107 protein-coding genes, 2 tRNA genes and 1 pseudogene (1 of these 110 running past the window's edge) are annotated in these 114,788 nt (G+C 65.8%); 66 read left to right on the forward strand and 44 right to left on the reverse strand.

Going from position 1 to position 114,788, the window contains the following annotated elements; translation table 11 throughout:
* Positions 1–110 precede the first annotated feature (110 nt).
* On the reverse strand, positions 111–725 hold the full coding sequence (locus NYP18_RS03365; RefSeq protein WP_259426774.1) for a 50S ribosomal protein L25/general stress protein Ctc: 615 nt from the start codon (positions 723–725) through the stop codon (positions 111–113).
* A 200-nt stretch (positions 726–925) separates the two neighbouring features.
* Positions 926–1,555 (reverse strand): DNA alkylation repair protein, encoded by a 630-nt coding sequence (locus tag NYP18_RS03370; RefSeq protein WP_439648045.1) that lies wholly within the window; start codon positions 1,553–1,555, stop codon positions 926–928.
* A 20-nt stretch (positions 1,556–1,575) separates the two neighbouring features.
* On the opposite strand from NYP18_RS03370, the gene NYP18_RS03375 reads away from it, so the two are divergent.
* Both NYP18_RS03375 and NYP18_RS03380 read left to right on the forward strand, forming a co-directional pair.
* The gene (locus tag NYP18_RS03375) at positions 1,576–2,706 is read left to right on the forward strand and encodes an MFS transporter (RefSeq protein WP_259426775.1); all 1,131 of its coding nucleotides are present in this window, start codon (positions 1,576–1,578) and stop codon (positions 2,704–2,706) included.
* 79 nt (positions 2,707–2,785) lie between these two features.
* A complete protein-coding gene (locus NYP18_RS03380) occupies positions 2,786–3,193 on the forward strand; it encodes a VOC family protein (RefSeq protein ID WP_259426776.1) in 408 nt (135 codons plus the stop codon).
* Here the strand turns inward: NYP18_RS03380 and NYP18_RS03385 are convergent.
* From NYP18_RS03385 to glmU, 6 genes and pseudogenes are all read right to left on the reverse strand, one after another.
* Positions 3,190–3,327, reverse strand: a complete 138-nt coding sequence (locus tag NYP18_RS03385) for an SDR family oxidoreductase (protein ID WP_259427116.1) — start codon at positions 3,325–3,327, stop codon at positions 3,190–3,192. The genes NYP18_RS03380 and NYP18_RS03385 overlap by 4 nt on opposite strands.
* On the reverse strand, positions 3,267–3,530 hold the full coding sequence (locus tag NYP18_RS03390; protein ID WP_259426777.1) for an SDR family oxidoreductase: 264 nt from the start codon (positions 3,528–3,530) through the stop codon (positions 3,267–3,269). Before NYP18_RS03390 ends, NYP18_RS03385 begins: the two co-directional genes overlap by 61 nt.
* A gap of 144 nt (positions 3,531–3,674) precedes the next feature.
* The gene (locus NYP18_RS03395; RefSeq protein ID WP_259426778.1) at positions 3,675–4,820 is read right to left on the reverse strand and encodes an RNA-guided endonuclease InsQ/TnpB family protein; all 1,146 of its coding nucleotides are present in this window, start codon (positions 4,818–4,820) and stop codon (positions 3,675–3,677) included.
* A gap of 229 nt (positions 4,821–5,049) precedes the next feature.
* A pseudogene (locus NYP18_RS03400) lies at positions 5,050–5,391 on the reverse strand (SDR family NAD(P)-dependent oxidoreductase); the annotation flags it as partial.
* A gap of 216 nt (positions 5,392–5,607) precedes the next feature.
* Complete coding sequence (locus tag NYP18_RS03405; protein ID WP_259426779.1) at positions 5,608–6,585, reverse strand: ribose-phosphate diphosphokinase; 978 nt, start codon at positions 6,583–6,585, stop codon at positions 5,608–5,610.
* Between the two features lie 10 nt (positions 6,586–6,595).
* Positions 6,596–8,059 carry a bifunctional UDP-N-acetylglucosamine diphosphorylase/glucosamine-1-phosphate N-acetyltransferase GlmU gene (glmU, locus tag NYP18_RS03410; RefSeq protein ID WP_259426780.1) on the reverse strand — a complete coding sequence of 488 codons (1,464 nt, stop codon included), beginning with the start codon at positions 8,057–8,059 and terminating at the stop codon, positions 6,596–6,598.
* Positions 8,060–8,161: 102 nt separating this feature from the next.
* On the opposite strand from glmU, the gene NYP18_RS03415 reads away from it, so the two are divergent.
* Entirely contained in the window at positions 8,162–9,133 is a 972-nt protein-coding gene (locus tag NYP18_RS03415; RefSeq protein WP_259426781.1) for an NAD(P)-dependent alcohol dehydrogenase, read from the forward strand.
* 286 nt (positions 9,134–9,419) lie between these two features.
* Here the strand turns inward: NYP18_RS03415 and NYP18_RS03420 are convergent, their stop codons facing one another.
* The gene (locus tag NYP18_RS03420; protein WP_259426782.1) at positions 9,420–10,652 is read right to left on the reverse strand and encodes an MFS transporter; all 1,233 of its coding nucleotides are present in this window, start codon (positions 10,650–10,652) and stop codon (positions 9,420–9,422) included.
* A gap of 94 nt (positions 10,653–10,746) precedes the next feature.
* On the opposite strand from NYP18_RS03420, the gene NYP18_RS03425 reads away from it, so the two are divergent.
* Positions 10,747–11,763, forward strand: coding sequence for an isopenicillin N synthase family dioxygenase (locus NYP18_RS03425; RefSeq protein ID WP_259426783.1), 1,017 nt, complete (start codon positions 10,747–10,749; stop codon positions 11,761–11,763).
* A gap of 73 nt (positions 11,764–11,836) precedes the next feature.
* Here NYP18_RS03425 and NYP18_RS03430 read toward each other — a convergent pair whose 3' ends face one another.
* Both NYP18_RS03430 and tcuA read right to left on the reverse strand, forming a co-directional pair.
* Positions 11,837–12,502, reverse strand: coding sequence for a GntR family transcriptional regulator (locus NYP18_RS03430; protein WP_259426784.1), 666 nt, complete (start codon positions 12,500–12,502; stop codon positions 11,837–11,839).
* Between the two features lie 66 nt (positions 12,503–12,568).
* Positions 12,569–14,056 (reverse strand): FAD-dependent tricarballylate dehydrogenase TcuA, encoded by a 1,488-nt coding sequence (gene tcuA, locus NYP18_RS03435; RefSeq protein ID WP_259426785.1) that lies wholly within the window; start codon positions 14,054–14,056, stop codon positions 12,569–12,571.
* A 242-nt stretch (positions 14,057–14,298) separates the two neighbouring features.
* On the opposite strand from tcuA, the gene NYP18_RS03440 reads away from it, so the two are divergent.
* From NYP18_RS03440 to NYP18_RS03450, 3 genes are read left to right on the forward strand one after another with little or no spacing between them, the layout of a single operon-like run.
* A complete protein-coding gene (locus NYP18_RS03440; protein ID WP_259426786.1) occupies positions 14,299–15,279 on the forward strand; it encodes a Bug family tripartite tricarboxylate transporter substrate binding protein in 981 nt (326 codons plus the stop codon).
* Positions 15,276–15,941, forward strand: coding sequence for a tripartite tricarboxylate transporter TctB family protein (locus NYP18_RS03445; RefSeq protein WP_259426787.1), 666 nt, complete (start codon positions 15,276–15,278; stop codon positions 15,939–15,941). Before NYP18_RS03440 ends, NYP18_RS03445 begins: the two co-directional genes overlap by 4 nt.
* Positions 15,941–17,503 (forward strand): tripartite tricarboxylate transporter permease, encoded by a 1,563-nt coding sequence (locus tag NYP18_RS03450; RefSeq protein ID WP_259426788.1) that lies wholly within the window; start codon positions 15,941–15,943, stop codon positions 17,501–17,503. Before NYP18_RS03445 ends, NYP18_RS03450 begins: the two co-directional genes overlap by 1 nt.
* Positions 17,504–17,594: 91 nt before the next feature.
* Here the strand turns inward: NYP18_RS03450 and NYP18_RS03455 are convergent.
* Positions 17,595–17,666 (reverse strand) — tRNA-Gln (locus tag NYP18_RS03455).
* A gap of 79 nt (positions 17,667–17,745) precedes the next feature.
* Between NYP18_RS03455 and NYP18_RS03460 the strand changes: the two genes are divergently transcribed.
* The gene (locus tag NYP18_RS03460) at positions 17,746–18,384 is read left to right on the forward strand and encodes a TetR/AcrR family transcriptional regulator (protein WP_259426789.1); all 639 of its coding nucleotides are present in this window, start codon (positions 17,746–17,748) and stop codon (positions 18,382–18,384) included.
* 21 nt (positions 18,385–18,405) lie between these two features.
* Entirely contained in the window at positions 18,406–22,062 is a 3,657-nt protein-coding gene (gene mfd / locus NYP18_RS03465; RefSeq protein WP_259427117.1) for a transcription-repair coupling factor, read from the forward strand.
* Positions 22,063–22,105: 43 nt separating this feature from the next.
* Here the strand turns inward: mfd and NYP18_RS03470 are convergent, their stop codons facing one another.
* Together NYP18_RS03470 and NYP18_RS03475 are read right to left on the reverse strand one after the other, a co-directional pair.
* Positions 22,106–22,711: a response regulator gene (locus tag NYP18_RS03470; RefSeq protein ID WP_259426790.1), complete on the reverse strand. Its 606-nt coding sequence runs from the start codon at positions 22,709–22,711 to the stop codon at positions 22,106–22,108.
* A complete protein-coding gene (locus tag NYP18_RS03475; protein ID WP_439648046.1) occupies positions 22,711–23,994 on the reverse strand; it encodes a sensor histidine kinase in 1,284 nt (427 codons plus the stop codon). The genes NYP18_RS03470 and NYP18_RS03475 overlap by 1 nt, the downstream gene beginning before the upstream one ends.
* A 151-nt stretch (positions 23,995–24,145) precedes the next feature.
* Between NYP18_RS03475 and NYP18_RS03480 the strand changes: the two genes are divergently transcribed.
* Both NYP18_RS03480 and NYP18_RS03485 read left to right on the forward strand, forming a co-directional pair.
* Complete coding sequence (locus NYP18_RS03480; RefSeq protein WP_259426791.1) at positions 24,146–25,225, forward strand: ABC transporter permease; 1,080 nt, start codon at positions 24,146–24,148, stop codon at positions 25,223–25,225.
* A complete protein-coding gene (locus NYP18_RS03485) occupies positions 25,226–25,939 on the forward strand; it encodes an ABC transporter ATP-binding protein (protein ID WP_259426792.1) in 714 nt (237 codons plus the stop codon).
* Positions 25,940–26,050: 111 nt separating this feature from the next.
* On the opposite strand, the gene nadA is transcribed toward NYP18_RS03485, so the two are convergent.
* Positions 26,051–27,049 (reverse strand): quinolinate synthase NadA, encoded by a 999-nt coding sequence (gene nadA / locus NYP18_RS03490; protein WP_500784491.1) that lies wholly within the window; start codon positions 27,047–27,049, stop codon positions 26,051–26,053.
* 133 nt (positions 27,050–27,182) lie between these two features.
* Positions 27,183–28,655, reverse strand: a complete 1,473-nt coding sequence (locus NYP18_RS03495) for an amino acid permease (protein WP_259426793.1) — start codon at positions 28,653–28,655, stop codon at positions 27,183–27,185.
* 45 nt (positions 28,656–28,700) lie between these two features.
* Here NYP18_RS03495 and NYP18_RS03500 point away from each other — a divergent pair, with 45 nt between their 5' ends.
* Entirely contained in the window at positions 28,701–29,330 is a 630-nt protein-coding gene (locus NYP18_RS03500; RefSeq protein ID WP_259426794.1) for a MazG nucleotide pyrophosphohydrolase domain-containing protein, read from the forward strand.
* 20 nt (positions 29,331–29,350) lie between these two features.
* Here NYP18_RS03500 and NYP18_RS03505 read toward each other — a convergent pair whose 3' ends face one another.
* A complete protein-coding gene (locus NYP18_RS03505; protein ID WP_259426795.1) occupies positions 29,351–29,755 on the reverse strand; it encodes a hypothetical protein in 405 nt (134 codons plus the stop codon).
* Between the two features lie 148 nt (positions 29,756–29,903).
* Between NYP18_RS03505 and NYP18_RS03510 the strand changes: the two genes are divergently transcribed.
* The 16 genes from NYP18_RS03510 (at position 29,904) to NYP18_RS03585 (ending at position 44,427) form a co-directional block, all read left to right on the forward strand.
* Complete coding sequence (locus NYP18_RS03510; protein ID WP_259426796.1) at positions 29,904–30,692, forward strand: lytic transglycosylase domain-containing protein; 789 nt, start codon at positions 29,904–29,906, stop codon at positions 30,690–30,692.
* A 163-nt stretch (positions 30,693–30,855) separates the two neighbouring features.
* The gene (gene eno, locus NYP18_RS03515; RefSeq protein WP_259426797.1) at positions 30,856–32,130 is read left to right on the forward strand and encodes a phosphopyruvate hydratase; all 1,275 of its coding nucleotides are present in this window, start codon (positions 30,856–30,858) and stop codon (positions 32,128–32,130) included.
* 75 nt (positions 32,131–32,205) lie between these two features.
* Positions 32,206–32,700 carry a septum formation initiator family protein gene (locus NYP18_RS03520; RefSeq protein ID WP_259426798.1) on the forward strand — a complete coding sequence of 165 codons (495 nt, stop codon included), beginning with the start codon at positions 32,206–32,208 and terminating at the stop codon, positions 32,698–32,700.
* Between the two features lie 5 nt (positions 32,701–32,705).
* Complete coding sequence (locus NYP18_RS03525) at positions 32,706–33,263, forward strand: DUF501 domain-containing protein (protein WP_259426799.1); 558 nt, start codon at positions 32,706–32,708, stop codon at positions 33,261–33,263.
* On the forward strand, positions 33,260–34,219 hold the full coding sequence (locus NYP18_RS03530) for a Ppx/GppA phosphatase family protein (protein WP_259426800.1): 960 nt from the start codon (positions 33,260–33,262) through the stop codon (positions 34,217–34,219). The genes NYP18_RS03525 and NYP18_RS03530 overlap by 4 nt, the downstream gene beginning before the upstream one ends.
* A gap of 8 nt (positions 34,220–34,227) precedes the next feature.
* The gene (locus NYP18_RS03535; RefSeq protein ID WP_259426801.1) at positions 34,228–34,599 is read left to right on the forward strand and encodes a hypothetical protein; all 372 of its coding nucleotides are present in this window, start codon (positions 34,228–34,230) and stop codon (positions 34,597–34,599) included.
* 16 nt (positions 34,600–34,615) lie between these two features.
* Positions 34,616–34,689 (forward strand) — tRNA-Leu (locus tag NYP18_RS03540).
* A 145-nt stretch (positions 34,690–34,834) separates the two neighbouring features.
* On the forward strand, positions 34,835–36,055 hold the full coding sequence (locus NYP18_RS03545; RefSeq protein WP_259426802.1) for a tyrosine-type recombinase/integrase: 1,221 nt from the start codon (positions 34,835–34,837) through the stop codon (positions 36,053–36,055).
* 231 nt (positions 36,056–36,286) lie between these two features.
* Complete coding sequence (locus NYP18_RS03550) at positions 36,287–36,517, forward strand: helix-turn-helix domain-containing protein (RefSeq protein WP_259426803.1); 231 nt, start codon at positions 36,287–36,289, stop codon at positions 36,515–36,517.
* A gap of 95 nt (positions 36,518–36,612) precedes the next feature.
* On the forward strand, positions 36,613–37,095 hold the full coding sequence (locus NYP18_RS03555) for a hypothetical protein (RefSeq protein WP_259426804.1): 483 nt from the start codon (positions 36,613–36,615) through the stop codon (positions 37,093–37,095).
* A complete protein-coding gene (locus tag NYP18_RS03560; protein ID WP_259426805.1) occupies positions 37,092–38,234 on the forward strand; it encodes a DUF3631 domain-containing protein in 1,143 nt (380 codons plus the stop codon). Before NYP18_RS03555 ends, NYP18_RS03560 begins: the two co-directional genes overlap by 4 nt.
* Before the next feature lie 276 nt (positions 38,235–38,510).
* Positions 38,511–39,140, forward strand: coding sequence for an HNH endonuclease (locus NYP18_RS03565; RefSeq protein ID WP_259426806.1), 630 nt, complete (start codon positions 38,511–38,513; stop codon positions 39,138–39,140).
* Between the two features lie 367 nt (positions 39,141–39,507).
* On the forward strand, positions 39,508–40,014 hold the full coding sequence (locus NYP18_RS03570) for a helix-turn-helix domain-containing protein (protein WP_259426807.1): 507 nt from the start codon (positions 39,508–39,510) through the stop codon (positions 40,012–40,014).
* Between the two features lie 4 nt (positions 40,015–40,018).
* Positions 40,019–40,774 (forward strand): hypothetical protein, encoded by a 756-nt coding sequence (locus tag NYP18_RS03575; protein ID WP_259426808.1) that lies wholly within the window; start codon positions 40,019–40,021, stop codon positions 40,772–40,774.
* Between the two features lie 912 nt (positions 40,775–41,686).
* Positions 41,687–43,429: an HsdM family class I SAM-dependent methyltransferase gene (locus NYP18_RS03580; RefSeq protein WP_259426809.1), complete on the forward strand. Its 1,743-nt coding sequence runs from the start codon at positions 41,687–41,689 to the stop codon at positions 43,427–43,429.
* A complete protein-coding gene (locus NYP18_RS03585) occupies positions 43,429–44,427 on the forward strand; it encodes a restriction endonuclease subunit S (protein ID WP_259426810.1) in 999 nt (332 codons plus the stop codon). Before NYP18_RS03580 ends, NYP18_RS03585 begins: the two co-directional genes overlap by 1 nt.
* 367 nt (positions 44,428–44,794) lie before the next feature.
* On the opposite strand, the gene NYP18_RS03590 is transcribed toward NYP18_RS03585, so the two are convergent.
* Entirely contained in the window at positions 44,795–45,271 is a 477-nt protein-coding gene (locus NYP18_RS03590; protein WP_259426811.1) for a nucleoside deaminase, read from the reverse strand.
* 40 nt (positions 45,272–45,311) lie between these two features.
* Here NYP18_RS03590 and NYP18_RS03595 point away from each other — a divergent pair, with 40 nt between their 5' ends.
* Positions 45,312–46,196 (forward strand): quinone oxidoreductase family protein, encoded by an 885-nt coding sequence (locus tag NYP18_RS03595; RefSeq protein WP_259426812.1) that lies wholly within the window; start codon positions 45,312–45,314, stop codon positions 46,194–46,196.
* On the opposite strand, the gene NYP18_RS03600 is transcribed toward NYP18_RS03595, so the two are convergent.
* Both NYP18_RS03600 and NYP18_RS03605 read right to left on the reverse strand, forming a co-directional pair.
* Complete coding sequence (locus tag NYP18_RS03600) at positions 46,183–47,208, reverse strand: CNNM domain-containing protein (protein ID WP_259426813.1); 1,026 nt, start codon at positions 47,206–47,208, stop codon at positions 46,183–46,185. The genes NYP18_RS03595 and NYP18_RS03600 overlap by 14 nt on opposite strands.
* Positions 47,205–48,566, reverse strand: a complete 1,362-nt coding sequence (locus NYP18_RS03605; RefSeq protein WP_259426814.1) for a hemolysin family protein — start codon at positions 48,564–48,566, stop codon at positions 47,205–47,207. Before NYP18_RS03605 ends, NYP18_RS03600 begins: the two co-directional genes overlap by 4 nt.
* A gap of 222 nt (positions 48,567–48,788) precedes the next feature.
* Between NYP18_RS03605 and NYP18_RS03610 the strand changes: the two genes are divergently transcribed.
* Positions 48,789–49,619, forward strand: coding sequence for a Bax inhibitor-1/YccA family protein (locus NYP18_RS03610; RefSeq protein WP_259426815.1), 831 nt, complete (start codon positions 48,789–48,791; stop codon positions 49,617–49,619).
* A 44-nt stretch (positions 49,620–49,663) separates the two neighbouring features.
* On the opposite strand, the gene NYP18_RS03615 is transcribed toward NYP18_RS03610, so the two are convergent.
* From NYP18_RS03615 to NYP18_RS03630, 4 genes are all read right to left on the reverse strand, one after another.
* Positions 49,664–50,248 (reverse strand): SRPBCC domain-containing protein, encoded by a 585-nt coding sequence (locus NYP18_RS03615; protein ID WP_259426816.1) that lies wholly within the window; start codon positions 50,246–50,248, stop codon positions 49,664–49,666.
* Positions 50,249–50,494: 246 nt separating this feature from the next.
* Positions 50,495–50,776, reverse strand: a complete 282-nt coding sequence (locus NYP18_RS03620; RefSeq protein WP_259426817.1) for a hypothetical protein — start codon at positions 50,774–50,776, stop codon at positions 50,495–50,497.
* A gap of 41 nt (positions 50,777–50,817) precedes the next feature.
* Complete coding sequence (greA, locus tag NYP18_RS03625; protein ID WP_126119691.1) at positions 50,818–51,342, reverse strand: transcription elongation factor GreA; 525 nt, start codon at positions 51,340–51,342, stop codon at positions 50,818–50,820.
* Positions 51,343–51,481: 139 nt separating this feature from the next.
* On the reverse strand, positions 51,482–51,943 hold the full coding sequence (locus NYP18_RS03630) for a DUF4307 domain-containing protein (protein WP_259426818.1): 462 nt from the start codon (positions 51,941–51,943) through the stop codon (positions 51,482–51,484).
* Positions 51,944–52,108: 165 nt separating this feature from the next.
* Between NYP18_RS03630 and mca the strand changes: the two genes are divergently transcribed.
* From mca to NYP18_RS03655, 5 genes are all read left to right on the forward strand, one after another.
* Positions 52,109–52,984, forward strand: a complete 876-nt coding sequence (gene mca, locus NYP18_RS03635) for a mycothiol conjugate amidase Mca (protein ID WP_126119689.1) — start codon at positions 52,109–52,111, stop codon at positions 52,982–52,984.
* A 14-nt stretch (positions 52,985–52,998) separates the two neighbouring features.
* Entirely contained in the window at positions 52,999–53,280 is a 282-nt protein-coding gene (locus NYP18_RS03640) for a hypothetical protein (RefSeq protein ID WP_259426819.1), read from the forward strand.
* 248 nt (positions 53,281–53,528) lie between these two features.
* On the forward strand, positions 53,529–54,629 hold the full coding sequence (locus NYP18_RS03645; protein ID WP_259426820.1) for a 3-deoxy-7-phosphoheptulonate synthase: 1,101 nt from the start codon (positions 53,529–53,531) through the stop codon (positions 54,627–54,629).
* A 39-nt stretch (positions 54,630–54,668) separates the two neighbouring features.
* Positions 54,669–55,436 carry an isoprenyl transferase gene (locus NYP18_RS03650; RefSeq protein WP_439648047.1) on the forward strand — a complete coding sequence of 256 codons (768 nt, stop codon included), beginning with the start codon at positions 54,669–54,671 and terminating at the stop codon, positions 55,434–55,436.
* A gap of 11 nt (positions 55,437–55,447) precedes the next feature.
* Positions 55,448–55,969 (forward strand): flavodoxin domain-containing protein, encoded by a 522-nt coding sequence (locus NYP18_RS03655; protein WP_259426821.1) that lies wholly within the window; start codon positions 55,448–55,450, stop codon positions 55,967–55,969.
* Positions 55,970–55,978: 9 nt separating this feature from the next.
* On the opposite strand, the gene coaA is transcribed toward NYP18_RS03655, so the two are convergent.
* Positions 55,979–56,905, reverse strand: a complete 927-nt coding sequence (gene coaA, locus NYP18_RS03660; RefSeq protein WP_126119684.1) for a type I pantothenate kinase — start codon at positions 56,903–56,905, stop codon at positions 55,979–55,981.
* 119 nt (positions 56,906–57,024) lie between these two features.
* Here coaA and glyA point away from each other — a divergent pair, with 119 nt between their 5' ends.
* Genes glyA through NYP18_RS03675 form a run of 3 tightly spaced genes read left to right on the forward strand, consistent with a single transcriptional unit; the run spans position 57,025 to position 61,006 of the window.
* The gene (gene glyA, locus NYP18_RS03665) at positions 57,025–58,317 is read left to right on the forward strand and encodes a serine hydroxymethyltransferase (protein ID WP_259426822.1); all 1,293 of its coding nucleotides are present in this window, start codon (positions 57,025–57,027) and stop codon (positions 58,315–58,317) included.
* A 5-nt stretch (positions 58,318–58,322) separates the two neighbouring features.
* A complete protein-coding gene (pabB, locus tag NYP18_RS03670) occupies positions 58,323–60,281 on the forward strand; it encodes an aminodeoxychorismate synthase component I (protein WP_259426823.1) in 1,959 nt (652 codons plus the stop codon).
* Complete coding sequence (locus NYP18_RS03675; RefSeq protein ID WP_259426824.1) at positions 60,278–61,006, forward strand: aminotransferase class IV; 729 nt, start codon at positions 60,278–60,280, stop codon at positions 61,004–61,006. The genes pabB and NYP18_RS03675 overlap by 4 nt, the downstream gene beginning before the upstream one ends.
* 2 nt (positions 61,007–61,008) lie before the next feature.
* Here the strand turns inward: NYP18_RS03675 and NYP18_RS03680 are convergent, their stop codons facing one another.
* Complete coding sequence (locus NYP18_RS03680) at positions 61,009–61,590, reverse strand: TetR/AcrR family transcriptional regulator (protein WP_259426825.1); 582 nt, start codon at positions 61,588–61,590, stop codon at positions 61,009–61,011.
* A gap of 65 nt (positions 61,591–61,655) precedes the next feature.
* Here NYP18_RS03680 and NYP18_RS03685 point away from each other — a divergent pair, with 65 nt between their 5' ends.
* Positions 61,656–62,849 (forward strand): alpha-amylase family protein, encoded by a 1,194-nt coding sequence (locus tag NYP18_RS03685; protein WP_259426826.1) that lies wholly within the window; start codon positions 61,656–61,658, stop codon positions 62,847–62,849.
* A gap of 76 nt (positions 62,850–62,925) precedes the next feature.
* On the opposite strand, the gene NYP18_RS03690 is transcribed toward NYP18_RS03685, so the two are convergent.
* Positions 62,926–64,317: an MFS transporter gene (locus NYP18_RS03690; protein ID WP_259426827.1), complete on the reverse strand. Its 1,392-nt coding sequence runs from the start codon at positions 64,315–64,317 to the stop codon at positions 62,926–62,928.
* Positions 64,318–64,647: 330 nt separating this feature from the next.
* The gene (locus tag NYP18_RS03695; protein WP_259426828.1) at positions 64,648–64,986 is read right to left on the reverse strand and encodes a DUF5997 family protein; all 339 of its coding nucleotides are present in this window, start codon (positions 64,984–64,986) and stop codon (positions 64,648–64,650) included.
* A gap of 63 nt (positions 64,987–65,049) precedes the next feature.
* On the opposite strand from NYP18_RS03695, the gene NYP18_RS03700 reads away from it, so the two are divergent.
* From NYP18_RS03700 to NYP18_RS03715, 4 genes are all read left to right on the forward strand, one after another.
* Positions 65,050–65,706, forward strand: coding sequence for a LysR substrate-binding domain-containing protein (locus NYP18_RS03700; protein ID WP_259426829.1), 657 nt, complete (start codon positions 65,050–65,052; stop codon positions 65,704–65,706).
* 48 nt (positions 65,707–65,754) lie between these two features.
* Positions 65,755–66,366 (forward strand): LGFP repeat-containing protein, encoded by a 612-nt coding sequence (locus NYP18_RS03705; RefSeq protein WP_259426830.1) that lies wholly within the window; start codon positions 65,755–65,757, stop codon positions 66,364–66,366.
* Positions 66,367–66,600: 234 nt separating this feature from the next.
* The gene (gene phoH2, locus NYP18_RS03710; RefSeq protein ID WP_259426831.1) at positions 66,601–67,974 is read left to right on the forward strand and encodes an RNA 5'-3' helicase PhoH2; all 1,374 of its coding nucleotides are present in this window, start codon (positions 66,601–66,603) and stop codon (positions 67,972–67,974) included.
* A gap of 72 nt (positions 67,975–68,046) precedes the next feature.
* Complete coding sequence (locus NYP18_RS03715; RefSeq protein ID WP_259426832.1) at positions 68,047–68,574, forward strand: GNAT family N-acetyltransferase; 528 nt, start codon at positions 68,047–68,049, stop codon at positions 68,572–68,574.
* Here the strand turns inward: NYP18_RS03715 and NYP18_RS03720 are convergent, their stop codons facing one another.
* Positions 68,575–70,137 carry an MDR family MFS transporter gene (locus NYP18_RS03720; protein ID WP_259426833.1) on the reverse strand — a complete coding sequence of 521 codons (1,563 nt, stop codon included), beginning with the start codon at positions 70,135–70,137 and terminating at the stop codon, positions 68,575–68,577.
* Positions 70,131–70,805 (reverse strand): TetR/AcrR family transcriptional regulator, encoded by a 675-nt coding sequence (locus NYP18_RS03725; protein WP_259426834.1) that lies wholly within the window; start codon positions 70,803–70,805, stop codon positions 70,131–70,133. Before NYP18_RS03725 ends, NYP18_RS03720 begins: the two co-directional genes overlap by 7 nt.
* An 83-nt stretch (positions 70,806–70,888) precedes the next feature.
* Between NYP18_RS03725 and NYP18_RS03730 the strand changes: the two genes are divergently transcribed.
* Positions 70,889–71,857 carry a hypothetical protein gene (locus NYP18_RS03730; protein ID WP_259426835.1) on the forward strand — a complete coding sequence of 323 codons (969 nt, stop codon included), beginning with the start codon at positions 70,889–70,891 and terminating at the stop codon, positions 71,855–71,857.
* A 51-nt stretch (positions 71,858–71,908) separates the two neighbouring features.
* Here NYP18_RS03730 and NYP18_RS03735 read toward each other — a convergent pair whose 3' ends face one another.
* From NYP18_RS03735 to glpX, 3 genes are all read right to left on the reverse strand, one after another.
* Positions 71,909–73,309, reverse strand: coding sequence for a class II fumarate hydratase (locus tag NYP18_RS03735; RefSeq protein ID WP_259426836.1), 1,401 nt, complete (start codon positions 73,307–73,309; stop codon positions 71,909–71,911).
* Positions 73,310–73,489: 180 nt separating this feature from the next.
* Complete coding sequence (locus tag NYP18_RS03740) at positions 73,490–74,260, reverse strand: AbrB family transcriptional regulator (protein WP_259426837.1); 771 nt, start codon at positions 74,258–74,260, stop codon at positions 73,490–73,492.
* Between the two features lie 155 nt (positions 74,261–74,415).
* Positions 74,416–75,429, reverse strand: coding sequence for a class II fructose-bisphosphatase (glpX, locus tag NYP18_RS03745; RefSeq protein WP_259426838.1), 1,014 nt, complete (start codon positions 75,427–75,429; stop codon positions 74,416–74,418).
* A 190-nt stretch (positions 75,430–75,619) separates the two neighbouring features.
* Between glpX and NYP18_RS03750 the strand changes: the two genes are divergently transcribed.
* A complete protein-coding gene (locus tag NYP18_RS03750) occupies positions 75,620–76,192 on the forward strand; it encodes a DUF4245 domain-containing protein (protein ID WP_369415239.1) in 573 nt (190 codons plus the stop codon).
* Position 76,193: 1 nt separating this feature from the next.
* Here the strand turns inward: NYP18_RS03750 and NYP18_RS03755 are convergent, their stop codons facing one another.
* Positions 76,194–76,460: an exodeoxyribonuclease VII small subunit gene (locus NYP18_RS03755; RefSeq protein WP_259426840.1), complete on the reverse strand. Its 267-nt coding sequence runs from the start codon at positions 76,458–76,460 to the stop codon at positions 76,194–76,196.
* Between the two features lie 40 nt (positions 76,461–76,500).
* Positions 76,501–77,742: an exodeoxyribonuclease VII large subunit gene (xseA, locus tag NYP18_RS03760; protein WP_259426841.1), complete on the reverse strand. Its 1,242-nt coding sequence runs from the start codon at positions 77,740–77,742 to the stop codon at positions 76,501–76,503.
* 82 nt (positions 77,743–77,824) lie between these two features.
* On the opposite strand from xseA, the gene NYP18_RS03765 reads away from it, so the two are divergent.
* From NYP18_RS03765 to NYP18_RS03780, 4 genes are all read left to right on the forward strand, one after another.
* Positions 77,825–78,778 carry a 4-hydroxy-3-methylbut-2-enyl diphosphate reductase gene (locus NYP18_RS03765; protein WP_259426842.1) on the forward strand — a complete coding sequence of 318 codons (954 nt, stop codon included), beginning with the start codon at positions 77,825–77,827 and terminating at the stop codon, positions 78,776–78,778.
* Positions 78,779–79,862: 1,084 nt separating this feature from the next.
* Entirely contained in the window at positions 79,863–81,509 is a 1,647-nt protein-coding gene (locus tag NYP18_RS03770; protein WP_259426843.1) for a SpaH/EbpB family LPXTG-anchored major pilin, read from the forward strand.
* Between the two features lie 99 nt (positions 81,510–81,608).
* Positions 81,609–82,556, forward strand: coding sequence for a class C sortase (locus tag NYP18_RS03775; protein ID WP_259426844.1), 948 nt, complete (start codon positions 81,609–81,611; stop codon positions 82,554–82,556).
* An 894-nt stretch (positions 82,557–83,450) separates the two neighbouring features.
* Positions 83,451–89,066 carry a DUF5979 domain-containing protein gene (locus NYP18_RS03780; protein ID WP_259426845.1) on the forward strand — a complete coding sequence of 1,872 codons (5,616 nt, stop codon included), beginning with the start codon at positions 83,451–83,453 and terminating at the stop codon, positions 89,064–89,066.
* Positions 89,067–89,386: 320 nt separating this feature from the next.
* Here NYP18_RS03780 and NYP18_RS03785 read toward each other — a convergent pair whose 3' ends face one another.
* Positions 89,387–90,151: a DUF6542 domain-containing protein gene (locus tag NYP18_RS03785; RefSeq protein ID WP_259426846.1), complete on the reverse strand. Its 765-nt coding sequence runs from the start codon at positions 90,149–90,151 to the stop codon at positions 89,387–89,389.
* 63 nt (positions 90,152–90,214) lie between these two features.
* Positions 90,215–91,711, reverse strand: a complete 1,497-nt coding sequence (locus tag NYP18_RS03790) for an AI-2E family transporter (RefSeq protein WP_439648048.1) — start codon at positions 91,709–91,711, stop codon at positions 90,215–90,217.
* 62 nt (positions 91,712–91,773) lie between these two features.
* Between NYP18_RS03790 and ychF the strand changes: the two genes are divergently transcribed.
* Both ychF and NYP18_RS03800 read left to right on the forward strand, forming a co-directional pair.
* Positions 91,774–92,859, forward strand: coding sequence for a redox-regulated ATPase YchF (gene ychF, locus NYP18_RS03795; protein ID WP_259426847.1), 1,086 nt, complete (start codon positions 91,774–91,776; stop codon positions 92,857–92,859).
* A gap of 117 nt (positions 92,860–92,976) precedes the next feature.
* On the forward strand, positions 92,977–93,417 hold the full coding sequence (locus NYP18_RS03800) for a YtoQ family protein (RefSeq protein WP_259426848.1): 441 nt from the start codon (positions 92,977–92,979) through the stop codon (positions 93,415–93,417).
* A 26-nt stretch (positions 93,418–93,443) separates the two neighbouring features.
* Here the strand turns inward: NYP18_RS03800 and NYP18_RS03805 are convergent, their stop codons facing one another.
* Positions 93,444–93,806 (reverse strand): DUF1801 domain-containing protein, encoded by a 363-nt coding sequence (locus tag NYP18_RS03805; RefSeq protein WP_259426849.1) that lies wholly within the window; start codon positions 93,804–93,806, stop codon positions 93,444–93,446.
* A 248-nt stretch (positions 93,807–94,054) separates the two neighbouring features.
* On the opposite strand from NYP18_RS03805, the gene NYP18_RS03810 reads away from it, so the two are divergent.
* The 9 genes from NYP18_RS03810 (at position 94,055) to NYP18_RS03850 (ending at position 101,883) form a co-directional block, all read left to right on the forward strand.
* A complete protein-coding gene (locus NYP18_RS03810; protein WP_259426850.1) occupies positions 94,055–94,612 on the forward strand; it encodes a 2'-5' RNA ligase family protein in 558 nt (185 codons plus the stop codon).
* On the forward strand, positions 94,600–94,989 hold the full coding sequence (locus tag NYP18_RS03815; RefSeq protein ID WP_259426851.1) for an SRPBCC family protein: 390 nt from the start codon (positions 94,600–94,602) through the stop codon (positions 94,987–94,989). Before NYP18_RS03810 ends, NYP18_RS03815 begins: the two co-directional genes overlap by 13 nt.
* 423 nt (positions 94,990–95,412) lie before the next feature.
* The gene (locus tag NYP18_RS03820; protein WP_259426852.1) at positions 95,413–95,712 is read left to right on the forward strand and encodes a CBU_0592 family membrane protein; all 300 of its coding nucleotides are present in this window, start codon (positions 95,413–95,415) and stop codon (positions 95,710–95,712) included.
* A 24-nt stretch (positions 95,713–95,736) separates the two neighbouring features.
* Entirely contained in the window at positions 95,737–96,084 is a 348-nt protein-coding gene (locus NYP18_RS03825; protein WP_259426853.1) for a CBU_0592 family membrane protein, read from the forward strand.
* A 189-nt stretch (positions 96,085–96,273) separates the two neighbouring features.
* Positions 96,274–97,242: a patatin-like phospholipase family protein gene (locus NYP18_RS03830; protein WP_259426854.1), complete on the forward strand. Its 969-nt coding sequence runs from the start codon at positions 96,274–96,276 to the stop codon at positions 97,240–97,242.
* Positions 97,239–98,270, forward strand: a complete 1,032-nt coding sequence (locus tag NYP18_RS03835; protein WP_259426855.1) for a 1-acyl-sn-glycerol-3-phosphate acyltransferase — start codon at positions 97,239–97,241, stop codon at positions 98,268–98,270. Before NYP18_RS03830 ends, NYP18_RS03835 begins: the two co-directional genes overlap by 4 nt.
* A gap of 541 nt (positions 98,271–98,811) precedes the next feature.
* Complete coding sequence (locus tag NYP18_RS03840; RefSeq protein ID WP_259426856.1) at positions 98,812–100,560, forward strand: SulP family inorganic anion transporter; 1,749 nt, start codon at positions 98,812–98,814, stop codon at positions 100,558–100,560.
* Positions 100,561–100,691: 131 nt separating this feature from the next.
* Positions 100,692–100,985, forward strand: coding sequence for a hypothetical protein (locus NYP18_RS03845; protein ID WP_259426857.1), 294 nt, complete (start codon positions 100,692–100,694; stop codon positions 100,983–100,985).
* Between the two features lie 136 nt (positions 100,986–101,121).
* On the forward strand, positions 101,122–101,883 hold the full coding sequence (locus tag NYP18_RS03850; protein WP_259426858.1) for an SDR family NAD(P)-dependent oxidoreductase: 762 nt from the start codon (positions 101,122–101,124) through the stop codon (positions 101,881–101,883).
* Here NYP18_RS03850 and NYP18_RS03855 read toward each other — a convergent pair.
* Both NYP18_RS03855 and NYP18_RS03860 read right to left on the reverse strand, forming a co-directional pair.
* On the reverse strand, positions 101,880–102,326 hold the full coding sequence (locus NYP18_RS03855; RefSeq protein WP_259426859.1) for a VOC family protein: 447 nt from the start codon (positions 102,324–102,326) through the stop codon (positions 101,880–101,882). The two genes, NYP18_RS03850 and NYP18_RS03855, sit on opposite strands and share 4 nt — an antisense overlap.
* Positions 102,323–103,279, reverse strand: a complete 957-nt coding sequence (locus NYP18_RS03860; protein WP_259426860.1) for a helix-turn-helix domain-containing protein — start codon at positions 103,277–103,279, stop codon at positions 102,323–102,325. The genes NYP18_RS03855 and NYP18_RS03860 overlap by 4 nt, the downstream gene beginning before the upstream one ends.
* 140 nt (positions 103,280–103,419) lie before the next feature.
* On the opposite strand from NYP18_RS03860, the gene NYP18_RS03865 reads away from it, so the two are divergent.
* The 6 genes from NYP18_RS03865 (at position 103,420) to NYP18_RS03890 (ending at position 109,557) form a co-directional block, all read left to right on the forward strand.
* On the forward strand, positions 103,420–105,234 hold the full coding sequence (locus NYP18_RS03865; RefSeq protein ID WP_259426861.1) for a flavin-containing monooxygenase: 1,815 nt from the start codon (positions 103,420–103,422) through the stop codon (positions 105,232–105,234).
* 24 nt (positions 105,235–105,258) lie between these two features.
* Positions 105,259–106,407, forward strand: a complete 1,149-nt coding sequence (locus NYP18_RS03870) for a serine hydrolase domain-containing protein (RefSeq protein ID WP_259426862.1) — start codon at positions 105,259–105,261, stop codon at positions 106,405–106,407.
* A 121-nt stretch (positions 106,408–106,528) separates the two neighbouring features.
* Positions 106,529–106,810, forward strand: coding sequence for a type II toxin-antitoxin system RelE/ParE family toxin (locus tag NYP18_RS03875; RefSeq protein WP_259426863.1), 282 nt, complete (start codon positions 106,529–106,531; stop codon positions 106,808–106,810).
* A gap of 15 nt (positions 106,811–106,825) precedes the next feature.
* On the forward strand, positions 106,826–107,119 hold the full coding sequence (locus NYP18_RS03880) for a HigA family addiction module antitoxin (protein WP_259426864.1): 294 nt from the start codon (positions 106,826–106,828) through the stop codon (positions 107,117–107,119).
* Positions 107,120–107,193: 74 nt separating this feature from the next.
* A complete protein-coding gene (locus NYP18_RS03885) occupies positions 107,194–107,949 on the forward strand; it encodes a DUF429 domain-containing protein (RefSeq protein ID WP_259426865.1) in 756 nt (251 codons plus the stop codon).
* A 369-nt stretch (positions 107,950–108,318) separates the two neighbouring features.
* Positions 108,319–109,557 carry an MFS transporter gene (locus NYP18_RS03890; RefSeq protein ID WP_259426866.1) on the forward strand — a complete coding sequence of 413 codons (1,239 nt, stop codon included), beginning with the start codon at positions 108,319–108,321 and terminating at the stop codon, positions 109,555–109,557.
* A gap of 21 nt (positions 109,558–109,578) precedes the next feature.
* Here the strand turns inward: NYP18_RS03890 and NYP18_RS03895 are convergent, their stop codons facing one another.
* From NYP18_RS03895 to NYP18_RS03910, 4 genes are all read right to left on the reverse strand, one after another.
* Complete coding sequence (locus NYP18_RS03895; RefSeq protein ID WP_259426867.1) at positions 109,579–110,076, reverse strand: hypothetical protein; 498 nt, start codon at positions 110,074–110,076, stop codon at positions 109,579–109,581.
* Positions 110,077–110,214: 138 nt separating this feature from the next.
* Entirely contained in the window at positions 110,215–111,279 is a 1,065-nt protein-coding gene (locus NYP18_RS03900) for a tocopherol cyclase family protein (protein ID WP_259426868.1), read from the reverse strand.
* Between the two features lie 302 nt (positions 111,280–111,581).
* Complete coding sequence (locus NYP18_RS03905; RefSeq protein ID WP_259426869.1) at positions 111,582–113,573, reverse strand: VWA domain-containing protein; 1,992 nt, start codon at positions 113,571–113,573, stop codon at positions 111,582–111,584.
* A gap of 28 nt (positions 113,574–113,601) precedes the next feature.
* Positions 113,602–114,788, reverse strand: partial view of a sigma 54-interacting transcriptional regulator gene (locus NYP18_RS03910; RefSeq protein WP_259426870.1) — the 3' portion only. The gene runs 202 nt beyond the window's last position; only the last 1,187 of its 1,389 coding nucleotides appear in the window; its start codon lies beyond the right edge, outside the window; it ends in the stop codon at positions 113,602–113,604.

The raw sequence follows: 114,788 nt of genomic DNA on the forward strand, positions 1-114,788 counted from the left end.
GCCCCTACTGTCACCGCCCCAGAGACACCTAACGAAGTACTACTAAGTCTGGCACAGAAAAAGGGGAACGCCCCCGACCAGCACTGGTCGGGGGCGTCGCGGGGAGCAGACTACTCTGCGGCCGGAGCCTCGCCAGCAGCATCGCCCTCGGCAGCCTCGTCCTCCTCCGGGACGTCGGCGACCTCCTCGAAGGTGATGTTGAAGACGAGGGTCTCGGCGTCGTCGACCAGGGTGACATCGGTCGGCAGCGTGATGTCGCCGGCGGTGATGACGTTGCCGGCCTCAATGCCCTCGACGGAGACGATGATCTCCTCGGGGATCTCGAGGACGTCGGCCTCGACGAGCAGGGTGTCGACTTCCTGGATGAGCATGGCACCGGAGAAGACCTCGCCCTCGGAGAGGACCGGGACCTCAACCTCGACGCGCTCGCCGCGGGTGATGGCGAGGAGGTCGACGTGGTCGATGTCGAGGGTCAGGATGTTCTGGTCGATGTGCTTGACCATGGTCAGGTGCTTCTCACCGTCGATGTCGAGCTCGACGACGGCGTTGACACCCTGGTTGCGGATCACGGCGGTGAACTCGATGCGGTCCACGGAGAAGTGGACGTTGTCGGTGTCACCGGAGTAGACGACACCGGGGACGCGGCCGTCGCGACGCAGGCGGCGGGCGAAGCCCTTGCCGAAATCCTCGCGGGGGGTGGCGGTGAGAGTGGGGTACTGTGCCATGTGGCTGTAGCTCCTGTTGTTGTATCCGGCCGCTGCCCCGCAGAAATGAACGAAGGCCCGCGACCGACTCTGGTCTGAGGGAAAATGTCCTCGTCGAGTCATCGCAGGCCTGAAAAACCTTGAAGATCGCGTCGATAACGGCCCAGATGCGGGCCCTCGCCGAGACGTGGGGAATTTTAGCACGCGGGACGTGAGTGCGCCTAAAGGTACTTTGAGGCCTCGCGGCGTGTGAGTGCCGAGACCTCATGCGCCGCGAGGAAATCCCGCACCCACCCGGGTGCGGTTTTCGCGTATTCGCGTAAGGCCCAGCCGATGGCCTTGTCGATGAAGAACTCACTCGAGCCGAGGTTCGCGCGGATGATCTCCGCGAGCAGCACCACATCGGTGTCCGCTTTCCGTCCCAGCTGGTGCAGGATCGCCACCCGCCGCACCCACAGATCCCCGTCGCGCGCCCAGATCTGCATCTGCTCCGCCGTGGCGGCACGGCCGATGGGTTTGGCCAGCGCGTCGACGGTGTCCCACCACGATTTCCGCACCACCAGCGAACGCAGCCACGCCACATCCCCCGGCCCGAGGGACACGTCGCGCAGGTGGTCGCAGGCGACGTACTGGAATTCGCGTTCCGCCGCCGCCCAGCACTCCTCGACGAGTTCCCGGTCGACGACTTTGCGACGCCCCCGCAGCACCTCCTTCGCCGCCGCGCGCCGGGCGGGCGTCGGGATGCCGAGGAAGGGGAACTGCCCGCGCATGTAGGCCGACATGCCCACCGCGCGGGCAGGGTCCGCGAGGGGGCGCAGGGCGGTGTCGATGAGCGGGAAGTCGGTGGCCACAGGAGTAAGGTAGCAACATTATGAAGCGAAAACTGCAGCTGGGCGCGATCCTTCTCGGGGGGTTCGTCGGCCCTTACACCGGCCAGGCGTTGGCTGTGGTCATCCCGGAGTTCGCCGGCACCTTCGACATCAGTGTGGCGCGGGCGGCGGCGACGATGTCCGTCTACCTCTTCCCGTTCGCGGCGATGATGCTCATCTCCGGCCGGCTGGTGCGCAGATTCCAACCGCACCGAGTGGTGGCCGCCGCCTACGCCGTGACGCTGCCGATGGCCCTGCTGCTGTTGGTCACCCCCTCCTGGGAACTCTTCGCCGCTGCCTATGCGGTGATCGGCATCGCCAACGCCTTCACCACACCCGTGCTGCAGAACCTCCTCCGTGCCCTGACCCCGCCCGAGAAACTCGGGCAGATACTGGGCACCTATGCGGCGATGCAGTCGCTTGGGATGCTCTCCGCGCCGCTGATCACCGGTCTGTCCAGCCTGGTGACGTGGCGACTGACCTTCCTGGTCACAGCCGCGGTAGCCATCTACATCCTTGTCGTGCGCCTGCCGGTGGTCCCTCCTCCGGTGCAGTCCGACAGCAGGGACGGCGGCCGGGTGCGCATCGTACCCACCCTGACACACATGGCCACCAGCTTCGTCGTCGGCTGCGGCATCATCGGTCTGGGCTTTCTCACCTCACTGCATGTGGAGAACGTCTTCGACCTCGGACCGATCGGCCGTGGCCTGGTCATCATGGCCGGCGGTACCGCGGCCTTCCTGCTCTCCCGCCGGGTCGGGGCGATGGCCGACCGCTACGGCGCGACTGCCGTGCTCGTGGTCAGCGGTGTGTTCGCCGCGGTGGCCCTGTTCATCCTGCCGATCGCCCCGTGGGTCGTGCTGGTGGCGCTGATGTGGGCGGTGGCGGTCGTCGCCGCCCAGGGTATGCAGGCCACGATCAACCTCACGGTGCTGCAGGGGCCCGCGGGCTCCTCGCTCATCTCCACTGTCCAGGCCTTCCGTTTCTTCGGTTCCGCGGCGGCCCCGGTGCTCTTCCTCCCGATCTACACGGGTATCGGCGGGGCAGCTTTCTGGGTCGCCTCCGTGTCCCTGTTCCTGGTGGCCGGTGTCCAGTGGGGGCTGGGCCGGGCAGAGGCGCAGCGGGTCGGTTGAGCGACGGGGAGATCTCGGAGCGGACACGGATCTGCTGCGGCCATCGACGGTTGCCGTAGTGCAGTCATACGCTTGACCCATGACGCAGCGACTGAACCACCCGCAGATCTTCGTGAACCTGCCCGTCGCCGATCTGGCGGCCGCGCAGGCCTTCTACAGTGCCCTCGGCTGGGAGGTCAACGAGGAGTTCACCGACGAGAAGGCAAGCTCCGTTCAGGCCAGTGACACGATCTTCGTGATGCTGCTGACACGGGAGTTCTTCTCCACCTTCCACCCCAAGGAGACGGCGATGGCTGATTCCCCACGCGAGGTGATCACGGCTCTGTCCGTGGACTCCAATGAGGATGTTGACGAGATGCTCCGCCGCGCCCGGGAGGCCGGCGCCCACGTCCACACCGAGCCACATCAGGACGAAGGCATGTACATCGGGGCCTTCTCGGACCCTGACGGACATGCCTGGGAGATCTTCGCCAGCGACTGGAACTAGAGGGCGGTGTAACCGCCGTCCACCAGGTGGTAGGAACCGGTGATGAAGGAGGCCTCCTCCGAGAGGAGGAAGTTCACCAGGGCGACGACCTCGGGGGTCTCACCGAGACGGCCCGCCGGGTGCTTGGCCGCCAGGGCGTCGTACTGCTCCTGCGGCAGGCTCTGCAGCAGGGGGTGCAGCAGGGGGTGTTGATGTAGCCCGGGCCCACCGCGTTGACGCGGATGCCCTGCGCGCCGTATTCGGCGGCGGCGTTCTTGGTCAGGCCGATCACGCCGTGCTTGGCGGCGGTGTAGGCGGAGTTACCCAGTGCCGCGACCGCACCGTGGATGGAGGCCATGTTGACGATGGCGTAATTGCCGTCGCCCTGTTTGAGAAACTGCTCAATCTGTTGACGTCCTCCTGGTCATAAATGACCGGGATCCCTCCTGCGGCACGGTGTACCGCTCCGGTGGGTTCCTGTTTCCACGGGACCTGCCCTCCGCTAAACGGAAGGACTTACGGTCCCTCCGCAGGCAGTTAGACTCCCGGCCCGCCCGGCCGTGAGTATATTGATCGCCGCATTCACATCACGATCATGAACAGCCCCACACCCGCACGTCCACTCCCGGACATGCAGAGGCATCTTCTCCCCGACCACACCACACTGCGAGCACATACGGGTGGACGGAAACCAACGGTTGACCTTGCCGAAGGCCCGCCCATACCGGTGGGCCTTCTCCTCCAGCATGGTCACGAACTGGCCCCACCCCGCATCATGGACCGACTTCGCCAGGCGGGTCCGGCCGAGACCTTGCACGCACAAGTCCTCCACGAATATCGCTTGATTCTCACGAATGATCCGTGTCGTGTGCTTGTGCGCCCAGTCCCGGCGTGTGTCCGCCACCTGCGCGTGCAAACGAGCGACTTTCCGTCGGGCCTTGGCCCGATTCTTCGACCCCTTCTCCTTACGGGACAGGGCTTGCTGCGCCTTGCGTAACCGGCGCTCGGCCTGGCGTAGAAAACGTGGGGACTCAATCGTCGTCCCGTCCGACATGACCGCGAACGTGGTCAACCCCAGATCGATACCCACCTCGGATGCCACAGGCGGCAACGGCTGAGCGTCGACCTGTACGACGAACGACGCGAAGTATCTGCCGGCCGAATCCTTGATCACCGTCACCGACGACGGGTCCGAGGGCAGCTCCCGCGACCATGCGACCTTCACCTCGCCGATCTTCGGCAGGCGCAGTTTGCGGCCTGCCGTGATCGCGAACCGGGCGTTGTTCGTGAACCGGATCGCCTGCCGTGTGTCCCGCCGGGACCGGAAACGAGGCAGGCCGATCCGCGGACCCTTGCGTTTGCCGGTGACCGAGGCGAAGAAGTTGCGGTAGGCAGTGTTCAGGTCGGCGAGTGCCTGCTGCAACACGACCGAGGACACCTCGCGCAGCCACGCCCGTTGCGGGGTTGATTTGGAGGTAGTGAGTCGCTTGGACAGTTCGGCGTCGCTGAGGCGTTCGCCCCTGTGGAAGGCTTCTATCCGGGCGGCGAGTGCATCGTTGTACACCACACGCGCGCAACCGAAGGCCTGAGCCAGCGTGGTCTGCTGGCCGGGTGTCGGATAGAGCCGGAAGTTGTACCGGAGCTGCACACCCACAGCCTACCGTTGGTTGGTCGGTGGTGCTCCGGCTGTCGATTCTGCGCCAGTACATCGACCGGCAGGATCGTCGCGTCCAGGGCACGCCCGGGCCGTGGCGGTCCTCCCGCGTGGGCGTCCACCCCTGCCCTGCAGGGCGGAGCGCTAACCCACATTTTGGGTAGCGGTTGCCGTAGGCGACGCCGTTGAGGTTGATGTCGATGACGCGGTCCCACTTGTCCAGATCCATCTCGCCTACCGGGGCGCCGGGGCCGTTGATGCCTGCGTTGTTGACGGCGAGGTGCAGGGCACCGAACTTCTCGACGGCCAGCTCCACCGCCTTGCGGTTGTCCTCGCGGGAGGCGGAGTCCATCTGCAGGGCCGCGACCTTACTGCCGGCCTGCTCGATCTCGGCGGCGGCCTTCTTCACGCCCTCGAGGTTGATATCGGTGAGGACGACGCTGGCACCGCAGGCGGTGAGATCCCTGGTGATTCCCTCCCCGAGGCCGGAGGCCGTGCCGGTGACGAGGGCTACCTTGTTGTCGAAGTTATTCTTGATGGTCATGGTTGTTCCTTCCTGGAGCATCGGACAGGTTCAACCCTGGCCCTGCGGGAGAACGGAAGGCGAAGAGCCAGTTATCGATCTTGACACACTCTTCTACTGAGTGGGACTGCTCCACGGTGGATCCAACCTGGCGAGGGGCAATGCTGTTAGAGACTCCTTTGCATAGTTGATCGGGTAGTGACGACGACGCCCCCGTCCACCTTGCGGTGACCGGGGGCGTCGATAAGCGGTGGAGCCTTAGGCCTGGCCCTCGAAGAGGGTGGTCACGGAACCGTTCTCGAAGATCTCGTTGATCGTCCGTGCCAGCAGCGGGGCGATGGACAGGACCGTGAGGTTCTTCCAGCCGTCGGTGTTCTGCGGCAGGGTGTCGGTGGTGATGATCTCCTCGGCCCCGCAGTCGCTGAGGCGCTCGCGGGCCGGGTCGGAGAAGACACCGTGGGTGCAGGCGATGACGACGTCCTGGGCACCGGCCTCCTTGAGCACGCGCACGGCGCCGGCGATGGTGCCACCGGTGTCGATCATGTCGTCGAGCAGGATGCAGTTCTTGCCCTCGACCTCACCGACCACACGGTTGGCCACGACTTCGTTGGCCACCTCGGTGGAACGGGTCTTGTGGATGAAGGCCAGCGGGGCATCGCCCAGGGTGTTGGCCCACTTCTCCGCGACCTTGACGCGGCCGGCGTCGGGGGAGACGACGACCAGGTTGTCCAGGGAGTACTTGTCCTTGATGTAGTCCGTGAGGATCGGCATCGCGTGCATGTGGTCGACCGGGCCGTCGAAGAAACCCTGGATCTGGTCTGTGTGCAGGTCCACGGACACGATGCGGTCCGCACCTGCGGCGGCGAGCAGGTCAGCGACCAGGCGCGCGGAGATCGGCTCACGGCCGCGGTGCTTCTTGTCCTGGCGTGCGTAAGGGTAGAACGGCAGGATCGCGGTGATGCGCTTCGCGGAGCCACGCTTGAGGGCATCAATCATGATCAGCTGCTCCATCAGCCACTTGTTCAGCGGCTGGGTGTGCGACTGGATGACGAAGCAGTCCGCACCTCGCACGGACTCCTCGAAACGGATGAAGATCTCGCCGTTGGCGAAGTCCTGGGCGGTGGTGGGGGTGAGCTCGTAGTCAAGCTCTCGAGCCACAGCCTCGCCGAGCTCCGGGTGCGCACGCCCGGAGAACAGCATCATGTTCTTGTGGCTTTCGGTCCAGTGGGCAGTCATGACAGGCCGCTTAACCTTCCTGGTCGGTTACGTCGACGCTCTCCCGGGCGTGCCGTGCCGCCTCCGCGGCCGGGGAACCCGGGCGCTTCCGCTCAACCCAGCCGTCGATGTTTCGCTGCTGGCCGCCGGACACGGCGAGTGCCCCCGGGGGAACATCCTCGCGGATCACTGTACCCGCCCCCGAATATGCGCCGTCACCGACGGTCACCGGAGCGATGAACATCGTGTCGGAACCGGTGCGGACGTGGGAGCCGATGGTGGTGTGGTGCTTGGTCACCCCGTCGTAGTTGACGAAGACACTGGAGGCGCCGATGTTCGATTCCTCGCCCACGGTGGCGTCGCCGATGTAGGTCAGGTGGGGGACCTTGGAGCCGCGGCCGATGGTCGCGTTCTTCGCCTCGACGAAGCCGCCGAGCTTGCCCTCATCACCCAGGTGGGTGCCGGGGCGGAGATAGGTGAAGGGGCCGACGGTGGCGTCCGCACCGACGGTGGAGTTCTCGCCGTGGGTGCGCACGACGGAGGAACCGCGGCCGACGCTCACGTCGGTGAGGGTGGTGTCCGGGCCGATGACCGCGCCGTCACTGATGGCGGTTGCCCCCCACAGCTGGGTGCCGGGGTGGATGGTCACATCCTGGCCGACGGTGACATCCACGCCGATGAAGGTGGAGACCGGGTCGATGACGGTGGCACCGCCACGCATGGCGGCCTCCACAGTGCGGCGGTTGAGCTCGCGGCCGGCCTCGGCCAGCTGCACCCGGTCGTTGACGCCGGCCAGTTCGCGGGGGTCGGCGGCGATGTGGGCGCGCACCGGGTGACCGGCGGAACGCGCGATGCCGAGCACGTCGGTGAGGTAGAGCTCACCCTGGGCGTTGTCGGTGTCCAGGCCGGTCAGGGCCTCACGCAGGATGGCGGCGTCGAAGGCGAAGACACCGGAGTTGACCTCGGTGATGGCGAGCTCCTGCGCGGAGGCGTCCTTCTGCTCGACGATGGCGGTGACCTCCCCGCCGGTGTCACGCACGATGCGGCCGTATCCGGTGGGGTCGTCCAGACGCGTGGTCAGGACTGTGACGGCGGTGGGGGAGGCGGTGTGGGCGTCCAGGAGCGAGCGCAGTGTCTCCGCGGTGAGCAGCGGGACGTCACCGTTGGTGACGATCACCGTGCCCTCGAAATCCGGGATCGGCGCCAGACCGCACTGCACGGCGTGGCCGGTGCCGTTCTGCTCCTCCTGCACGGCCTGCAGCACCTCACGTCCCAGTTTCCCGGCGACCTGGTCGACGGCGGGTGAGACCTGCTCACGCTGGTGGCCGACGACGGCCACGATGTGCCGCGGTTCGATGCCCGCCGCCGCGTGCAGAGCGTGGGAGAGCAGCGTGCGGCCACCGATCTCATGGAGTGTCTTCTGCTTGGCGGACTTCATGCGGGTGCCGGCGCCGGCGGCCAGCACCACCACGGCGCAGTCAGTGAAATTGGGCACGTTCTTCGGTCTCCTTGATGTGATCGCGGTGCTCGTACCGGTTCAGCATATAACCCGGCCGAGGCGGCGGCAGGATGTCCGCGCGGAGGATACGCTTTATATATGCAGGCGATCGTCCATTCCACCTACGGCATCTCCTCCCTGGCCCTCACCGACCAACCCGCCCCGCTGCCGCGTCCCGGTGAGGTACTCGTCCGCGTCGCCGGCGCGGGCGTCGACCGTGGTGTCTGGCACCTGGTCACGGGCCGCCCACTGCTCGTGCGCCTGGGCACCGGCCTGTTCCAGCCACGCAACACCGGGGTGGGGGCCGAGGTCTCCGGCACCGTCGAGGCCGTCGGTGAGGGGGTGACCCGTTTCCGGCTGGGCGACCGGGTATTCGGGGTGGGGCGCAGCACCTTCGCGGAACTCGCCGTGGCACAGGAGGACAACCTCGCGCCCGCCCCCGAGTCCATTCCGCTTGCCGACGCCGCCGCCCTCCCCGTCTCCGCCCTCACCGCACTGCAGGCAGTCCGCGCCGCCGAGATCGGCGAAGGGGCACAGGTACTGGTGCTCGGGGCCTCCGGCGGGGTGGGTACGCACGCCGTTCAGATCGCCGTGGCCTGCGGCGCAGAGGTGACGGCAGTGTGCAGCGCACCCAAGGCCCCGCGCGTGCTGGAACTCGGCGCCACCCGGGTCCTGGACTACCTGGGTGAGGAGAGTGCCGTTGTGGCGGCGGGCCCCTATGACGCGATCATCGACACGGGCGGCAACCGGCCCGCCAGCCAGCTCGCCGGGCTGCTGGCCCGGGGTGGTTCCGCGGTCATCGTGGGTGGCGAGCAGGCCGGGACCGCCCTGCTGGGCGGTTTCTCCCGCCAGCTGATCGCACCCCTGGTGGGACTGGTGGGCCGGCGCCGGCTGGTGCCGCTGGTCTCCATGACCACCTCCGCTGACCTCATCGAACTGGTGGGGCTTGTGGAATCCGGTCAGCTGCGCCCGGTGGTGGACCAGCGCTTCCCGCTGGCCCGGGCCGCGGAGGCCCTGAACCTGCTGGCCAGTGGCGCGGTGACGGGCAAGCTGGTGCTGCAGGTCGATTAAGACGCGGTCCGGTTTTCCCGGAGGACCGGGTATCCGAGCACGGCCAAAGTCAAGGACCCTACTGCCACCGATATCCAGCTCCCCGAGAGGGCGGAGACGAGGAGTCCCGTTCCCGCCAGGACGGACGCAACGGTCACGATCTTCTTCTGCGTGTCACCCACGGAGTCCCTTTCCTCTGCCGACGTGAACAGCGTTCCCTGTAGATTGTCAGGGCCTGAAAACATCACATCACACCTTCAGCTGAACTGGGCGGATATGTAGGTCGTCAGTGATTCAGGTCAGGTTTTCAGGCCTGCGGCAGTCGGCGTGCCGCAGCCACACCCACCAACCCGATGGCCGCCAGGAAGAGCAGCGCCGCGGAGGAACCCAGCATGGCGATCACCCCGGAGACCGCGCCGACCAACAGCAGGATGACGCCCATGAGGGTGTTGGCCGCCCCGACGTAGCGGGTGCGCTGGTCGCCCTCGGCCATGTCGACGATGTAGGTCTTGCGCGCAACCCGCACCGCGGTGTGGGTGAGATTGAGCAGGAAGAAACCCACGGGGAAGACCCAGGCGTTGACCACGTCCGGGGCCCACTGCGCGGAGGCGACCAGGGCGATGATGACCAGGGATCCGACGAGCGCGCCCCGGCTCATGGTGGTGCGCGCTGAGTTGTCCGACCAGACGCCGGAGATGCGTCCACCCAGCATGGCAGCCAGCCCGGAGGCGATGAGGAAGACACCCAGCCCGGTCAGGCCGTGGCCGATCTCCTGGCTGAGGGTGACCACGAAGGCGGTGGACAGGGCGGTGACGAGCAGCAGGGAGCGGACGATGACGAACTGCCGGAAGAGCCGGTCGCCGGCGAACAGCCCCACGGTATCCGCCCACCAGCCCCGCTGGCGGCCCTGGGGTTCCTGCCCGGAGACAGGTTCGCGGATGGTGGCGAAGACCACGGCCGCCACCGCCCACGCCCCGGCAGAGGCGAAGATCAACGCCGCCAGCAGCCAGGTCGGCGCACCGGTGCCGAGGAATTCCAACAGCAGACCCACCCCGAGAGCGAAGACACCGCCGACGGCGGCCGCCCGTCCGGTGACCACCCCGCGCCGGCCTTTCGCGATGGTGCGCCCCTGCACATCCTTTGACGCGATGGAACACAGGGAACGGAAGACGGCCAGGACTGCGAGCAGGATGATGACGGCGAGGCCGAGGGTGGTACCGCTGAGAAGCAGCACCGCGACGCCGATCAAGGCCGCGGCCACCGCCTGCCCCAGGGAACCGATGATCCAGATCCGCTTGCGCGAACGCTGCGTGGTCACCCACGGGGTGAAGGCGGCCTGGGGGAGCATGGAACCGGATTCGCGGATCGGCACGAGCAGGGCGATGAAGAAGCCGGGGGTGCCGGCGGCCTGCAGCAGCCATGGCAGGACGGTTTTGGCGGCGACGATCTGGTCGCCCACGCCCTGGAGGCCGTTCGACCAGATGAAACGGCGTGCCGCATGTTCCTGGTCGACGGGGCCGGGTGTCGGGGGAGTACTCACACCGTTACTGTAATGAATGAAAAACCCGCGGCGCAGCGCCGTATGCCCTATGGTTTCCAGACAAAGCTGTCTGTTATTTTCCAGGTGAGGAAACATGAGCACCACCCCGTCACTGCCGATCATCTCCCTACACAAACTCGTCCACGGACCCGGCCGCGAGGCGGAGATCGCACGCCTGCGCCAGGTCACCCACGAGATCGGTTTCTTCTATCTCGCCGACCACGGCATCCCGTTGTCCTTCCAGCACGACATGCTCGACATGGCCAAGGAGTTCTTCGCCCTGCCCAAGGAGCAGAAGTACGAGATCTCCAACCTCGACAACCCGCACTACCGCGGTTACGCCGAACTCGGTGACGAGCGCACCCAGGGCAAGGTCGACTGGCGGGAGCAGATCGACTTCGGTTTCGACGGACCCGCCGAAACCGAGGGACTGGACACCCACCCGTGGCGCATCCTTTGGGGTCCCAACCCCTGGCCCAGCGCTGTTCCGCGCATGAAGGACCTGGTCACCCGCTGGCAGGAGGACCTCGGCGAGGTGGGCATGACCCTGCTGCACGCCTGGGCGGAATCCCTCGGCCAGGAACCGGAGTTCTTCGACGCGGCCTTCGAGAAGCCGTACCCGACCATGAAGCTGGCCCACTACCCCGGCCACGACGGCTCCGAGTCCGGCCAGGGTGTCGGCGCGCACCACGACTCGGGCGTGCTCACCCTGCTGCTGCTCGAGGACGGTTCCTCCGGCCTGCAGGTCGAGACCGCAGGGGGTTGGATCGATGCCGAACCGATCACCGATCACTTCGTGGTCAACATCGGTGAACTGCTTGAAGCCGCCACCGACGGTTACCTCAAGGCCACCCCGCACCGCGTGCTGCCACCGGAACCGGGCACCTCCCGCTACTCGGTGCCCTTCTTCCTGGCCCCGGACCTGGACGCCCGTTTCCCGCGCGTCGAGCTGCCCGCGGAGCTGGCCGCCGACGCCCCCGGCACCGGCGCAGATCTCTCCGACCAGGAGATCTTCGACCTGTGCGGGCGCAACACCATCAAGTCCCGCTTCCGGGCACATCCGGAGACCACCGCCCGCTACCACGCGGAGCTCGCGGCCTCCCTGAGCTGATCCGGTGGGGCGCACCGCCGTCTAGGCTGAGTACCATGAGCACCCGTTTCAGCCGCCGGACCTGAGGCCGATATCAGAATGAGTGGATCGCGGTCTCCTTGAGCAGCCGCAGACGGATCTTCTTGGCTGTCTCCATGTGCTCGCGGGCGAGCCGGCGGGCCAGTTCCTCGTCGCGGTCCTCGATGGCCCGGATGATGGCGGCGTGCTCATCCAGTGACTCCGGCCAGCGGTCGCCCACGGCCAGTGTTGGGCGGGGGGAGTGAATGAGGTGGGTGCCCAGCCGCTCCAGCAGGTCAATGAGCACCGGATTGTGGGTTGCCGCCCAGACCGCCTCATGGAACTCGAGGTTGGTGCTCAACATCTCCTGCTCAGTGGGGTTCTCCAGGGCCCGGTCGCGGGCCAGCAGCGCCTCAAGGCGCAGCAGCTCCGACAGCTGGTGGGACCGTGCCGCTTCCCCGGCAGCGGTCTCCTCTAGCCTGATCCGCAGGTCATAGACCTGGATGACCCGCTCCGGATCGGTGCGGGGGATCTCCAGGCCCCGGTCACGACGTACGAGCAGTTGCTCCTGCTGCAAGCGGGTCAACGCGGAGCGGATCGGCGTGCGGGAGACCCCGAAACGCTCCGCCAGCGGAATCTCCTTGAACTGGGTGCCGGCCGGGTGCTGGCCGGTGAGGATTTCGTCGCGGAGGGTGGCGAAGATCTGGTCGGTATCCACTTTCCGTTCTCTGGGGGCAACCATTCTCACTCCTCGCTTTCTCCGCGGTGACCGGCACCGGCGGAACCTCGTCTCCTCGGATTCTACCTGTCAGGCCAGGCAGCCGGCCCGACGCCCGAACACGCAACCGGCAGCCAGACCGGTGCCTCCGGGATAGTTCTCGCTGAAGAGACCCCCCAGCATCTCACCGGCCGCGAACAGCCCCTCGATCCACTTGCCCTGCTCGTTGAGCACCCGGCCGTGGGTGTCCGTTTTCACGCCACCGAAGGTGAATGTGATGCCGCAGGTGACCGGGAAGGCGTAGAAGGGGCCTTCCTCGAGCGGAACCGCCCAGTTACTCTTCGGGGGAGTCACATCGGCGGACCGGCCGTCCTTGATGGTGGGGTCGAAGTCCCGGCTGCGGTCAATGGAGGAGTTGAAGGCCTCGACGGTCGTGGTGAAACCCTCGCGGTTGATACCCAGCTTGTCAGCCAGCTCGCCGATGGTGTCGGCCGTCTCCACGGAGATCCCGGGCATGTCGTACTCCTCGGTCCGCAGCATGGGCCGGATCTGCGAGTCGAAGACCTGGTAAGCGATGGAACCTGGCTGACGGAGGATCTCCTTGCCGTATTTGGCGTAGGTGTAGTTGCGGAAGTCGGCGCCCTCGTCGAGGAAGCGCTCGCCGTCGCGGTTGACCAGAACACCGAGGAAGTAGCTCTGGCGGGTGAGGCGGTTGGTCAGCTCGCGGTTGGATTCGTTGTTCTCGCAGAGGGCATCCCACTGGACGCTGTGGCATGTCGAGAAGTCCCCGCCCTTCGCTGCGCCGATCTTCAGTGCGGCCGCGATCATGTCCCCCTGGTTGTAGGGTGTGCCGCGGACCTTCGCGTTCTCCCAGCCCTCCCCGAGGTACTCCTTCCGCCACTCGGGGTTGGCCTCGAAACCGCCGGCCGCCATGACCACCGACTCCGCGTGCAGTTCGAGCTCACCCTCCGGGGTCTCGACGCGGACGCCGGTGACCTTCCCGGACTTATCCGTGAGCAGTTCCTGCGCGCGGTGGCTGTAGCGGACGTCCACCCCGTTCTCTCGGGCCACCCGGGTGTGGTCCTCGATCATCCCCTCACCGCCGCCGACGTTGCCGACATGAAGTCCACCCCAGAAGAGGTGACTGCCGTCCGAGCGCTCGTAGGCCTGGCGTTCGTACATGAGCCGGTACTTCAGTCCCAGCGACTTCAGCCACAGCAGGGTGGGGGTGATCTCCTCGATGAGGACCTCGGTCAGCTCCGGATCATTCTTGCCCTCGGTGACCTTCTCCAGGTCTGACCGGTACTCATCGGCGGAGTAGGGGGGAACGACGGTGGTGGCGTGGCGGGGGTCCTCCTCGACAAGGCTCTTCAGGTCATTGAGTCCGTCGTGGACGATGCGCGTGGCGCCTGCGGTGTAGAAGCTGTTGCCGCCGGCCATGTCCTCGCTGCCACGCTCGAGCAGGATCACGCTGCGACCCCTGGTCGCTGCGGCGTGGGCGGCGGTGAATGCCGCGTTGCCTCCGCCGACGACGATGACGTCGGCGTCCCGGTTGGTCTGGTTCTGGTCAGTGTTCACGAGTGCTCCTCTGCTGGGCCGGACGATGTGCTGTATCCCAATGTATACAATGAATTGTGTCGGTGTCCAGTGGGATGTGAAAGTCTTGACTGGGAGGGTGTTTTGCGGCTGATTTCCGATGTTTTGTTCAGTTCGGCGCCGAAAGATGGCAGTTGCTATGACCTGTGTCATAGTGTACGAATGTATACAACATGTCCCGGAGGGGGCTATCCACTAGAAGATGAGTCATCAGGAGGATCGGCATGGCAAGACCATTGAGAATGGGGATCTTCGCCGTAGTGGTTGTGGTGGTGGCGGCGATCGCGTTCGTCAACGCGGCATCCAGCGGCGGAGTGAGCACAGCCCGCAGTAAACTCACCCTCATCGCGCCCGCGGCCCCCGGCGGTGGCTGGGACGGTTTCGCACGTGAGGCCCAGCACGCATTGCGCGGCAACGGCATCGTGAACAACCCGCAGGTGGTGAACATCCCCGGCGCCGGTGGGACCATCGGCCTCAGCCAGTTCGTTCAGGAGGAGGGCCGCGAGGACCTGATGATGGTCACGGGCGGGGTGATGGTCGGGGCGATCGAACTCGCCGGCAACACCGTCACCTTCGACGACGTCACCCCGCTGGCGCGTATGGCCGACGACTACGCCGTCCTCATTGTCCCCGCCAACTCCCAGTACGAAACCCTCGACGACTTCCTCACGGCCTGGTCCGCGGATCCGGGCGGAAACTCCATCGGTGGCGGTTCCCTCGGTTCCATCGACCACCTCCTTGGCGGCCTCCTGGCTCTCGAGCTGGGGATGGATCCCAAGGACGTCAACTATGTCGCCTACTCCGGTGGCGGCGAGGCCCTGAACTCCCTGCTCTCCCACACCACGGCTGCCGGCATCTCCGGCTACAACGAGGTGCGCGACCAGATTGAGGCGGGCAACCTCCGGGCCCTGGCCATCTCCTCCGAGGAGCGGTTGGAGGGGTCCGACGTCCCCACCTTCATGGAGCAGGGCGTGGACGTGTCGATGTCCAACTGGCGTGGCCTCGTCGCCCCGCCGGGCATCACCGATGAAGCCCGTGATGAGCTGCTGGCCATCATTGAGGAATTGCGCAACACACAGGAATGGCAGGACGCAGTCAAGAGGAACAGCTGGATCGACACCTACCAGACAGGTGAAGAGTTCCAGGCCTTCCTCGACGAAGAAGTAGAGACCGCACACCAGGTTGTGAAGGAGCTGGGACTATGACACAGATAGATCAGGAGACCGGCCGCCGTGAGCCGGTCAACCCCGAGAGGATCGAGGAGACCTCGACCCTCGGCAGAGCGTATTCCCGGTGGGGCTGGTTCTCCGGGCGCAGTGAACTCGGTTTCGTCGCCCTCATCCTCGTGGTGGCCACCGGCCTGCTGCTGGGCACCCTGGGTATGGAAGTGCTGGGACAGTCCCGGCCGGGGCCCCAGTTCTTCCCGGTGGTCGTGGCCATCATCCTCTATGCTGCGGCAATCGCGATCACCGTTTCCGTGGTCACCCGCCCCACCCTCCCCGATGGTGAGCCTCACCCGGGGCGCGGCAACTTTTCCGCTGATCTGCTCATCGACATCTCCGACGTCGGTGAGGAACGGGTCCGCCGCCGCTACAGCAAGTACACCGACGACTACGCGACTTACTCGGACTGGCGCACAGTAGGAATGGTGGTCGGTGGCATCGTCCTGTTCATTCTGATCCTCCACCCGGTCGGCTGGATCCTCAGCGCCACCGCCCTGTTCTGGATCGTCGCCCGGGCTCTGGGCTCCCGGCGACCCCTCATCGACCTCGGCGTCGCGCTGCTGTTCGCCTCCGTCATCCAACTCGCGTTCAACGCCGGACTCGGCCTCCCACTGCCTCCCGGCTTCCTGGAAGGACTGCTCTGATGGAACAACTCTCTCTCCTGATGGAGGGCTTCGCCAACGCGATCACACCCATGAACCTGCTCTGGGTGCTCATCGGAGCTCTCCTCGGCACCGCGGTCGGTGTGCTTCCCGGACTCGGCTCCGCCATGGCGGTCGCCCTTCTGTTGCCCATCACCTTCTCCTTGGACGCCACCGGAGCGTTCATCATGTTCGCCGGTGTCTATTTCGGTGGGTTGTTCGGTGACTCCACGGCCGGCATCCTCCTGAACACGCCAGGCAACTCCTCCGCCATCGCCTCCACCTTCGAGGGGCACCGGATGGCGCGGAACGGACAGGCGGCCAAGGCACTGGCCACCGCAGCGCTCGGCGCCTTCACAGGTGGCCTCATTGCCACGGTCCTGGTCGTATTTTTCGCCCCGACGCTCGTCCGCCTCGCCACGCTGTTCGGACCTGCCGAATACTTCGCCCTGGCCGTCGGTGCCTTCCTCGCGATCTCCGCAGTTGTCGCCGAATCCGTGTTCCGCGGCCTCGCGGCCCTCGCCATCGGACTGGCACTGGTCCTGGTCGGTGTCGACGGGCCGAGTGGCACCTCCCGCTTCACCTTCGGCAACCCCGAACTCTTCGACGGCATCTCCATCATCGTCATCACCGTCGGACTACTTGCCCTGGGCGAGGTCCTGCGGGTGGCTTCCCGCATCCACCGTGAGGAGAGCCCCATCCAAATCCAACCGAAGGGCTTCGCCCGCCTGAGTCTGAAGGACTTCCGCGCGGCATTGCCGGCCTGGCTGCGCGGCACCGCCTTCGGTGCCCCCTTCGGTCTCATCCCTGCCGGCGGTTCCGAGGTCCCGACCTTCCTCGCCTACGGAACAGAGAAGCGCCTGGCCAAACGATCCGGGGACACGGAATTCGGCACCACCGGTTCGATCAAGGGCCTGGCCGCACCGGAAGCCGCCGGCAACGCCACTGCCGGCACCGCTATGGGTGCCCTCCTGGCACTCGGCCTGCCGACCTCCGCCACCGCCGCCATCATGCTCGCTGCTTTCCAGCAGTACGGCATGCAGCCCGGCCCTCTGCTCTTCGAACGCAGCGGTGACATGGTGTGGGCTCTGCTGGCCTCGCTGTTCATCGGCCTGGTGGTGCTACTCATCCTCAACTGGTCATTCGCCCCGATGTGGGCCAAGCTGCTACATATCCCGCGGCCCTATCTCTATGCGGGTATCACCATCCTGTCCATGCTCGGCGTCTACGCCATCAGCTCCTCGGTCTTCGACCTCTGGCTGGTGTTGGGCCTGGGGCTGCTCGGTTTCATGATGCGCCGCTACAATATTCCCGTGGCCCCGGTGCTCATCGCCGTTGTCCTGGGGCCCCTGGCGGAGACGGAGCTGCGCCGGGCCCTCGCGGTTTCCGAGGGGGACCCCTCGATCCTCGTGTCGAGTCCCTTCACCCTCGCGGTCTACGGCATCCTCACCATCACCCTGGTGGTCAGCGGAGTGCAGCACGTGCGTCACCGTTGGCTGAAGGCACAGAAACAGGAGGATGAGGCTGAGCCGGGGGTCCCGGTCGAAGCAACCCCCGCCCAGTAGCAGAGGGGACAGCAGTTCACGCAGGGGATCCGTCACGGGTCCCCTGCTCCGTTGTTTCTCCCGGCATCCCACCGACCCCGGAAACAGAAAGCTTCCCCGCCAGGACTCGAACCTGGAAAGCTGGTACCAAAAACCAGAGTGTTGCCGATTACACCACGGGGAACCGCACACTTGATGCGCACGATCAGCGTACCCGACAGTCGGCTGGGGGCTAAACAGCGGCTCAGGATAGGCTGTGAGACATGGTTCGACAGCGGATGACGGGCAAGGAACGCCGGGAGCAGCTCATTTCGATCGGCCGCGAGGTGTTCGCCGAGCGGGGTTTCGAGGGCTCGAGTGTGGAGGAGATCGCAGCCCGCGCCGGGGTATCCAAACCGGTCGTCTACGAACACTTCGGCGGCAAGGAAGGCCTCTACGCCGTGGTGGTGGACCGGGAGATGATCAGCCTGGAGAAGATCATCACCGAGGCACTGTCGTACGGCCGCTCCCGGGTGCGCATCGAGCAGGCCGTCATCGCCCTGCTGACGTACGTGGAGGAGGAAACGGACGGTTTCCTCATCCTGGTGCGGGATCTGGTGCCGGGCCAGGACCAGTCCTATGCCACGCTGCTGAACACCGCGGTGGGGCAGGTCTCGCACATCCTGGGGGATTCCTTCACCAGGCAGGGGCTGGACCCGGAGGTGGCGGTCCTCTACGGCCAGGCGCTGGTGGGCATGGTCTCCATGACCGCCCAGTGGTGGCTGGATGAACGCGAACCCGCCAAGGAGGTCGTGGCGGCGCACATCGTCAACCTGTGCTGGAACGGGCTGGCGGGAATGAAATCCGCACCGACGTTGTCGGATGGGGTCCAGGAACAGCTGCGGCAGGCAGGGGAGAAGTAGATGGTGCAGAAGACTCCGGCGATGCTGGCTGGCCTGCTCAAGGTCGCGGCGACGGATCCTAAACTCAAGGGCATGGTCGCCAATGTCGGCCAGCGCCGGCTGCACCTGACCGGTATCGACCAGGTCCGGCCCTGGGTCGTGGGGACCCTGGCGCACCACGCGCCGGTGCTGCTGGTCACCGCCACCGGCCGCGAGGCGGAGGACCTCACCGCCGAGCTGCGCGCCATGCTGGGGGAGAAGGTCGTCTGGTTCCCGTCCTGGGAAACCCTGCCGCATGAACGGTTGAGCCCCGGCGTGGACACCATCGGACAGCGCGCACGCGTGCTCGACCTCATCGGCAGGGGAGAGGTCTCCGTCGTGGTCACCGCCGCCCGCGGTTTCTGCCAGCCCCTGCTGTCGACCGTCGAAGGCCGCGAACCGGTCGTGCTCAGGGAGGGCGTGGAGCACGACTTCACGCAGCTGACGGAGGAGCTGGTATTCCGCGCCTACAGCCACGTGGACATGGTGGCCCGGCGCGGGGAGTTCGCCACCCGCGGCGGCATCCTCGATATCTTCCCCACCACCGCCGACCATCCGGTGCGCGTGGAGTTCTGGGGGGATGAGGTCTCCGACATCCGCCAGTTCGCCGTCGCCGACCAGCGTACGGACCCGGACGTCGAAGTCGGGTCGGTGGAGATCTACCCGGCCCGCGAGCTGCCCATCACCGAAAAGATCGCGGAGCGGGCCGCGGAACTGGCGCTGAAGCATCCCGGTAACGCCGCTCTGGTGGAGCTGCTGACGAAGATCTCCGACCGCATTCCGGCGGACGGGATGGAGGCGCTGATCCCGGCGCTCGTCGATACGCGCATGGTCACCCTGCCGGAGCTGATGCCGGAGCAGACCCACATCGTGCTGGTGGGCCCGGAGAAGATCCGCACCCGCATCGCCGACCTGGAGGCCACCGACGCGGAGTTCCTCGCCGCCGGCTGGGAGGCCGCCGCCATGGGCGCCTCGGGCCCCATTGCCGCCGAAGGCCTGGATCTCGAGTCATCCTCCTACCGGTCCTATGAATCCCTGCAGGTCACCGCGGAGCAGAACGCCCTGCCCTGGTGGACTTTCTCGCCGACTGGCATGTTCGAGGCGGATGACGCGGAGACCCTGCCCCTGGACTTCGAACCCGGCCCCACCCCGCGTGGCGACGCCACCCAGATCGCCGCGATGATGTCGCTGCTGCTCGCACACACCACCGACGGCGGCCGCGCCGCCTTCATCGCCCCCGCCCACGGCGCGATCAAACGCATGGTGGACCGTTTCGCGGAGGCCGGCATCCCGGCGAAGGTGGCCACCCCGGGTTGGGAACCCTCACCCGGTGAGGTCACCCTCTACCAGGCACTCAGCCACGCCGGCGTGGTCTTCCCGAAGGTGCGCAAACACCGTGACGGGGCCGCGCTGCCCCTGGTCGTGATCACCGAGACCGACCTGACCGGCAACCGCGTCGGCGACATCGCCGGCGCCAAGCGGCGCCCCGCACGCAAGCGCAACCGCGTGGATCCGCTGGCGCTGAAGACCGGTGACTTCGTCGTGCACGAGACCCACGGCATCGGCCGCTTCCTCAAGATGGCGGAGCGGACGATCCACGCGGGCGATGAGACGTCGAGACGCGAGTACATCGTCCTCGAGTACGCGGCGGCGAAACGCGGGCAGCCCGCAGACCAGCTGTGGGTGCCGATGGACTCGCTCGACCTGCTGAGCAAGTACTCCGGCGGGGAATCACCCACCCTGTCGAAGATGGGCGGCTCCGACTGGAAGAACACCAAGAAGAAGGCGCGTGCCGCAGTCCGGGAGATCGCGGGCGAACTCGTCGAACTCTACGCCAAGCGGCAGGCCGCGCCGGGCCATGCCTTTGCGCCGGACAACCCCTGGCAGAAGGAGATGGAGGACAACTTCCCCTTCATCGAGACCGAGGACCAGATGCTGGCCATCGACGCGGTGAAGGAAGACATGGAGTCGCATGTCCCCATGGACCGGGTCATCGTCGGTGATGTCGGCTACGGCAAGACCGAGGTGGCGGTGCGTGCCGCCTTCAAGGCCGTGCAGGACGGCAAACAGGTCGCGGTGCTCGTGCCCACCACACTGCTCGCCCAGCAGCACCACTCCACCTTCGAGGAGCGCATGACCGGCTTCCCGGTGACCATCCGTGGCCTGTCCCGTTTCACCTCCACGGCGGAGTCGAAGGAGATCATCGCGGGGCTGTCCGACGGCAGCGTGGACATCGTCATCGGCACCCACCGGATCCTGCAGACCGGTGTGCACTGGAAGAACCTCGGGCTGATCATCGTGGACGAGGAGCAGCGCTTCGGCGTCGAGCACAAGGAACACATCAAGGCCCTGCGCACCAACGTCGATGTGCTCACCATGTCGGCCACCCCGATCCCGCGCACCCTGGAGATGTCGATGGCCGGCATCCGTGAGATGACCACCATCCTCACCCCGCCAGAGGACCGCCACCCCGTGCTCACATATGTGGGCGCACAGGAGGACAAGCAGATCGCCGCGGCCATCCGCCGCGAGCTGCTCCGCGACGGCCAGGTCTTCTTCATCCACAACAAGGTCGCTGACATCGAGAAGAAGGCCCGCGAGCTGCGCGACCTTGTACCGGAGGCGCGCATCGTCATCGCCCACGGCCAGATGGGCGAGGAACTGCTGGAGAAGACCGTCCAGGGATTCTGGGACCGGGAATTTGATGTGCTGGTGTGCACCACCATCGTGGAGACCGGCCTGGACATCGCCAACGCCAACACCCTCATCGTGGAGAACGCCCACCACATGGGCCTGTCCCAGCTGCACCAGCTGCGCGGGCGCGTGGGCCGGTCCCGGGAACGCGGTTACGCCTACTTCCTCTACCCGAAGGGCGCCACCCTCACCGAGACCTCCTATGACCGGCTGGCCACCATCGCCCAGCACAACGACCTCGGTGCCGGCATGGCCGTGGCCATGAAGGACCTGGAGATGCGTGGCGCCGGCAACGTCCTCGGTGCACAGCAGTCCGGACACATCGCCGGCGTCGGCTTCGACCTCTACGTCCGCCTCGTCGGCGAGGCCGTGGAGGCCTATAAGGCGCTGGCCCGGGGTGAGGTCATCGACGCCACCGACCAGGGACCGAAGGAGATCCGCATCGACCTGCCCGTCGACGCCCACATCCCCGAGGCCTACATCAACTCCGAGCGCCTGCGCCTGGAGGTCTACCGCAAGCTCGCGGCCTCCGCGACGGAGGTGGACCTGCGCCTGGCGGTCGAGGAGATGGAGGACCGTTTCGGCCCCGTCCCGGAGCCGGTGTCCATGCTGCTGGCCGTGGCACGCCTGCGCCACCAGGCCCGTAACGCCGGAATCTCCGACATCATCGTCCAGGGCACCCGCATCAAGGTCGGCCCCGTCGACCTGCCGGACTCGAAGCAGGTACGCCTCAAGCGGCTCTTCCCGGGTTCGAACTACCGGGCCGCCGCCAAGGCCATCCAGCTGCCCTTCCCCAAGGCCAGCCGCGGTGCAGGCCAGCCCAACCTGCGCGATGTGGAGCTGCTGCAGTGGATGGCGGACTTCCTCACCGCCATGTTCGAGGCTGAGGAGACCGATGTGACCGGCGGTGCGAAGCCGGATCCGGGGAAGGCGAAGAAAAAGCGGGTGTTCAGCATCAGCGAATAGGGGTGGGTTTTCTCTCCCAGTACGGTCACCACCGGTGGTAGCTTCAGATCAGGCGCCGTTCTCGGGCGACGGTGATTGCTGCTGTCCGGTTTTCCACGCCGAGCTTCTGATAGATGTGTACCAGGTGGGTCTTTACCGTTGCCTCGGAAATGAACAGCGATCTGGCTAATTCCCTGTTCGATGCCCCGGTGGAGAGTGCCTGGACAATCTCGATCTCCCGCGCCGAGAGCGCCTGCTGCGGTTTGTCCACCCGCTCCATGAGTGCTGCGGCCACCTCCGGGGAAAGCGTGCGACGACCCTCGGCGGTGGCGATCACTGCGTCATGGAGCATCTGCTCGGGTGCATCCTTGAGCAGATAGCCCAGAGCGCCTGCCTCGATGGCCGCCACGATATCAGCCTCCGTGTCATAGGTGGTCAGGATCAGCACCGGTGGGCCACCGGCCTCCCTGAGTTTTCGTGCGGCGGTGATCCCGTCCATGGCGGGCATCTGGATGTCCATCACCACCACGTCAACCTCCTCGGCCGGTGTCAACGCAGCCTGTCCGGTAGCCCCCTCGGCCACCACGGTGATGTCAGTGAAGCTGTCCAGGATCGTGCGCAGTCCGGCGCGGACCACCGGGTGGTCATCGATGAGCATCACGCGGATCATCAGATCTCCTTCTGGGATGAGCGGGCAGATGTCAACGGAATCTGTATCGCCAGCACGGTGCCTTCCCCCGGTTCGGATTCGATCGTGAGATGACCGCTGAGCGCAGCCAGGCGCCGGGACAGGCCCTGCAGACCATAGCTGTTGGTTCCCACGGTAGCCGGATCGAATCCGGCGCCGTCGTCGAAGACATCCAGGGTCAGTTCCAGGTCCCATACCGCCAGGGTGACCACCACGGTGTCCGCGGCAGCGTGTTTGACCACGTTCGTGAGCGCTTCCTGGCACGCCCGTACTACTGCGGTGGCGACTGTTTCCGGCAGTTCCCGGTGCACGTCGCCGGCCAACTGCAGCGAGATCAGCGGGGCCTTGCCCAGAGCCTGCTGCCGATCCTCGACCCTGCGGATGACCTCCCGCAGAGCGGTCGGCAGATCAGCAGCCAGGGAAGGGGCGGCGAGATCGCGGACGAAGCGACGTGCCTCCGCGAGATTATCGCCCGCCGCCCCTTCGATCGTCTCCAGCTGCTGGAAGGTGACTGCCGCATCACCCTGACGCAGGCTGTTGGCGGCGGCCCGGGAAACCAGCAGAATCGAGGATAACCCCTGGGCCACGGTGTCATGGATCTCCCGGGACAACCGCTCGCGCTCCTCCAGCCGACCCGCCTGGTGTTCACTCAAGGCCAGTTCCTCGCGGGTGGTGCGCAGCTGCTCGGCCACCTGCTGATGGTGGCGGGCCTCCGAGTGCAGGGCGCGGTAGGTGTAGTAGGCGGCCACGGCGAAAACCGCTCCGATCAACGGGCCGATAACCGCGGAGATCCCCCACCCCTCCGGATGCAGGAGGGCGGGGCCGAAGGCCGCGACCGCCCACAGCACCACCACCGCCATCAGTCCCATGCCCCGCGACAGCAGGTGAAGAAAGAGGAATACCAGCGGAAAGAGCAGCCAGACGAAATCCGGGCTGTAGAAGACCAGTCCGATCCACAACACCGTCACCGCCACCAACCACCATGGTGCACTCGACAACGGGTTGAGCGGGGTGTGCCCCCGGGCAAACCGGCCCTCCCAGAGGGTGCCCAGCAGATAGACCACCGCCAGGGTGCAGGCCAGCGGCAGCACCGGGGTGGTGTTCACGCGGACCCAGTCGTCGGCGAGGTAGCGCAGCAGTCCGAAGGCCAGCAGAAACGCGAACATCATATGCAGGGCCACCCGCAGCAGCAACAGCAGCTGCACCAGGGGGCGGGTGGAATCGGCGCCTGAAGCTGCGGTGGTGGCCGGGTCTGCGGTGCTCACAGCACCTCAGGCTAGTCCAGCACCGGGGTGAACCCAATCAACCGGATGGATGACCCGGGGTTCAACGAGATGCCCGATGTATGTGCTGACCTGGGTGAAGACAATGGGAACCAGCAGGCAACCGATCTTTCAACCAGGGAAGGCACCGTACATGTTTCTCGGTCTCCGTGACCTCGTCCACGCCAGAGGGCGGTTCACTCTCATTGGCATGGTGGTGGGACTCATCACTCTCCTGCTGGTCATGCTCACCGGCCTGACCGGTGGACTAGGCCAGCAGAACACCTCCGCCCTGGAAGAACTGGACCCCGGCCGCTACGTATTCGCCGCCACCAACCCGGGCGCAGGGGAAGTGGAAATCTCCTTCACCGACAGCCAGGTCAACAGCGAACTGGTTGAGCAGTGGCAGACCATGAGCGGAATTGACACGGTCGTGCCCCTCGGTGCCACCCAGACCCGCCTGGAGGCCACCGGGACATCATCAGTCGCGGTGCTCGGTCTACCCACCGGCACGCAGGTGCCCGGCGGTGAGCAGATCGGCGAGGGCGTCGTCCTGTCCGGGTCGATTGCGGAGGCGCAGGGCATCACCGTCGGTGAGACCGTCACCCTGGGCGGCCGGGATGTGGCAGTCACCGGGATCACCACCGATGAGTTCTACTCCCACAGCCCCGTGGTGTGGGCGGACACTGGCACCTGGACGGAGGTGGCGCATGTCGGCAACGGTGTCATCGGCACGGTGCTGATGGTCGACGGCTCGCTGGACAAGGATGCCTGGGACGCTGCGGCAGCCACCACCGGTACCGCGGCCGTGAGCACCAGGGGAGCGTTTGCCGGTCTGCCCGCCTACAGCTCGGAACAGGGCTCACTGGTGGCCATGCAGGGCTTCCTCTACGTAATCTCCGCGCTGGTCACCGTCTCCTTCCTCACCGTCTGGACCATCCAGCGCACCCGCGACCTGTCCATCCTGCGCGCCCTCGGCGCCTCCGGGCGCTATCTGCTGCGCGACGCCCTCGGCCAGTCCGCCGTCATCCTGGTGATCGGCACCCTCTCCGGGGCCCTCCTCGGCTGGGGCCTGGGCACCGCGGCCGGACAGGCCGTCCCATTCGAATTGAACGTGGCCAACGTGGCCGGCCCCGCCGTCGGCATCTGGCTGCTGGGAATCCTCGGCGCCTTCTTCGCCACCCGCAGGGTTTCCCGGGTTGACCCCCTGATCGCACTCGGAGGTAACGCATAAATGTCCCTCGCCACCGCCCTCAAGACCCAACTGGAGATCGTCGACGCCCGGGTGGTCTACCCGGACGGCACCGGAACCGTAACCGCCCTGGGCGGGGTGTCCATGACCGCCCGCACCGGTGAGATGACCGCCATCATCGGCGAGTCCGGTTCCGGCAAGTCCACCCTGCTCTCCGTCGCGGCAGCGCTGGTCTCCCCCGACTCCGGCACGGTGACCGTTGCCGGTGAGCGCGTGGACGGCCGCGATGAGACCGAACGGGCCCGTATCCGCCGCGAGCACATCGGTTTCATCTTCCAGCAACCCAACCTCGTCGCCTCACTCAGTGCCCGCGATCAGCTCCTGTTGACTGACCACATCCGGGGCGTGCGCGGTAAGCAGCTGCGCCGTCGTAGTCAGCATGCTGATGATCTTCTCGACCGCGTGGGACTGGGTGGATTCGGCAATCGCCGGATGCACCAGCTCTCCGGGGGCCAACGCCAGCGTGTCAACATCGCCCGGGCGCTGATGGGGGAGCCTGAACTCCTGCTCGCCGATGAACCAACCTCTGCGTTGGACCATCAGCTCTCCCACGAGATCGTGGACCTGCTGCGCTCCCTGACACTGGACCTCGGTTCCGCCACAGTTATGGTGACCCACAGTCGCAGTCTGCTGCCGGCGATGGATCATGTCGTCGAGATCTCCGACGGCCGTATACTGCCCGGAGCCGGGTGTTAAGCGACCTCCACCTGCCGGGGACCTCCCTCCCGAGCACGTGCCCGTGCCGGGCGAACAACGGAAAAAACCGGTTCCCTCACGGGGAACCGGTTTCATCATTTGGGGGCAGGCTTATTCGCCGAGTCCGGACTGTCCGACGGCGATCATGCGCTCCAGCGACTGACGGGCGGCGTCGGCGGTCTCCGCCGGGACATCCACCTCATCGGTGCCCAGCGCGAGGGCACGCAGCAGGGCCGCCGGGGTGATCATCTTCATGTAGCTGCAGGAAGCGCGTTCATTGACCGGCTGGAAGTCGATCTCGGGGGCGGTCTGGCGCAGCTGGTGGAGCATACCCACCTCGGTGGCCACGAGCACGGTGCCGGTGCCCTGGTTCTTGGCCTCGTCGATCATCTGGCCGGTGGAGAGCAGGTGGACGCGGTCGGCGTCGACGAGCCCCTCGCCGGCGAGGTAGATGGCGGAGTTCGCGCAGCCGCACTCCGGGTGGATGTAGAGGTCCGCATCCGGGTTCGCCTCGGTGATCTCGACGAGGTCGCGGCCGGAGATGCCGGCGTGGACGTGGCACTCGCCGGCCCAGATGCGGATGTTCTCCCGACCGGACTCGCGCTTGACGTGCGCACCGAGGAACTGGTCCGGGTTGAAGAGGATCTCCTTGTCCGCCGGCAGGGAGTTGACGATGTCCACCGCGTTGGAGGAGGTGCAGCACACGTCGGTCAGCGCCTTCACCTCGGCGGTGGTGTTGACGTAGGAGACGACCAGCGCCTCAGGGTGCTCGTCCTTCCACTCCTGCAGCTGCTCGGCGGTGATGGAATCAGCCAGGGAGCAGCCGGCGCGCTCATCGGGGATGAGGACGGTCTTCTCAGGAGAGAGGATCTTCGCGGACTCGGCCATGAAGTGGACGCCACAGAAGACGATGACGTCGGCGTCGGTGGTCGCGGCGATACGCGACAGACCGAGGGAATCACCCGTGAAGTGGGCGATGTCCTGGATCTCCGGGATCTCGTAGTTGTGGGCGAGGATGACGGCGTTGCGTTCGGCGGCGAGACGCCGGACCTCGGCAGCCCATTCCTCATCCGCCTCGAGACCGGTCCAGCCTTCGGGACCGTCGACAATCTTGTCGAGTAGCGGTGATGCGAGCGGTGACAGTTTGTTGACCACGGTTGGTTTCTCCTGTTAGCCGGGTGAGACGGGACAATTATCACAGACAACCACTCGCCGGAGGAAATATATCTCCACCCGGGGAATCTCAGAGGGTCAGTGCACCCTGCGCCAACCCCCACACGGCGGCGACCGCGGCCGCGACAATGACGGTGACCACAACCCACTCGAAACGGTTGAACACCCGTTCGTTGGCCTGCATCCGGGTCAGCACATAGGGGATCAGCCCCGGGAGGACCGCCAGGGCACCGAAGAGCAGGTAGGTCAGGTCAGCAGCGTAGAAGAGCCAGCCGGCGTAGACGAGGGCCACAATGCCGATGAGCAGGTGCCGGCGGTTGTCCCGGGCGGGTACGTCGGGACCGCTGTCGTCGAAACGCTCCCCGGCGTGCGGGTGGACGATGCCGCGCCCGCGGGCGGCGAGGAGCACCAGATACAGGGCGGAGAATATATAGGGCACGAGATAGAGGACGGTGGCCAGCTGCACCATGGAGACGTAGGCCGTCTCATTGAGGAAGAAGACGATTACCGTGAGCTGGATGACCACCGTGGAGGTGAGCTGGGCGGCCCACGGGGCCCCGGCGGTGTTGACCGCGCCGAGACGCCGCGGCAGAAGACCGTCGAAGGCCATCAGCGCAATGGGCTCCGCGCACAGCATCTGCCAGGAGACGTAGGCCCCGAGTACGGACAGACACAGACCCAGGGAGATCAGCGCCGCACCCCAGGGGCCGACGACCACCTCAAGGACGGAGGCCATCGAGTTGTCGGGCAGCGCGGCCAGCTCCTCCTGGGTGAGCACGCCGTAGGACAGGGTGGACACGCTGACCAGGAGGGCGAGGACGGTGAGGAAGCCGATGATGGTGGCCCGTCCGACGTCCCGCCGGGTCCGGGCCTGCTTGGAGTACACCGATGCACCCTCCACCCCGATGAAGACCCACACGGTGAACAGCATGATGCCCTGCACCTGGTCGAAGACGGAGGCGGTGGAACCACCGGTGGACCAGAAGTCCAGGGTGAAACGTTCCCAGCTGAAGCCGAGGAAGGCGACCAGCACGATGAACGCGCCGATGGGCAGGAGTTTCGCCACCGTGGTCACCGCATTCATGAACGCCGCCTGCTTCACACCCCGGGAGAGCACGGCGAAGACGAGCCAGGTCATGGCGGAGACCGCCAGCATCGTCGGCACCGGATGCTCCGGGCCCAGCCCCGGCACGTAGTGGCCGAGGGTGTTGAAGAAGAGGGTGGCGTAACCCACCTGGGCGATCACCGAACCCAACCAGTATCCCCAGCCTGAGGTAAAACCGATGTAATCACCCAGCCCCGCCCGGACATAGGAGTACACACCGGAATCGAGGTGGGGTCTGCGCACCGCGAGGGTCTGGAAGACGAAGGCGATGGCGAGCATGCCCACTCCCGAGACCACCCAGCCGATCAGCGTCGCACCCGGGCCAGCGGCCGAGGCGACGTTCTGGGGGAGCGAGAAGATGCCGGAACCGACGGTGGAGCCGACGATCAGGGCCACCAGGCTCCACATGGTCACGGTATGCGTGCGCTTCGTCGTCACAGGTTCACTCTAGCGCCGGGGTGCGGAGGATTTAGGATGGGTCGCATGACTGTCCTGCTTCTCGACGACCGCTGGCCCACCCTCATCCCCCTCGAGGCGCACGGCCGGCTCGGCGGCCCCGTGGAGTTCACCGAGGAGGTGCCAGTCCGCGTCCGCTGGAGCCTCGGGGATTTCATCCCCGCGCAGGGCCCCGGGGTGCTGGTGAGCACCAATGACGCCAACCCGCGGGTGCGCGCCCGCGTCCGGGCCGGCGAGCCCGTCATCGTCGCGGAATCGCGCCGGGACCCCGTGCACACGGCGGTGCGGGTGATGGAGCGGGCCTGCTCGGTGGGGGAATGGGAGTCAGCCCAGACCCACCGTTCCCTCCTGCCATACCTCGCCGAGGAGGCGCAGGAGTTCGCCGCCGAGGTGGTGGCCTGGGAGCAGGACGGGGATGAGCAGGCCCTCAAGCGGGAACTCGGTGACGTGCTGCTGCAGGTGCTCTTCCACGCCGAGATCGCCGCCCGCCGGGGTGCCTTCGACTTCGGCGATGTGGCGCAGAGTTTCGTGGACAAGCTGCGCTCGCGTTCGCCCTACCTCTTCGACGGGACCCGCCGGGTGGTGCGGATGGAGGAGCAGGAACGGTTGTGGGCACAGGGAAAGGCCCGGGAGAAGGAGCTTCCCCCGGGCCTGTGAGCTGGGTCAGGCGACAGCCGTTAGTTCAGTGTGGCGGACAGGCCCTGCAGGAGGTCCTGGATGTTGTCGATGTCCGGGATGGAGCTGCCCGGGAAGAGCTCCGGGTCCTTCTTGACCGTGCCGCACGCGACGGCCTTGTCACCGATCTGCTCCGCGAACTGGGCGCTGACCAGGTAGGTGGCCGGATCGGTCACGGTGAAGGGCTTCGCTTCGTCGCGGACCTGCTTCACCAGGTCGGAACGGGTGGTGTTGCCGTCAATGGTGAAGACAGTCTTGAGGAGGGGGTCAGCCTGGCCGCAGGGGGTGTTGGCGATGCCCTGGCTGACGATGGCGTTGAGGTCACCGAGCTGGGCGGAGGCGGCCGGGGCGAGACCCACGACGGCGATGGCGGTTGCGGCGACGGTGGCGAGGGTACGGCGGAGCATGCGGGCACCTTTCAGGTGTGGACAGTTGTCCCCGGCATTATAGGTTTCCTGTGGGGCGGTTGTGACGAAAGTGGCAATTTAGGGTGAAGTGCGGGGGTGACGGTCCCGCCGCGGGTCCTGCTTCCCGGATGCCGTAGGATCGTCCTCCATGAGTGGTGGTGTCAGACGGGTGATGGGCTGTGGCCTGGGAGTGGTTCTGGCGATCATCATGGTCATATCCCTCATCGCCTGGCTGCTGTCCTTCCTGGACATCTCCGGCCCGGCCCGGCAGCTCCAGCCGGTTCCGCCCGACGTTCCGCCCGCGGCCGGTGCCGAGGTTCCGGTCATCGACATCCACGCCCCCGGCCGCACCAGCGACAAACTGGATTTCTGGGCGCAGCCGCTGGCCGGGACCACAGACATCCCCGCCCCCGCCCTGCGCGCCTACGGCAACGCCGAGCTCATCGCGGGTGAGGCCTGGCCGGGCTGCCAGCTGAAATGGAACACCCTGGCCGGCATCGGCTGGGTGGAGACCCGCCACGGCACCTACTCCGGCAGCTACTTCGACCGCAGCGCCATCAATGAACTCGGTTTCGCGGAACCGCCCATCATCGGCATCCCCCTCGACGGCGGCCCCGGGGTGGCCGAGATCCGCGACACCGACGGCGGCATGCTCGACGGTGACACTGAATTCGACCGCGCCGTGGGCCCCATGCAGTTCATCCCCGAATCCTGGAGGCGCTACGGCCGCGACGCCAACGGTGACGGTGTGGCCGACCCGCACCAGATCGACGACGCCGCCCTCGGCGCCGCCAATCTGCTGTGCGCCGGCGGCCGGGACCTGTCCACGCCGGAGGGCTGGAGCGAGGCCATCTACTCCTACAACCGTTCGCAGGAGTACCTCATCAACGTCCGGGACGCCGCCGCCTCCTACGCCCTGAACCAGCCGGCCCGCTAGAACTGGGGCAGGGGGTGGCCCGGGTAGGCGATTTCAGCCCCGGAACACACGGGTTGGTGGCCCCTCCCGGTGGGTTTTCTGGAACAATCAACGGGGGCGCGTGGGCATGCCGCGCGCAACTGCTGACGTATGCACACCCCAAGATGGCTTTAGGAGGCCCAAAGTGGCTGACATCATTCACGTTTTCGCCCGAGAGATCATGGATTCCCGTGGCAACCCGACCGTCGAGGCCGGCGTCGTCCTCGATGACGGTACCCTCGCCACCGCCGGCGTCCCCTCCGGCGCCTCCACCGGCGTCCACGAGGCACATGAGCTGCGTGACGGTGGCGACCGCTACCTGGGCAAGGGTGTGCTGAAGGCTGTCGAGAACGTCAACGAGGAGATCGCCGACGAGCTGGCCGGCCTCGAGGCCGACGACCAGCGCCTGATTGACATGGCCATGCTGGAGCTGGACGGCACCGACAACAAGTCCCGCCTGGGCGCCAACGCCATCCTGGGCGTGTCCATGGCCGTGGCCCGTGCCGCCGCCGAGTCCGCCGGCCTGCCGCTCTACCGCTACATCGGTGGCCCGAACGCGCATGTCCTGCCGGTGCCGATGATGAACATCATCAACGGTGGCGCCCACGCCGACTCTGGTGTCGACGTCCAGGAGTTCATGATCGCCCCCATCGGATTCGACTCCTTCTCCGAGGCACTGCGCGCCGGCGCTGAGGTCTACCACGCGCTGAAGTCCGTGATCAAGGACAAGGGCCTGTCCACCGGACTGGGCGACGAGGGCGGTTTCGCCCCCTCCGTCGACTCCACCCGCGAGGCACTGGATCTGATCCTGGAGGCCATCAAGAAGGCCGGCTTCGAGCCGGGCAAGGACATCGCGCTCGCGCTCGACGTGGCCTCCTCCGAGTTCTTCAGGGACGGCAAGTACCACTTCGAGGGTGGCGAGCTGAACGCTGAGGAGATGGCCAAGGTCTACGGTGACCTGGTCGACGAGTACCCGATCGTCTCCATCGAGGACCCGCTGCAGGAGGACGACTGGGAGGGCTACGTCTCCCTGACCGCCGCCATCGGCGAGAAGGTCCAGATCGTCGGCGATGACCTCTTCGTCACCAACCCGGTCCGTCTCCAGGAGGGCATCGACAAGAAGGCCGGCAACTCCATCCTGGTCAAGGTCAACCAGATCGGTACCCTCACCGAGACCTTCGACGCCGTCGAGCTGGCGCACCGCTCCGGCTACACCTCCATGATGTCGCACCGCTCCGGTGAGACCGAGGACACCACGATCGCCGATCTGGCCGTCGCCCTCAACTGCGGCCAGATCAAGACCGGTGCCCCGGCCCGATCCGACCGTGTGGCCAAGTACAACCAGCTGCTGCGCATCGAGCAGGAGCTGGGTGAGGCAGCCGTCTACGCCGGCCGCTCCGCCTTCCCGCGCTTCAAGTAGCGCCCGCCTGCCGACGCCCCGGCCGCACCGTGGAATACACGGTGCGGCCGGGGCGTCCCCTATCATTGAGGACCTATGGCGCCCGAATCCTCCTCCCGTTCCCGGCACACCGTGCCGGTGGTCACCCGTGCCGCCGATCTTCAGCCGCGCCGCCCGAAACGACCGAAGGTGCGCCTGAGCACCGCGGAGATCGGCGTCCTGGTGCTGGTGACCATCCTGGTGCTGGTGACCATCGCCGTACCACTGCGCAACTACTTCCAGAGCCGCTCCGAGATCGCCCGCCTCAACGAGGCCATCGTGGCGAAGGAGGCGGAGAAGGAACGCCTGCTGACCGAGATCGAGAAATATGAGGACGAGGCCTATGTCCGGGAGGAGGCCCGGCGCCGCCTCGGACTCATCGAACCAGGTGAGATCGCCTTCCGCGTCATCGACCCCGGCATGGAGACGGACTCCACGGTGACCACCTCCGCGGAGAAGCTCATCGAGGAGCTCAGCTGGTACCAGATCCTGTGGGATTCCGTCGCAACCCCGCCCGCAGACGACCCCGGTGGCGTGCTCATGGAAGAATGATCGCCATGACTGTCAACGATGCAGATCTGGCGGCCGTCGAGAAGCAGCTCGGACGTGCACCACGAGGAGTCCTGGACATCTCCTACCGCACCCCCGACGGCGCACCCGGCGTGGTGAAGACCTCACCCAGGCTCCCCGACGGCACCCCGTTCCCCACCCTGTACTACCTCACCGACCCGCGCTTGACCGCCGAGGCCTCCCGCCTCGAGGTCGCCCACGTGATGAAGTGGATGGAGGAACGGCTGGCCGCAGACGAGGCCCTGCAGGCCGACTACCGCGCCGCACACGACCACTACCTCGCCGAGCGCAACAAGCTCGACGACCTGGGCACCGATTTCACCGGCGGCGGCATGCCTGACCGGGTCAAGTGTCTGCATGTGCTCATCGCCTACGCACTCGCCGAGGGGCCGGGGCGCGTCCGCTTCGGCACCGAGGCTGTGGCCCTGGCCGCCGACCGCGGAGCACTGCGCGGCACCGCCGTACCGGCCGACTGGCCCACCTGCGGGGAACTGGGCTTCGATGCCCACCAGTTCGACGAGCTCTACCAGGAGGCCGCCAAATGACCCGTGTGGCGGCCGTCGACTGCGGCACCAACTCCATCCGCCTGCTCATCTGCGACATCGTCGGCGGCGTCACCCGTGAGGTCACCCGCACCATGGAGATCGTCCGGCTCGGCCAGGGTGTTGACGCCACCGGGGAACTCGACCCGGAGGCACTCGCCCGGACCCGCGCAGCGCTCGAGCGTTTCGTCGGGATCATGGAGTTTGAGCAGGTCAAGGCAGTCCGTATGGTCGCCACCTCCGCCACCCGGGACGCGAGCAACCGGGACGAGTTCTTCGCCATGACCGCCGAACTTCTCGGCCGCATCACCCCCGGGGCCCGGGCCGAGGTCATCTCCGGGGAAGAGGAGGCCGCCCTGTCCTTCCGCGGCGCGATCACCGACCTTGACGCCTCCACCGGCCCCTTCTGCGTCATCGACCTGGGTGGCGGTTCCACCGAGTTCATCGTGGGCACCGCCGAGGGCGAGGTACTGGGTGCGCACTCCACACAGATGGGCTGCGTGCGCATCACCGAGCGCATCATGCGCTCCGATCCGCCCACCGAGACCGAGACCGAGATTGCGGCGGAGTACATCGCCGAACGGCTGGCGGATGCAGTCAAGATCGTGCCCATCGCCAAGGCCCGCACGATCGTCGGGGTGGCCGGCACCTTCACCACCCTCTCCGCCCTCGCCCAGGGTCTGGAGACCTACGATCCGCAGGAGATCCACGGTTCCGTACTGCGCTTCTCCGCCCTACGGTTGCTCACCCGCGAGATCCGGCACCAGACCTCGGAGACGCGTGCCCTCAACCCGGTCGTGCACCCCGGGCGTGCGGACGTCCTCGGCGGTGGCAGCATGGTCGTCGAAGGCATCATGGACATGCTGGAGAAGGAGACGAAGACCGACAGCTTCGTCATCAGCGAGAAGGACATCCTCGACGGCATCGTCGCCGGACTGAAGGACAGGATCGGGGTCTGACACAGGTGTTGTCTCCGGCCAGGTCCGTCTACCGGTGGGCATCCTGGGCCAGCGCCGTGTGCGGCGCCCACGTCATCGCCTATCTGCTGGGCACCCTGCCGCGTACCCTCGCAGAACTCGGACTGCTGTACCTGTTGCCGGGTTACCTGGGCATCGTCTTCTGGGCGGTGGCCTTCGGCACCGGTCTGCTGGAGAAGGTCGGTCCCCGACTGATGCTGCGTGGCCACATCCTCAGCGGCGCAGGCATGGGCCTGGTTTTCGTCTGGTCGGTCGCCGCACGCAACATGGACCTGCTCGTTCTCGTTCCCGCGGCCTTCGGAATTGGACAACTGCCTGTCCTGTGGGCCCTGCTGACCGGACACCGACGGGGTATGACCTAAAATAGGGAACCTGCAGGCCCCCATAGCCCAATTGGCAGAGGCGGCGGACTTAAAATCCGTTCAGTGTCGGTTCGAACCCGACTGGGGGCACTAGCCCTGTTTCACCTCCCCGAGGTGAGACGGGGTTTTCTTGTGTTGAGCTGCATGTTAGCGTGATCCTAACGCACCGCAAATACCGCACCAACCGCGCCGGTATGCACCACAGAGACCACGAATAGGCCCACGGGAGACCACGATGGCCCGTCGCAGAACCACCCGCCGCTCTTTCGGTAAAGCCGAGCAACTGCCCTCAGGGAAATGGCGCGCCCGCTACACCTACCCGCCTGGAACCGAGCGCTACGCTCATAAGGCCCCGCACACGTTCTATCGCCGTACCGATGCAGAGGCCTGGCTCAACGCTGAGGAACGCCTCATCGAGTTGGGCATCTGGACCCCACCGGCAGACCGGAAAGCCGAACAGGTCCGCGCCAGCATCACCGTGCGGGAACTCATTGACCGGTGGCTCACCGAGAGCACATACAAGGCATCCACGATCAGTTCCCACCGCGGAAAGCTGAGCCCCCGTGTCCTCGGCCCCTCCCGGCCCGGTTTCGACTCCCTGGCCGCCGAACCCATTGCCAAAGTGGACCGTGAGCGTATCCGCCGCTGGTGGAAGGAAGTACAGGCCACATGGCCGACGACCGGTAACAGCAACTCCTTCGCGTACAAGCGCCTGCGTACCGCGTTCCAGTTCGCCGTAGAACATGATCTACTCACCGAAAACCCGGTACAGATCAAAGGGGCCGGAATAGCACCCCGCCCGAAGTCCCGGGACCATGATGTCCTCACCATCGAGCAGGTCCTCACCATCATCGACGCCATGCCCGCCCGCTACCGTATCGCCGTGTCCCTCATGTGCTGGGCGGGTTTACGTCTCGGGGAAGTCCTCGAACTCAGAAGTGCTGACCTCATCGGCCTTAACGGCACTGGAGCGGTGATCGTACGGGTACGGCGCAACGTCCAACGCGTCAAGGACGAGGCCACCGGGAAGCAGGTGCTGGTGGTCCTCAATTCCCCCAAAACCCCGGCGGGTAACCGGGACATTCAACTGCCGGAGAAGGTGGCGGCCGAGCTACGCGCTCACGTGGAGGAGTACGTCAAGCCTGACAAGGATGCCCTCATCATCACCACCAGCACCGGTAGGCAGATGATGGACACTCACTTCCGTCAGCCGTTCGCTACGGCGAAGGGGAGGGCTGGGAGGCCGGAGGTGACCCCTCATGACTGCCGTCGGTTTTACGGTACGTGGCTGGTGAACTCGGGCGTGGTGGCCCTAGAGGAGGCCCGCCGCCTGATGGGTCATGAGACGGTGGAGCAGTTGATGGAGTATCAGCGGTCCATGAAGGGTTTCGAGAAGCGGGCGGCTGATGCGATGAACGAGCTGATCCCCGAGCGTAGACCGATCTCTGAACAGTAGGGATGAGTAACGTATGCCCTGGTGTGCGCTCCTTCTGGACACGTGCAAGAGGTGCGGTATTATGGATCTACTACTTACCGGACTTGAAGCTCCACCCGCCGGAAGTAGGGCCCGGGCTCACGCCCCGGCTACCGCGCTGTAACACAGCGCCTCTGCTCCAGGCATCGGGCCCGTAGAGCAGGGTAATGAGAGGCCCTCCGTTTCAACAAAGGGCTCTCAGACATGCCTTCCTTGGGCGATACCTCATCTACCAACCACCCGAAGCTCCGTCCCGTTAATTGGGCCGCTGACGTCCTCGGAGTATCTGACGACACCATCCGCCGGATGATCTCCCGCGGTGAACTCGCAGGCTACCGAGTAGGCCGCTCCCTACGCGTCATGGAGCAGGACGTCCTCGACTACATCCGCCCTATTCCCACCGCGGGTATGGACCCCCATAACCGTCTGTTTGGGCTGCGGTGATCGACATGCCGCATGGAAATACCCCCGCCGGGGCAATGACGGGGGCACCAGAACACGGGGCAGTGTCTACGCCTGACGATACCACCCTCAATGGGGTGGACATTGAAACCCCGTTCCTCCGCGTCCTGCTGACTCTCCCTGCCCGGCGCGTCCTCGGCATCCTCGACGGCCTGGAACCCCACGACGTTCACCGCCCCCAACACCGGGTGATTCTCACTGCGGTTGCCCGGTGCGCGCGGAAACAGGTCGATGATGGAGACGATCACCACCCGGTCTCGTTCCCCGTTGCAGTCCAGCTCGACCTGAGCCGTACCGGCGACCTGGACCACCCCCACGTCCGTGAGCTTCTGCTAGACCTCGCCGCCGGGATCAACCCGGTACCGGAGTGCTGGGTAGTGGATATTGTGGCTGACCTCCGCCGCCTGCGCCTGCGTCGTGCCTGCGTAGCTGCGGGTGAGGCCCTGGTACAAGCAGGCCGTCACGGTGGGGACAGTGACCTCACCGGTGCGCTGAGGCACCTCCCGGCCCTGCTTGCGGTGGCTATCCGCGCCGGGCTCACCGTGGAGGAGGACCAATGACTGCCGTTGATTCGTGTGGTATCGAGCGGACCGCCGACGACATGGGGGCCGCCTTGCTGGATGACCTTGCCGCGTGGATGGACCGGTACATCAAGACCGCACAACCGGGTGACCTGCACACCCTTGTCCTATGGGCTGTTCATACCCACCTGGCCCTGGCGTTGTACACCTCGCCCCGCCTGCTGCTGGACTCCCCGGTACCTGGTTCGGGTAAGACGACCGTGCTCGACCACCTCAACCGGTTGTGCCACAAGCCCATGCAGGCCGCGTCTTTGTCCTCACCGTCGCTACTGGTCCGGTTCCTGGAACACGGGCCGCGTACCGTCCTGGTCGATGAAGCCGACCGGACCCTGAACCCCAAGGCTGAGGGGGTATCCGAACTGCTGGCCGTCCTGAACTCCGGTTACCGGCGCGGCGCGTCTCGACCTGTGCTGATCCCTGACCGTGAAGGCGGCTGGGCTACGCGGGAAATGCCCACGTTCGGGCCGGTCGCTATGGCCGGTAACGCCCCTGACTTGCCCGACGACACCCGTTCACGCTGTATCCGCGTGCTGCTGCTCCCGGATACCGAGGGCACCGTGGAAGATAGCGACTGGGAACTGATCGAACAGGGCGCGCTGGACCTCCACGCCCGGATCGAAACATGGGCCGACTACGTGCGGGAGGACGTGCGGACCACTCGACCGGAGTACCCCGAGGGGTTGAAGGGCCGTAACCGTGAACGGTGGGCCCCGCTGCTGCGGGTCGCTTACGCCGCGGGTGGTCACTGGCCTGGCCGGTGCCTGGAGTTGATCGACGCGGACCTGGAGCGGCAGGAGATGGACCGTGAGGCCGGTCTACAACGCACCGCGCGCCATATCGTGCTGCTCGACCATATCCGGCAGGTGTGGACCGAGGGTAGGCCGTTCATGCCCACGATGGAACTGCTCGCCCTGTTGAAGTCCACCCACCCGGACTACTGGAAACACCACGACTATGGGGAACTGACCCGGCAGGGCCTGGCCCGTATGCTCGCCAACCATTTCAACATCCGCGCCGTGCGTGAGACGGGCGGGGACCGCCACCGGGGATACTTCTACGTGGACCTGGAACCGGCCTGGAATGCGTTCGGGATGGGTGGGCCGACCCGTGAGGCGTAGGACCAATTGTGGGCCTACGGCCCGTAGGGCAGGTGGGGGTCCCACAAGTAGTAGGACGAGTAGGACGAGTAGGACGAGTAGGACGCCCGGCGCGTCTACCTGCGGAAACGTCCCCGTCCCATGTCGTCCTACGCCGGGTAGTCGTAGGACGAGTTGGCCGAAATCCGTCCTATTCGTCCTACTCGACCTACTCGTCCTACTCGACCTAAAGGGTCTACAGGTCATCGGACGGGACCGCGCCGGGACCCCTCTGTCGACTCATGGAAGGACCCGTCGATGACCGCTGACGCCTACTGCTGCTGTTTCCCCCGCCGCCGCCCCGCCGAGGTGTGCCTGGCCTACCACGGGACCACCCCGGAGACGTGGAAGTGGATACCCGGTTGGGAGGGCTACTACTTCGCCAGCGACAAGGGCCGTGTGCTGAGCGCCTACCGACAGGACGGGCGCGGGCTGAACATGGGGCGGGTACTGATCACCTCCACCGACGTGAAGGGCTACCCACTGGTGACCCTCTACCGGTACGGGGTACCCCACACCCGGCGCGTGCACGTCCTGGTGCTGGAGACGTTCACCGGGCCGCGCCCGGAGGGGATGGAGGCCCGTCACCTCAACGGCAACAAGACTGATAACCGGGTGGACAATCTCGCATGGGGTACCCGCTCTGAGAACACCCTGGACGCGGTACGCCACCGCACCCATCCCAGCGCCGCTAAGACCCACTGCAAGCGTGGTCACCTGCTCGACGGGGCGAACCTGAAACCATCGGGGTTACTCCGGGGCCACCGGGTATGTCTGGCCTGTGAGCGGGCGCGGAAGTACGTGGGCCGTCATCCGCAGCTGGACCTCCAGACGGTCGCTGATGACTACTACCGGCAGGTCATGGGGGAGGGTGACCCCATCGGGTAGGTCACAATCGAGTGACGCTCTGTGAGCGCGTATGAGCCTTTGAACCGGGGCGGGTGGGCTTGGGTCCCACCCGCCCCCATAACATCCTGGCGTCCCCGCTGGCCCTGATCTGGCCCCTGATTTGGGGCCCTGGGCGCGATATCCGGCGCGCCTGGTGCTGCCGTGGTCCTGCTGGGCCAACGAGGGGGTGGAACAAAGCCCTCGAACGTACGTGCCTGTGGGGGTGGGGTGTCCCCTAACCGCGCCGGGTAACGCCTGCTCACCGTATCTAACCGTGATAGGGATAGCGCCATGCGGGGGTAGCATGAGAACAGACGTTCACCACACCAGCTGAACCCTGGACCCTGAACAATGGAGGACCCCCGCCATGGGCAAAACCGACCCCGAAGCTATCGCCCGCGCCCACCGCCGAGCACGGGCTGTAGGACTCCGCACCGAGGGCCTGACCATCCGCGAGATAGCCGAAGCCCTCGACGTATCCGTGGGTACCGCCTGGGCCGACCTGGACACCGCCCTGCGCGACGTACCCGCCGAGGACGTAGACACCTTACGGCTGGTGGAACTGGAGCGCCTGGACGCCCTCCAGCGCGCCGTGTGGGAGGCCGCGCTGAGCGGGGACCTGCAAGCGGTAGACCGGGCCCTAAAAGTGATCGCCCTACGCTGCCGACTCATGGGCCTGAACGCCCCGGAGCGGATCGACGTGGGTAACACCGACCTCGACCTGGACAAGGCCGTGCGCGACCTGGTGGACGCTATCCAGACCCCACCAGCACCGCGCTACGGTGACGAGGACTTCCTGGACTACACCCCGGATGGTCGCCCCCTGCGCGACGATGACGGCAACCTGATCGACTACACCGACGGGGAGGTCTAGGGCCGTGGGTATCTTCGACCGCCGCCGTAGCACCCCGCCCGCCCTCGCCGTGCACGTGCTGCCCACCGCCGACGCTGATACCACCGTGGACCCACCGGTACCGGCACCCGGCGCGGGGGATCACCACCCTGATTACCCGGAGTGGGAGGAAGGCCGTAGCGCCCCGCGCCTGTTCCAACGCCTGGGCGGGTGGTCTGCGGGCTATCTGCCCCCTGGTGACCCCACGGAGCCGGGGACGGTCATGGTCGCCCGGTACCGGGCCCACCGGGTCCTCTGGGAGGCTGTGAGCACCTGGGAGCGGGAGATGGGCCGCCTGGACGCCGTGGCCGTGGCCCTGGAGCGTCAGGCGCGGGAGCGTGAGACCCTGGCCGCTGCTGCTGAGCGGGCCGACGCCGCCGAGCGTGAGCGGGTACAGGCTGAGCATCAGGCCCGTGCTGGGCGTCTGGAGGCCCTGGCCGTCACCGCTGAGTCCCACCTGCTGCGGGTGAACTTCGACGGGGACAAGGTGCTGTTGATTGCGGATGACCGGGACCATCCGGCCCTGATCGCCCGGTATCCGTGGGAGGAGAAACCCCCGGTGTGGCTGGTGGCCGGTGGTGTGGTGGTGCACCGCGCCGGGACCACCCTGGAGTCGGTGGGGGAGTTCCTAGACGGGTGGGAGACGCTGGTGGCTACCGCGGACGCTGAGCGCCGTCGGGCTGACCGTGAGCACCGACAGGCCGTGCTTGACGCGCTGCGGGCCCGTGTAGGGGAGGGGTGAGCGTGTCGGTCTGGTGTGGGGTCTGGTGGGTGTGGTGGTGCGCCGCTGAGCGTGGCCCCTGGTGATCGTGACCCCCGCCGCCTGGTCTGGTTGTGGCCTGGCCGCGGGGGGCGCCTCATGCCCTGGTCCCGGCGCGCGGGGTGGTGGTCTTGAAATCCAGATCTGTTCGACTTCCCGTAACGGGGGAGTAGTGTTACACCTATGAGGACACTTCTCTGTCCCGGTTGCTCCACTGAGCACACCCTGACCATCACCCGCCCGGCCTACCCCCTGGCTGTCTCACGGAAGGTGGGACGCCGCTGGTCCACCTCGCTGGAGCCGGTCTGTGAGTCCTGCGCGACCGCCCCCAACCCGCCGCACTCTGAGACGTACCCGCGCGGAATCCATCTGCGGTGGGTGGGCCCGGAAGCGTACGTGGACACTCCGGTGGGTGCCTGCGAAGCCTGCGACCTCCCGCTACGTCATCCCCGCGATCCCCGCCGCCACCGCTGCTACTGCTCCACCGCATGCCGCCAGAAGGTGTATCGGGTGACGGTGGGGGACCGGGAACACGTCTGTGACACATGCGGGGACACGTTCACCAGCAAGGCCGGGGCCGCGTACTGCTCGCCCGCATGTCGGCAGAAGGCGTACCGCCGTCGCTGTGCGGGGACCGCGTAATTCGCTAGATGTGTATGCGGATGTGTAACACGCTAGGGGCGTGTCTCTCAGGTGCGTAGGCGGACCGGGGACAGGAAGAAGGTAAGGGCCGACAGATGGTGATTGGCTAGTTGATTCTTAGGTCTCTACCTTGAATGTGAAAATGATGGAGAAACGCCGTGCACGCTGGGCGTTTCGATTTTTCGTTGCGAAGGGGTGCTGCTAGAGTCCCCAAGGTTACATACGCGTTATTCCACCTTAGAAAGTACCCCCATGGCGACGCTTACCGAAGACCAGGTGCGGTCTAGCGCAGACGAAATTCTAGGATTCTCTGCAAAGGAACCCGAGGTCCAGCAAGGCACTGGACAGATCACCACGTTCAATTCCCTCGGTTTCAGCGGTGTTGCTGATAAGCCAGATGGTTGGTATCTGCCGGACAACAAGGCGATGCCTGCGATCATCCTGGAGACGAAATCCACTCTTCACTCGCTCGACAGGCAGGAGTGGGTCGACGAGTTGAAGAAGAACGTCAACATCGTGCTCACGAAGTACGAGATCTGCATCGGTATCCTGTACAACCACGACGATATCCGTGTCTTCATGAACAACGTCGAAGTGGAGTCTGTGTCGTCCACGCTGGAGCACAAGAGCTACTACCTCAAGCTTGCCACCAACAAGCCGATTGACAAGACGCGCATCTACACGTTGACACAGCGCATTAACAATACGTTGCATTTTGATTTCGGCGTCAAGAACTTGTATCAACGGATGACCTTCACTGCATGTTCACTAGTTGCACTTCGTGAAGGGGCCTGGATTGCGCCCGGAATGGATTATGATAACTTCCACAATTCGATCCTGAATCAGCTAAACAAGTCACTGCAGAAGCACATCACTCGGAATTTCAAGTTGAAGTACCTGTCCGAGCAATTCAGCAAAGTTGAGATGGCTTATGGCGGAAGCCAGGATTCGATCGACAACTTCGTCGGCTGGATTAAAGAGATTTCCACGCTTCTAAACTCGGATAGCTGGGCCGGCGAAGACGTCATGGCGATCTTCTTCAATGAGTTCAACCGTTACAAGCCCAAATCCGAGCATGGCCAGGTATTTACGCCCGACCACATCACGGGCTTCATGACTCGACTGGTTGGGCTTCACGAGGACGACTACGTTCTCGACGCCGCGTGCGGTTCCGGTGCGTTCCTGGTTAGGGCCATGAACGTAATGATCGAGAAGGCGGGCGGTGTCAACAGCGCAAAGGCTACCAGGATTAAGCAGAACCAGCTCTACGGCATCGAGAAGGACAAGGAGATCTTTGCCCTCGCCGCGGCCAACATGCTGATCCATAAGGACGGCAAGACCAACTTGGAGCAGTTAGACTCCCGCGATGAGGAGGCAGCTGAGTGGATGGCGTCGAAGCCAATCACCAAGGTGCTGATGAATCCGCCCTACGAAAATAAGTACGGCGGCATGGACATCGTGGCAAATGTTCTGGATTCAGTGCAGCGTGGCACAATTTGCGCGTTCATTCTGCCGGATAAGAAGCTGGAGAAGGCGGGCGGAAGGAAGCTTCTCAAGAAGAACCGCCTGAACAAGATCATCAAGCTCCCCGAGAACACCTTCTGGGGCGTGGGAATCACCACCTCGATCTTCATCTTCACAGCGGGTGAACCACAGAATGGCCATGAGATCTTCGCCTGCAACATCGAGGATGACGGGCTGATCACCGTCAAGAACCAGGGGCGACAGGATGTGCGCAACCTGTGGCCCGCGATTGAAGATGAGTGGATTGAAATCATCCGCAAGCAATCGGGCCACGACTCAATTCAGTGGATTGACCCGAAGGAGCACCTGTCGTGGCAAGCGCCGATGGAGCCGTTTTCGATTACCGAGGAAGACTTCATCAAAGTAGTTATGGATTATGAGCTTTTCCATCGGGGCGTGGACGTAAAGAAGTTGGCTGCTGACCTCGGAGACCAGGCGCTTTACGGCGCCTTCGAAGACGGTAATGAATGATGGCCGAAATTGATGTATCTGGCTGGGGCGAGTTCCTGGTGGTCAGCCTGTTCGACTCGATAGTGCGGGGTAATCGGTTAAAGATCAGCGACCGCATTCCCGGTGAGACGCCTCTAGTGACCGCAGGCTTCGAAAATTACGGGATCGCGGATTACGTGGACGCATCTCGAGTAGTTAATCAAGAGCATTCCGGGGTGACAGTAACCGTTGATATGTTCGGAAATGTCTTCGTACGCACTGAGCCCTTTATCTGTGACGACAACATTCTGGTCTTCAAGAATGAGCAGTCTCTAAGGGCCAACGCGTTTATTGCCGCGACGTTGCGGGCAACTATTCGTACGCGATTCAATTATACGGACCAGTTCCGCATGAAGTCCTTGAATGGGTTGACGGTCAAGCTTCCTGTTACACCTGATGGTGAACCTGACTGGGGGTTCATGGAATCGCGAATCGAGCGCGTCCAGTACGGCGTTCAAAAGCGTGCTGACGATCTTGAGTCACAAATCGTTAGTTCGACTCCGATGGACGTGTCTGAGTGGGGTGAGTTTGTCGTGGGTGAGTTGTTCGAAATTCGACGAGGCGTTCGACAAAAGTCTCAGGACCGGAGCCCCGGTGGAGTTCCATACTACTCGGCTTCCGACACTAACAATGGCGTGGTTGACCACGTTAGTAATCCAGCGTTCTTGGCTGAGAACTGTATTGTTTACACCATTTTTGGTGACGTCTTCTATGCGCCAGGCGAGTTCACAGCCGGAGACGATGTGAGCCTGCTCCATCATGAGAAACTCAACGAGAAGAACGGGTTGTTTGTCGCGGCTGCACTGCGCCGCAACAAGTCTAAGTATTCCTTCAATGAGAAAGCCTTCTCCGGCAAGATCTCGAAGGACGTGATCAAGCTTCCCGTTGCTGATCACGGTGAACCCGACTGGGACTACATGGAGGCGTACATCTCGAATGTCGCTAAAAAGGTTAAGCAACGAGCTGACGTGTTCAATTAAAAAAACCTGCTGACCAGCACGCAATAGTAGGCAGCGGGGGATATTGGGCCAGCACTAGCCCGCGGTCCATCCCGCTGACCGTCCAGCGGTATCTGGTTAAGGTGTGGCCTGTTTCGCGGACATGAGTCAGCGGGGCTAAAGGGAGCAGATACCACGTTAGGGCCCACGGCCTAGTTAATCCGGTCGAAAATGTCCCTTCTGAGCTGGATCTATACTCATAAATGGTTGGTTTCCGACTGGGGGCACTTTTCTTTCCGGGCAGGCGCGCAATAAGTTACCTTGACGCATCAAGCTTGGGCGCGCGCACTGGGATAATGCGCACTCAGTCCGTCACCCCCGGTCAGATATTGCGCACCATCCCACGGCTTCACCGCGGAGACCTCTCGAACAGCCCCTTCACCCGTTCGGTCAGCTCCCCGTCCGGGCCGTCGACGACGACATCGGGGATGACATCCCGGGCGGGGATCGGGGCGACGGGTGCGGCCGGCCGCCCCAGTTCCGTACGCCAGCCCGCGATCTGCTCCGCCGATGCCGCGTAGACGATGCGCCCCAGACCGACCCAACCGTGCGCGGCGGCGCACATGGGGCAGTGCTCGCCGGAGGTGTACACCACGGCCTTTGAGCGTCCCCCGGGGGTGAGGTTCTCCACTGCCCAGCGGGCGATGGCGAATTCGGGGTGGCGGGTGTCGTCGCCGCCGGCGGTGCGGTTGTGGTCGGCGAAGAGTTCGGTGCCGTCGGCGGCGACGAGGACGGAGCCGTAGGGGTCGTTTCCGCTTTCCAGGGCTTGTTCTGCCAGGTCAACGGCTCGGGCAAGCCATTGTTGATCAAGATCAGAGATGCTCATGCCCGCCAGCATAGGTGGCTTGTTCTCTAGCATGGTCGGTATGCGTATTTTCGGTTTCAATTCCCATGGTGGCCCCGAAGTGCTGCAGCACCTGCAGGTGCCTGCCCCGACTCCCGGCCCCGGTGAAGTGCTCATCGACGTGCACGCCACCTCCGTCAACCCCGGTGATCTGAACACCCGCGAGGGCACCAATGATTTCGAGGTGATCTTCCCCATGGCCTTCGGTCGGGAGGCCGCCGGAACGGTGGCCGCCGTGGGGGAGGGGGTTGCGGGCATTGAACCGGGGCAGCTGGTCTTCGGTTCCTCCGCCTCCGGGCACGGTTCCTTCGGCGAGCAGGCGCTGCTCGCCGCCACCTCCGTCACCCCCGTCCCGGAGGGCCTGGATGTGCAGCACGCGGCGTGCATTCCGGTGGCCTACGGAACCGCCCTGGATCTGATTGACATGCTGGAGCTGCAGGCGGGGGAGCAGTTTGTGGTGCTCGGTGCCGGTGGTGGGGTGGGTACGGCGGTGACCTCCCTGGCCACCGCGCGGGGCATCGATGTCATCGGGGTGGCCTCCGCCCGCAAGAAGGAGCTGGTGGAGGCTCTGGGCGGTCGCCATGTGGAGTCCGGCCCCGGGTGGGTGGAGCGGGTCCGCGCGGTGGCGGGACACCCGGTGGCGCTCTTCGACCTGGTGGGCGGCGACGTCCTGCGGGAGGGGGCGGAACTCACCGACCGGCTGGTCTCGGTGGCGGACAAGCCGACGGTGAAGGAACTGGGTGGCACCGATGTCCCGCGCCGCCGCACGCGCGAGGTCTTCGGGGAGGTGGCGCGGCTCCTTGCTTCAGGCGAAGCCCAGGTCACCGTCAGTGACGTCCTGCCCCTGGCTGAGGCCGTCGTGGAGGACGGTCACGCCACGGGCAAGGTCGTGGTCACTGTCCCTTAGCGCGGTCCAGCTCTTCGCCGACGCGCGGCCACAGGCGCCGGAGGATGTCGTCCCAGGTGATCACGCTGACGCCCTCGCGCTCGTCGACGACCACCGCAACCTGCTCATTACTGGCGCGCATGCGGCCCAGCGCCTCGGAGAGCGTCATCGACTCGGGCAGCACGAGGCTGGGCCGGGAGTGCTCCCGCGCGGGGCAGTCGGGGGTGGCGAGCAGAGTGTCGCGCACGTGCACCAGGTGGGGGACATCAGAACTGTCATCGATGAGCGCCCGCATGAGGCCGGTGGACCGGGCCCATTCCTGGACATCGACGACGGTGGCCCCGGCGGGCAGGACCTCACGCGGGGCGACGGCGTCACCGAGGGTGAGGACATCGAGGTCGATGACCCCGGCGATCTGCGTGGCGTCGGTCACGTCGAGGGCGCCCTGTTCCCGGGAGTGCTCGACGAGGTGCTGCAGCGTCTCCGGGTCGTAACCCTTCGCTGCGGCACGTTCGACCGGCTCCTCACCGGCCCGGGCCACCAACCGGTTGGCGATGATGTTGATCCACATCAGCAGGGGCCGGAAGACAGTGATGAAGCCGCGGGCGGGCCGGGCAATGAGCGTCAGCGCCTTCTCCGGGTGGGCGATGGCCCACGACTTCGGCGCCATCTCGCCGACGACCAGATGCAGGAACGTCGCGATGAACAGGGCCAGCGCGAAGGCCACGATGTTGGAGGCGAAGGGTGGGAGCGGGGTGCCGTCGAGAAGCTCGACCAGCGCATGGTGGATCCACGGTTCTGTGACCGCACCCAGGGCGAACGTCGCCACGGTGATGCCCAGCTGGGCGCCGGCGAGCATGATGGTCAGCTCGTTGAGACTGCGCAGCGCGGCGCGTGAGGACGCCGAGGTCTCCGCCGTCTCCTCGAGACGGTTACGGCGGGCAGCCAGCAGGGAGAACTCGATGATGACGAAGAATGCCGAGGCGGCGATGATGAGCACCGTCAACGGCAGGGCGACATACCAGTTGCTCATGAACGCTCCTCCTCAACCAGTTCGATGCGGACCTGGGCGGGCACGTGGTGGTCGATCTTCTCCACCCGCACGTCCAGGCTGCGTAGCGGGGCGTCCCCGCCTTCGACGTGGTCGTCCGGTTCCGGGGCGAGTTCGATGCGGTGGACCTCACCCTCCTCGACCAGACCGCCGGTGTGGGCGATGAGCAGCCCGGAGATGGTCACGAAATCCCCCTCGGGCAGGTCGTGGCCGATGACCCGCTCGATCTCGTCGAGCGGGGTGTCACCGTCGACGAGCCAGGTGTCTTCACCGGTGGGGGTGATCTCCTCGGTCTCCTCGACATCGTGCTCGTCGGTGACGTCACCGAGGATCTCCTCGGCCAGATCCTCGACGGTGACGATGCCGACGAAACCGCCGTACTCGTCGATGACGCACGCCAACTTCTCGTGCGCCTCCTCGAGGGCGTCGACCGCCGCGGGAAGCGGCATCAGTTCGGGCACGACCAGAGGCTCCCGCATGAGAGCGGTGACCGGGGTGGCGTCGGGAAGCTCCGTGCCCAGCACGTCCCTGAGGTGGACGACGCCGACCGGGTCATGGTCAGCATCGATCACAGGATAACGGGTGTGGGCCGTGGCCATGAGCGCACGGATCTCCCCGATGGTGGCGGCGGGATCCACCACATCCGTCCGGGAACGCGGGACCATGGCGTGCTCGACGTCGTATTCATGGAAGTCGAGCAGGCGGCCCAGGACCAGCGAGGTCCCGGTGTCCAGGTCACCGCTGTCCCGGGAGGCGGAGACGATGTGCTCGAGATCCCGCCGGGTGGCGGTGGAGTCGACGTCCTCGAGCGGCTCGATCCGGAACAGTCGCAGCAGGGCATTGGCGGAGTAATCGAAGAAGCGGATCAGCCAGCCGAACACCTTCAGGTATCCCGACGTGGACCGGGCCAGCGCCAGGGAGGACTTCAGGGGGGCGGCGAGCGTGTAGTTCTTCGGGAAGAGTTCACCGAAGATCATCTGCACAATGGTGGACACCGCCAACGCGAGGACGGTGCCCACGCCCACGGACACGGCGGTGGGCACACCGACCCCGCCGAGCAGGACGCCGAGCTGGCGGCCCACCAGCGGTTCCGCGGCGAAACCGACGAGCAGGCCCGTCACGGTGATGCCCAGCTGCGCGCCGGAGAGCATGAAGGAGGTGCGTTCGGTGACCCGGAGGGCGGAACGGGCCTTGCTGTCGCCCTCCTCCGAGCGCCGGCGCAGGACTGTGCGGTCCACCGACATGAAGGCGAATTCCTGGGCGACGAAATAGGCGTTGAGTGCGATCATCACCCCGATGACGAGAATGCCGCAGAGCAGGATGGCGGCAGCGGTGATCATGCCGTCCCCCTCATGCGCCGGGTGTCAGAGGGACGGTATGAACATTCGGGAGGCTCCATTGAGGAGATTCCACCTACGCTTTCTCAGTTTTCCAGGATGTGTTGGGAGAAGTTTAATGGATAACCACTCGCCGGGGGAACTAACGGCAGTTTTGTTACGTTGTACAGGGTACAAAGCTTAAGTCCGTACAAGGACAGGAACAGAAAGGTACGGGGTCACATCTTGCGCAGCAGCAACCCTGTCATGAATTCACTCACCACAGTCAAGGGCGGCGCCCAGCGCGGCGCCTACCCCTCGGGTATGCCCCAGGGGTACAACGATCCGTACGCGGGTTATGGCCAGGCACCGGCCACCGTCACAGGCGACCGCCCGATGACCGTCGATGATGTCGTCTCCAAGACCGGCATGACCCTCGGCGTCATCGTCCTGTTCGCCGTGATCAACTTCGGCATCTCCCTGTTCAACCCCGGCGTGGCCATGCTCCTGACCATGGTCGGCGCCATCGGCGGCCTGATCACCGTGCTGGTGGCCACCTTCGGAAAGAAGTACGGCTCCGCGGCCGTGACCCTCATCTACGCGGTCTTCGAGGGCTTCTTCGTGGGCGGCATCTCGGTGCTGTTCTCCGGTATGCTCGTCGGTGATGCCAACGCTGGCATCCTCATCGGCCAGGCCGTCCTGGGCACCGTCGGTGTGTTCCTGGGCATGCTCTTCGTCTACAAGACCGGTGCAGTCAAGGTCACCCCGAAGTTCAACCGCATCATGACCGGCGCCCTGGTCGGCGTGCTGGTCCTGGCCCTGGGCAACCTCCTGCTGGCCCTGTTCACCGGCGCGAACCCGCTGCGTGACGGCGGCATGATCGCCATCATCTTCTCCCTGGTCTGCATCGGCCTGGCGGCGATGAGCTTCCTCTCCGACTTCGATGCGGCCGACAAGATGATCCGTGCCGGCGCCCCCTCCAAGATGGCCTGGGGTGTGGCTCTCGGCCTGGCCGTGACCCTGGTCTGGCTCTACACCGAGATCCTGCGCCTGCTGTCCTACTTCCGGGGTAATTAACAGCGCAGATAAAAATGGACCCGCATGCTGCGGGTCCATTTTTTTTATTCCCCCAGGTAAAAGGCGATGGTGCGGTCAGCCTGGGCGCGGGCGGCGGTGGAGTCCCCCTCGGCGTCGGCAAGCGCCCGGGCCCAGAGGTGGGCGACCTCGCGAATGAAGGCCTCCTCCTCGCCCTCCTGCGCGTCGGTGTCCATCGCCATGTGGAAGGCCAGCGCGACCAACGCGCTGTCCCAGCCGATGCCGCCGGCTGCCGGGCCGTAGGCCGCCCAGTGTTCATCGGCGGGGGCCAGGTGTGTCAAGGTCAGGCGCGTGCCGGGATCGGCGGGGGAGAGGGTGATCTCGACGGTGCTGAGATTGTCGTTGTCCTCCCACGTCAGGCGCAGGAGCCGCTCCGGCGTACAGGTGGTGATCGTGCCGCTGACCCCGCTGTCGGCCAACCGGAAGTGGCCGCCCTCACTGAGAGCGCCGCTGACCGTCTCGAACCAGTTCTCCAGGCGGGCAGGATCGGTGAGGGCATCCCACAGGTCGACCTCGGAGGCGGGGTAGGTGCGGGAGAGTTCGACGCCGACACCGGCGCCCTCCCGGACGACCCGCCGCGTGACGAGCGGGATCTGGTCGAGCAGGTTCACTTTTCTTCTCCCTGGTCAGAGGATGACGGGTTCCCCGTTGGCGGACAGCCGTGAGAATACCAGCCCCTGCGGGTCCTGAACCGGCTGGGAGACCTCCACGCTGAGGCGCGGGCGTGTCCACTTTCAGGGCGTAGGGCTGCTCATTGGGCGGGGAGCAGGCGGAAAGAACAGCACCCGGGCCGGTGGCGGTGGTGGGGACCCCGCCGGTGACCCGGGTGCGACGCGCGATGATCACGCCATGTATGTCTAGTTCTGGGTGGTGACGTCCCCGAAATCAGGCCTGTCCTCGTCGATGAGGCTGCCGTCAGCACCACCGGCACCGTTGGCCGGGGTGGTGGTCGTGGTGGCCTCGGAGGTCTCCTCCGCGTCGGTCTCGGTCTCGGTGGCCCGCGGAGCGCTGAACTCAGTGGCGGTCTCGACCTTCTGGTCGGAGGGCTGCTCATTCGGCGGGGAGCAGGCGGCCAGCGCGAGAGCGAGCGAAGCGGCGCCGGCGACTGCGGCAGCCTTGCGGGCGAAGATGCGGGTCATGGTGGGGATCCTCCCTGTAGTCACTGAATTCGGATACGAGATTACTTGGCCGCGCGCGGCGTTGCGGCAAGTTGGGAATCGTAGGGCCTCGCGGACATGAGGGTCACGCTGAGGGTCGTCCCGTTCGGGGCGGTGTACTCCCGGGTCTCGCCCTCCTGTGCGCCCAGCAGGGCGGCACCCAGCGGGGAGTGCTCGGAGTAGGTCTCCAGGTGTTCGTTATCCGTCGCAGCGGCACGGGTGCCGATGAGGAAGGTCTCCTTGTCGTCCTTGTCGCCGTTGTAGTAGACGTGGACGACCGAACCGACGAGGGCCACTCCCTCGACGACACCCTCACGCTCAGTGGTGGAGTTGGCCAGCAGCTCGGAGATCTGCTTGATGCGGGCCTCCTCCTGGTCCTGCATCTCGCGGGCGGCGTCGTAGCCGGCGTTCTCCTTGAGGTCACCCTCCTCGCGGCGCTCGTTGATCTCCGCGGCGACGGCCGGACGGTGATCGATCAGTGCCTGCAGCTCACGCTCGAGCTTCGCCTTCATTTCCGGGGTGATGTACTGCTTCTGGTTTTCAGCCATGGCTAAGTGACGTCCCTGCCTTCCCTATCCCTGGGTCCGGTGGGGCACATCCGACGGGGAGCCTCGTGCCCCCAGCAAGCGCGTCACCCACCGGTGTGAACAATTGCCCCGGATTTTAACACAGGTGCCCGGGGCGACATCACTCGACTGCGTCGCCGGGCCCGATGGTCAGATGGCCGGGGATGAGCGTGGAGCAGCCGTAGACGCTGCCTGAGACGGGCAGGTCACGGGAGGGGATGTCCACCTGGAAACGCTGGATCGGGTCCCCACCAGGTTCAATCAGCAGCTCCCGGCGGCCGACCTCGGCCATCTCGTAGTTGATGGCGGTGACGATGCAGTAGGAGGCCACGTCCGGATCGTCCCGGGTGACGTCGACCCACAGGCGCATGGTGGAGTCGTCGACACGCTCGTGCGAGACCATGGAGATGGTCACGTCCCGGGTATCCCGGTTGGCCAGGAACTGGGCGAGGGCGATGATGATCGCGCCGATGAGGAGCACACCGACCACCGCGACGATCTTGCCTCCGACACCTCCCGGCTTCTGCGGTGTGCGGTCCGACCCGTAACGGGCTTCGGGGCGGGGGGCAGCGGGAGAGCTCATCAACCATCCTCTGGGAGACCTGAACGTGGATCGGCATCATCCTAATGGATGGGCCGGTGAGGACCTGCTTTCCCACTGACCGGCCAGGCCCATTAGGATGGTGGGGGTTGATATCCCCTGGTATCACCACGAACAACCGAGAAAACCAAGACAAGGAAGCGACACGTGAGCGGATTCCGGCTCCTGGCTATTCATGCGCACCCCGATGACGAATCGTCGAAGGGTGCGGCGACGACGGCACGTTACGCCGCCGAGGGCAACCGGGCCATGGTGCTCACCTGTACCGGCGGGGAACGCGGTGACATCCTCAACCCTGCCATGGACCGGCCCGGCGTGCTGGAGAACATCATCGACATCCGCCGGGAGGAGATGGCCACCGCCGCCGAGGCTCTCGGCGTCGAACACGTGTGGCTGGGCCACGAAGATTCCGGCCTGCCGCAGGGTGACCCGCTGCCGCCTCTGCCGGAGGGCTGTTTCGCCCTCGTCCCGGGTATGGACGTGGCGGAGGAGTTCGTGAAGATCATCCGCGACTTCAAACCGCATGTGATCATCACCTACGACGAGAACGGCGGCTATCCCCACCCCGACCACCTCAAGGTGCATGAGGCGTCGATGATCGCCTGGGAGAAGGCCGGTGACCCGGACTTCGCCCCCGAGCTCGGCGAGCCGTGGACCCCGCTGAAGCTGTACTACACCCACGGCTTCGTCCACCAGCGCATGAAGATGTTCCACGACCTGCTTCTCGCGGAGGGGCGCACCAGCCCCTACGGACCGATGCTCGAGCGCTGGGAGCGCAACCCCGCCGACATCATGGCGCGGGTGACCACCCAGGTCGAGTGCTCGGAGTACTTCCCCCACCGGGAGGCCGCCCTGCGGGCGCACGCCACCCAGATCGACCCGGCCGGTGCGTTCCTGGCCACCCCGGCGGAGGTCCAGCAGCAGCTCTGGCCGACCGAGGAATTCGAACTCGCGAAGACCCGTGTGGCAACCTCCCTCCCGGAGGATGACCTGTTCGCGGGCATCCCCGCGGACAAGAAGTAGGAGAAGACAAGATCATGGATGTCATCACCGACCTGATGATCCTCGCCCAGCAGCAGCAGGGCGGCCCCCTGGGGCCGGAGTTCGGCAAGGCCTCGCCCATCGGCCTGCTCATCCTCGCCGTGCTGGGTGTCGCGGTGATCTCCATCGGCTGGGCCTTCCACCGCCGCTACAGCCGGTACAACCGCCGGCGCGCCTTCGCCGAGGCCCACGGCCTCGACGTCTTCGACCAGGAGGCCGTCGACAAGGCCATGGAGGAGGCCGGGCTGCTGGACCGCCGCAAGAAGAGCTGGTTCTAGCCAGAAACCGGGACCTGTGTTAAAGTGCAGGTCATGTTCGTCTGGCGATTTTATTTTGGAGAGGCTCCGGGGCTGAGTGACAGCCACCACCGCCTCGCCGTGTCGCCTGCGCGCTAACCGCCTGCGAACCGACGAACACCCCGGAGCCGAGCAGCACCTCCCCGAGAAATCGGGTCGAGGGGCTGCTTTTTTGTTTGTCCGGCACACAGACCCCGCACAATGAAAACCCAGTGAAAGGTTCACGAACCATGACCGTCGCCACCTACGCCTCCACCTCCAACCGCCGCGTCGTAGCCTTCCACGACCTGCCCAGCCCGGAGGATGTCCGCGACCGCCTGCCGATGACACCCGCCCAGGAACACCGCGTCGAGAGTGACAGACAGCAGATCGCCGACATCTTCAACGGCGAGGACGACCGCCTCGTTGTCGTGGTCGGCCCCTGCTCGATCCACGACCCCGAGGCCGCCATCGACTACGCCAACCGTCTGGCCCCGCTGGCCTCCCTGCTGGCCGAGGACCTCAAGGTGGTCATGCGCGTGTACTTCGAGAAGCCGCGCACCACCGTCGGCTGGAAGGGCCTGATCAATGACCCGCACCTCGACGGCTCCTACGACATCAACCACGGCCTGGAACTGGCCCGCAAGGTCCTGCGCGAGGTGGTCAACCTCGAACTGCCCACCGCCAGCGAGTTCCTCGAACCGAACTCCCCGCAGTACTACGCCGACCTGGTGTCCTGGGGCGCCATCGGTGCCCGCACCACCGAATCGCAGGTGCACCGCCAGCTGGCCTCCGGCATGAGCATGCCCATCGGCTTCAAGAACGGCACCGACGGCAACATCCAGGTCGCGATCGACGCGGTCGCGGCCGCCTCGAAGCCGCACTTCTTCTTCGGCACCTCTGACGGCGGTCGTCCCGCCGTCGTGGAGACCGCCGGCAACGAAAACTGCCACATCATCCTCCGCGGCGGCACCGCCGGCCCGAATGCGGATGCGGAGTCTGTGGCGGGCATCGTCGAGAAGCTGCAGGTTCGCACGGACACCCCGCGCCTGATGATCGACGTCTCCCACGCCAACTCCGGCAAGGACCACGTGCGCCAGGCGGAGGTAACCGCGGACGTCGCCAGGCAGATCGCCGCAGGCGACGAGGCCATCGCCGGCATCATGATGGAATCCTTCCTCGTCGAGGGCGCCCAGTCCCTCGACACCGCCAAGCTGCCTGCCAACGGCGGCGCAGGCCTCGTCTACGGCCAGTCCGTCACCGACTCATGCATGAACATCGACACCACCGTCGATCTGCTCGGTGAGCTCGCGGCCGCCGTCCGCGCCCGCCGGGCACGTCGGCAGCAGTAGGTGACGGAACGGCGGGGCAGACCCACTACACTGAGTGCTGTGAAACTGTCCCGCCTGCTCTACCCGCTGTATGAGGCCCGTCTGGCCCGCGAACTCAAAGGCGTCCGACAGCCGAAACACATCGCGATCATGGCCGACGGTAACCGCCGCTGGGCCCGCGCCGAGGGACACTCCGACATCAGCCACGGCCACCGCGCCGGGGCGGAGAAGATCGGCGAGGTCGTCCGCTGGTGCGAGGAGACGGAGGTGGAGATCATCACCGTCTACCTCCTGTCCACCGAGAACCTCGGCCGCGAGGCACAGGAACTTGAGCTGCTCTTCGGCATCATCGGCGATGTCGTCGACGAACTGTCCGGCGGCGAGTACACCTGCCGGGTCCGGCTCGTCGGCCACCTCGACCTCCTGCCCAAGGACGTCGCCGACCGTTGGCGTGCCGCCGCGGACCGGACCTGCGAGAACACCGGCCTGACGGTCAACATCGCCGTCGGTTACGGCGGCCGCCAGGAGATTGTCGACGCCGTGCGCAACCTCATCGCCGAGGAGGTCGCCGCCGGCACCCCGGCGGCGGAGCTCACGGCGAAGGTCACCGCCGACTCCCTCTCGCACCACCTCTACACCTCCGGCCAGCCCGACCCCGACCTGGTGATCCGCACCTCCGGCGAGCAGCGGCTGTCCGGTTTCCTGCTGTGGCAGGCCGCCTACTCGGAGATCTGGTTCACCGAGACCTACTGGCCCGCCTTCCGCCGCATCGACCTGCTGCGCGCCCTCCGTGACTACTCCCGGCGCAGCCGCCGGTTCGGAAAGTGAGTTCCCCACCCATGAGCACCGTCCTCTACGAATCCGCCTACGGATCCGCCCGCCAGTACGCCGAGGCCCTCGCCGAGCGGCTCGGCTGCACCGCGCAGCCACTCTCCGGGGCCGACCCGGCGCAGCTGCGCGCCTCCGCTGAACCGCTGGTCGTGCTCTCCTATGTCCACGGCCCCTCGATCCCGGCAGCCGGCTTCGTGGCCGACAACGACCTCGGGGACCGGCCCGTGGCCGTGTGCGCGGTGGGCATGACCCTGCTGGAGGTGGCCCGCGCCAAGGACCAGATGGCCGGTGCGCTGGGGAAGAAGGATCAGGTCACCCGCTTCTACCTTCCCGGGCGGCTGAGCTACTCCACGATGGGACGCAAGCACCGGATGATCATGTGGGGGATCATCAAGGCGCTCAAGGCGAAGCGGGAGGCCGACCGCAGCCCCAACGACCGGGCCATGATCGAGTCCTACGACCGGGACACCGACCATGTGGATCTGCGGGAGCTGGACCAGGTCGTGGAGTGGGCGGCGGCGCACTCCTGAGCGCAGCCCTCAGATCTTGCGCATCCGGACCCGTTCGACCTGGTGATCAGCGCGCTTGCGCAGCACCAGGGAGGCGCGCACCCGCGTGGGCAGGATGTTCTCCACCAGGTTGGGCAGGTTGATGGACTGCCAGATCTCCCGGGCGGCGGCCCGGGCGCTGGCGTCCCCGTAGTCGGCGAAGTGGCCGAAGTGCGCACCCGGTTCCCGGAAGGCGGTGGAGCGCAGCTGCAGGAAGCGGTCGATGTACCACTTCTCGATGTCCTCGGTACGCGCGTCGACGTAGACGGAGAAGTCGAAGAGATCGGAGACCATGAGCGTCGGACCGGTCTGCAGGACGTTGAGCCCCTCGACGATGAGGATGTCCGGCTGCGCGATGGTCTGGACCTGGTCCGGCACCCGGTCGTAGAGCTTGTGCGAGTACACCGGCGCGTCGACGGAGGCGCGCCCGGATTTCACGTCGGTGACGAAGCGCAGCAGGGCGCGCTGGTCATAGGACTCGGGGAAACCCTTCCGGGACATCAGACCACGGGCATTGAGCTCCGCGGCCGGCAGGAGGAAACCGTCGGTGGTGACCAGGTCGACACGCGGGTGGGACTCCCAGCGCTGCAGCAGGACCTGCAGGAGGCGGGCGGTTGTGGACTTGCCCACGGCGACGGAGCCGGCGACGCCGATGATGAAGGGCACGTGGCCGGAGGCGGTGCCCAGGAAGGTCTCGGTTGCGGCCATGAGTTTCTGCCGGGCGGCGACCTGGAGGTGGATGAGCCGGGACAGCGGGAGGTAGACCTCGGCGACCTCGGCGAGGTCGATGGATTCGCCGAGGCCACGCAGCTGCGCGACCTCCTCTTCTGTGAGGACCTGGGGCATGGATTTACGTAGGGCACGCCAGGAGGCGCGGTCGAAATCCACGTAGGGGGTGTGGTCCTTGGGCCGAGACATGGCCCTATTGTGTCACCTGCCTCACTTCTGTCCGGGGTTCGGGGGTATGAGGCAACCCCAGGACGCTAAGCTGATTCATCGACTGCCGTGAATTCCCAGAAAGGCTGGCTGAAACGCCCATGACCGCTGAGTCCTCCCTCAACCAGGAGCTGTCCCTTCTTGACCCTGAGGTCCACGCTGCCATCGGCGGCGAGATCACCCGCCAGCGCGATTTCCTGGAGATGATCGCCTCCGAGAACTTCGTGCCGCGTGCTGTCCTGCAGGCACAGGGTTCGGTATTCACCAACAAGTACGCCGAGGGTTACCCGGGCCGCCGTTACTACGGTGGCTGCGAGAACGCCGACATCGTCGAGGACCTGGCGCGCGACCGCGCCAAGGCCCTGTTCGGCGCCGAGTTCGCCAACGTCCAGCCGCACTCCGGTGCCCAGGCCAACGCTGCTGTCCTGCACGCCCTGGCCGACGCCGGGGACAAGATCATGGGTCTGTCCCTGGCCCACGGTGGTCACCTGACCCACGGCATGAAGCTGAACTTCTCCGGCAAGCTCTACGAGGTCGCCGCCTACGAGGTCGACCCGGAGACCCACCGCATCGACATGGACCGCGTCCGTGAGCAGGCCCTGGCCGAGCGCCCGAAGGTGCTCATCGCCGGCTGGTCCGCCTACCCACGCACCCTGGACTTCGAGGCCTTCCGCTCCATCGCGGACGAGGTCGGCGCCTACCTGTGGACCGACATGGCGCACTTCGCCGGCCTGGTCGCCGCTGATCTGCACCCCTCCCCGGTACCGCACGCCGATGTCGTGTCCACCACCGTGCACAAGACCCTGGGCGGTCCGCGTTCGGGTCTGATCGTCGCTAAGCAGGAGTGGGCCAAGAAGCTCAACTCCGCCGTCTTCCCGGGCCAGCAGGGTGGACCGCTGATGCACGTCATCGCCGCCAAGGCCGTGGCCCTCAAGCTCGCCGGCACTGACGAGTTCAAGGAGCGCCAGGCACGCACCATCGAGGGCGCGAAGATCCTCGCCGAGCGCCTGACCGCCGCAGACGCCAAGGCCGCCGGCATCGACGTGCTCACCGGTGGCACCGATGTCCACCTGGTGCTCGCTGACCTGCGCAACTCGGACATGGACGGGCAGCAGGCCGAGGACCTCCTCCATGAGGTCGGCATCACCGTCAACCGCAACGCCGTGCCGAACGACCCGCGCCCGCCGATGGTCACCTCCGGCCTGCGCATCGGCACCCCGGCGCTGGCCACCCGCGGCCTCGACGCTGCCGCTTTCACCGAGGTCGCCGACATCATCGGCACCGCACTGGTGGACGGCAGGAACGCGGATGTGGAGAAGCTGCGCGCCCGCGTGGCGAAGCTGACCGACCAGTACCCGCTGTACGAGGGTCTCGAGGACTGGAAGATCAACTAGTCGCCGTGCGTGTCCTCATCATCGACAACCGGGACTCCTTCACGTGGAATCTGGTCGCCTATGTCGAGGACATCACCGGTGTCACCCCCGAGGTGATCACCAACGACGAACCCGGTTGGGATGTCGACCGCGTCGCCACTTTCGACGCCGTCATCATCTCGCCGGGCCCCGGCCGCCCGGAGCGCGACGGGGACATCGGCATGTGCCTGGATGTCCTGCGCGACGGGCGTGTCCCGATTCTGGGGGTCTGCCTGGGCCATCAGGCCCTCGCCCACGCCCACGGCGGCATGGTGGATCTGGCCCCGGAGCCCGTCCACGGGCGGGTGTTTCCCGTCCGTCATGACGGCTCGGCTCTCTTCGCCTCACTGCCCCCGCTTATCGACGTCGTCCGCTACCACTCCCTCATCGTCCGCGATGTGCCCGGGGACCTGCAGGTCACCGCCCGGACCTCGGACGGGCTGGTCATGGCCCTGGCCCACCGGCGGCTGCCCCAGTGGGGCGTGCAGTTCCACCCCGAGTCGATCGGCGGTTTCGACGGCCACACCCTCATCGCGAACTTTCTGGACCTGGCCGCCGAACGCAACCGGCGTTCGCGTTCCCGCTGGCGGCTGCACACCGTCACCGTCGAGGGGGAGTGTGACGGCGAGGCCGTGTACGCGGAGTTCTTCGCGGACTCGGGGGATGCTTTCTGGTTGGATTCGACGACCCCCGACCACGGTACGGGGCGGTTCAGCTACCTCGGTGACGCCTCGGGACCACTGGCCCGCGTGTGGAGCGGGCGGGTTGATCCGGAGCGTTCGCTGTTTGAGGAGCTGGCCGCGGATCTCGCCGCCAACACCATCGACGCCGGGGAGACGGACCTCGGCTTCACCTGCGGTTGGGTCGGCTGGCTCGGTTACGAGCTGAAATCCGAGTGCGGCGGCTCCGCGGCCCATGTCTCCCGGCATCCGGATCTGGGGATGATCTTCGCGGACCGGGCTGTGGTCATCGACCATGCACTGCGCCGCACCCACCTCATCGCGCTCATCGGATCCGAACATGATGCCGCCCAGCGGGAGTGGTGCACGGAAACCGCCCGGCGGGTGGCGGGGCTGGGGGCGCCGGCGGACGTCGAGAAGCAGACCGCGGTGGGATCGCTGGAGGCGCGGCACTCCCGCGCGGCCTACCTGGAGCTGGTGGGGCAGTGCCTGGCGGAGATCCGCCAGGGCGAGTCCTATGAGATCTGCCTGACCAATGAACTCACCGCCCCCGGGGCCATGGACGTCGGTGCGGCGTATGCGGCGTTGCGCGCGGCCAACCCCACACCCTTCGGTTCCCTGTTGCGGATCGGCGGCGTGCACGTGCTCTCCTCCACACCTGAGCGCTTCCTGCAGGTCAGTGCCGGAGGCAGGGTGGAATCCCGGCCAATCAAAGGCACCCGGCCACGCAGCGCGGATCCGCGGGAGGACACCCGGTTGCGCTCGGATCTGGCTGTCAACGACAAGGACCGTGCCGAGAACCTCATGATCGTCGACCTCGTGCGCAATGACCTCAGCCGGGTTGCCGAGCCGGGCAGCGTGCGCGCGGAGCCGCTGTTCCAGGTGGAGTCCTATGCCACCGTCCACCAGCTCGTCAGCACGGTCACCTGCCGCCTGGCTCCCGGGCGGACGGCCGTGGACGCGGTGCGGGCGGCCTTCCCGGGTGGTTCCATGACGGGCGCGCCGAAGATCCGCACTATGGGGATCATCGACCGGCTTGAGGAGGGCCCGCGTGGCATCTACTCCGGCGGCATCGGTTATTTCTCGCTCGACGGGGCGATGGACCTGTCCATGGTGATCCGCACGATCGTCGCTGATGAACACGGCTTGAGCTACGGCGTCGGCGGGGCGGTGATCGCGCTCTCGGATCCGGTGGGGGAGTACGAGGAGACGGTGACCAAATCCGCCCCGCTGCTGCGGTTGCTGGACCGGGAGTTCCCGCAGTGACACTGCTGCGCTGGGGCGGTGCTGAGCTGGTGCCGGCGGCAGAGCCGGACAGCCACCCCGATGTCGTCGACTCCTGGCTGGAGCACGACGGTTATGTGGGCAGCCGGCACCTGCACGAAGGGCGTTTCGCGGGCAGCCTGCCCGGGATGGAGGTGGGTGATTTCCTGACGGCGGTACGGCGGGCGGTGCCGCACGAGGGCAACTGGTTCCCCCGTGTCGAGGCCCATGGTCAGACGCTTTACCTGCGGGTCCGGCCTGCGCCGCCGCTGCGGACCCGGACTGTGCTGTGGGTGCCACCGGAACCGGATCCGCGGGTTGCTCCGCGCGTGAAGGGCCCGGACCTGGCGGTGCTGGCTGAGTTGCGGGCGCAGGCCCAGGAACACGGGGCGGACGATGCGCTTCTCTGGTCCGCCGACGGGCTGGTCGTGGAGGGGGCGAACTGCGCGGTGGCGTGGTGGGAGGGGGACCGGCTCATGGTCCCGGAGCATCCCGGTCAGCTGTCCTCGGTGACGGTGACCGCGACCCGGGAGATGCTGGACGGGGTGGGGCAGCGGCCCGTGACGCCGACGGAGGTACGGCAGTACCCGGTGTGGGCGGGCAGTGCCCTGCACGGCTGGACCGAGGTGGTCGGCTGGGTGGGGCCGGACGGCATGCGGCTCCGGGCCGTGACGGAACCGACCCCGGTGAGTGCGGCCGAGGTGACCACGCTGCTGCGCTGGAACTGACTTCACACCGCCCAGTCGCCCAGCGCCCCCTCCAGTGCGCCGAGGGCGGCCTCGATGAGGGGCCAGCGCTGGTCCTGCGGACAGCCGAGCTCCACCCAGTGGCGGCCGGCGTGGTCGAGGAAACCCACCCAGCCCCACAGCGCCCACGTATGGCGGGGAAAATCGCCGATGCCGATGATCTCACGCAGCTGGCCGACCAGTTCCGTGTCGGCGGCATGCCGGTGGGTCAGGGCGGATTCCGGTTCGCCGACGCCGGGCAGGAGGGTGGGATCCTTCTGCAGGGCGTCGAGGTGCACCTGGAGCAGGTGGCTGATGCGTTCGCGGACCGGGTGTCCGGGGTTGAGGGCGGTGACGGCGGTGAGACGGGCATCGAGAAGTGAGCGCAGTGAGTCCTCGACCACGGAGGCGTAGAGGCCCGCCTTGGAGGAGAAATAGTGGAAGACCAGCGACTGTGAACTGCCGGAGGCCGCGGCGATGGTCGGCACGGAGGCCGCCGGGTAATCGGTGGTGGCGAAATGGGCGCGGGCGGCCTCGAGGATGGCGGCGCGGCGTTCAGCGGTGCTCAGGCGTCTGCGGGTGCTCACGGTTGACAACCCTACCTCTTGTTGAGTTAAGGTCAATAGCAGTTACTGACCTCGACTCAATAGGAGTGCCCGTGCTCGACCACGCCATCTTCTGGCACGTCTACCCCCTCGGCGCCACCGGCGCACCGATCCGCGACTGGTCGACCGGGGACGAGGCGCACCGCCTGCCGCGGCTGATCAACTGGCTCGACCACCTCATCGAGCTCGGTTGCAACGGGCTGCTGCTCGCTCCGGTATTCGCCTCCAGCACCCACGGTTATGACACCCTCGACCACTTCCGTATCGACCCCCGGCTGGGCGATGACGCCGACTTCGACCGGCTCATCGCCGCCTGCCGGGAGCGCGGCATTGAGGTGCTCCTCGACGGCGTGTTCAACCACGTCGGCATCCACCACCCGATGGTCGGGGACGGCGGCCCCGTCCGCCGCCTGCCGGACGGGCGTCCCGAACCCTGGGAGGGACACGGTGATCTGGCCCTGCTCGACCATGACGACCCCCGCACCGCCGAGCTCGTCGTCGACGTGATGAACCACTGGCTCGACCGCGGCATCGCCGGCTGGCGCCTCGACGTCGCCTACTCCGTGCCCACCTGGTTCTGGGCACAGGTCGTCGGCCGGGTCCGGCAGCGACATCCGGACGCGGTATTCCTCGGCGAAATCATCCACGGCGACTACGCTGCGCTGATCACCGAGGGGCACCTGGACACCGTCACCCAGTACGAGCTGTGGAAAGCCATCTGGAGCTCGATCAAGGACGTGAACTTCCACGAACTGGCCCATGCCCTGGGACGCCATCGGGAGTTCATGGCAGCCGGCCCCATGCAGACCTTCGTGGGCAACCACGACGTCGACCGCATCGCCAGCACCGTCGGCGATGAGGGGGCAGCGCTGGCGGCCGTGCTGCTGTTGACCCTGCCGGGCGTGCCCAGCATCTACTACGGCGATGAACAGGCCTTCCGCGGGGTCAAGGGCACCGGTTTCGCCACCGACGACCCCATCCGGCCCGCTCTGCCGGAAACCCCGGCGGTGCTCTCACTCCCGGCTGCCGCCATGTTCGAGCTCCACCGCGAGCTCATCGCCCTGCGCCGCCGCCACCCCTGGCTCACCCGCGGGCAGGTCGAGGTGCTGGACACCACCAACGAGACCATCCGTTACGCCGTCACCGGGGGCGGCCACCGCCTCGAGGCGACGCTGACATCCGCCCCGGCCTCCGTGGAACTCGTCTTCGACGACGGGGAGCGCTTCGCTGCCCAGTGGTGAACCGGCCGGGACAACGGAAAATCCCCGCTCACCGTGACCGGTGGGCGGGGACAGTATCCGTCAGGGGGAGGAGCGCCTAATTGGCGTTGAGTGCGGGCTCTCCTTTGGCCGGGGCAACCGGCTCGGAGGAGGAGACGATCTCAGCCTCGGCGGGGGAGCGCGGAATGAGGAAGGTGGCCACGGCACCGACCAGGGCAGCGCCGGCGAAGATCCAGAAGGAGACGGTCGGACCGAAACCGGCACCGATGATCAGGCCGCCGATGGCCGGGCCGACGATGCCGCCGAGTCGGCCGAAGCCGGCGACCCAGGAGACACCCGCGGCACGGGAGGCGGTGCCGTAGTAGTTGGAGGCCAGGCCGTAGGTGAGGACCTGGGTGCCGATGACACCGATGCCGGCCATGATGATGAACGGGTACATCGGGGCAACGGAGGTGAACAGCGGCAGGATCGCCAGGGACGCTGCAGCCAGGGCGAAGGTGGAGGTGATGACGGCCTTGGCGCCGATGCGGTCGGCGATCCAGGAGGCGGTCAGGCCGCCGATGACGGCACCACCGTTGAGGAAGAGCAGGGAGTACAGGGAATCATGGGCGTTGGCGCCGTTGGCCTGCATGATCTTCGGCAGCCAGGTGTTCAGGCCGTAGGTGGACAGCAGGCCGATGAAGGACATCACACCGATGAGGACGGTGCCGATGAGATAGGAGCGGGAGAAGATGCCGGCGAAACCGGTCTTCTCCAGATCGGAGCGGGCACCGGAGGTGGCGGCGGGCGCGGTGGCCGGCTCGGCCAGGAACTTCTCCTCCGGCAGACCGTGACGGACGCAGACTGCACGGGCGTCGGCCTTGCGGCCACGGGCGACGAGCCAGCGCGGGGACTCCGGCAGGGCGAAGAATGCCAGGGGCAGCAGGAAGAGGATGGGGGTCGCGCCGATCCAGAACAGACCACGCCAGCCGACCATGTCCTCGAGGCTGAGGGCGAAGAGGGAGGCCATGACGCCACCCATGGGAACGCCGGAGTAGACGATGGCGTTGAAGAGGTTGCGGCGGTTGGCGGGGGCGAACTCCGCGATGATGGCGCCACCGGTGGCGACGATCATGCCGACACCCAGGCCGGTGACGAAGCGCAGGAAGCCGAACATGGTGATGGAGGTGGCCATGGCGGTCAGGCCCATGCCGACGGAGAACCAGGCGATGGCGGTGAGCATGACCTTGCGGCGGCCGATGCGGTCGCCGATGGCGCCGGCGGACAGGGCGCCGATCAGGACACCGATCATGGCGTAGGAGCCGAGGGTGCCGGCGACGGCGGGGGAGAGCTGGCCGATGTGGCTGGGGTCCTCGAGCAGGGAGGACAGGACGGCGCCGTAGATGACGAGGTCATAGCCGTCGAAGAGGATGGAGATGCCGACGACTGCCAGGACGAGGTACACCGTGCGGCGGTGCGCCGGCGATGCCCAGGTTTCGGTGGTGTTCACTGTTCTTCCTTCTGTGGTCCGGATGACTTCCCTCTGTGACGGAGAGGATGACCGAACTGTAGAAGTGTTCCAGACCACATGAAACTAGGGGCGTCCCTAGTAACTGCCCAGGGGTTAGTGGGCGAGTTTCATGGTCTGACCTGTGGGGATGGCGGGGCCGAGGTGTCCCCCCGCAGGTGGGTGGGGGTATCGGCAAATTTTTGGGGCGCACCTTTCCGGAGGCAGGTGCAATGCATTGCGGTTTCGGAAACCCCTGTGCGGGGGTGAACAAAAGGGCGCTGAACGAACTTTGATGTTCGTTCAGCGCCCTTTCTGCTGGTAGAGGGACTGTCAGTCCTCGGTTTCCGCGGCCGGGTTCTCGCGGCCCTCGGCCAGGGCGGTGCGGGCGGCGCGCAGCCAGTCAGGCTGATCCTCCAGCAGCGCCTTGATCTCGGCGGTGGTCAACGGCTGGTCCAGGTCATTGCGCTTGAGCGCGGTGACGGTGATGCCCAGCTTCTGGGCGACGACCGGACGCGGGTGCGGGCCTGTCCGGCGCAGCTCAGCGAGCCACTCCGGCGGGGTCTCCTGCAGGGCCTTGAGCTCTGCGTGGGTGACGGCGTTGTTCTGGAACTCCTCCGGGGTTGCGGGCAGGTAGATGCCCAGCTTCTTGGCCGCGGTCTGCGGCTTCATTGCTCGACCGGAAGGCTGACGTACGGACTCTTCATTCACACCCCCAACGGTAGCATTACCCCCATGCTGCGCCTGAGTTTCGTCACCGGCACCGAACCCGGCAAGTGGTTCACCCGCTTCCGGGACCGCACCGCCCACGGGCGGTTGCTCGCCACTGATTCGGAGGATCCGGTCGCCGAGCTTCTCGACGCCCGCGCCGACCTCGCCCTCGCCCGCCTGCCCGACCCACGTGTCACCGACGAGCATCACGTGGTCGAGCTCTACCGGGAGGCCCCCGGCATCGCCCTGCCGAAGGACAGCGAGCTCACGCTCCTGGCGGAACTCACCCCGGGGGATATCGAGGGCGAGATCATCAACTGGTCCACCCCGCCGGACGGCCGGATCGACATCCCTGCGGTCCGTACCGGGCTGCAGGTGGTGGCCGCGAACGTCGGGGTGCTCATCGCCCCTCGCCCACTCCTCCGGGTGCTCGCGCGCAAACAGATCGAGCACCGGGACTTTGTCGGCGGTGTCCCGGCCACCACCATCGCGCTGGTCTGGCGGAGGGCTGACGACTCGGAGGCGATCCAGGATTTCGTCGGCATCGCCAAGGGGCGCACCCCCAACTCCTCCCGCCAGGCCGCACCGAAACGCACCGCCCGGGAGAAGACGCTGGCAAAGCAGCAGCGCCGGGCAGCGGGTGGCGCAGATGGGCGGGCGCGCCGGTCGCGTCGAGGATAGCTGCATTTCCGCCCCTGTGGTGAAGAACACATATAAACTATCGGTCACATGTCCGCCCAGAATAAGGAATCCATCATGAAGACCACTGCATTGACCCGACGCCTGCTCGCCGGAGCTGCGGCGCTGACCCTGAGCTTCGGCGTCGTCGCCTGCGCCGACGACGGTGACAGCGCGGGGGAGACCACCGCGACAGAGACCACCGCCACCACCACCGACGAGGAGGCCACCGAGGCCACCACGCCTTCCGTGGACGCGGACGCGGAAGCACTGGCCACCGGCGAGGATGTCATGGTCGAGACCGCTGAGGGCACTGTCGGCATCTCCGCCGCCGCGGCTGCCGCTCTCGAGGAGTTCACCGCCGGATGGGGCACGCCCGAGACCATCGAGAACAATGACGTCGGCCAGGTCCTCGCCATCTACCCGGAAGGCAACCTCGCGGTGTTCTCCGAGGAGACCGGCGCCGTGCCCGTGGGTGGCGAGATCGCCAACGAGTGGCTCGACGGTGGCGGCCTGGAGAACTCCATCGGCCTGCCGACCGCCCCGGAGGCTGACGCCCCGGAGGGCAACGGCCAGGTCCAGGAGTTCACCAACGGCACCATCTCCTGGTTGGCTGATGAGGACGGCGAGTTCTCCATCGACGTCCAGGAGGACGAGAACTAACCCGGGTCATCTCGCTGTCAGATGAGCTTCAGTTGCAGTTAGGTGAAGTTCATCTGACAGCCATGTAATTCTCCCTCTTCGTGTGCCTGCGGGGGTTAGCCTGAGGGCAACCGGATGAACCACCATCCGGCCCGCGTCCGTCCCCGAGTCGGTACCGGCTCGACGGCCGTGTTCCGAGATGATTCCCGTGGCGCTGACGGGTACCCGGGCCGCCACCCCAGGGGAGCCCGCGCCATGTTCGACTCGACCACCGACCACCTCACCGCCCGCCACCCGGACGACCATTCGGCCGTCGACCTCCGTACCTACGTCATCGACACCTCCGTGCTGCTCAGCGACCCGTGGGCGCTGCGCAAGTTCTCCGAGCACGAGGTCGTCCTGCCGGTGGTGGTGATCACGGAGCTGGAGGGCAAGCGTCACCACCCGGAGCTCGGCTGGTTCGCCCGGCAGGCTCTGCGGATGCTCGAGGATCTGCGCGCCACCTACGAACGTCTCGATCAGCCCGTGCCGGTCAACGTCGAGGGCGGCACCCTGCGCGTGGAACTCAACCACCAGGACCAGTCCCATCTGCCGGCAGCCTTCCGCGGTGCAGAGGGCGACCACCGCATCCTCGCGTGCGCCCTCAACCTGCAGCAGGAGGGCCGGGACACGACGCTGGTGACCAAGGACGTGCCCCTGCGGGTCAAGGCCGGGGCCGTGGGCCTGCGGGCGGACGAGTATCACGCGCAGGACGTCGTGCTCACCGGTTATACCGGCATCACCGACGTGCACACCGACGCCGGAACCATTGACACCCTCTACCGCGAGGGCGAGATCGAGCTGCCGGACGGGGCCCTCACCGACACCGGTGACTTCGTCGCCGAGCTGCCCGTCCACTGCGGCATCCGGCTGACCACCTCCACCCAGTCCGCCCTGGGGCGGGTCACCCGCGACGGTGTGGTGCGCCTGGTCCGCGGTGACCAGCAGGCATTCGGTCTGCATGGACGTTCCGCGGAACAGCGCATCGCACTCGATCTGCTGCTGGACAACACCGTGGGCATCGTCTCCATCGGTGGCCGGGCGGGCACCGGCAAGTCGGCACTGGCGTTGTGCGCCGGACTGGAGGCCGTGCTCGAGCGCAACGAGCACCGGCGCATCGTGGTCTTCCGTCCCCTCTATGCCGTCGGCGGCCAGAACCTCGGTTACCTGCCCGGCTCCGAGACGGAGAAGATGAATCCCTGGGCGCAGGCCGTCTTCGACACCCTCGACGGACTGGTCTCCGACAACGTCATGGAGGAGATCCAGGCCCGCGAGCTCATCGAGGTGCTGCCGCTGACGCACATCCGTGGCCGCTCCCTCCACGATTCCTTCGTCATCGTCGACGAGGCCCAGTCGCTGGAGCGCAACGTCCTGCTCACCGTCCTGTCCCGCCTCGGCCGGGGTTCGCGAGTGGTGCTCACCCATGACGTGGCGCAGCGGGACAACCTGCGGGTGGGACGACATGACGGGGTGCAGGCGGTGATCGAGAAGCTCAAGGGCCACGAGCTCTTCGGACACATCACACTGCAGCGTTCCGAGCGTTCCGCCATCGCGGAACTGGTCACTGACCTGCTGGAGGACGGGAAGTAGGTGGCACGGGCCCCGGGACCCGGCTGTCGCCAGCGTTTGCGGGGCCCGACGGACGTGGGCGACAATGTTCGCATGGCAGACGCGACGTTCACGCTCCGACCCATCCGGCCTGAGGACTATCCTCAGGTCCGCGCGATCTACGAGAGGGGTCTAGAATCAGGCCACGCCACGTATGAGACGCAGGCGCCGACCTGGGAACAGTTCTCCCGGGACAAGATACTGGAGACCGTGTTCGTCGCCGTGGACAATGCGGACCCGGGCAAACTGCTGGGCTGGGTTGCCGCCGCCCCCATCTCCACCCGCGCCGTCTTCCACGGTGTCGTGGAGAACTCCATCTACATCCACCCTGATGCCCGCGGCCGCGGCGTGGCCGGTGCCCTCCTGGACAAGCTCGTCGAGGTATGCCGGGACCTGCACAAGTGGGGCATCCATGCCTGGGTCTTCCCCGAGAACGAAGGTTCGGCCGCGCTGCACCGTTCGCGCGGCTTCGAGAAGGTCGGCACCTACCACCATCTGGCGAAGATGACGTACGGCGACATGGCCGGTCAGTGGCGCGACACCGACATCTACGAACTGCTGCTGCCCAAGCCGGGGGAGTAGCTAATCGATCGTCTCCTTGAGCTTGTCCTGTCTGACCGGCAGCAGGATGAACAGGGCAAAGGCGGTCAGGGGGACCATGAGCAGGAAGATCGGTGTCAGGCCGTCGTTGTAGCTGCTGAGCACCACCTCACGGATGGGCCCGGGCAGATTGACCACACCCGCCGGGGTCAGGGAGTTCGCCCCGCCCCCAGCCTCGGAGAACTGCTCGGCATAGGCGGCACCCTGCTCGCCCAGCTGCGCAAAGGCGCCGGGCAGACGGTCGCTGAGATTGGACTGCAGGTTGTGGATGAACATCGAACCGACCAGGGCGGCACCGAGGGTGGAGCCGATCTGGCGGAAGAAGTTGTTTGCCGCGGTGGCGGTGCCCACGGCCGTGATGGGGAAGGAGTTCTGCACGATGAGCACGAGCACCTGCATGACCAGCCCCAGGCCGAAACCGAAGACGAAGAACAGGAAACCCAGCTGCACCAGGGAGGTCTCCACGGTCAGCCGCGACATCAGCCACAGCGCGACCGTCACGACGGCCATGCCGACGATGGGGTAGGTCTTGTAGTTGCCGGACTTCGCGATGAGGAAGCCCACCACTGTCGAGGTACCGATCATGCCGACCATCATGGGGATCATCATCAGGCCTGCGTCGGTCGGGGTCAGGGAGTGGACCATCTGCAGGTAGGTGGGCAGGTAGGCCAGTGCGCCCATCATCGCCAGGCCGAGCACGGTGCCCGCGACCGTGGTCAGCACCATGTTGCGGTTGCGGAACAGGCCCATCGGGATCAGCGGGTTGATGGCCCGGAACTCCACGAGGACGAACAGGATCGCGCCGATGATGGTCGTGACCCCCAGCCCCAGGATCACCGGGTCACCCCACTCGTACTCGGTGCCGCCCCACGTGGACAGCAGGATGAGGGCGGCGGTGGTGACCGTCATCAGGGCAGTGCCCAGCCAGTCGAAGCGGCGGTTCTCCCCGCTGCCGGTGCGCAGGTGCAGGACCAGCACGGAGACGATCAGGGCCAGCAGGCCGAGGGGGAGGTTGATCCACAGACCCCAGCGCCAGCCGGGACCGTCGGTGAACCAGCCGCCGAGGACCGGGCCGAGCACCGAGCTCACCCCGAACATCGCGCCCATAACGCCCATGTACTTGCCGCGCTGACGTGCGGGGACGACCTCGGCGACGATCGCCTGGGAGCTGATCATCATGCCGCCGGCGCCGAAGCCCTGGATGGCGCGCGCCACGATGAGCAGCTCCATGGACTGTGCGAAACCGCCCATGGTGGAGCCGAGGACGAAGACGGCGATGCCGAAGATGTAGAGCCATTTGCGGCCCACCATGTCACCGAGCTTGCCGAAGATCGGCATGGCGATGGTCATGGTCACCATGAACGCCGAGATGACCCAGCTCATGTGGTTGACGCCGCCGAGCTCGCCGACGATGGTCGGGAGCGCAGTGGAGAAGATCATCTGCCCGAGCGAGCTCATGAGCATCGTGAGCAGGAGGGCCCCGAAGATGAGGCCGATGCGCGGGGCCTGCTTCTGCGCGCCCGGCGCGGGGGAGGTGGTTACCAAGGCAGTTCCTTTGCGAAGTCAGAGATGATCCGGCCGGTCTCGGGGAGCATGCGCGCCCGGGTGGCGGAATCGGGGTGGGACTCGGTGCAGCGGGTCAGGCGGGAGACGTGCAGCCATACGCTCTCGCGGATGAGTCCCGAGATGATGGCGGCCTCGATCTCGGGGGGCTGGTCGGGTATCCGCCGGTCCCCGGGGTGGGCCTCGAGGTGGGCCACGACGAGCTGGTGCATCAGTTTCGCCTGTTCGCGGAAGCGGTTGACGGACATGAGCGCCACGGAGGGTTCGGCGGCGAAGATGCGGTGGCGGCGTTCCCGCAGTTCTGTGAGGAAGTTCTGGTCAGCGCCGGCCTCGATGTCCTCGCTCTCCGCCTCGGTGGCGGTGGCGACGATGTGCTCGAGGGCGGAGCGGACCAGGTTGTCGGTGGGGGTGTCCACGAACAGTGCGCGGCGGTGCTCGGCGACGGTCATGGGCGGCAGACCGAGGACGGCCTCGTCCTTGGACTCCATGTAGTTGAAGAAGGTGCGGCGGGAGATCCCGGCGTCACGGCAGATCTCCTCGACGGTGACATTCTCGAAGCCGTGCTTCTCGACGAGTGCCGTCGCCGCGTCCTCAATCCGCCTGCGGGTCGCCTGGCGTTTGCGTTCACGGAGAGGGGTCTCATCACTCATGAGGTCACACCTTACACCGAGTGCATCTTTGCACTCAAGTGCAGATTGCGGTGGGCGGTGCCGGGGCGATGGGGGTAAGGTCGATGACGATGATCCTCCGCCGCCTCCGTGCGTTCCGCGACCGGAACCGCCCCGACCACATCTTTCCCGGACTCACCCGTGGCCGCGCAGGTGAGCTCCGCACTGAACTGCGCCGCAGCCTCGCCGAGAAGGGGGCGACGGTGCGTTTCGACGGACGCCACGCCATCATCGACCACCCGCGCCGGGGACGTGTCACCGTCAACATGGAGAACCTCATCGGCGACGTCGCCGGCTCCCAGCACCCCAAGGCGCCGCGCACCCTGGCGCGTGCTTTCGTCAGCGCCGTCCTCGACGGCGAACATGCCGAGGACCTCGGCACCGCCGGCCTCTACGCCGGCCTCCGTCTGCGTATCGTCCCCATCAGCGGACTTGCGGCGGACGAGGCCGACATCATCTCCTCCGCCGCCCTCCACAGCTTCACCGACGACACGGTGGTCACACTCGTCCTCGACACGGAACGGTCCATCCAGACCATGCCGCTGGAACGCCTCCGCGATGTCGACGACCTGGACACCCTCGTGCGTGCCGCCCGCAACAACCTGCGGGAGGAACTCCTGGGGACCATTCCGGACACCCACTCTCACCCCGGCTCGGAGATCCGCCCCGGCGCCCACTTCCGCTCCTTCGAATCCGGCAGCTACTATGTCGCCTCCGCCCCCGTCCTCCTGGAGGAGGTGCTGCGCGCCTGGGCGCCCGGCCTCGACCAGTCCCGCGGCATCCTCTTCGCCATCCCCACCCGGCACATCCTCCTGGCCCGTGAGATCACCACCGGCGAGGACCTGCTCGAGGGACTCGGCCGGCTCGCCCCCGTCGCCGCACAGATCGCCGGCGAGAGCTCCCACTCCGTCTCCCCGCTGCTGCACATGTGGCACGAGGGGGAGACCGCCACCCTGTCCTCCTTCGACGCCGAGGCCGGACAGCTGAAGATCACCCCCACGCCCTACCTCATGGAACTCATCGCCCGGGGCTGACAAGGCGGACGCCCCGCTCTCGGGGAGAACGGGGCGTCGAGAAGCGGGCGACTAGTCGCGGTCGGTGTTGGCCATGGCCAGCACGTCGAGGCGCTTGTCCAGCTCCTCCTCGGTGAGCTTCTCACCGTCGACGAAGCCCATGTCGATCACGGTCTGGCGGATGGTCTTGCCCTCGGCCAGCGCGGTCTTGGCCACCTTGGCGGCGTTCTCGTAACCGATCGCCGAGTTCAGCGGGGTGACGATGGACGGGGAGGACTCGGCCAGGGTGCGCATGCGCTCAATGTTCGGCTCGATGCCGTCGACCAGGTTCTCCGCGAAGACGCGGGCGGTGTTGGCCAGCAGGCGGGAGGACTCGAGGACGTTGCGTGCCATGACCGGGATGAACACGTTGAGCTCGAACTGGCCCTGGGTGCCGGAGAAGGCGACAGCGGCGTCGTTGCCGATGACCTGGGCGGAGACCTGGGTGGCGGTCTCACACAGGACCGGGTTGACCTTGCCCGGCATGATGGAGGAACCCGGCTGCAGATCCGGCAGGTGGATCTCGGCGAAGCCGGTCAGCGGGCCGGAACCCATCAGGCGGATGTCGTTGGCGATCTTGTAGAGGGAGACAGCCACGGTGCGCATGGCACCGGAGAACTCCACCAGTGCGTCGCGGTTGGCCTGCGCCTCAAAGTGGTTCTTCGCCTCAGAGAGCTCCTGGACGCCGGTGAGCTCCTTGAGCACCTCGGTGACCTTCGCGCCGAACTCGGCCGGGGTGTTCAGACCGGTGCCCACGGCGGTGCCGCCGATCGGCAGCTCGCCCAGACGCTCCACGGTGGACTCGATGCGCTCGATACCCAGCTCGATCTGGCGGGCGTAGCCGCCGAACTCCTGGCCCAGGGTGACCGGGACGGCGTCCATGAGGTGGGTGCGGCCGGACTTGACGATGTCCTTCCACTCCGCGGCCTTCTTCGCCAGGGACTCGTGGAGCACCTTCAGACCCGGGATCAGGTCATTGACGGCGGCCTCCGTGGCGGCCACATGGGTGGCGGTGGGGAAGGTGTCGTTGGAGGACTGGCCCATGTTGACGTCGTCGTTCGGGTGGACCTCGGTGCCCGAGGCCTTCGCCAGGGAGGCGATGACCTCGTTGGTGTTCATGTTGGAGGAGGTGCCGGAACCGGTCTGGAAGACATCGATCGGGAACTCGGCGTCGTGCTCGCCATCCGCGATCTTCTTCGCCGCGGCGATGATGGCGTCAGCCTTGGCGCCGTCCAGCAGGCCGAGGTCCTTGTTGGCCTGGGCGCAGGCTGCCTTGAGCAGACCCATCGCGCGGATCTGGGCAGCCTCGAGGCCACGGCCGGAGATCGGGAAGTTCTCCACGGCACGCTGGGTCTGGGCCCGCCACAGTGCGTTCACCGGGACCTTGACCTCACCCATGGTGTCGTGTTCGATGCGGAATTCCTGCTCGGTCATGAAATCACTCATTTCTGGCTGCGCTTCAAAAATTGGGTCGACCTGATCTTACCCATCCCCCCTCCGAATCTCATCGGTACTGCTGGTCAGGTGGAGTCAGGCCTCCCTGAGTATGGGGCAGGAACGGTCGCGGCGGTGGCGAAATGGCGTGGTTTTCGTCTCAATGGAGGGAAAATCTCCTCAGCCCCGTCGGAACGGGTGCAGCAGACGGGGCAGCGCGGAAGCCACGATGAGGACGAGGATGAAGGTGACCGTGGCGCGCAGCTGGCGGGCGAAGAGCTTCAGGGAGTCCAGCGAGAGCGTGCCGCCGCACAGCCAACCGATGGTCAGAAAGGCGAGGACGCGGAAAGGTTCCGGCGGAGTCATGTCCACCTCGAAGGACAGCAACGCGACCAACCCGATGGCCAGGAGCAGCGGCCCCAGTAGGGAGGGGACCGGCAGACGGAGCCTGGGGGCCAGGAATCCTCCGAACAACGTCATCAGGGCGATGAGCACCACGAGCCACCAGGGCTGGTCCCCGGAGGCTTCCGGCCCGCCGGGGCCGGTGGCGTCGTGAGGCAGCAGTCCGGTCACGATCGGCAGGGAGACCGCCACCGCCAGCAGGCGCAGATACTGAGTGAGCGCCACGAAACGCAGGTCTCCACCCACCTCCCTGGCGATGGCGGGCATGAACGCGGCACCCCCGGCCAACATGGGCAGGATGCCGGTCTCCCGGCTGATACTCGGCTGTATATGGGACAGCAGCAGACCACCGCCGATGCCCACGCTGATGGTGAAGGCGGCCACCACCACCCCGGGCAGCAGGAAGCGGGCCAGGGCGGCCGGCGATTCGTTCAGCAGGGGGACGGCGGCCATGATGCCGACGATGCCCGCCCCGAACGTGTAGAGGATCTTGTTCACCGGCAGTTCCCGGCCGTTGATGATCGCCGAGGAGCAGGGAGACAGGGGCAACGATCAGCCAGCGGCACAGGGGTTTCTCTCCAGGTCCCCCGATCCTTCTTCCTTCCGTTGGTGAGATGGTGTGCCGTCACGGAGACAGTAGGGAAGACAAACGCGACACCGGACCGATGGTCCCGTGTCGCGCCGGAGAGCGTTCCTGCACCTGTTTAGGCGGAAGGGTCCTTGGAGTAGTCGATGACGGAGTACTCCTGCAGCTTGGCCAGCTGGTGACGGGATTCCACGTAACGGACGGTGCCGGACTTCGAGCGCATGACCAGGGAACGGGTCGTCGCGCCGTTGGCGCGGTAGGACACCCCGCGGAGCATGTCACCGTTGGTCACGCCGGTTGCGGCGAAGTAACAGTTGTCGGAGGAGACCAGGTCGTTGATGCCGAGCACAGACTCGAGATCGAGGCCGGCCTCGCGGGCGCGGCCGGCCTCGGCGTCGTCGATCGGCCACAGCTTGCCCTGGATCTCCCCGCCCATGCACTTGAGTGCGCAGGCGGTGATGATGCCCTCCGGGGTGCCACCGATGCCCATTGCCATGTCGATGGAGTTGGAGTCCTGGGCGGCGGCGATGGCACCGGCGACGTCGCCGTCGGAGATCAGGCGTACCTTGGCGCCCGCGCGACGGATGTCGGTGATCAGGTCGAGGTGGCGGGGACGGTCCAGGACGACGATGGTGACGTCGGCGGGCTTGATGCCCTTGGCCTTGGCCACGGCGTTGATGTTGTGGGCGACCGGTGCCTCGATGTCGATGGTGCCGGCGGCCTCCGGGCCCACGGCGATCTTGTCCATGTAGAACACGGCGGACGGGTCATACATCGAGCCCCGCTCGGCGGCGGCGATGATGGAGATGGCGTTGGGGCGTCCCTCAGCCATCAGCGTGGTTCCGTCGACGGGGTCAACTGCGATGTCGACCTCGGCCCCCTGGCCATTGCCCACGCGCTCGCCGTTGTAGAGCATCGGGGCCTCATCCTTCTCACCCTCGCCGATGACGACGACGCCGTTCATGTTCACGGAGTTGATGAGGTGACGCATGGCGTCCACCGCTGCACCGTCACCCTCCTCCTTCATGCCACGGCCGACCCAGCGCCCAGATGCAAGTGCGGCCGCCTCGGTGACACGGACCAGCTCCATTGCAAGGTTACGGTCGGGCGCTTCCGGGTGGTGTGCATTCATGTTCAACGGCCTCCTGCGGGCGGGGTAAGTACTCGTGACTGGTGGCGGGGGAGGGTGATCCGTCCGCCTCCGGGATATTGTTCCACCTCTTCCGGGTGTCGGTGAGGGATTGACCACCCGAAAGAGGGGGGTGTGTCGCGTTGGGAGGGCGTAATTCCTGAATGGAAGCCGGTCTGACATACTTGGGGCCGTGTCTGCAGCGGAAAAGCCCAGGATCTTTCAGGACGGCCGGGATATGATCCTGTCCCTGGCCATCATCGTCGTGCTCATGTTGGTCAGCGTCGGTGCGACCGGCCTGTGCAGCTACGAACCGGGTACCCCCGAGAACGGCCCCGTCCGTGAGGTCGACGCCCACACATTCATGGGGATGGAGGCCCGCGCCTCCTCCTATCCGTTGCGTATGCCGGAGAACCCGGAGGGGTGGGTCACCAACTCCGCCCGACGCGGCATGGTCGCGGAGAACCAGGCTGCGATCGTCGGCTGGGTGACCGCGGAGGGTGGTTTCATCCAGCTGACCCAGACCCCGGTGCCCCTGGACGAGGCGGTCCGCGAGATTGACCCGAACCCCCGCGACCTGGACCGCACCGTGACGGTGGCCGGCCAGGATGTGCAGGTCTACCAGTCCGAGGAGCGGGATGTCCGTGACCTGTGGGCGGTGGACATGGGAGAGACGACCCTGCTGTTCGGCGGTGCCGCCTCTGATGAGGAGTTCCTCACCATCATTGAAGACACGGTGACCTCCGAACCGCTGCCGACCTCCTGACTTACTGGTCCCCGGCCGGGGTGGGGCGGACGTTGCCCAATGCCTCCTCGACCCGGCGGGCAGCCCCGTCGAGGTGCTCCTCGCACCGGCGGGCCAGTGCCTCGCCCCGTTCCCAGTAGCGGAGCGACTCATCAAGCCCCATCTGTCCGAGCTCGAGGATCTTGACGGTCTCGATGAGTTCGTCACGGGCCTGCTCATAACTGAGCGTTGACACATCCGGGAATGCGTTCTGCCCGGCCTGGCCGCTGCCCACCACGTTGTCGTTCACTGTCTGTATCTCCTCTGGGTTCTGGATGTCGGGGATTGTTCTAGTCTGCCGGGGTCGCGGACATACCCGCGGCCGTGATGGAACCGTCGGCCACGCGGATACGCAGCTGACTGCCGGGCGGGGTCTGCCGGATGCTCATGACAACCTCCGGTGGGGTGCCGTCCCGGGGGACGACCTGCACCACCGAGTAACCGCGGGCCAGGGTGGCTGCCGGGCCGAGCGCGGCAACCTGGGCGCGCAGGGCCCGCACCTGAGCGGTCTCCGTCTGCAGGAGGTACTGCACGTCCCGGCGGATGAGGGCCACCCCGCGGTCAATTTCTTCTCGACGCTGCCGGATCGGCGTCATCGGGTCCGCCAGCACCGGCCGCGAACGCATCCCTGCCAGGCCATGGTGCTCCCGCTGCACCCAACCGCGCAGGGCGGCGGCCATGCGGGAGCGGGCCTCGGCCAGGAACGCACGCTCCTCCGCCACATCCGGCACGACCCGCTTCGCGGCATCGGTCGGGGTGGCGGCGCGCAGATCGGCCACGTTGTCGAGCACCGGGTTGTCCGGCTCATGGCCGATGGCGGAGACCACCGGGGTATGCGCGGCGGCCACCGCCCGCTGGAGCGTCTCCTCCGAGAAAGGCAGCAGGTCCTCGACGCTGCCGCCGCCGCGGGCGATGATGATGACGTCGACCACGGGGTCGCTGTCGAGCACCTGCAGCGCGTTGATGATCTCCGGCACGGCGCTGGCGCCCTGCACGGCGGTGTTGATCACCCGGATGTCCACCTCGGGCCAGCGGTCGCGGGCCACGGAGAGGACATCGCGTTCCGCGGCGGAGCCCCGGCCCGTGATCAGGCCGATGCTCACCGGGAGGTAGGGGAGGAGTTTCTTGCGCGCCGGGTCGAACAGGCCCTCCTGGGCCAGCTGGGCGCGCAGGCGTTCGATGCGGGCGAGGAGCTCTCCGATGCCCACGTGCCGGATCTCGGTGACCCACAGGGAGAAGCTGCCGCGCCCCTCGTAGAAGGCAGGCCGGCCGTTGACCACGACCCGGTCGCCGTCGCGGAGCGGGGAGGACATGGACTGCACCAGGTTTGTCGGCGCGGTCAGCTGCACCGAGGTCTCCGACTCGGTGTCCCGGAGGGTCAGATAGGACAGCTTCCACGTCGGTTTCACATTCACCTGTGTGAGCTGTCCCTCCACCCATGCGGGACCCAGGCGCTGGATCCAGCCCTTGACCTCCGCGTTGAGGCGCCGGACCGGCCACGGTGCCTCGGGGGTGGACTGGGGACCGGCCATGTGATGCTCCTGACAAGTGGTGTGGAATCAGTGACGCGTCCCAAGTCTAGGCTTAACAGCCCAGGTTGGTTAGGGTGGGGTCATGAGCAATGCAGTGAAGAAGGTTCTCCTCGCGGCTCCCCGCGGTTACTGCGCCGGCGTCGACCGGGCAGTGGAAACCGTGGAGAAGGCCCTCGAGAGATACGGTGCCCCTGTCTACGTGCGTAAGGAAATTGTCCATAACCGTTATGTGGTGGATACCCTCGCCGAACGGGGTGCCGTCTTCGTGGAGGAAACCGATGAGGTGCCCGAGGGCGCACACCTCGTCTTCTCGGCTCACGGTGTCTCCCCGGCCGTCCACGCCGAGGCGGAGCGTCTCAGCCTGAACACCCTCGACGCCACCTGTCCACTGGTGACCAAGGTCCACAACGAGGTCAAGCGCTTCGTCCGGGACGGCTACCAGATTCTCTTCGTCGGCCACGAGGGCCACGAGGAGGTTGAGGGAACCATGGGTGAGGCCCCCGACCACACCCACCTCATCGACGGGCTCGAGGGTGTGGAGAATGCGCCGGACTTCCCGGCCGGCCAGCCGCTGGTCTGGCTCTCCCAGACCACGCTCTCGGTGGATGAGACCCTCCAGATCGTGGACGCCCTCAAGCAGCGTTACCCCGGCCTGCAGGATCCGCCGAGCGATGACATCTGCTACGCCACCCAGAACCGTCAGGTGGCCGTCAAGGCGATCGCGCCGAAGGCTGATCTGATGATCATCGTCGGTTCGCAGAACTCCTCCAACTCCAAGCGCATGGTTGAGGTCGCCCTCGACGCCGGGGCCAAGGCCGGATACCTCGTCGACTACGCCCACCAGATCGACGACGCCTGGCTGGAGGGAGTGGAGACGATCGGACTGTCCTCCGGTGCATCCGTGCCCGAAATCCTCGTCCAGGGGGTGCTCGAGTACCTGGCTGAGCGGGGCTTCGGGGATGTCGAGGAGATCACCACCGCCTCGGAGAAGATCGTCTTCTCCCTGCCGCGCGTCCTGCGCCCGGCGCGCACCTGAGTTCAGGGCGGGCCCGGTCGGTGAGAATACGCCGTTGCCCGCCTGGACCGTCTTCTGATCCCGGTCTCTCAGGCAGGAAGGCGGGGAGGGGGATCAGACGGATACAGCAGGAGATCAGGCAGGATCCAGCGGGTATGACGGGTCTGCTGGTCGGGGCAGCAGATCATCCCTGTCCTGATGTTCTGGGTCTGACTACGACCTGGTTGACATGGGCCTGGCCCCGTGCCCGCGCATTGGGCCTTGATAGGGGCAGGGGGCGCCCGACCGGCGCATCTGTATCGGAGTAAACGGGATAGTGCGGGGTCTGGACGCAGAAATCACCGAACTTTTCAGGAGATACGGTCATTCGCCCTCGGGGCACGTCTGCCTGGCGGACAGGGCTTCCAGCAACTGGGTCGGGAGGGCCCGCCGGGGTTCTTCCTCTCCGGTGATCCTGGATGCTCAGCGGGATGGGGATTTTCGACGTTGCCGTATTTCTGCAACGGCAGACGGGTCGGGGCGACGATGGTGGGGGCGAAGGCAGGCACGCAGGGGGATTATCTTTATGAAGCGGTTTTGCCGGGATGGTGCAGGACCGGTTTACCCCTTATCCGACCCCCCACTTCCTTAAGTGACATTAAGAATGTGAAATCGTTTGCAGTGGAAAGTGTTCCACACCTGCCCTCGCTTGGGTCCGGGATGGGGTGGCGTGCAAGCAGCGTGCCACCTAGTCCCCCATTGCGTGGTGGAAGGTGTGGCGTGCGCCACAGGCTCTCCGGCAGGCTGTGACAGTGGGATGGACGCTCAGTTTCCTATCAGCTTTTTGGGGTTTTGAAAAGGTTTGCGCTTCGAGTTTCAACTTTTTCTAACCTTGATATTCTTGAGGGGAAACTTGCCAAACTGGCAGCGATTTTACAGCGATCTTGCAGGTATTGCTCAAGAGAAGTCCTGCTGCCCGCTGTTAGGAGGGGCTGAGAGGCCTTCGGGGGTAGTTTGGCTGACTTTCGTCATGCTCAGTATGCCTCGCCGGGGCAAGTTTCCTGCCCAGCCGGCCATCCGCACATGGAGGCCGGACTACAGCTGGAATTCTGTCAGGAGAATCCCCATGGTTCGTATCCGTAAGGTGCTGGCGGCCACAGCCGCATCAGCACTCCTAGCCACAGGCGCCTTTGCCGGTGCCGCCGGCACCCATCTGGTGCCCACTGCCGCGGCCCAGACCACCGCTCTGGAAAGAGGTGGGCAGATCCCTGAGACGGCAGGCCTCCAGGTCCACAAGTACCTGGGGCTGCCGGGTGGGGTTCCCGGTAACGGCGCTGAGATCGAGGGTGGGCCGGTGGGGGACTACCAGCCTGTTTCGGGTATCACTTTCACGGCTTTTCCTGTGAACGGTTTCCCGCTGGATACGCTGGCAAACTGGCAGGACGCCGACGATCTGGACATCAACACCCTGTTCACCCCGCCGGGTAGCAATTCGCTGCGCACCGTTGACTCGACTCGCGTGGGCACCAGCAGTACCGCGATCACCAACGACGAGGGTCTGGCTGACTTCGGAACTTTGGGCACCGGCCTGTACCTCATCGTTGAGGAGGACAACCCCACCGCGGGTGATCAGGCAGTTGCCCCCGCGGCCCCCTTCCTGGTGACGCTGCCGATGACCGACCCGAATAACCCCGACCGGTGGCTGGATACGGTGCACGTCTACCCCAAGAACCAGGCAGCCGAGGCTCCGGTGAAAACCATCACTGACCCGGTCACCGAGGAAACGGGAGTGGATGTCACCGGCTCCTCCACCGGAGAATGGATTGAGTACACCATCAATGGCACGGTTCCGCAGCTCACCCCGGATACCGGTCTCAACGGTTTCGTGATCACTGACCGCCTGCCGGTCGGAGTGGGTGAACCGGAGGAGATTACCGTCACCCTCGGCGAGGAAACTCTGACCGAGGATACCGACTACGTCTCCTACGTCTACCAGCTCGGGGACGACGCCTGGGTCGTGCGTATCGAGTTGACGGGAGAAACACTCGCTGATCTCGGCGGTGCAGCCACTTCCATCTCCCTTAACTTCCAGGCTCAGGTGGGGGATGCCAGCAGTGGCAGCCTGGACAACCAGGCATGGATCCTGCCGAGTGACCCGAACCTCGACGGTAGCCTTACCTGGGATCCGGCGAACCCGGGTGATGGGCCGCTCCCGGGCACCGCATCCAACGTGGTCGCCTCCAAGTACGGAGAGGTCAACATCACCAAGGTCGGCCGAGGCGAGGACGGCACGGAAAACGTCCTCCTGCCGAGAGCAGTCTTTGAGCTGCGTCGGTGCACTGCTGCTGGAACTCTTGTCGAGAACAGCGCCCCCATTCGGGTCGCCGGTGAGACTGAAGTGACCACCGACGCCGAAGGCACCGCCTCCATTTCGCAGATTCATCTGGGCAACGTGGTGCCCCAAGATGGTGGAATTTCAGCCTACGAGGACATCTGGGCCGGCATCGGCACCCAGTTCTGCCTCCTGGAGACACAGGCTCCGGAGGGTTATGAGCTGCTGCCGGAGCCCGTCACCTTTGAGCTGACGGCTGACGAGACCACGACAGAGCTGGAGGAGGCCGAGGTCGAAATCGAGAATGTCAAGGCCAACGCAGGCTTCCAGCTGCCGCTGACCGGTGGCATGGGTATCTGGCTCATTCTCGGTACAGGTGGACTGCTGCTGATCGCCGCAGCGATCTACTACGCAGTCACCCGACAGCGAGGCGAGGCCTAGACACATTACGGCGGGGCCGACAGCCTCGGCCCCGCCAGGCGGGTGCCTGACATCAGTACCCGGCATGCCACGCTCTCCAGAAAGGGGGGGGACCCCGTCATGACAGCGCTCACGGAGCCACAGCACGACAATGCAGGAAAAAAGCCCAGCTCTGCCAGACCACGAGGCCGTGACCGCTGGATTCCCCTGCTTCTGGTCATCGCCGGGATCCTCGTTCTCACCTACCCTGTGGTGGCCACCTACCTCCGGAACTCCAACCAGGCTGCGGTGGTGGATGCCTACCGCGACTCGCTTGTGAAGATATCCCGGGAGGACCGCTCCGACTGGCTTGACCGGGCGCGACGCTACAACGAGCAGAACACAGGCGCGCCCATTCTGGACCCCTGGCTCAACCGGGTATCCAAGGAAAATGCGCCCTACCGGGATTATCTTGAGGAACTCAATCCCGGGGGTGAAGATGGCGCGATAATGGCAGCCCTGTCCATTCCCGCCATCGATGTCAGATTGCCTGTCTACCACGGCACCGAAATGGATACTCTCCACGAGGGTGTCGGGCATCTCTACGGTTCCGCACTACCCGTGGGCGGGGATGGCACCCACTCGGTGCTGACGGGACACACCGGGCTGACCACCGCGACGATGTTCGACAACCTGGGGGAAATTCAGGAAGGCGATGCTTTCTACCTGGAGGTTCTGGGCGAATCCTTCAAATATGAAGTCGACCAGATCAAGGTGGTCCTGCCCGACGAAATCGACGATACCCAGCCGGTCGCCGGCAGGGACCTGGTCACATTGATCACCTGCACCCCCTACGGGGTGAACTCTCACCGACTCCTGGTCCGCGGCACCAGGGTTCCCGTGGAGGACGCCGAGGCAGAGGAAGCCTTCACAGGGGGTAGTGGCCTGTGGCAACCCTGGATGATCGGCGTACTGGTCGTCGTCGCTCTCGTCCTGCTGACCATCGGGGCGCTGTTCCTCAGGGCACGCAGGAGAAAACGTGCCACAGAGCCGGACACCGGCCGGGGAGGCCGCCACCGTGTCCGTTGAAAGACTGCGCTTCCCGATCACGGGAATTCTCATCGCCTGCGGGATGACCGGCCTGTCGATCATATCTGCGGAGCCGCGGATCATGGCCAGCCCTGCGACGATGCCGATGCAGGTGGAGACCACCGCCTTGATTGATCCGCACCAGCGTGGTCAGCTCATGCTGCGGTTCCAGCCTCCCCGCCCCTTTGATGATGAACAAGGACCCTCCCATATCGGTGTCCACGTGGAGATCAAACGAGTCACCGGCATTGAGCTGACCACGCACCGGGGTTGGCACGAAGCGGCGCAACTGACCAGCCGCGCGGTTCTGGATTTCCCAGCAGAGAGATTCTCTGATCACCGCTCAGCGGTCAGCGACCACACCGGAACAGTGTCCTTCACCGATCTTCCCCTGGGGTTATGGGTTGTGTCTCCACCTCAGGGGCGGACCCCCCATTTCGAAGCTTTCGTGGCTGCCATTCCCCGGACCTCCCCCGACCGTGCCGGATGGCAGTACTCGTACACGGTCTACCCCAAAATCAGCGGAGAAAGTGGCGGGCCCCCCACCACTGGCACCTCACCTGCACCGACCCCCTCCACCCCACCGGGAGAACAACCCCCGACCGTGCCGGACAAGCCGCCGGTGTCAACATCTGCTGGACCCCCGCCAGGATCAGGTCCAGGTCCGGAGGTGGCAGACAGTTCCAGGGGATGGCGCGACCGGTTGGCAGAAACCGGAGCTGGTGTCCTCGGGTTTCTCGCCGTCGGAGGACTGATGACTCTGCTCGGCCTGGCGCTACTGCGTCGACGATCCCTCAGTAACCCACCTGCCACCTCCATGCAGACCCCCCAAGATCTTGATTGAGTGATTCACCTATGACCGTGTCACACGTTTTTCGCCCCATCATCAGAGTGTTGGGCCTTGTAACCGCTGCCCTGCTCGTGGTGACACTGCTGACGGTTCCACAGAAGCCCCCGGCGGCTGAAGCCCAGGCCGCCAACCCCTCCCAACCGTCTTTCGGGCAGTGCGGTGGTTCAGTGGCATTGGTGTTTGATCTGTCGAATTCTCTGACACGCTCCAATGTGGACAACCTCAAACGGGCTGCCAACACCCTGATCGACACCCTGAAAGGTGCTCCGTACACCATGGGGTTGTACAGTTTCGCAACCAGCTCCCCGGCGTTCGACCTCCGGAACCTGCCGGCGACCTCGCTTCAGGACGAGGCAGGCCAAAGTCAACTGCGTGGGGCGGTCAACGCCCTTTACAACCGGCCGAACAGTAATGATCCGCAGGGCGGAACGAACTGGCAGGGGGGCCTCCGGCAGGTGGCCAACGACATGGACAACGGAGTCGAGTACGACGTCGTCTATTTCATCACTGACGGAGTACCCACCTTTGATGATGCTGGTGCCCACCGTGGAGGAAACTCCACAGAACTGCGGGAGATCAATAATGCCATCGCCCAGAAGAACCGTATCGAGAACCGGGGCGGCCGTGTCATTTCGGTGGGAGTGGGAGCGAGCATCACCGACAACACCCCGATCAACATCTACGACTCCCTGCTCGGACTTCTCTGGCGGGTGGATTCACGTGACACCCCCCGGAACATCCTCAACCGGGTGGCGACCAACCCCGCGAACACCATCATCGTGAACGATTACGCTCAACTGCCGCAGCAGCTGGCCAACAACTTCACCACCGGCTGTCTCCACGTCTCGAAGCAAATCGTGGACGGTGGCGGCCAGATGATAGAACCTGGTGCGGGATGGGTGTTTGACCTTTCTGTTTCCAGTGGTACAGGAAGCTTGCCCCGGTCCACCGTAACCACCAATGGCCAGGGTTTTGCCGAGGTGGTGGTCAACAACGCCAGCACTACTTCTCGCCCGACACTCAGGATCAGCGAACGCCAGCAGCCCGGCTTCCAGCTGACCCCAGACGGCAACAGGGCAGCGCAGTGCCGGGCCTACCGCCCGGGCCAGTCATCCCAACCTGTGGAGGCCATCCGGGATGGAGACAATGCGATCCGGGTGCAGATGGACCCCGCCCGCATCATCGCCTGTACTTTCTCGAATCGGCCCGTGGTGCCGGTCCAGCTGGGCAAAGAGGTGCAGATCAATACTGAACAGCTGCAGGAGGAGCTGAACAACCGCACCTATGACTTTAATTACGAGTGCCGGGACGGGGGCACCGTCCTGGCATCGGGCAGGGCAGAGGACCTCGTCAACGGGCAGCTGACCACGCTGGGCAATTTTCCTCTGGGCACTACCTGTGACGTGACAGAAGTCCAACCTGACACAGACGCGGAACGGTTTGAGGTTGAGACAACGTGGCGGGTCGAAGGAGCCGACGTCCTCACAACCAGCGAAGATGGGTTGTCCACCCGGATCCAGCCGAATGCACAGGCCTACACCACCCGATCCGGTACCCGTGTGCGGGCCGTGAACACCTATGAGGCCGAAATGGCCACCATCAGGTTGAGTAAGCATATTCCCGGAATTTCCGACCTACCGATAGGGCAGCTACCGAATTCAATCACGGTGGACTACACCTGCCGTTATGTGCCGGACCCGGACAACCCCCCGGAGCAGGGGGGCGGGGGTAACCCGTACTACGTGACGCAGGGGCAGGCCACCTTCCCCCGGGAGGAAAGTACAGAGATCGGTCCTTTTCCCGTGGGCACACAGTGCGGCTTCGAGGAGATTTCACCTGCCACGGCACCCATCGCGATCCCGGGTTTCGATCTGGCGGTCGGATGGAACTCTGATATCTGTCTCCGCTCCGGGGAGTCCAGTGAAACGGGTTTGAACAGGTGCGACTCCAACTACATCTGGATTCCCACCGCCGGCGAACACAACCTGGAGGTGGAGAACACCTACTCGCGTCAGCTCAGTGCCCTGGTCATCACCAAGGAAGTCACCGGGGAGGCTGAGTCCGCCGGCACCAGTGCGCTCTACAACTTTGACGTGGTCTGCCGTGACGGTGGCACCGAGGTTTTCCGTCGGGAGACTGTCTCGGTGACCGCCGACGGTTCAACCCGGATTGCGGGTGTGCCCGCGGCCTCCGAGTGCACCATCAGCGAGCAGGAGACCAACATTCCGGGTATCGATGTCTCGATCCCGGAACCGCAGACCGTGACGATCGGCCAGGCCGGTACGGATACGGAGGTGAACGTGACCAATGATCTTTCGTACCAGCGGGGGGAGATCTGGATCGAGAAGACGGTGGACACCACCGGGGTAGCTGACCTGGAGGACGTGGTTGAGCTGCAGGGAAGGAGCTTTGAGGTCACGGCCCAATGTGTCCTCCCAGGACCGGGGGAGACTGAGATCAGGGAGATAACCCTCAGTGACGGGCAGAGTGAGCTCGTGGGTTCCTTCCCGGTCGGTACCACCTGCAGCTTCGGGGAAGCAGGTGTGGAGGTGCCGGAGAACATCGAGCACGTCGCACTGTTCAATCCCCAGTCGGTGACCGTGGCGTCCCAGCAGGAAACGACCATCGAGCTGGTCAATGAATTCCGTACGGCCTCAGGCAACCTCATCATCACCAAGAATGTCGCGGTCACCGGCACTGCGCCCGATGCTGAGCAGATCATTCCCGGTCAGTTCCTGATCAACTATTCATGTGTCACCGGACCCACCGGTTCTGTCTCCCTGGGTAACGGTGATATTCATGTGGTCGAGGGAGTCCCGGAGGGGACGGCATGCACCATCTCCGAGGTGGCGGATGATGTGGAGGAGTTTGAACGCACCACCGTGTTCTCCGGACGGGGACAGAGCACCGAGGGCGACAGCCACACCTTCGTTTTCCCATCGGGTGGCGGCAGTGCCACCATCGCTGTCCGCAACACCTATACGCCGGCGCTGGGCAACGTCAACGTCGCCAAGCAGGCGGCTCTGACTCATGCAGACGGGCGCCCGTCCGGCGACGTGCTGCAGACCGCGGTAGTGGGTGGACCACAGACATTCCCGGTCAGCTACCGGTGCGAGCGCAACGGGAGGGAGGTCGATTCCGGGGCATTCAACATCTTCAATGGCCAGACCACACCAGTTACCCTGCCGGTGGGTGCTGAATGCGAGTTCATCGAGTCCGCACCGGATATCGCCGCCACCCAGGACCCGGAGATCAGCTTCTCCGGTGATGGTGTGGAAACCGGTGCAGGTTTCCTGGTCTCAGTCGGTACCGGAGACCAGAGCTTCACGGTGAACAACGAGTACACGATGCAGACCGGCGGATTCAACCTGAAGAAGAAGGTCGATGGTGAGGGCGTGGCCACCATCGGTGCTGATCGACAGTTCGCCGTGGACTACGTCTGCACGCTCAACAGCACAGTGGTCGCGCAGGGCAACATGGATGTTGGCCGTTTCGACAGCGCTGAGACATTCGCCATCCGGGATCTGCCCGTGGGCACCACCTGCCGGGTCACAGAGGATCCCGTCGGCGCCGCAGAGGAGAACGCCGACTGGTCAGCCAGGTGGACGGTCGCCCAGGGAACGACCGGATGGGAGGCAGAACAGAACTGCTCCCTGCTCAACAACTGCCGGGAGAACCCGGACAGCCAGAATGTGGTTGATCTCACAGTCGGGCAGCGCGAGCAGGCAGAGACCGCCGACGGCCATTTCCAGGGCACCCTGGTGGTGTGGAACACCTATGACTACCACAAAGTGAATCTGGCGGTGGACAAAAATCTGGCCGGGGATGGTGATGAGCTCGCGGCAGGCGACACCTTCACCTTCAACATGGTCTGCTCTCCGGCAGATGCTGGTGCCACCGCCCCCGACCGGATCATCCGACAGGCCGTCCAGGTCACCGGAGATGGCTCCGCGGTGGCACCCACCAAGGTGCCCATCGGATACGACTGCCAGATCAATGAACATACGGTGGCCGGGTACGACGCAACGGTGTCCACCAGCTTCGACGGTGCACAGACAGAGTCCGGTGGGCCGGTCGACCCGACAGGTGAAAACGGGGCCACCGCCTCCTTCCGTACGGCCGGGGAGAACGGGGCCACCCAGACAGTGACGGTCACCAACGCATATGAACGGGAACGCGGCGACCTGGTTCTGACCAAACAGTTGTGGGAGGAGAACCCCAACACCGTCAACGACCACCTGGTGGACGGAGAGTTCTTCGACGTCACCTGGCGGTGTGAGGATCCGCTCGCCGGCCGTAGCTACGAGGGAACTGAACGTCTTCCCAGTGACGGCACTGCGGTCGAGATCGCACGGGCCGGGGTGGCGCAGGGGCAGGATCCCCGTCTTCCCGCCTCGGTGATCTGCAGCTTCACGGAGCTCGTGGACGGTAAGATCCCGGCAGGTTTTGAGGAGGTGGTCAATGCCCACCACAGCATCCGGGTGACCCGGGGGGAGGCCGTGACCCGGGAACAGTTCGGTGTGACCGCCATCCGCGACGTTGGGTTGGTTCCGAATCGGACGACCACGGTGAACTTCCGCAACACCTACTGGGTGGACCAGATCAATCTCGGTCTCAACAAGTTCCTGGAAGGGGATCCGGATCATGAGGTGATTCCGGCGGAGACAGCATTCCACTTCACTTTCACCTGCACGGTACCTAACCTCCTGCCCGGCCAGCGGCTGTCTCCGCTTGCGGGACAGGAGGCCAGCTCCCCGGACGGGCGGGAGATCAGTGGTTCCTTCGAGCTTGCCCAGGGGGAGCAGTGGTCAACTGGACCGCTGCCTGTGGGATCAACCTGTGAGGTGACGGAAGGCCCGACAGACCCCGTGCTGTTGGAGCTGCTGGAGGAAAATGGACTGCGCATGCAGCCGAACTACTTCTACCCGGCGGAAAGCCACGATCCTCCCTCCGACCCGGAGGATACGGATGAGCCGGTCCTGCCGGATCTCGGAGGTGGCGAACGTCGTCCTCTAGGCGAGGGGCAGTCCATCATCCTGAGCAGGGAGGACCAGGGCGGACAGTACGGGCAGTACGCTTTCCTCCTCAACAGTTTGTTCCGGACCGAGGGGGAGGTGCAGGTGCAGAAGGTGATGCCGGATCTCACCCCGCTGGATGGTGCGAGATTCGCGATCTTCGGGGTGGACCCCGATAACGGTGGCCCCAGCGCAACGCCTGTTGCCGAGGACCTCGGTTTTGCTCCGCTGCGGGATGAAAACGGTGACATCGTCTATGACAGTGATGATGTGCCGCTCCCGGATCCGACCAGGTTCACCGTCTCTCTTCCACCGGGGAGTTACTACCTGGTGGAGACCCGCTCGGGCACCGGGGCTGAGCTGCTTCCTCAGCCCTTCCGCTTTGACCTGACCGGTAGCTCGGAGACCCTGGGGGACCTTGAGTTCCGCTTGTCAGCCTTTGCGGACCATTCGGGGTTGATCACTGTCCGACAGAGTGTGGCGGGCGACCCCACGAGTCCGTGGATCGTCCAGGTGGCCAATATTGCCGCCGGAGAACTCCCCTTGAGCGGTGGCAGAGGAATCTGGCTGACCGTGGCGCTGGGAACTGGCCTGCTCCTGGCAGGTGGGACCTGGTATTTCTGGATCAGACGCCGCGAGAATTAACTGCGGACGGCAGGGGCGGCGTCCCCTCCCGGGACTTTCGTCTGTGACACTCTGCAGGATGGGATGGGCGAGTCGTCCTGGTGAACCGCCCATCCCGACCGCAGGGGAGGCTGTCTGCCCGGGAGAAAGCACAACTAGGGACAGGGAACAGGCATGATGTCGATGTCTGCTCCATGGGGCTACTCCTACTCGGGCAAGAGAACGGCACCTGCTGCCTTCAGAAACTGATCCGTATCGTTATCTGGCAGGAGAGAATGAATAAGGGGCCGGGGAAGTGATTCCCCGGCCCCTCCGGCCTTTCTCATGCTGTGCCCGCCTGCTCAGCCGTAGAGATCGTCATCTAGGCGGCGACGGCGTCGCGGTGGCTGTGCCGCCCGAGTCTCCCGCGGGTCGCGCTGCGGTGGCACCTCGCGCCGCTCGCGGGGCGGACGGGCCCCTTCTGAACGAGGTATGGGGCGGGGTGGCTCGGTGCGCCGCGGTGCAGCCGTCCCCTCCCGCTCGCGGGCAGTGGCCTGTGCGCGGTTACGGGCCAGCAGCTCATCGACAGTGACCTGGTTGGTGCGGCGTCGCGCCCGGGAGGCGGTGTCGCGGTTGACGCGGTCGGCCTCCGCGGTGCGGCGGCGGTGCTCGATCGCGGCGGCGTCCCGGGCCCGCCCGGAGCGTCGGAGCAGCCAGATCCGCCCGACGGCGATGGCACCGGCGGCGGCGGTGACACCGAACATGACGGGGAAGAACTGCGCCAGAGGGAACAGTGCGGTGAGGATGGTGGTGGTGGAGAAGGCGGCGCTGCCCTCGGCCGCCAGGGAGCGGCTGACCGCCCAGGAGGAACCCACCGTCATCACGGCGAAGACCAGCGGCAGGGAGGCGACCACGAGGAAGAGTCCGCGGGCCTCAGTGAAAAGGGCAACCACGATGGCGGCGACACCGAAGCAGAGGAGGAACGGCACGCCGACGGTCTGGGCATTGATGCTCAGCAGCAGCCCGGTGACCAGGGCAGCCAGGACGATGGCGATGCCGGACCAGGTCGGGAACCCGGCCGGCCGGGTCGCCTGACGGCTTCTGCTTCGGTGGGTGGGTGTGGACACGGAGGATCAGTCTAGCCCGGAGTCCTGCCGTACAGGTGAAGACATCTGGGTTCGGCCAGTCCCTCAGCGCTTGCCGAGGCGTCCGATGAGCTTGTCGACGCGGGGCATCCGCGGCCGGGGCAGGGTCCGCCCCCGGGGACCTGGAGGGCGGGGAGTGGGGGAGTCCGGCCGACCATCCGCCCTGTCAGGATGCGCTTTATCGTGCGGGGCATCCGAACGGAGGGGCTCGTCGACGTAGACGAGGGACTCACGCCACTGCTGGCGCAGCAGCCGGCCCTCCTCCTCTGAGAGCTGCCCGTTGAGTGCTCCCTCCGGTGTGGCCCAGGCGATGTCTGCGGCAAGTTTCTCCCCGGCCCGCAGCGCCGTCATGTCCTGCAGGTAGCGGAAGGCGACGGCGATCATTGCGACGAATGGCACGGCCAGGAAGGAACCGACGAGACCGAAGAGACCACCACCGATGGTGACGGACACCAGGACGATGACGGGGTGCAGGTCCATGGCCTTCGACTGCAGCCACGGGGACAGGACGTTGCCCTCCAGCTGCTGGACGGCCAGGACGATGCCCAGCACGATCAGGGCCTCGGTGAAACCGAGGGAGACCAGGGCCACCAGCACCGAGAGGGTGCCCGCGACAATGGCGCCGACGAAGGGGATGAATCCCGCGATGAAGGTGATCACGGCCAGGGCCAGTGCCATGGGCACACCGACCAGGACGAGGCCGACCCCGATGAAGAAGGCGTCCACGAAGGAGACGATCGCCTGGGCGCGGATGAAACCGCCCAGGGTGGTCCAGCCGCGGGTGAGTGCCTCCGTGAGGTGCCAGCCTGCCCGTCGGCCGGCGACGGCACGCGCCCACGGCAGGAAACGGTGGCCGTCCTTGAGGAAGAAGAAGGTGAGGACCAGAACGACGAACAACGTGACCACCATCGTCGTGGCGGTACCCACGCCGGTGAGGATGCCGCCGGCGATGGTGCCCGCCTGGTCCTGGATCCAGGAGGCCGCGTCATTGATCAGCTGGGAGAGATCCTCCCCGTCGAGGTTCAGCGGCGGGCCCTGCGCCCACAGCTGCAGCCGCTGCACCCCCTCCAGTGACTGCAGGTAGAGGATCTGCGACTGCCTGCCGATATCCGGGGCGATGAACCACAGGAGCGTGCCGAAGATCCCGAAGAAACCGAGCATGGAGATGAACGCCGCCAACGCCGAAGGCAGACCCTGTCGGCGCAGCCACGTGGTGGGTGGGGCCAGGACCGTGCACACGATGATGGCGAAGACCACCGGCAGCACCCCGCGGCCGACCAGCTTGATCAGCAGCCACGCTCCATAGGCGAAGGCCGCGATGATGATCATGCGCAGCGCGAACATGGCGAAGGACTTCAGCCATTCCCCGGCGACCACCGAGCGGTCGATCTGGTCTGCATAGCGCCCGACCTCTTCCCGGGTCGCCGGATCCAGGTCGCTGAAACGGGTGGAACCGGAAGCGCCGGGTGGCGGGGTGGGGTCGTCCAGGACGGCGTCGAGGGGATCTGGTTGAGGGGTCGGCTGGTCGGTCACAGCCTCCATCTTGCCTGAGAACCCCGCACTCGGGACAGTGGAGAAACCGCAGGCTGCTAGGATCAACCGCCGTGAGCCTTACTCTTGGAATCGTCGGACTGCCCAACGTGGGCAAGTCCACCCTGTTCAATGCCCTGACCCGTAACGACGTGCTCGCCGCGAACTACCCGTTCGCCACCATCGAGCCCAACATCGGCCTCGTCGAGCTTCCCGACGCCCGCCTGAACCGCCTCGCCGAGATCTTCGGCTCCGAGCGGATCCTGCCGGCCACCGTGTCCTTCGTGGACATCGCCGGCATCGTCAAGGGCGCCTCCGAGGGCGAGGGCATGGGCAACGCCTTCCTGGCCAACATCCGCGAGGCGGAGGCCATCTGCCAGGTCGTGCGGGCCTTCTCCGACGAGCACGTCATCCACGTCGACGGTGTCGTCGACCCCGCCGATGACATCGCCGTGATCAACACCGAACTCATCCTCGCGGACCTGCAGACCATCGAGAAGGCCCTGCCGCGCCTGGAGAAGGACGCCCGCAAGGACAAGTCGCTTGCCGACGCAGTCGAGGCCACCAAGCAGGCCCAGGCCATCCTCGAGGACGACCGCACCCTCTTCGCCGCAGCGAAGAACGGCGAGATCGATCTCGCCCTGATCCGCGATCTCCACCTCATGACCGCGAAGCCCTTCCTCTACGTCTTCAACTCCGACGAGGAGGTGCTCACCGACGAGGACCGCAAGGCCGAGCTCGCCGCCCTGGTTGCCCCCGCCGACTGTGTCTTCCTCGACGCCCAGACTGAGACCGAGCTCCTCGAACTCGACGAGGATGAGGCCGCCGAGCTCCTCGAGTCCGTCGGCCAGACGGAGCCGGGCCTGCACTCCCTGGCCAAGGCCGGCTTCGCCACCCTCGGTCTGCAGACCTACCTCACCGCCGGGCCGAAGGAATCCCGCGCCTGGACCATCCCGCAGGGTGCCACCGCCCCGCAGGCTGCAGGCGTCATCCACACCGACTTCGAACGCGGCTTCATCAAGGCCGAGATCGTATCCTTCGAGGATCTCGACGCCGCCGGTTCCATGGCCGAGGCCAAGGCCCAGGGCAAGGTCCGCCAGGAGGGCAAGGAGTACATCATGGTCGACGGCGACGTGGTGGACTTCAAGTTCAACGTGTGACCCCTGTCGGTGGTGTCGCGCCCGGTGACAGAATCGGGTTCGGCTCCGTGAAATGCCAGCTTGGCTAGACTGAGGCCGAAACAGATCCTTCTCTATCCACTTCAGGAGTTTTGAGCCATGAGTTTCAATGTCTATCTTTCCGGCGAAATCCACACCGACTGGCGCGAGGAGATCCAGCGCGGCGCTGAGGCCGCCGGGCTGGACGTGGTGTTCACCGCGCCCGTGACGGATCACCCGGCGAGCGACGCCGCCGGTGACCATCTCGGCGAAACCGAAAGCCAGTTCTGGCGTGACCACCAGTCCGCCAAGGTCAATGCCATCCGTACCCGCACCCTCATCGAGAAGGCTGACTTCGTGGTGGTGCGCTTCGGTGACCAGTACAAGCAGTGGAACGCCGCCTTCGACGCCGGCTACTGTGCCGCGCTGGGCAAGCCCTATGTGACCTTGCACGACGCCAATATCGTCCACCCGCTCAAGGAAGTGGACGCCGAGGCCCAGGCCTGGTGCACGACGACCGACCAGGTGGTGGAGACCCTGCGGTACGTGCTCAAGGCCTGAGCCTGCTCGCGCGCTGGTGACGGGTCCTAGGCGAATGCGGTTCTGACGAGGCCGGCAATTTTCTCCAGGGTGGCATCGTCGATCTCATCTAGATACCACGCGCACGGTCGCAGAGTACTGTCCGGATCGGGTTCCACGTGGGCCTTTTCGGTCAGGCCGAAAGTCATGACGCCGTCATCGAGCCGGAAGAACACCCGGACCGGGGTGCTGCGGCCTGTCGCATAGCCCGGCATGCCGTACCAGATGCGGGGCCTGAGCCTGGGGCCGGCACTCAGGATTGTCTCGTGCAACCGGGTCCCGATTGTGGCGTACGGTTCCGGCATCGTCGCAATCCTGTCGAGGACCGCGTGGAGGTCCTCCTGGACTCTGTCTGGTTTTCTGGGGGACATGAGTCCGCCTTTCTCTCGCGCCGCATCCGCGGCATGACGTACACAGCCGCTGCGGGCGCAGGGGCCGGGCAATCTCCATTGCGGACGTGGGCTGACCGGTGCCAGACCTCTCCACGAATGTGTCAGACGAGCACTTCGTCATCGACTGCGCGAGGGCACTGATGTGCCATCTCCATTATGCGCTCCGCGGGTGACGACGACAAGGTCCACGTCCCAGCCACGCTGAGGCATGCATTATGGTTCGGGCCATGACCTCGCCCGACAACATCCTCCTTCATCTCGCCACAGAGGAGGAGCAGCAGGTACGGGAGATTTTCGCACTGCTCGAGGAGCGGGGTTTCCCGACCCAGCACCAGACGCCGCACATCACGGTCACGTTCTCGCCGTGGATGGCGGGGGACGTCGTCAAGCGGGCAGCGGAGCTGCTGCCGCCGGTGATCCCCGCCCGCTTCCAGCGGATGGGCACCGTCGTGTTCGGCACCAAACGTCGACAGACGGTGGCATGGTTGCTTGAGACCTCCGATGAGCTGGAGATCGCCGCCCGTCACATCAGCGCGCTCAACCCCGATGGGCGCGGACCTCGCTGGACCCCGCACCTGACGATGGGATTACGGTTGCCCCGGAAGCTCGTCCCCGATTACGTCCGGGCACTCGATGAGGTGACGTCTCCGCATCTCAGGGAACTCACGGTTGTCCGGGCGGCACTGTGGAAGCCGAGACTCAGTGAGCTGACGGTGCTTGCGGGGGAGGAGCAGGGGGTACCGAGAACCACAGGAAGGGCGGAAAACCCGTCATGGCAGCTATGACCGTCGAGGTGACCGGACCCGCCCCGGTGCAGACAGCGTGGCAACGCTACCTTTACCCGGAGAACTGGGCGGACTGGGCCCCGCACCTGACCAGGGTCCACGCCAGCACCGGGACCATCCGCCCCGGAACCACCGGTACGGTCACCGCGCTGGGTGTGGTGCCCGCCCGGTTCACCGTTGTCTCCGTCGACCCCGGTGACTTCGCCTGGGGATGGATCGTGTGGGTCGGGCCAATCCGACTGGAGTTGCATCATGACCTCGTGGCACTGGAGGACACCACGCTGGCGCGTATCCGGCTGACGGGTCCGCGGTTGGTGCTGCTGGCTTACCGACCTCTCATGCGGTGGGCGATGCGACGGCTGGTCTCCGACCGGTGATTTTCAGCAGATCCAGGCGGGCCCCACCTCAGTTGCACCCCGCGGGTGCCCCCGCGCTTGCGGCGGCTCTTTCGGGAAGATAGCGTGGCAATTCCTGCCAGGGATGGGACCAACGGAACCACCCCTGATCCTGAACCGCATGCCCACCCACAGAGGGGGGCGTGACGCCACCAGAGCAGGAAACCCCCTCAGAATGAGAATCAGTTCCCCTGTGACAGACAACAGAGGTACCGAAACTCCAGTCATTCTTTTGAAATGCGTGTGTCCCATGCCCCGGACGACAAGGTCGGGCCGTGGCCGGGACCTGAGGAAAACCAGGTCTCATCCCCACGGGAAGACCTCATCACAACAACGCGAACACCGCAGTCAGCGGTTCCTTCACGTACCTCAAATCCCAGTCCTCGAACAGGAAGGGCACCCGCTATGTCAGCAATGGTGTTCCTTGGTCTCATCGCCTCAGCAGCACTTCTGGCCGCATTTGCGCTGCTCAACATGGGCAAACTCACCCGAGACCACTACACGTATCAGATCCTCAACTTCCTCGGCGCGGGTTTCCTGGCCGCATCCGCAGCCAACCCGATGAATCCCGGCGTCTTCTGGGCGGAACTGGTCTGGGCGCTGCTGGGCCTCTACGGCATCATCTCCATCTGGATGAAGCGTCGCCCGGAGAAGACCACCCCGATTACCTTGACCATCCCAACCCCGTCTCTCGTCGCCGCCTAGCGGGCCAGAAAAAGAGTGTGAATCGTGGAACCTCTGCATTTTTCCCACGAAATCGGCATCATCGCCGGAGTCTTTCTTGTCGGGGCGTTTGCCCTGATGAATTTCGGTGTGCTGACCACCGAATCCTCCCTGTACCAGGCGCTGAACGTCCTGGGTGCACTGGGTTTCGCGTATACCGCCGTCTCGCCTTTCAACCCGGGCCTGTTGCTCACCGAGATCGTCTGGATCGTCGTGGCAGTGGGGTTCATGTGGAAAATTTTCCTCCGTAGGAACCGGGCGTCGAATGAGACAGCTGCCATGGAAGTCGCCCCGCCAAGTACCCCAGTCAGTGACGAGGAGGTCGCGGAGAGGGAAGTCCCGGTCGCCAGCTGAGGCGGGGCTCCCCGTGGTGGGGTTCCGGGTCCTGCCTACCGCCACCGGTGACGTGCAGCTCCACCTGGCGCCTTCGGTTCCGCTGCTCAGCTGCGTCTTCTGCGCTTCTCAGTCTAAAACTCCTGGTAGACCTCCGGCTCAAGAGTTGAGAGAATAGGGGGAAGGAGACTTCGACCGAGAGGCGGAGGCATGGCACAGGAACAGGTTGCCAGCCAGCGTCCGGACCCGAACACCAGGCCCGTGGCGTTTGTGCTTGGTGGTGGAGGTGTGCGGGGAGCCGTCGAGGTCGGCCAGGCACGGGCACTGTTTGAGGCCGGTATTTTCCCGGACATGATCATCGGCACCTCGATCGGTGCCATCAACGGAGCCTTGCTCGCCCAGAACCCCTCACTCGATGTCATTGCCCCTCTCACGAAGGCGTGGGGATCGGACCTCGCGAAGAAGATCTACGGGCAGTCCTTTCCACGCCAGGTGGCGAATCTGATCCGGCACCGGAATCACCTCCTCTCACCGGAGCCGCTGCACAATCTGCTGGAGGATCATTTGGGGGCCGCCACCCGATTCGAGGATCTCACTGTCCCGTTCTCCACGGTTGCCGCCAGTGTGGAGGGCGCCTGCGAGAGGTGGTTCGACACGGGGCCGGTCATCCCGGCGGTGATCGCATCCTCCTCGGTGCCGGGGATCCTGCCCCCGGCAGAGATCAACGGGGAGCATCTCTACGACGGCGGGCTCGTCTCCTCCATACCGTTGGGTCGGGCCATCGAGCAGGGTGCGAAAACCATCTATGTGCTGCAGGTCGGGCGTATTGAGGAACCTCTCGTCCGACCGACCAACGTGGTCGGTTCAATGTGGGTGTCCTTCGAGATCGCCCGCCGCCACCGCTTCGCCCGCGACCTGGCCGAAATGCCGGAAGGCGTCACCGTCCACGTCCTGCCTTCGGGTGGAGTACCACCGGGTGGCAAACGCAACGCCACCATGCCGACTCTGCTCGGCTCCGAAGGGCGTATGGAACAGGCCTACCAGCGTTCCGCCTGCTTCCTGGCGGAACCCGATGAAGTGAATCTCATCCACAACCCGGGTGGGGACCTGTCCGTCGAATGCCCCCACGGAATGACGGTACGCGGCAGCAGAACTCTGAGAGAACAGGAGCAGCCATGAGTCTGCCACCACGTTGGATCAGGCGGCTGACCGTCGCCCCCGCGGTCGTGGCCGCCGCTGTCCTGCTGGTGTGGACCATGCCGCTGCTCCTGCTGATGGTCCTCCTTACCAGCCGATTACCCCGGTTCGGCCGGTTGCCACGGGTCCTGTGGATGGTCGTGGTCATCCTCGTCTGGGAGGCCACCGCGCTGGTGGTGCTGTTCGGTACCTGGATCGCCTCCGGCTTCGGCTGGGCCACCCACACCCGGGCATTCCGCAACCTCCATTCCCGGCTCATCGGCCGGTTCCTGGAGGTGCTGTTTCGCCAGGTACGTTGGGTTCTCCGGTTGAATATCCAGCTCATCGACGAGAACCCGGCCGGGGAGGCAGGGGAGATCCCGGTCATCGTCGCCTCCCGCCATGCCGGGCCAGGTGACTCCTTCATCCTGGTCCACGTGCTGCTCAACCAGCTGCGCCGCAATCCGCGCATCGTCATGAAGGACATGCTCCAGTGGGATCCGGTACTCGATGTGATCGCGCACCGGTTGCCCACAGTGGTTCTTCATCCCACTCCCTTCCAGACCGGGCTGGTGCACGCCCACGGCACCAAACCTGCGGAACGTATCGCCCTCATGGCAGGCGACATGGAGAAGGGGGATGTGCTGCTGGTGTTTCCGGAAGGCGGGAAGTTCACGCCCCGGCGCAAGGCATCGCGTGTCCAGCAGCTGGCAGATGACGGGCATGAGGCACTGGTCGCCCGGGCTGACCGCATGCGCCACGTGCTGGCCCCACGGCCCGGAGGAATCTTCGCCGCGGTCGATGCCAGTCCCGCCGCCGGAATCCTGTTTGTCGCCCACACCGGCCTGGACCGGCTCGTCACACTGAAGGATCTCTGGCGTTCCCTTGCCTTCGACAACACCATCGTGCTGAAGACCTGGTATGTCGACCCGGGGCAGATCCCCGCCACTTTTCAGCAACGCATCGAGTGGTTGTTTTGCTGGTGGGAACGCATCGATGAGTGGATCGGGAGCGAACGCCCACATCCGTGAGGGAGATGGGGGCCAGGTAATCATGAGAACCGATCTCCCCGTGTTCGCTTCACCCCTGGATGGAACATATTTGTGTCCAGCTGGCGCGGCAGGATAGTGAGGATGGTCACAGAGTGCGATACTGGGATGAGTGGTGGTCGCGGTGACCACCGCCATTCATTCAGGGAAGGCGAGAGAATAATGAAGCCAAAGAAGATTGCACGGGTCCTCATATCGCTGGCTCTGGCCGGCGGGGTGACTCTCGCAGGCGGGACCGTGGCGAATGCGGCGGTCTACAAGTGCGGCCCCCGCTGCTACACCGATGACCCCACCTGGAAGCCCGGCAAAGTCCGCTCCCAGTATTGAAACGAGAAAGGGCTTCTGCAGTTTTATCCGCCAACTGCAGAAGCCCTTTGTCTTCCATGGCACCGGTTTGAGGAGATCTGCAGAAATGCCGCGCGTTATCCGGGCCCGACAGACAGGGAATTACACGTGTACAAGAAGTGGACACCGTCGCCTGTCAGTGCTGGCACGCCCTGGTAGACCCAGGTAGATTCGGCTTATGTCCAGCGACAGGTTGCTGTGGGAGCGCTATCTTCCCGGCATGGCCGCCCTCCGGCGTTATGAGCGTTCCTGGCTGCGCGGAGACATCGTCGCCGGTGTCACCGTCGCCGCCTATCTGGTCCCGCAGGTCATGGCCTACGCGGTCATCGCCGGTCTCCCGGCAGTCGTGGGCCTGTGGGCTGTCCTCGCCCCGATGCTCATCTACTTCTTCCTGGGCACCTCCCGGAAGCTGTCGATCGGCCCCGAGTCGACGACCGCGCTCATGACTGCCGCCGGTGTCGGTGCTCTGGTCGGGGCGGCAGGCGGCCCGGAGCGGTATGCGGAGGTTGCGGCCATCATGGCGATCGCGGTGGGACTCGTCTGTCTCGTCGCTTTCGTCGCCCGGCTGGGATTTCTCACCCGTCTGCTGTCGCGTCCTGTCCTCATCGGCTACCTCATCGGCATCGCGCTGCTCATGATCGTCAGCCAGCTCGGAAAGGTCACCCAGCTCGAGGTGGAGGGGGAGAACACGTGGCAGGAGATGGGCTCCTTCCTCAGCCAACTGGGCCAGGCGCACCTGCCGACGGTGCTGCTCGCCACAGGGGTCCTCGTCCTGCTCTACGTGGCGAACTGGCTGATGCCCCGGGCCCCGGTTGCCCTGATCGCGCTCCTGCTCGCCGCGGGGGTCGTCGCGGTCTTCGGACTCGACCGCTACGGGTTGGATGTGATCGGAGAGGTACCCCGCGGCCTCCCGGAACCCCGACTGCCGGATCTCGGGGATCTCGAGGTCTGGGCCCTGTTGCCGTATGCGGCGGGCATCGCCGTGGTGGGTTTCTCGGACAACATCCTCACCGGCCGGGCCTTCGCCTCCGGCAAGGGGGAGGTCATCGACTCGAACCAGGAGCTGCTCGCTCTGGGTAGTGCGAATATCGCCAACGGTTTCCTCCAGGGTTTCCCGGTCTCCTCCAGCGGGTCGCGCACGGTGCTTGGCGACGCCGCCGGGGCCCGCACCCAGGTGCACTCTCTCGTTGTCATCCTCATGGTGGTGATGGTGCTCATCTTCGCCGGCCCGGTGCTGGAGTCCTTCCCGGAAGCGGCACTGGGGGCGCTGGTCATCTACGCCGCGACCCAGCTGATCAACATCGGTGAGCTGCGCCGCATCGGCCGTTTCCGCCGGAGTGAACTCATGATCACGGCCGCCACCGCGGCTTCTGTCGCCATCTTCGGCGTGTTGGTGGGTATCGGTGTCGCGATTGTGCTGTCGATCCTGGACCTGATCCGCCGTATCACCAGCCCGTATGCGGATGTTCTCGGCTATGCACCCGGGGTGCCGGGTATGCACAGTCTGGATGACTACGAGGATGCAACGGCAGTGCGGGGGCTGGTGGTATTCCGCTACGATTCACCGCTCTTCTTCGCCAACGCCGACGACTTCGTGGAGCGGGCCCTGAAAGCCGTCGGTGACGCTGAGCAGCCGGTGGAGTGGTTCCTCCTCAACGCCGAGGCCAACACCGAGGTCGACCTGACGGCGGTCGACGCACTGGAGGAGCTGCGCAGCAGGCTGAAGCAGCGCGGTATCCGTTTCGCCATGGCGCGGGTCAAACAGGACCTGTACCGGCGCCTCGAACCCTCGGGATTCATTCGGGAGGTCGGAGACGAGAATATCTTCGAGACGCTCCCCACCGCGGTGCGGGAGTACGTGAGACGTTATTCCATGAGACACGGGAAGCTGCCGGAGGGGGTTCCCCAGGAGATCCTCGAACCCTGAGAGCTATGGGGGCAGGCTGCTCTCCCACGATCTGTGTCTGAGTACCCGGTTGCTGCGCCGGAACAGCGCAGGCCCCGCAGGGGAGGGGCCCACCGCTTGTGAGCACCGCGGCCCTGTGTTGAGGTGGGCACATGGAATTGTTTCTGGGAGTACTCGCCTGGTGTGCGGGCACGGGGCTGTTCGCTGTCTCCCTGCAGTGGCTCAGCCGGGCCAATCCCGGGGAGAAACTACCCTTCATCGGTCATCCCACCCGTACTCCGGGTGGGGCCTGGGCTCTCACGGCTCTCGCCATCATCCTGTTGATAATGTCCTTCTTCATGTGGTCTGAGGTCGTGGGCCGCAACTGGGCCCTGGTGGCGTATGTCATCACGTTGCTTCCGGCTGTGGCGATCATTGCCCGGCACAACCGGGGAGTGCCCGGGTGAGTGCCGGCGGCGCAGTTTCACGCCCGGCGGAGGCGCCCGATCCTCATTAGGGTGGGAGGTGGTCGCTGTTGGACTCCGGAACACCGGCTCGCCTGCGGCCTTCTCACCGGACAGATTCGACACAGGGATGTGGAAGATGCAGGTTTCATTCGATTTTAAAGACAAGATCGTGGTCATCACCGGCGGGGCCACGGGTATCGGCCGGGCCACCGCGGTGGAGTTCGCCAGGGCCGGGGCCACCGTCGTGGTGGGTGACATCGATGACCGCGCGGAGGAGACCGTGCAGATCATCACCGCTGCCGGCGGCACAGCCGAGTTCGTCCGGACCGATGTCACGGACGACGCCTCGGTGCAGAACCTGGTGGACACGGCCGTCGATAAGTACGGCACCATCGATATCGCCTTCAACAACGCCGGTGTCCTGCCTCCCTCTGCGCCGCTGCATGAGCAGACGGTGAAGGACTGGCACCGCACCATGGGGGTCGACGCCACCGGTGTGTTCCTGGCCATGCGCCACCAGATCCCGGTGATGCTCAAGGCAGGTGGCGGCTCCATCGTCAACACTGCCTCCGTCGCCGGCGTGACCGCTGATCCGGACATGACCCCCTATGTGGCGGCCAAGCATGCGGTGGTCGGCCTCTCCAAGGGTGCGGCGCTGGACTACGCCACCGAGGGCATCCGCATCAACGTGCTCGCCCCGGGTCTGATCCGCACGCCCATGACCGAGCGGTGGCTCGATGATCCGGAGATCGCCCCGCGCGTGCTCGCGGACTCACCGATCGGGCGTGCCGCGGAGCCCGAGGAGGTCGCCGCGACTGTGCTCTACCTGTCCTCCGACATGGCCGGGGCCGTGACCGGTTCCGTCTACCGCGTCGACGGCGGCCGCACCGCCCACTAGACGGGCGGACCCAGCTGCTCCGCGAGCCCGATGAGGATGCCCTCCGGGCCGCGGATGTAGCAGAGCCGATAGGCGTCCTCGTAACGGATCACCTCATCACTGACCAGCTCCGCGCCGGCGGCGTAGAGCCGTTCCAGCGTCTCATCAATATCGTCCACCGCGAACATGGCCCGCAGGTAACCCAGGGCGTTGACTGGTGCGCGGCGGTGGTCGGCGATGACCTTAGGGGACAGGTACCGGCACAGCTCCAGGCGGTTGTGGCCGTCCGGGGTGCGCATCATGGCGATCTCCACGCGCTGGTCGCCCAGGCCGGTGACCCGTCCCGCCCATCCGCCCTCCACCATCATCTGCGCCTCGAGTTCCAGACCGAGCTCGAGGAAGAAGGCGACCGCAGCGTCGAGGTCCTCGAAGACGATGCCCATGTTGTCCATCCGTACGCTCATCGCGGGCCTGCCTCGGTGAGCTCGGCGGCGGTGCGGGTGCGGCGTCGATAAGCGTCGGGGGAGGAGCCGAACTCAGCCCGGAAGACCGTGGAGAAATACGCCGCATTCCGGAAGCCCCAGCGGGCGGCGATCTGGGCGACCGGCAGGTGGGCCAGCTGGGGATCGGCAAGCGCGTGGCGGCACTTCTCCAGCCGCTGCGTGCGGATCCACGCCGAGAGTTTGATGCCCCTGGCCGCGAGCAGGTGGTAGAGGGTGCGCACGGAGATGTGGCAGGACGCGGCGACCTCCCCGGCGGTCAGTGCGGGATCGGACAGGTGGGCGTAGGCGTAGGCGAGGACCTCGGCAATGAGGTCCTCGTCGGTCTGCGGGGTGTCGACAAGCCCGAGGAGCTCCGCCTCGTTGATGCACATGATGGAGACCATGTCGCCGAGCATGCGCGCGGTCAGCGGCCGGGCGGCGTCCGACAGTGGCGCATCCGGGTGGGCAGCCGCGCGCAGGACCTCGATGAAGGAGGTCCGCAGGGTGTTGTCCGGGCTGAGGCAGCGGGCGGTGACGTTCTCGAGCAGGCCGTCCTGCACCGTGAGCATCGTCGGCGGCAGCTTCACACCCATGCACACCATGGGCTCATCAGCGACGATGCTGTAGGGCCGGGCCGTGGAGTAGACGGCGATGTCACCGGGGGACAGTGCCGCGATGCGCCCGTCCTGGATGATCAACGAATTGCCGCCCAACTGCAGGCCGACGATGAGGTTGTGTTCCCGGGAGCTGCGCACATGTTCCACGGAGCGGTTGACCCGGTGCCTACCGACCTCCACCTGGGAGATATCCACCGCCCCGAAACGCTGCGTGCGCATCGTGCCCACGAACTGCTGCGCCGCCGGGACGATCTCCGCGCGGGCGAAGGCGGAGGCGGTCAGGTGCCGCCAGCGGTCGACGGTCTGGGTTTTTGTCACGGTCTCCTCCGTTCTTTCGGATCCGTGCCGCGCCTTTCTGATTTTATGCCACGTGGTTAACGATCACTGTACTCCTGTTTCTGTGACCTGGATCATGAACTTCAGTCAGTCAGAAACTTCCAGTTCAGGAGGACCCAGCCATGAACCACCAGTTGCCTCATTCCCGGATCCCCGTGCGGATCGACTTCGATGTCGAGGCGATCCGGGCCCGCTACGCGCAGGAGCTGTCCAGGCGCTCCGAGACGAAGGCACCCGGCAAAGCACACCGCCCCGGCGCCGTCGACCCCGTCGGCGGTGACCCGTGGACAAAGGTGCAGCCGCGGGAGGCGGTGCAGGAGGAATGCGAGGTCCTCATCATCGGCGGCGGTTTCAGCGGCCTGACCCTGGGTGGCAAGCTCGCCGGGGCCGGCATCGACTCTGTCCGCATCCTCGAGCACGGCGGCGACTTCGGTGGTGTCTGGTACTGGAACCGCTACCCGAACGCCCAGTGTGACATCGAGGCCTACGTCTACTTCCCCCTGCTGGAGGAGACCGGCTACATGCCGTCGAGCAAATATCCACCGGCCACGGAGATCTACGAGTACGCCCGGATCATCGGCCAGCACTTCCACCTCTATGACAGGGCGCTCTTTCACACCGCGGCGACCACCGCCACCTGGGATGAGGAGTCCCAGCGCTGGATCGTGGCCACCGACCGTGGTGATGAGATCCGCGCCCGCTACCTGATCCGCTCCAGCGGTGCGCTGGGCACGCCGGTCTTCCCCAACGTCCCCGGCATCGACACCTTCCCGGGCAGGATCTTTCACTCCAGCCGCTGGGACTACGGGTACACCGGTGGCAGTCAGTTCGAGCCGCTGGTCAACCTGCGCGACAAGAAGGTCGCCGTCGTCGGCTCCGGTGCCAGCGCTGTCCAGGTCGTCGCGGCCCTGGCCGGCCAGGTCGAACACCTCTACGTCGTCCAGCGCACCCCCGGTCCGGCCGTGGGGGAGCGCGACACCACCCCGACCGATCCGGAGCAGTGGCGCGATCAGCCCGAGGGTTGGCAGCGCGAGCGCATGCTCAACTACGACGCGAACACCTCGGGTCACCCGCAGCCGGTGGACCTGGTCCAGGACCAGTTCTCGAAGTTCTTCTCCGCAAACGCCACCGCCGACAACATCGTGGAGGATCTCTCCCGGGTCCCGGCGGAGGATGTCATGGCGGTCCGCGAGCTCGCCGACATGAAGATCATGGAGCACGTGCGCTCCGCCTGCGATGAGATCGTCCAGGATCCGGCCACCGCCGACCAGCTCAAGCCCTGGTACGGCTTCGGCTGCAAGCGCGTCACCTTCGACGACGGTTACCTCGCCGCCTTCAACCGCGAGGACGTCACGCTTATCGACGCCCCCGTCACCGGCCTTCAGGCCATCCACGGCTCCACCGTCTGCGCGGGTGGACAGGAATTCGAGGCGGACTGCATCATCCTGGCCACCGGCTTCGACGCCGGTTCCGATCCGAAGCGCCGTACCGGCCTCACCGTCACCGGCAGGGGTGGGCGCGATCTTTCCGAGCACTGGTCGCAGGGACTGCGCACCCTGCACGGTTTCATGGCCGATGAGTTCCCCAACCTCTTCGAGACCGGCCAGGGCCAGGGGGCCATCGCCCTGAACTTCACCTCCCTGCTGCGCCTGCAGGCCGAGCACATCGTCGCCATCATCGCCGAGGCGCACCGCCGGGGTGCCACCACCATCGAACCCACCGCCGGTGCCGTGGAGGAGTGGGGCGAGCGGGTCAACCAGAGCGGTGGGCCGTTCCGCGCCTACCACGCCCACTGCGTACCCGGTTACTACAACGGCTATGGCCGGGGCGACGGTGTCCTGACCTCCCAGGTCTTCACCGAGGGCATCCACTCTTTCCGCCAGGTGCTCGAGGACTGGCGCACCACCGGTGACTTCACCGGCCTCACCTTCTCCTGACCCATCCCTTCTGAAAGGACAATCATGACCACCCCCAACCTCCCACCCGCCGCAACCGTCACCGGCACCAACACCGCAGAGGGTGCCGACCTGCGCAACGTCTTCTCCCGCAGCCTCACCCGCATGCCCGGTGGCGCCCAGCTCGTGGTGACCCTCGACGGCGAACCCATCGTCGACCTCGCCGGCGGCACCGCCGGTGGACCGGTCTGCCAGGACACCCCGGTGCAGGTCTTCTCCGTCTCCAAGCTCATCGTCGCCCTGGCCGCGGCACATGCCGTCGGCGCCGGGAAGCTGGACCTGGACCGGCCGCTCGCCGAGTACTGGCCGGCCTTCGACAGGCCCGCCACCCGAGCCATCACCACCCGCCACGTCCTGAGCCACTCCAGCGGCATCAACGGGGTGGACACACCACTATCCGTCGACGGGCTGCTGGCGGGGGCGCTGGATGAGGCCGTGGAGAAACAGGAGCCACGGTGGGAACCGGGGAGCGCGCACGGCTACCACGCATTCACCTATGGTGCGCTGATGGCCGGCATCTTCCGCCACGCGGTGGGGGAGAGCCTGCAGGACTACGCGGCACGGAACATCATCGACCCGACCGGCGGCGGCTTCTGGTTCGGCACCCCTGGGGACGTGCTGCCGCGCCTGGCGACGCTCTCCTTCGACGCACCCATCCTCACCGAAGTGCAGCTGGGCGGCATCATCGAGGGCACCGCCATCCCGGACGGCGCCATGACACCGATCATGCAGGACGCCCCCGGCTTCTTCCTCGACCCGCGGGTCCAGCAGGCCGACTGGCCGGCGATGTCCGGCGTGAGCTCCGCGCAGGCGCTGGCGCGTATCGTCAACACCACCCATGGCTACGGACAGGAGGCCACCGTGCCGGAGCCCGCGATCACGGAGATGGCCACCGAGCAGGTCTACGGTCTGGACCGCTCCCTGGGTCAGCGCTCCGGTTTCGGCCTGGGCGTGGAACTCCCGCAGCCCGCGATGCCCTATTTCGGACCAGGTTCCTACGGGCACCAGGGTGCAGGAGGTTCGGTGGTCGCCGTCGATCCGGCACGCCGCCTGGTCTTCGCCTACGTGCAGACCCACACCAGCCCCACCGTGGGCGTCTCCGACCAGGCGATCACGCTGCTCGCGGCTACGCGGGCGCTGCTGGAGCGTGGATAGGTCGCTTTCGGCAGGGCGGGTGAGAGGAAGCTTTGTTTTACCGGGACGGGGCACGGTCACCTGTTGACGGCAACCATGTAACGGGTGGCGTTAATGACGCTGTCCGTTATATGGTGGGTGTGTGATCAGGTCTTTCAGCATAAAGGACACGCAGCGGATCTGGCAGGAGCAGCGGGTGCGGCGGGTTGACCCACAGGTCCAGCGCGCCGCACTCCGGAAGCTGGAGATGCTCCACGCAGCAGTCCGACTTGATGACCTGCGGATTCCTCCCGGAAATCGCCTTGAGAGACTCAGAGGAGATCGTGAAGGCCAACATAGTATCCGTGTGAATGATCAGTGGCGGATCTGTTTTGTCTGGCATGAAGGCGGCGCAGAAAATGTTGAGTTGGTTGATTATCACTGAGAGGACGTGAGAGACATGTCGACGATCCAGCCGATCCACCCAGGGGAGATTCTCATGGAAGACTTCATCCAGGGTTTTGGAATCACCCAGAATAAGCTCGCTGTGGCAATTGGAGTTCCGCCTCGTCGTATCAACGAGATCGTTCACGGTAAGCGTGGGATCACCGCTGATACAGCCGTGCGTCTCAGCCGATATTTCGGCACAACCGCGGAGTTCTGGATGAATCTGCAGTCTCACTATGAACTGCGGATCCAGCGGCGGGAGCTGGCTGACAAGCTGGAGCAGATCACCCCCTTGAACGTCGCCTGAAAATGAGGGCGCTGCCAACCGTGGCTATTCAGATCGGCACCGCCCCGCAGGTCAGTACCGGATAGATTGACACCATGAATTTCGTGGGAGTAGATCTCGCAGCTGACCCCCGGCGTACTGGATTGGCTGTCATCAGTGGTCAGGGCAGGTGCACACTTGAGCATCTCACCGTCGGTGCCCGGGACGAGACCATCATTGAGGTCGTCCAGTCCGCGGAGCGGGCAGGAGTGGATGTTCCACTCGGCTGGCCGGAGAAATTCGTCGACCTGCTCAGCGCCCACGCCGCAGGCACCCTGCCGGCTCCAGAATCCACGGGACCCGAATGGCGGAGAAACCTGGCGATGCGCGCCACGGACCTCGCCGTCCACCGGCGCACCGGGCTGACCCCCTTGAGCGTCTCCACCGACCGGATCGCCCACCCGGCACTGCGGTGGGCGGGGATCGAAGCACACCTGCGGGACCTGGGTGTCGACACCACCCGGGACGGCTCCGGCGTCATCTGCGAGGTCTACCCGGCGGCGGCCCTCCACTGCTGGTCGCTGCCACACCGTGGTTACAAGGCAGCGAAGAATGCCGCACCGCGGGCCCAGCTGGTGAACCTCCTGCAGCAGCGGTGGACGTGGCTGGACTGGAACGGCCATGAGGATCTCTGCATGGCCGACGACAATGCCCTGGATGCGGTACTCGCTGCGGTGATCGCCCGCGAGATCGCGCTCCGCCGGTGCGAGGCGCCTCCCGTTGAACTCCGGGAGCCCGCGCGCCGGGAGGGATGGATCTGGCTACCGAAAGAGGAGAATCCGACGGATACCTCTCAGAGTGGAGACAGCTGAATCAGGGAGCTGTTGCACGGGGCTGCCCGGAACGCCTTCACATGCAGGATCAGGCACTGTTCTGACTGTTCTCCCGCTGCCGATCCCAGTCGTCCAGGAAGAATTATTTATCCCTATGAGGGCCGCTGTGATCAGGCCCGATACCGCTACCACGATTGCGTTGGGGTGGACTGGTGACATTTTCCCGCACATATTCCCATCCTGGCAGAATTCAGGGACCTCCCGTGGATTAGATTCCGGGTTCTCTCTGCTGCGGGATACGGTGGCGGACCCCCTTGGCCGGAACGGAAGTAAAACGCCGGTGTGACCAGTGAAACTCGGCTAGGGTCGCTTATTCACAGCCACGTCACACGCCAGGAGACTCAGGGTATGACCATCGTTTCGCAGTCACCTGCCCCCACCCTTCGACGCTCGGGGAACACTACATGGCTGGCCGTGGTGGTCTGTGGGATCATCGCGGCGATGCACATCTGGAAACTGCCCAGTGTGCTCACGGAGGTCCAGGCCGATCTCAGTATCAGCCTGGTGCAGGCCGGCCTGCTGCTGGGGCTGGTGCAACTGGCGGGAATCCTGGGTGGGATCCCGGCATCCATCGTCGGCGAGCGCGTGGGGCTGCGCCGCACCCTGGTTCTCGGCCTGGGGCTGCTCGTGGCAGGCTCTGTGGTCAGCGCCCTGGCGACCACCTCAGAAGTGATGATGTCCGCCCGTGCCCTGGAGGGCATCGGGTATCTCGCAGTCATCGTGATGGCCCCGGCATTGATCCGCCGTGACACCCCGGTTGAGCGGCTGACCGTGGCCATGGGCGCGTGGGCGGGCTTCCAGGGGACGGCGACGTTCCTTGCGGTGCTGAGCAGCGCACTGCTGCTGCAGATCGCTGACTGGCGGGTGTGGTACTGGATCATGGCTGCCGTGACTGCCGTCGGGATCCCGCTGCTGTTGAAATACACGGACCCGGATCCTCCGCGGAAGGACGGAATGGGGCCAGCCTTCCACCGGGTCTGGGTGACTGTGCGCAGCTGGAAGCCGTGGATCGCCGGGGCCGTGTTCGCCTGCTACACCGTCCAGTGGACTTCCGTGGTCGGGTTCCTGCCCACCGTCTACCAGGAGTACGGGGTCGGCCCCGTACTCGGGGGAGCACTCTCGGCGGTCGCCGGCGGGATCAACGCCGTGGGCGCGGTGCTGGCCGGATTCCTGCTGCAGCGCGGCTATGCCATCCGTCGGCTGGTCATCACGGCCTTTGCAGTCATGGGTATCACTGCCTTCGGCGTTTACGCCGTGGACTGGGCTGTCGTACCCGGCACGTTCATCCCGCAGTTTGTGCTGGTCTGTGTCTTCTCGGTAGTAGGTGCCCTGATTCCGACCTCCATGTTCCGGGTCATCGTGGACCTGGCGCCGCCTGGCGGGTCGGCATCCGGTGCGGTCGGGTTGATGCAGCAGATCCAGAACACCGGTAATTTCTTCGGCCCCATCCTGTTGGCGTGGCTGGCCGCCCAGGCTCAGGGCTGGCACACCTCCTGGTGGCTCACTACTGCGGCGGGCGTCCTCGGTGCGGTGTTGATCATGCTCTTCTCCGAGAAACGGCTGGGTTTCTCCCTGCGGGAGAAGTGAACGGGTGAGCAACCCAGCTGCCTATCCGATCATGTACACCATGCCCCAGCCGCGTGATCGCAGTTCAGTGGTGAACTCGACGGCTCGGCTCATGTACTGCTCCAGGAAGTTCCGGTCACCGATCCATCCCGGGGACGCGCGGGTGAAGAGACGGTCAAGATCTTCATTCCCGATGGTGGCCAGGTCTGAGGCTGCGACCGCAACCTCGGAGGGGCTCAGTGCCTTGAGAAAGGGCTGGTAGTCGTATCTGCCACCGCGGTCGTATCCCGCGAACAGAATATGGGCGGGACGGCATTCCCCTTCTTCTGGCCGGGTGAGGGCCTGCAGCAGTCCCCAGCATTTGTCCAGGTAGAGCATCTCAGGGCGTGGCATGGCGTCTATGGCGTAGATGGAGTCCCCGATGGGAACCAGTCCCCAGGCATCGGAGAGAGGGTCCTGCCCGAGGAAGAGCTCAGGTGTGGCGGCAGCGGTGGCGGTGTGTTCCGGATCGACCGGATATGCGTAATAACGGATTCCCATGCCGCTGATGTTGGCCGCTCACGCCGATCTCTGCAGCTGGAGACGCCAGCATCTGTGGATGGGGTTGCCCCGCGGGCGTCGAGAAGCGAGTTCATCCACAGGACGTCGGACACGGACCGTCCTGACACGGTCTGCCGGCTAGGCTCCCCGGCCCACCGGCGGGGCAGCCGGCAGCGTGTCGTCGAGACCGCGGCGGCGCAGCTCCGCCCGCGCCCGGTCGAGACCACCGTGCTCGAGGGCGGCCAGGCTCGTGCGCCCTGTCCACACGTGACGGCCGAAACGGTGCACGTGCACCTCCAGATCACCGGCGAGGTGCTCCAGATCGCCCGGCACGTTGCGGTGCTCACTGGGCAGGGGGACGGGCAGGACGAAGGCCTGGTCGAGTGGGGCGGTGGCGGTGATCTCGATACGCCACCCGAAGCCGCGTCCCGACAGGTGCCACTGTTCATCGCTGGTGCGGGTGGTGACCGGGCTGATCACCGGATCGCCGAGGCGGATGACGCGGCCGTCGGGAAGCTTCACGACCAGGCCTGTGACCTCCACCTTCATGCGGCCGGTGGTCACGATGCCGCCGGCGAAGGCGAGACAGGCCCCGGGCTCGTCGAAGCCCTGGGCCTGCCCCCACCACCAGGCGTCGGGGAAGCCCTCCTGACCCCAGTTCTTCTCGCCGTAGACCTGGGCATCCTGGAACTGCCAGGTCTCGTTGCCTACGGTCGCGGTGCCCGAGGCCTTCCCGCCGAGCAGCCACGGGTGCCAGTACTGGTTGAGTCCGGGGACGGCCTGGAAGATGCTCGATCCACCGAGCGCGCGGTGGGGCCAGGGGGAGAGGTCATGGAGTTCCAGGTCGACGCGGGCGTTGTCACCCAGGTTCACGCGGAGCCGACGGTCGTTGCCCTCGAAAGCGGCGGGTGAACCGGGGTCATCACTGATGCCGCCTTCGACGCCGAGGCCGTTCGGGTTGGCCCATGAACCGTCGAGCGCTCCGGTGCGGATGAAACCGTTCGGCCAGGCTGCGAGCCCGACCGTCGCCCAGGATCCCTGCGGACCCTTGTTCGCCCCGCACAGGGCGATGAGCACCCGTCCGGTGCCGGGGTCGGTGATGCGCCAGAAATAGCCTTCCATCGCGACGCCGTGGTGGGCACGCAGCGGATTCCCGAAGGGGAGGTCGGCGCCGGTCGAGCGGTATCGTCTGAGCAGGCCCATGAGGCCAGTAGAACACAGGTGGGGCAGTGATGTCAGTCACTTTCGGCCGGCAACGGCAATCCGCGTGTCGCGGCATTGAAATCGGCTGCACGTGCCGGGACAACGGCAATGGGTGGGTCGGGGCATAGGCGCCAGGGGTTGGCCAGGAACCGCCCGGTGGTCCTCACCGCCACATTCGCCTCCCCGGCCGAGAAGAAGGCCACCTGAGTCGGGCCACTCTGCTGGAAAACGCTCCAGAGAACCGGGTCAGAAAGCGGCCCGGAGTCGGCAAACTGTGGAGCGTTTTCCGTTCGCTTCTCCAGCTACCAGTCGATGTCCCCGAAACCTGGATCCCGCCGGCGCAGGTACTCACCGACGACGGCCGCACCCAGATCGTCGAGCTCGGGTGCGGTGACGCGCCCGCCGACGCGGTCGGCGAGCTGGTTGAGGAAATGCTCCAGTCCCGGATCGTGTCCGAGCCGGAAGAAGGTGGTGCGGGTACCGCGGCGGGTGACCTTGTCCAGCTGGATCAGTGTCTGGCGCAGGGTCTCGGGGTGGGTGGGCCAGTCGAACCAGGCCTCGCCGTGGGGCATGAGGTGGGCCGTCGGCTCGCCGTCGGTGACGATGAGCAGCGTCGGATCCATGCTCGGGTGACGGGCGAAGAAGCGCTCGGCCAGCAGCAGCCCGTGGTGGAGGTTGGTGCCCTGTTCCCGCACCGGGGGCAGGGCGGTGAGCTCGTCGATGTCCATGTTCAGTGCGTGGCGGCCGAAGCCGATCAACGCCAGCTCATCGCCCCGGAACCTCGTGGAGATGAGGTGGTGGAGGGCCAGGGCAGTGCGTTTCATCGGCACCCAGCGGCCCTCGGAGGCCATGGAGTAGGAGGTGTCCACCAGCAGCGCCACCGCTGACTGGGTGCGGGCCTCGGTCTCCACGACCTCGACGTCCTGCACCTCGATGCGCACCCGGCCGGAGGGTGCCTCACCCTCGGCGGCGGAACGCTGCAGGGCGTTGGTCACCGTGCGGGTCACGTCCCAGGGCTGGGTGTCGCCGAATTCCCACGGCCGGGAGGCACCTGTCTGTTCCCCGGAGGCCCCGGCCAGTTGGGCGTCGCGGGCACCGGAGCGGGCGCTGAGGTGCTTCGCGGCGTCGGCAAGCAGCGTTTTTCCGAGGCGGCGCATCGCCTGCGGGGACAATCCCAGCGAACCGTCGGCGTTGTGGCGCAGCAGGCCGCTGTCGCGCATGGCGCGTTCCAGTTCCGCGAGGGTCTCGGCGGAGACAGCCGCCTCCTCACCCAACTGGCGGCCCAGCGCCTCAAGGTCGATGTCGGAGGAATGGGCGCCGTCGTAGGACTGGCTGAGTTGTTCCGCCAGCTCGTCCAGTTCGGCGATGTCCTGCACCGCGCCGGTGCCGTCGCCCAGACCCAGGCCCTCCTCACCGGAGAAGTCCTCCGAGCCGGACCAGTCGAGGTCCGGGCGCATGGACCGCAGGTTGCCCTCGAGTTCACTCAGCTGCTCCATGAGTTCGGGGGAGCCGAAGGCCTGGGCCGAGAGCTCCATCAGTTCCTGGCGCTGCTCCTCCGTCATGGAGTTGAGCATGCGCTGGGCTGCGGCGGAACGCTTCGCCATCGCGTCGATGAGCTCGTCGACGTTGCGCGGGTTCTCCGGGAAGTTCTGACCGTGTTTGTCCATGAAATCGGCGAAGTCCTGCTCGGTGTCCTCGCCGCGGCGGTGCTTGTCCAGCAGCTCGTTGAGGTCCTGGAGCATCTGCTTCACGGCTGCCCGGTCCTCATCGGTGGCGTTCTCCAGTGCCTGTTTCATGCCGGTGAAACGCTGGTCGAGGACCTCGCGGCCGAGCAGGTCCTTGATCCGCTCGAATTTCTCCCGCGCGTCCGTGGACTGCCAGTCGTAGTCGGACAGTTCGTTGACGGCCGCCGCGGTGGAGGCCGGCAGATTGTCCAGCTGCATCTCGCGGAAGGCGCGGTCGGTGTCGTCCATGGTGACGTCGCGGGCGAGCTGGCCGCGTTCGGCGAGCACGGCGTCGTCGAGAAGCTTCTTCACCTCCTGCAGCGTGCCGCCTAGGTTGTGCCGCTGCAGCTTCTCGCGGCGTTTCTCGGCGACGCGGCGGGCGAGGTCGTCGTAGCCCTCACGGCCCCGGCTGCCGTGGCGCAGGAACTCCCGCAGGGCTCGCTCGGGGGAGTAGCCGGCCATGACCTCCTCGGCGATGGCCTCCAGCGCCTCGGTCACGTCCACCGGGGGCGCGAGGGGATCCGGCCCGCCAGTGTAGCGACCGTAGCGGGTGCGGCGTCGTTGTGGCATGTCGGCCTCCTTCTGGAAGCGGGTTGTTCTAGCCGTAGATGGTCTCGCCCTCGCCGGAATCCTTCGCGATCTTCCGGGCGAGGTAGAGGGCCTCGAGGGCGAGTTCGACCGCGCTGGCGCGGGTGCCCTCATCCTGCGCACCCAGGCGGGTGGCGATCTGGTCGTAGAGGTCGGATTCACCGAGATCAGGAAGCCCGGCGAGGAATTCAGCGGCGGTGACCTGCTCACCGGTGGAGACGGTGGTCGTGCCGTCCAGGGCCTGAATCAGGGGAGCGAAATCAAGTCCGCGCATGCGGGCGCGCACTGCCTCAGCAGTGGCCGTGCGCAGCAGATAACCGAGCACCTCCCATTCGCGGCCCTCCTCGCCGGACTCGAACTCGACTTTGCCTCCCAGGACATCGACGGCCGCCTCCAGATCAACGAGGCGGGCCACCGCCTTCTCCTCGCCACGGATCGCGGCGCGGTGCCGGGCGGCGGCCGCGACGGTCTCCGCACCCGCGATGGCGAAACGGGCGGAGACACCGGCGCGCTGGTTGACGGCCGGGGATTCGCGCAGCGCCCGGGTGTAGCGGGCCAGGATCTCCAGCAGCACCTCCGGCACCTCGGCGAGCAGGGTGGCCTCCTGCTCGATGACGGCGATCTCGTCCTCGAGTTCGATGGGGTAGTGGGTGCGGATCTCCGCACCGAAGCGGTCCTTGAGCGGGGTGATGATGCGCCCGCGGTTGGTGTAGTCCTCGGGGTTGGCCGAGGCGACGACCAGCACGTCGAGCGGCAGGCGCAGCATGTAGCCACGGATCTGCACGTCACGTTCCTCCATGACGTTGAGCATGGAGACCTGGATGCGTTCCGCCAGATCCGGCAGCTCGTTGATGGCCACGATGCCGCGGTTGGAACGCGGGATCAGCCCGTAGTGGATGGTCTCCGGATCACCCAGGCGGCGGCCCTCGGCCACCCGCATGGGGTCGACGTCACCGATGAGGTCGGCCACCGACGTGTCCGGGGTGGCCAGCTTCTCCGAGTAGCGCTCATCCCGGTGGATCCACGTCACCGGCAGAGTGTCACCCTCGGCCCCGATACGCCGACGCGTCTCCTCCGTGATGGGGGCCAGGGGGTGCTCACGCAGGTCGGAGTCCGCGACGGCGGGCATCCATTCGTCGAGAAGCCCCGTCAGGGAACGCAACAGACGGGTCTTGCCCTGGCCGCGCTCACCGAGCA

It is taken from the genome of Corynebacterium lemuris, assembly GCF_024919295.1.
In the GTDB taxonomy this organism is placed as follows: Bacteria; Actinomycetota; Actinomycetes; order Mycobacteriales; family Mycobacteriaceae; genus Corynebacterium; species Corynebacterium lemuris.

Excerpts from the sequence above, each read along its gene's own strand:
- NYP18_RS03425 (WP_259426783.1), top strand. The coding sequence starts at position 10,747 with ATGAGCACCACCCCGTCACTGCCGATCATCTCCCTACACAAACTCGTC.
- mfd (WP_259427117.1), top strand. The coding sequence starts at position 18,406 with ATGCTGGCTGGCCTGCTCAAGGTCGCGGCGACGGATCCTAAACTCAAG.
- NYP18_RS03905 (WP_259426869.1), bottom strand. The coding sequence starts at position 113,573 with ATGCCACAACGACGCCGCACCCGCTACGGTCGCTACACTGGCGGGCCG.
- coaA (WP_126119684.1), bottom strand. The coding sequence starts at position 56,905 with ATGTCTCGGCCCAAGGACCACACCCCCTACGTGGATTTCGACCGCGCC.
- NYP18_RS03450 (WP_259426788.1), top strand. The coding sequence starts at position 15,941 with ATGGAACAACTCTCTCTCCTGATGGAGGGCTTCGCCAACGCGATCACA.
- NYP18_RS03640 (WP_259426819.1), top strand. The coding sequence starts at position 52,999 with ATGGATGTCATCACCGACCTGATGATCCTCGCCCAGCAGCAGCAGGGC.
- NYP18_RS03595 (WP_259426812.1), top strand. The coding sequence starts at position 45,312 with ATGCGTATTTTCGGTTTCAATTCCCATGGTGGCCCCGAAGTGCTGCAG.
- NYP18_RS03445 (WP_259426787.1), top strand. The coding sequence starts at position 15,276 with ATGACACAGATAGATCAGGAGACCGGCCGCCGTGAGCCGGTCAACCCC.
- NYP18_RS03415 (WP_259426781.1), top strand. The coding sequence starts at position 8,162 with ATGCAGGCGATCGTCCATTCCACCTACGGCATCTCCTCCCTGGCCCTC.
- NYP18_RS03865 (WP_259426861.1), top strand. The coding sequence starts at position 103,420 with ATGAACCACCAGTTGCCTCATTCCCGGATCCCCGTGCGGATCGACTTC.
- greA (WP_126119691.1), bottom strand. The coding sequence starts at position 51,342 with ATGGCTGAAAACCAGAAGCAGTACATCACCCCGGAAATGAAGGCGAAG.
- NYP18_RS03440 (WP_259426786.1), top strand. The coding sequence starts at position 14,299 with ATGGCAAGACCATTGAGAATGGGGATCTTCGCCGTAGTGGTTGTGGTG.
- NYP18_RS03605 (WP_259426814.1), bottom strand. The coding sequence starts at position 48,566 with ATGATCACCGCTGCCGCCATCCTGCTCTGCGGCATTCTCGTCATCGGG.
- phoH2 (WP_259426831.1), top strand. The coding sequence starts at position 66,601 with ATGTTCGACTCGACCACCGACCACCTCACCGCCCGCCACCCGGACGAC.
- glpX (WP_259426838.1), bottom strand. The coding sequence starts at position 75,429 with ATGAATGCACACCACCCGGAAGCGCCCGACCGTAACCTTGCAATGGAG.
- NYP18_RS03510 (WP_259426796.1), top strand. The coding sequence starts at position 29,904 with ATGAGTGGTGGTGTCAGACGGGTGATGGGCTGTGGCCTGGGAGTGGTT.
- NYP18_RS03580 (WP_259426809.1), top strand. The coding sequence starts at position 41,687 with ATGGCGACGCTTACCGAAGACCAGGTGCGGTCTAGCGCAGACGAAATT.
- NYP18_RS03530 (WP_259426800.1), top strand. The coding sequence starts at position 33,260 with ATGACCCGTGTGGCGGCCGTCGACTGCGGCACCAACTCCATCCGCCTG.
- NYP18_RS03770 (WP_259426843.1), top strand. The coding sequence starts at position 79,863 with ATGGTTCGTATCCGTAAGGTGCTGGCGGCCACAGCCGCATCAGCACTC.
- NYP18_RS03775 (WP_259426844.1), top strand. The coding sequence starts at position 81,609 with ATGACAGCGCTCACGGAGCCACAGCACGACAATGCAGGAAAAAAGCCC.
- NYP18_RS03870 (WP_259426862.1), top strand. The coding sequence starts at position 105,259 with ATGACCACCCCCAACCTCCCACCCGCCGCAACCGTCACCGGCACCAAC.
- NYP18_RS03835 (WP_259426855.1), top strand. The coding sequence starts at position 97,239 with ATGAGTCTGCCACCACGTTGGATCAGGCGGCTGACCGTCGCCCCCGCG.
- NYP18_RS03855 (WP_259426859.1), bottom strand. The coding sequence starts at position 102,326 with ATGAGCGTACGGATGGACAACATGGGCATCGTCTTCGAGGACCTCGAC.
- NYP18_RS03850 (WP_259426858.1), top strand. The coding sequence starts at position 101,122 with ATGCAGGTTTCATTCGATTTTAAAGACAAGATCGTGGTCATCACCGGC.
- NYP18_RS03590 (WP_259426811.1), bottom strand. The coding sequence starts at position 45,271 with ATGAGCATCTCTGATCTTGATCAACAATGGCTTGCCCGAGCCGTTGAC.
- NYP18_RS03645 (WP_259426820.1), top strand. The coding sequence starts at position 53,529 with ATGACCGTCGCCACCTACGCCTCCACCTCCAACCGCCGCGTCGTAGCC.
- glyA (WP_259426822.1), top strand. The coding sequence starts at position 57,025 with ATGACCGCTGAGTCCTCCCTCAACCAGGAGCTGTCCCTTCTTGACCCT.
- NYP18_RS03705 (WP_259426830.1), top strand. The coding sequence starts at position 65,755 with ATGTCCGCCCAGAATAAGGAATCCATCATGAAGACCACTGCATTGACC.
- NYP18_RS03500 (WP_259426794.1), top strand. The coding sequence starts at position 28,701 with ATGACTGTCCTGCTTCTCGACGACCGCTGGCCCACCCTCATCCCCCTC.
- NYP18_RS03460 (WP_259426789.1), top strand. The coding sequence starts at position 17,746 with ATGGTTCGACAGCGGATGACGGGCAAGGAACGCCGGGAGCAGCTCATT.
- NYP18_RS03790 (WP_439648048.1), bottom strand. The coding sequence starts at position 91,711 with ATGGAGGCTGTGACCGACCAGCCGACCCCTCAACCAGATCCCCTCGAC.
- NYP18_RS03620 (WP_259426817.1), bottom strand. The coding sequence starts at position 50,776 with ATGACCCGCATCTTCGCCCGCAAGGCTGCCGCAGTCGCCGGCGCCGCT.
- NYP18_RS03585 (WP_259426810.1), top strand. The coding sequence starts at position 43,429 with ATGGCCGAAATTGATGTATCTGGCTGGGGCGAGTTCCTGGTGGTCAGC.
- xseA (WP_259426841.1), bottom strand. The coding sequence starts at position 77,742 with ATGGCCGGTCCCCAGTCCACCCCCGAGGCACCGTGGCCGGTCCGGCGC.
- NYP18_RS03470 (WP_259426790.1), bottom strand. The coding sequence starts at position 22,711 with ATGATCCGCGTGATGCTCATCGATGACCACCCGGTGGTCCGCGCCGGA.
- NYP18_RS03815 (WP_259426851.1), top strand. The coding sequence starts at position 94,600 with ATGGCAGCTATGACCGTCGAGGTGACCGGACCCGCCCCGGTGCAGACA.
- NYP18_RS03735 (WP_259426836.1), bottom strand. The coding sequence starts at position 73,309 with ATGACCGAGCAGGAATTCCGCATCGAACACGACACCATGGGTGAGGTC.
- NYP18_RS03520 (WP_259426798.1), top strand. The coding sequence starts at position 32,206 with ATGGCGCCCGAATCCTCCTCCCGTTCCCGGCACACCGTGCCGGTGGTC.
- NYP18_RS03545 (WP_259426802.1), top strand. The coding sequence starts at position 34,835 with ATGGCCCGTCGCAGAACCACCCGCCGCTCTTTCGGTAAAGCCGAGCAA.
- NYP18_RS03365 (WP_259426774.1), bottom strand. The coding sequence starts at position 725 with ATGGCACAGTACCCCACTCTCACCGCCACCCCCCGCGAGGATTTCGGC.
- NYP18_RS03805 (WP_259426849.1), bottom strand. The coding sequence starts at position 93,806 with ATGTCCCCCAGAAAACCAGACAGAGTCCAGGAGGACCTCCACGCGGTC.
- NYP18_RS03480 (WP_259426791.1), top strand. The coding sequence starts at position 24,146 with ATGTTTCTCGGTCTCCGTGACCTCGTCCACGCCAGAGGGCGGTTCACT.
- NYP18_RS03900 (WP_259426868.1), bottom strand. The coding sequence starts at position 111,279 with ATGGGCCTGCTCAGACGATACCGCTCGACCGGCGCCGACCTCCCCTTC.
- NYP18_RS03380 (WP_259426776.1), top strand. The coding sequence starts at position 2,786 with ATGACGCAGCGACTGAACCACCCGCAGATCTTCGTGAACCTGCCCGTC.
- NYP18_RS03725 (WP_259426834.1), bottom strand. The coding sequence starts at position 70,805 with ATGAGTGATGAGACCCCTCTCCGTGAACGCAAACGCCAGGCGACCCGC.
- NYP18_RS03505 (WP_259426795.1), bottom strand. The coding sequence starts at position 29,755 with ATGCTCCGCCGTACCCTCGCCACCGTCGCCGCAACCGCCATCGCCGTC.
- NYP18_RS03375 (WP_259426775.1), top strand. The coding sequence starts at position 1,576 with ATGAAGCGAAAACTGCAGCTGGGCGCGATCCTTCTCGGGGGGTTCGTC.
- NYP18_RS03800 (WP_259426848.1), top strand. The coding sequence starts at position 92,977 with ATGAGTTTCAATGTCTATCTTTCCGGCGAAATCCACACCGACTGGCGC.
- NYP18_RS03810 (WP_259426850.1), top strand. The coding sequence starts at position 94,055 with ATGACCTCGCCCGACAACATCCTCCTTCATCTCGCCACAGAGGAGGAG.
- NYP18_RS03820 (WP_259426852.1), top strand. The coding sequence starts at position 95,413 with ATGTCAGCAATGGTGTTCCTTGGTCTCATCGCCTCAGCAGCACTTCTG.
- NYP18_RS03655 (WP_259426821.1), top strand. The coding sequence starts at position 55,448 with ATGAGCACCGTCCTCTACGAATCCGCCTACGGATCCGCCCGCCAGTAC.
- NYP18_RS03630 (WP_259426818.1), bottom strand. The coding sequence starts at position 51,943 with ATGAGCTCTCCCGCTGCCCCCCGCCCCGAAGCCCGTTACGGGTCGGAC.
- NYP18_RS03885 (WP_259426865.1), top strand. The coding sequence starts at position 107,194 with ATGAATTTCGTGGGAGTAGATCTCGCAGCTGACCCCCGGCGTACTGGA.
- NYP18_RS03845 (WP_259426857.1), top strand. The coding sequence starts at position 100,692 with ATGGAATTGTTTCTGGGAGTACTCGCCTGGTGTGCGGGCACGGGGCTG.
- NYP18_RS03525 (WP_259426799.1), top strand. The coding sequence starts at position 32,706 with ATGACTGTCAACGATGCAGATCTGGCGGCCGTCGAGAAGCAGCTCGGA.
- NYP18_RS03485 (WP_259426792.1), top strand. The coding sequence starts at position 25,226 with ATGTCCCTCGCCACCGCCCTCAAGACCCAACTGGAGATCGTCGACGCC.
- NYP18_RS03700 (WP_259426829.1), top strand. The coding sequence starts at position 65,050 with ATGCTGCGCCTGAGTTTCGTCACCGGCACCGAACCCGGCAAGTGGTTC.
- NYP18_RS03390 (WP_259426777.1), bottom strand. The coding sequence starts at position 3,530 with ATGGCCTCCATCCACGGTGCGGTCGCGGCACTGGGTAACTCCGCCTAC.
- NYP18_RS03570 (WP_259426807.1), top strand. The coding sequence starts at position 39,508 with ATGGGCAAAACCGACCCCGAAGCTATCGCCCGCGCCCACCGCCGAGCA.
- NYP18_RS03600 (WP_259426813.1), bottom strand. The coding sequence starts at position 47,208 with ATGAGCAACTGGTATGTCGCCCTGCCGTTGACGGTGCTCATCATCGCC.
- NYP18_RS03765 (WP_259426842.1), top strand. The coding sequence starts at position 77,825 with ATGAGCAATGCAGTGAAGAAGGTTCTCCTCGCGGCTCCCCGCGGTTAC.
- NYP18_RS03840 (WP_259426856.1), top strand. The coding sequence starts at position 98,812 with ATGTCCAGCGACAGGTTGCTGTGGGAGCGCTATCTTCCCGGCATGGCC.
- NYP18_RS03730 (WP_259426835.1), top strand. The coding sequence starts at position 70,889 with ATGACGATGATCCTCCGCCGCCTCCGTGCGTTCCGCGACCGGAACCGC.
- NYP18_RS03715 (WP_259426832.1), top strand. The coding sequence starts at position 68,047 with ATGGCAGACGCGACGTTCACGCTCCGACCCATCCGGCCTGAGGACTAT.
- NYP18_RS03895 (WP_259426867.1), bottom strand. The coding sequence starts at position 110,076 with ATGGGAATCCGTTATTACGCATATCCGGTCGATCCGGAACACACCGCC.
- NYP18_RS03830 (WP_259426854.1), top strand. The coding sequence starts at position 96,274 with ATGGCACAGGAACAGGTTGCCAGCCAGCGTCCGGACCCGAACACCAGG.
- NYP18_RS03565 (WP_259426806.1), top strand. The coding sequence starts at position 38,511 with ATGACCGCTGACGCCTACTGCTGCTGTTTCCCCCGCCGCCGCCCCGCC.
- NYP18_RS03560 (WP_259426805.1), top strand. The coding sequence starts at position 37,092 with ATGACTGCCGTTGATTCGTGTGGTATCGAGCGGACCGCCGACGACATG.
- NYP18_RS03880 (WP_259426864.1), top strand. The coding sequence starts at position 106,826 with ATGTCGACGATCCAGCCGATCCACCCAGGGGAGATTCTCATGGAAGAC.
- NYP18_RS03430 (WP_259426784.1), bottom strand. The coding sequence starts at position 12,502 with ATGGTTGCCCCCAGAGAACGGAAAGTGGATACCGACCAGATCTTCGCC.
- NYP18_RS03890 (WP_259426866.1), top strand. The coding sequence starts at position 108,319 with ATGACCATCGTTTCGCAGTCACCTGCCCCCACCCTTCGACGCTCGGGG.
- NYP18_RS03695 (WP_259426828.1), bottom strand. The coding sequence starts at position 64,986 with ATGAAGCCGCAGACCGCGGCCAAGAAGCTGGGCATCTACCTGCCCGCA.
- NYP18_RS03405 (WP_259426779.1), bottom strand. The coding sequence starts at position 6,585 with ATGACTGCCCACTGGACCGAAAGCCACAAGAACATGATGCTGTTCTCC.